Source organism: Bacillus sp. 05T21 (genome assembly GCF_056396785.1).
On record NZ_JBFTMD010000003.1, the window covers coordinates 57,672 to 173,014 of the forward strand.

Annotated in this window: 107 protein-coding genes, 10 pseudogenes and 1 riboswitch (2 of these 118 cut by a window edge); of the genes and pseudogenes, 92 read left to right on the top strand and 25 right to left on the bottom strand. The window is 34.9% G+C overall.

The features are described 5' to 3' along the window. On the top strand, positions 1–1,742 hold the 3' portion of the coding sequence (locus AC1DKZ_RS08890) for a penicillin acylase family protein (RefSeq protein WP_476996021.1). 649 nt of this gene lie to the left of the window's left edge; 1,742 of the gene's 2,391 nt are visible here — the last part of the coding sequence; the start codon falls outside the window, past its left edge; the stop codon is at positions 1,740–1,742. A 259-nt stretch (positions 1,743–2,001) separates the two neighbouring features. Here AC1DKZ_RS08890 and AC1DKZ_RS08895 read toward each other — a convergent pair whose 3' ends face one another. From AC1DKZ_RS08895 to AC1DKZ_RS08905, 3 genes are all read right to left on the bottom strand, one after another. Continuing rightward, the gene (locus tag AC1DKZ_RS08895; RefSeq protein WP_476996022.1) at positions 2,002–3,789 is read right to left on the bottom strand and encodes a response regulator; all 1,788 of its coding nucleotides are present in this window, start codon (positions 3,787–3,789) and stop codon (positions 2,002–2,004) included. Positions 3,790–3,903: 114 nt separating this feature from the next. After that, a complete protein-coding gene (locus AC1DKZ_RS08900; RefSeq protein WP_098780070.1) occupies positions 3,904–4,482 on the bottom strand; it encodes a sensor domain-containing protein in 579 nt (192 codons plus the stop codon). Positions 4,483–4,684: 202 nt separating this feature from the next. After that, complete coding sequence (locus AC1DKZ_RS08905; protein WP_476996023.1) at positions 4,685–6,010, bottom strand: erythromycin esterase family protein; 1,326 nt, start codon at positions 6,008–6,010, stop codon at positions 4,685–4,687. Positions 6,011–6,370: 360 nt separating this feature from the next. Here AC1DKZ_RS08905 and AC1DKZ_RS08910 point away from each other — a divergent pair, with 360 nt between their 5' ends. From AC1DKZ_RS08910 to AC1DKZ_RS08940, 7 genes are all read left to right on the top strand, one after another. Next, positions 6,371–7,258, top strand: coding sequence for a CPBP family glutamic-type intramembrane protease (locus AC1DKZ_RS08910; protein ID WP_476996024.1), 888 nt, complete (start codon positions 6,371–6,373; stop codon positions 7,256–7,258). A gap of 402 nt (positions 7,259–7,660) precedes the next feature. Next, the gene (locus tag AC1DKZ_RS08915; RefSeq protein ID WP_447619150.1) at positions 7,661–8,728 is read left to right on the top strand and encodes a glycoside hydrolase family 113; all 1,068 of its coding nucleotides are present in this window, start codon (positions 7,661–7,663) and stop codon (positions 8,726–8,728) included. A gap of 88 nt (positions 8,729–8,816) precedes the next feature. Then, positions 8,817–9,008, top strand: a complete 192-nt coding sequence (locus AC1DKZ_RS08920; protein ID WP_002084566.1) for a DUF378 domain-containing protein — start codon at positions 8,817–8,819, stop codon at positions 9,006–9,008. Positions 9,009–9,217: 209 nt separating this feature from the next. After that, entirely contained in the window at positions 9,218–10,300 is a 1,083-nt protein-coding gene (serC, locus tag AC1DKZ_RS08925; protein WP_476996025.1) for a 3-phosphoserine/phosphohydroxythreonine transaminase, read from the top strand. Positions 10,301–10,312: 12 nt separating this feature from the next. After that, a complete protein-coding gene (locus AC1DKZ_RS08930; protein ID WP_476996026.1) occupies positions 10,313–11,485 on the top strand; it encodes a 3-phosphoglycerate dehydrogenase family protein in 1,173 nt (390 codons plus the stop codon). Between the two features lie 13 nt (positions 11,486–11,498). Beyond that, on the top strand, positions 11,499–12,746 hold the full coding sequence (locus AC1DKZ_RS08935; protein WP_476996027.1) for a DUF1015 domain-containing protein: 1,248 nt from the start codon (positions 11,499–11,501) through the stop codon (positions 12,744–12,746). Positions 12,747–12,832: 86 nt separating this feature from the next. Next, positions 12,833–13,210, top strand: a complete 378-nt coding sequence (locus tag AC1DKZ_RS08940) for a hotdog family protein (protein WP_476996028.1) — start codon at positions 12,833–12,835, stop codon at positions 13,208–13,210. Positions 13,211–13,328: 118 nt separating this feature from the next. On the opposite strand, the gene AC1DKZ_RS08945 is transcribed toward AC1DKZ_RS08940, so the two are convergent. After that, complete coding sequence (locus AC1DKZ_RS08945; RefSeq protein WP_476996029.1) at positions 13,329–14,165, bottom strand: lysostaphin resistance A-like protein; 837 nt, start codon at positions 14,163–14,165, stop codon at positions 13,329–13,331. 357 nt (positions 14,166–14,522) lie between these two features. Further along, positions 14,523–15,554, bottom strand: a complete 1,032-nt coding sequence (locus AC1DKZ_RS08950; RefSeq protein WP_404449638.1) for a S66 family peptidase — start codon at positions 15,552–15,554, stop codon at positions 14,523–14,525. 312 nt (positions 15,555–15,866) lie between these two features. Between AC1DKZ_RS08950 and AC1DKZ_RS08955 the strand changes: the two genes are divergently transcribed. From AC1DKZ_RS08955 to AC1DKZ_RS08985, 7 genes and pseudogenes are all read left to right on the top strand, one after another. Beyond that, complete coding sequence (locus AC1DKZ_RS08955; protein ID WP_476996030.1) at positions 15,867–16,508, top strand: hypothetical protein; 642 nt, start codon at positions 15,867–15,869, stop codon at positions 16,506–16,508. Positions 16,509–16,723: 215 nt separating this feature from the next. Then, positions 16,724–16,993, top strand: coding sequence for a 2TM domain-containing protein (locus AC1DKZ_RS08960; RefSeq protein ID WP_002128109.1), 270 nt, complete (start codon positions 16,724–16,726; stop codon positions 16,991–16,993). A 350-nt stretch (positions 16,994–17,343) separates the two neighbouring features. After that, positions 17,344–18,183, top strand: a complete 840-nt coding sequence (locus AC1DKZ_RS08965; RefSeq protein ID WP_000747487.1) for a YitT family protein — start codon at positions 17,344–17,346, stop codon at positions 18,181–18,183. Between the two features lie 235 nt (positions 18,184–18,418). Next, the gene (locus AC1DKZ_RS08970; RefSeq protein WP_000781971.1) at positions 18,419–19,096 is read left to right on the top strand and encodes a response regulator transcription factor; all 678 of its coding nucleotides are present in this window, start codon (positions 18,419–18,421) and stop codon (positions 19,094–19,096) included. Position 19,097: 1 nt separating this feature from the next. Then, complete coding sequence (locus tag AC1DKZ_RS08975; RefSeq protein ID WP_476996031.1) at positions 19,098–20,474, top strand: sensor histidine kinase; 1,377 nt, start codon at positions 19,098–19,100, stop codon at positions 20,472–20,474. 531 nt (positions 20,475–21,005) lie between these two features. Continuing rightward, positions 21,006–21,506: a GNAT family N-acetyltransferase gene (locus AC1DKZ_RS08980; RefSeq protein ID WP_476996032.1), complete on the top strand. Its 501-nt coding sequence runs from the start codon at positions 21,006–21,008 to the stop codon at positions 21,504–21,506. A gap of 149 nt (positions 21,507–21,655) precedes the next feature. Further along, a pseudogene (locus AC1DKZ_RS08985) lies at positions 21,656–21,784 on the top strand (DinB family protein); the annotation flags it as partial. 227 nt (positions 21,785–22,011) lie between these two features. On the opposite strand, the gene AC1DKZ_RS08990 reads toward AC1DKZ_RS08985, so the two are convergent. Beyond that, entirely contained in the window at positions 22,012–23,271 is a 1,260-nt protein-coding gene (locus AC1DKZ_RS08990) for an MFS transporter (protein WP_476996033.1), read from the bottom strand. A gap of 69 nt (positions 23,272–23,340) precedes the next feature. Further along, entirely contained in the window at positions 23,341–23,964 is a 624-nt protein-coding gene (locus tag AC1DKZ_RS08995) for an ArsR/SmtB family transcription factor (protein WP_476996034.1), read from the bottom strand. 184 nt (positions 23,965–24,148) lie between these two features. Here AC1DKZ_RS08995 and AC1DKZ_RS09000 point away from each other — a divergent pair, with 184 nt between their 5' ends. Beyond that, positions 24,149–25,213, top strand: coding sequence for an ABC transporter permease (locus AC1DKZ_RS09000; RefSeq protein WP_476996035.1), 1,065 nt, complete (start codon positions 24,149–24,151; stop codon positions 25,211–25,213). Continuing rightward, complete coding sequence (locus tag AC1DKZ_RS09005) at positions 25,213–25,884, top strand: ABC transporter ATP-binding protein (protein WP_476996036.1); 672 nt, start codon at positions 25,213–25,215, stop codon at positions 25,882–25,884. Before AC1DKZ_RS09000 ends, AC1DKZ_RS09005 begins: the two co-directional genes overlap by 1 nt. 72 nt (positions 25,885–25,956) lie before the next feature. Here AC1DKZ_RS09005 and AC1DKZ_RS09010 read toward each other — a convergent pair whose 3' ends face one another. Together AC1DKZ_RS09010 and AC1DKZ_RS09015 are read right to left on the bottom strand one after the other, a co-directional pair. Next, a complete protein-coding gene (locus AC1DKZ_RS09010) occupies positions 25,957–27,039 on the bottom strand; it encodes an LPXTG cell wall anchor domain-containing protein (RefSeq protein WP_476996037.1) in 1,083 nt (360 codons plus the stop codon). Positions 27,040–27,184: 145 nt separating this feature from the next. Next, on the bottom strand, positions 27,185–27,751 hold the full coding sequence (locus AC1DKZ_RS09015) for an ATP-binding protein (protein ID WP_476996038.1): 567 nt from the start codon (positions 27,749–27,751) through the stop codon (positions 27,185–27,187). 203 nt (positions 27,752–27,954) lie between these two features. Between AC1DKZ_RS09015 and AC1DKZ_RS09020 the strand changes: the two genes are divergently transcribed. From AC1DKZ_RS09020 to AC1DKZ_RS09045, 6 genes are all read left to right on the top strand, one after another. Then, positions 27,955–28,368 carry a MerR family transcriptional regulator gene (locus AC1DKZ_RS09020; RefSeq protein WP_000447387.1) on the top strand — a complete coding sequence of 138 codons (414 nt, stop codon included), beginning with the start codon at positions 27,955–27,957 and terminating at the stop codon, positions 28,366–28,368. Next, positions 28,368–28,889 carry a hypothetical protein gene (locus AC1DKZ_RS09025; protein ID WP_476996039.1) on the top strand — a complete coding sequence of 174 codons (522 nt, stop codon included), beginning with the start codon at positions 28,368–28,370 and terminating at the stop codon, positions 28,887–28,889. The genes AC1DKZ_RS09020 and AC1DKZ_RS09025 overlap by 1 nt, the downstream gene beginning before the upstream one ends. A gap of 21 nt (positions 28,890–28,910) precedes the next feature. Further along, positions 28,911–29,495: an ATP-dependent Clp endopeptidase proteolytic subunit ClpP gene (clpP, locus tag AC1DKZ_RS09030; protein WP_476996040.1), complete on the top strand. Its 585-nt coding sequence runs from the start codon at positions 28,911–28,913 to the stop codon at positions 29,493–29,495. Positions 29,496–29,508: 13 nt separating this feature from the next. Beyond that, entirely contained in the window at positions 29,509–29,682 is a 174-nt protein-coding gene (locus tag AC1DKZ_RS09035; RefSeq protein ID WP_170930145.1) for a hypothetical protein, read from the top strand. Positions 29,683–29,793: 111 nt separating this feature from the next. Continuing rightward, the gene (locus tag AC1DKZ_RS09040) at positions 29,794–30,714 is read left to right on the top strand and encodes a class I SAM-dependent methyltransferase (protein ID WP_476996165.1); all 921 of its coding nucleotides are present in this window, start codon (positions 29,794–29,796) and stop codon (positions 30,712–30,714) included. Between the two features lie 67 nt (positions 30,715–30,781). Further along, positions 30,782–30,916 (top strand): hypothetical protein, encoded by a 135-nt coding sequence (locus AC1DKZ_RS09045; RefSeq protein WP_255288373.1) that lies wholly within the window; start codon positions 30,782–30,784, stop codon positions 30,914–30,916. Positions 30,917–31,012: 96 nt separating this feature from the next. Here the strand turns inward: AC1DKZ_RS09045 and AC1DKZ_RS09050 are convergent, their stop codons facing one another. Next, positions 31,013–31,450, bottom strand: coding sequence for an Lrp/AsnC family transcriptional regulator (locus tag AC1DKZ_RS09050; protein ID WP_000372086.1), 438 nt, complete (start codon positions 31,448–31,450; stop codon positions 31,013–31,015). A 142-nt stretch (positions 31,451–31,592) separates the two neighbouring features. Here AC1DKZ_RS09050 and AC1DKZ_RS09055 point away from each other — a divergent pair, with 142 nt between their 5' ends. The 10 genes and pseudogenes from AC1DKZ_RS09055 to AC1DKZ_RS09100 all read left to right on the top strand — a co-directional run. Beyond that, a complete protein-coding gene (locus tag AC1DKZ_RS09055) occupies positions 31,593–32,174 on the top strand; it encodes a DJ-1/PfpI family protein (protein WP_476996041.1) in 582 nt (193 codons plus the stop codon). A gap of 216 nt (positions 32,175–32,390) precedes the next feature. After that, positions 32,391–33,026, top strand: a complete 636-nt coding sequence (locus AC1DKZ_RS09060; protein ID WP_000637405.1) for a LysE family translocator — start codon at positions 32,391–32,393, stop codon at positions 33,024–33,026. 536 nt (positions 33,027–33,562) lie between these two features. Further along, on the top strand, positions 33,563–34,021 hold the full coding sequence (locus AC1DKZ_RS09065) for a VOC family protein (protein WP_476996042.1): 459 nt from the start codon (positions 33,563–33,565) through the stop codon (positions 34,019–34,021). A gap of 402 nt (positions 34,022–34,423) precedes the next feature. After that, a complete protein-coding gene (locus AC1DKZ_RS09070; protein ID WP_476996043.1) occupies positions 34,424–35,662 on the top strand; it encodes a DUF4073 domain-containing protein in 1,239 nt (412 codons plus the stop codon). A gap of 248 nt (positions 35,663–35,910) precedes the next feature. Further along, positions 35,911–36,906, top strand: a complete 996-nt coding sequence (gene cuyA, locus AC1DKZ_RS09075) for a D-cysteate sulfo-lyase (RefSeq protein WP_016101063.1) — start codon at positions 35,911–35,913, stop codon at positions 36,904–36,906. 129 nt (positions 36,907–37,035) lie between these two features. Next, positions 37,036–37,665 (top strand): class I SAM-dependent methyltransferase, encoded by a 630-nt coding sequence (locus AC1DKZ_RS09080; protein ID WP_476996044.1) that lies wholly within the window; start codon positions 37,036–37,038, stop codon positions 37,663–37,665. A gap of 308 nt (positions 37,666–37,973) precedes the next feature. Beyond that, a pseudogene (locus AC1DKZ_RS09085) lies at positions 37,974–38,315 on the top strand (YhfM domain-containing protein); the annotation flags it as partial. Between the two features lie 215 nt (positions 38,316–38,530). After that, on the top strand, positions 38,531–39,976 hold the full coding sequence (locus tag AC1DKZ_RS09090; protein ID WP_133116657.1) for a L,D-transpeptidase family protein: 1,446 nt from the start codon (positions 38,531–38,533) through the stop codon (positions 39,974–39,976). 349 nt (positions 39,977–40,325) lie between these two features. Continuing rightward, entirely contained in the window at positions 40,326–40,541 is a 216-nt protein-coding gene (locus tag AC1DKZ_RS09095; RefSeq protein WP_193665134.1) for a hypothetical protein, read from the top strand. Between the two features lie 146 nt (positions 40,542–40,687). Next, positions 40,688–40,855, top strand: a pseudogene (locus AC1DKZ_RS09100) (DUF1259 domain-containing protein); the annotation flags it as partial. 236 nt (positions 40,856–41,091) lie between these two features. On the opposite strand, the gene AC1DKZ_RS09105 reads toward AC1DKZ_RS09100, so the two are convergent. Continuing rightward, entirely contained in the window at positions 41,092–42,465 is a 1,374-nt protein-coding gene (locus tag AC1DKZ_RS09105) for a sensor histidine kinase (RefSeq protein ID WP_476996045.1), read from the bottom strand. Next, a complete protein-coding gene (locus AC1DKZ_RS09110; RefSeq protein ID WP_476996046.1) occupies positions 42,462–43,136 on the bottom strand; it encodes a response regulator transcription factor in 675 nt (224 codons plus the stop codon). Before AC1DKZ_RS09110 ends, AC1DKZ_RS09105 begins: the two co-directional genes overlap by 4 nt. 176 nt (positions 43,137–43,312) lie before the next feature. On the opposite strand from AC1DKZ_RS09110, the gene AC1DKZ_RS09115 reads away from it, so the two are divergent. From AC1DKZ_RS09115 to AC1DKZ_RS09130, 4 genes are all read left to right on the top strand, one after another. Further along, on the top strand, positions 43,313–43,783 hold the full coding sequence (locus tag AC1DKZ_RS09115) for a hypothetical protein (protein ID WP_476996047.1): 471 nt from the start codon (positions 43,313–43,315) through the stop codon (positions 43,781–43,783). Positions 43,784–43,803: 20 nt separating this feature from the next. Next, complete coding sequence (locus tag AC1DKZ_RS09120; RefSeq protein ID WP_476996048.1) at positions 43,804–44,127, top strand: PepSY domain-containing protein; 324 nt, start codon at positions 43,804–43,806, stop codon at positions 44,125–44,127. A gap of 409 nt (positions 44,128–44,536) precedes the next feature. Further along, the gene (locus tag AC1DKZ_RS09125; RefSeq protein ID WP_000441003.1) at positions 44,537–44,698 is read left to right on the top strand and encodes a hypothetical protein; all 162 of its coding nucleotides are present in this window, start codon (positions 44,537–44,539) and stop codon (positions 44,696–44,698) included. 331 nt (positions 44,699–45,029) lie between these two features. After that, a complete protein-coding gene (locus AC1DKZ_RS09130; RefSeq protein ID WP_476996166.1) occupies positions 45,030–45,416 on the top strand; it encodes a DUF1259 domain-containing protein in 387 nt (128 codons plus the stop codon). A gap of 545 nt (positions 45,417–45,961) precedes the next feature. Here the strand turns inward: AC1DKZ_RS09130 and AC1DKZ_RS09135 are convergent. Next, a complete protein-coding gene (locus AC1DKZ_RS09135) occupies positions 45,962–46,567 on the bottom strand; it encodes a hypothetical protein (RefSeq protein ID WP_476996049.1) in 606 nt (201 codons plus the stop codon). 526 nt (positions 46,568–47,093) lie between these two features. Here AC1DKZ_RS09135 and AC1DKZ_RS09140 point away from each other — a divergent pair. The 3 genes from AC1DKZ_RS09140 (at position 47,094) to AC1DKZ_RS09150 (ending at position 54,917) form a co-directional block, all read left to right on the top strand. Further along, the gene (locus AC1DKZ_RS09140; protein ID WP_431182651.1) at positions 47,094–48,572 is read left to right on the top strand and encodes a DHA2 family efflux MFS transporter permease subunit; all 1,479 of its coding nucleotides are present in this window, start codon (positions 47,094–47,096) and stop codon (positions 48,570–48,572) included. Between the two features lie 509 nt (positions 48,573–49,081). Continuing rightward, complete coding sequence (gene cypD / locus AC1DKZ_RS09145; RefSeq protein WP_476996050.1) at positions 49,082–52,279, top strand: bifunctional P-450/NADPH--P450 reductase; 3,198 nt, start codon at positions 49,082–49,084, stop codon at positions 52,277–52,279. A gap of 1,330 nt (positions 52,280–53,609) precedes the next feature. Then, entirely contained in the window at positions 53,610–54,917 is a 1,308-nt protein-coding gene (locus AC1DKZ_RS09150) for a condensation domain-containing protein (protein WP_476996051.1), read from the top strand. Between the two features lie 227 nt (positions 54,918–55,144). On the opposite strand, the pseudogene AC1DKZ_RS09155 reads toward AC1DKZ_RS09150, so the two are convergent. Beyond that, positions 55,145–55,440, bottom strand: a pseudogene (locus AC1DKZ_RS09155) (hypothetical protein). A gap of 92 nt (positions 55,441–55,532) precedes the next feature. Then, complete coding sequence (locus tag AC1DKZ_RS09160; protein WP_476996052.1) at positions 55,533–55,925, bottom strand: VOC family protein; 393 nt, start codon at positions 55,923–55,925, stop codon at positions 55,533–55,535. A 115-nt stretch (positions 55,926–56,040) separates the two neighbouring features. Between AC1DKZ_RS09160 and AC1DKZ_RS09165 the strand changes: the two genes are divergently transcribed. Beyond that, positions 56,041–58,350: an AAA domain-containing protein gene (locus AC1DKZ_RS09165; RefSeq protein WP_476996053.1), complete on the top strand. Its 2,310-nt coding sequence runs from the start codon at positions 56,041–56,043 to the stop codon at positions 58,348–58,350. A 75-nt stretch (positions 58,351–58,425) separates the two neighbouring features. Then, positions 58,426–58,527, top strand: a riboswitch (SAM riboswitch). Between the two features lie 88 nt (positions 58,528–58,615). Beyond that, positions 58,616–59,821, top strand: coding sequence for a M20 family metallopeptidase (locus AC1DKZ_RS09170; RefSeq protein ID WP_476996054.1), 1,206 nt, complete (start codon positions 58,616–58,618; stop codon positions 59,819–59,821). A 135-nt stretch (positions 59,822–59,956) separates the two neighbouring features. Here the strand turns inward: AC1DKZ_RS09170 and AC1DKZ_RS09175 are convergent, their stop codons facing one another. Continuing rightward, positions 59,957–60,397 carry an Lrp/AsnC family transcriptional regulator gene (locus tag AC1DKZ_RS09175; RefSeq protein ID WP_001178569.1) on the bottom strand — a complete coding sequence of 147 codons (441 nt, stop codon included), beginning with the start codon at positions 60,395–60,397 and terminating at the stop codon, positions 59,957–59,959. A gap of 167 nt (positions 60,398–60,564) precedes the next feature. Here AC1DKZ_RS09175 and AC1DKZ_RS09180 point away from each other — a divergent pair, with 167 nt between their 5' ends. The 12 genes and pseudogenes from AC1DKZ_RS09180 (at position 60,565) to AC1DKZ_RS09235 (ending at position 70,759) form a co-directional block, all read left to right on the top strand. After that, positions 60,565–61,329 carry an SDR family oxidoreductase gene (locus AC1DKZ_RS09180; protein WP_476996055.1) on the top strand — a complete coding sequence of 255 codons (765 nt, stop codon included), beginning with the start codon at positions 60,565–60,567 and terminating at the stop codon, positions 61,327–61,329. Positions 61,330–61,598: 269 nt separating this feature from the next. Beyond that, positions 61,599–61,904 carry an arsenical resistance operon transcriptional regulator ArsR gene (gene arsR / locus AC1DKZ_RS09185; protein ID WP_000046014.1) on the top strand — a complete coding sequence of 102 codons (306 nt, stop codon included), beginning with the start codon at positions 61,599–61,601 and terminating at the stop codon, positions 61,902–61,904. Between the two features lie 60 nt (positions 61,905–61,964). Beyond that, positions 61,965–62,402 (top strand): ArsI/CadI family heavy metal resistance metalloenzyme, encoded by a 438-nt coding sequence (locus tag AC1DKZ_RS09190; protein ID WP_219303033.1) that lies wholly within the window; start codon positions 61,965–61,967, stop codon positions 62,400–62,402. Positions 62,403–62,420: 18 nt separating this feature from the next. Next, positions 62,421–63,461: pseudogene (gene arsB, locus AC1DKZ_RS09195) on the top strand (ACR3 family arsenite efflux transporter). 24 nt (positions 63,462–63,485) lie between these two features. Then, positions 63,486–63,890: an arsenate reductase (thioredoxin) gene (gene arsC, locus AC1DKZ_RS09200; RefSeq protein ID WP_476996056.1), complete on the top strand. Its 405-nt coding sequence runs from the start codon at positions 63,486–63,488 to the stop codon at positions 63,888–63,890. 278 nt (positions 63,891–64,168) lie between these two features. Then, positions 64,169–65,152, top strand: coding sequence for a phosphotransferase (locus AC1DKZ_RS09205; protein ID WP_476996057.1), 984 nt, complete (start codon positions 64,169–64,171; stop codon positions 65,150–65,152). A gap of 52 nt (positions 65,153–65,204) precedes the next feature. Continuing rightward, positions 65,205–65,804 carry a DJ-1/PfpI family protein gene (locus tag AC1DKZ_RS09210; RefSeq protein ID WP_476996058.1) on the top strand — a complete coding sequence of 200 codons (600 nt, stop codon included), beginning with the start codon at positions 65,205–65,207 and terminating at the stop codon, positions 65,802–65,804. A 374-nt stretch (positions 65,805–66,178) separates the two neighbouring features. Then, on the top strand, positions 66,179–66,928 hold the full coding sequence (locus AC1DKZ_RS09215; protein WP_476996059.1) for a metal ABC transporter ATP-binding protein: 750 nt from the start codon (positions 66,179–66,181) through the stop codon (positions 66,926–66,928). Next, a complete protein-coding gene (locus tag AC1DKZ_RS09220) occupies positions 66,925–67,791 on the top strand; it encodes a metal ABC transporter permease (protein ID WP_002165479.1) in 867 nt (288 codons plus the stop codon). Before AC1DKZ_RS09215 ends, AC1DKZ_RS09220 begins: the two co-directional genes overlap by 4 nt. Positions 67,792–67,808: 17 nt before the next feature. Further along, positions 67,809–68,744, top strand: coding sequence for a manganese ABC transporter substrate-binding protein/adhesin MntA (gene mntA, locus AC1DKZ_RS09225; protein WP_431182642.1), 936 nt, complete (start codon positions 67,809–67,811; stop codon positions 68,742–68,744). 303 nt (positions 68,745–69,047) lie between these two features. Beyond that, positions 69,048–69,945, top strand: a pseudogene (locus tag AC1DKZ_RS09230) (CgeB family protein). 55 nt (positions 69,946–70,000) lie between these two features. Next, complete coding sequence (locus AC1DKZ_RS09235; RefSeq protein WP_476996167.1) at positions 70,001–70,759, top strand: SDR family NAD(P)-dependent oxidoreductase; 759 nt, start codon at positions 70,001–70,003, stop codon at positions 70,757–70,759. Positions 70,760–70,969: 210 nt separating this feature from the next. Here AC1DKZ_RS09235 and AC1DKZ_RS09240 read toward each other — a convergent pair whose 3' ends face one another. After that, positions 70,970–71,779: a collagen-like protein gene (locus AC1DKZ_RS09240; RefSeq protein WP_476996060.1), complete on the bottom strand. Its 810-nt coding sequence runs from the start codon at positions 71,777–71,779 to the stop codon at positions 70,970–70,972. 233 nt (positions 71,780–72,012) lie between these two features. Continuing rightward, complete coding sequence (locus AC1DKZ_RS09245) at positions 72,013–72,198, bottom strand: exosporium leader peptide-containing protein (protein WP_476996061.1); 186 nt, start codon at positions 72,196–72,198, stop codon at positions 72,013–72,015. A 349-nt stretch (positions 72,199–72,547) separates the two neighbouring features. On the opposite strand from AC1DKZ_RS09245, the gene AC1DKZ_RS09250 reads away from it, so the two are divergent. From AC1DKZ_RS09250 to AC1DKZ_RS09280, 7 genes are all read left to right on the top strand, one after another. Continuing rightward, on the top strand, positions 72,548–72,808 hold the full coding sequence (locus AC1DKZ_RS09250; protein ID WP_476996062.1) for a hypothetical protein: 261 nt from the start codon (positions 72,548–72,550) through the stop codon (positions 72,806–72,808). A gap of 301 nt (positions 72,809–73,109) precedes the next feature. Further along, entirely contained in the window at positions 73,110–74,021 is a 912-nt protein-coding gene (gene menA / locus AC1DKZ_RS09255; RefSeq protein WP_476996063.1) for a 1,4-dihydroxy-2-naphthoate polyprenyltransferase, read from the top strand. A 287-nt stretch (positions 74,022–74,308) separates the two neighbouring features. Beyond that, on the top strand, positions 74,309–74,635 hold the full coding sequence (locus tag AC1DKZ_RS09260; RefSeq protein ID WP_476996064.1) for a hypothetical protein: 327 nt from the start codon (positions 74,309–74,311) through the stop codon (positions 74,633–74,635). 313 nt (positions 74,636–74,948) lie between these two features. Beyond that, entirely contained in the window at positions 74,949–75,638 is a 690-nt protein-coding gene (locus tag AC1DKZ_RS09265; RefSeq protein WP_476996065.1) for a response regulator transcription factor, read from the top strand. Then, positions 75,635–77,419 (top strand): sensor histidine kinase, encoded by a 1,785-nt coding sequence (locus tag AC1DKZ_RS09270; protein WP_476996066.1) that lies wholly within the window; start codon positions 75,635–75,637, stop codon positions 77,417–77,419. Before AC1DKZ_RS09265 ends, AC1DKZ_RS09270 begins: the two co-directional genes overlap by 4 nt. A gap of 126 nt (positions 77,420–77,545) precedes the next feature. Next, the gene (locus tag AC1DKZ_RS09275) at positions 77,546–78,229 is read left to right on the top strand and encodes an N-acetylmuramoyl-L-alanine amidase family protein (protein ID WP_476996067.1); all 684 of its coding nucleotides are present in this window, start codon (positions 77,546–77,548) and stop codon (positions 78,227–78,229) included. Positions 78,230–78,500: 271 nt separating this feature from the next. Then, entirely contained in the window at positions 78,501–79,343 is an 843-nt protein-coding gene (locus AC1DKZ_RS09280; protein WP_476996068.1) for a polysaccharide deacetylase family protein, read from the top strand. A gap of 322 nt (positions 79,344–79,665) precedes the next feature. Here the strand turns inward: AC1DKZ_RS09280 and AC1DKZ_RS09285 are convergent, their stop codons facing one another. Continuing rightward, positions 79,666–80,541: a LysR family transcriptional regulator gene (locus tag AC1DKZ_RS09285; RefSeq protein WP_476996069.1), complete on the bottom strand. Its 876-nt coding sequence runs from the start codon at positions 80,539–80,541 to the stop codon at positions 79,666–79,668. 104 nt (positions 80,542–80,645) lie between these two features. Here AC1DKZ_RS09285 and AC1DKZ_RS09290 point away from each other — a divergent pair, with 104 nt between their 5' ends. The 4 genes from AC1DKZ_RS09290 to AC1DKZ_RS09305 all read left to right on the top strand — a co-directional run bounded on the left by AC1DKZ_RS09290 (position 80,646) and on the right by AC1DKZ_RS09305 (position 84,920). Then, positions 80,646–81,839 carry an MFS transporter gene (locus AC1DKZ_RS09290; protein ID WP_219303011.1) on the top strand — a complete coding sequence of 398 codons (1,194 nt, stop codon included), beginning with the start codon at positions 80,646–80,648 and terminating at the stop codon, positions 81,837–81,839. 229 nt (positions 81,840–82,068) lie between these two features. Further along, complete coding sequence (locus tag AC1DKZ_RS09295; protein WP_476996070.1) at positions 82,069–83,499, top strand: cryptochrome/photolyase family protein; 1,431 nt, start codon at positions 82,069–82,071, stop codon at positions 83,497–83,499. A gap of 151 nt (positions 83,500–83,650) precedes the next feature. Continuing rightward, a complete protein-coding gene (locus AC1DKZ_RS09300; RefSeq protein WP_242311056.1) occupies positions 83,651–84,106 on the top strand; it encodes a TspO/MBR family protein in 456 nt (151 codons plus the stop codon). 103 nt (positions 84,107–84,209) lie between these two features. Next, positions 84,210–84,920 carry an alpha/beta hydrolase gene (locus tag AC1DKZ_RS09305; protein ID WP_476996071.1) on the top strand — a complete coding sequence of 237 codons (711 nt, stop codon included), beginning with the start codon at positions 84,210–84,212 and terminating at the stop codon, positions 84,918–84,920. Between the two features lie 116 nt (positions 84,921–85,036). Here AC1DKZ_RS09305 and AC1DKZ_RS09310 read toward each other — a convergent pair. Beyond that, a pseudogene (locus AC1DKZ_RS09310) lies at positions 85,037–85,390 on the bottom strand (YxeA family protein); the annotation flags it as partial. Between the two features lie 177 nt (positions 85,391–85,567). Between AC1DKZ_RS09310 and AC1DKZ_RS09315 the strand changes: the two are divergent. Continuing rightward, positions 85,568–86,059: pseudogene (locus tag AC1DKZ_RS09315) on the top strand (Y-family DNA polymerase); the annotation flags it as partial. Positions 86,060–86,219: 160 nt separating this feature from the next. Here the strand turns inward: AC1DKZ_RS09315 and AC1DKZ_RS09320 are convergent. From AC1DKZ_RS09320 to AC1DKZ_RS09330, 3 genes and pseudogenes are all read right to left on the bottom strand, one after another. Beyond that, complete coding sequence (locus AC1DKZ_RS09320) at positions 86,220–87,017, bottom strand: sulfotransferase family 2 domain-containing protein (protein WP_219303001.1); 798 nt, start codon at positions 87,015–87,017, stop codon at positions 86,220–86,222. A 41-nt stretch (positions 87,018–87,058) separates the two neighbouring features. Continuing rightward, complete coding sequence (locus AC1DKZ_RS09325; protein WP_375371240.1) at positions 87,059–87,832, bottom strand: sulfite exporter TauE/SafE family protein; 774 nt, start codon at positions 87,830–87,832, stop codon at positions 87,059–87,061. A gap of 143 nt (positions 87,833–87,975) precedes the next feature. Beyond that, positions 87,976–88,209 (bottom strand): annotated as a pseudogene (locus AC1DKZ_RS09330) (sulfotransferase family 2 domain-containing protein); the annotation flags it as partial. Positions 88,210–88,502: 293 nt separating this feature from the next. On the opposite strand from AC1DKZ_RS09330, the pseudogene AC1DKZ_RS09335 reads away from it, so the two are divergent. Both AC1DKZ_RS09335 and ppsA read left to right on the top strand, forming a co-directional pair. Continuing rightward, positions 88,503–88,818 (top strand): annotated as a pseudogene (locus AC1DKZ_RS09335) (YolD-like family protein). Between the two features lie 120 nt (positions 88,819–88,938). Beyond that, positions 88,939–91,545: a phosphoenolpyruvate synthase gene (gene ppsA, locus AC1DKZ_RS09340; protein ID WP_476996072.1), complete on the top strand. Its 2,607-nt coding sequence runs from the start codon at positions 88,939–88,941 to the stop codon at positions 91,543–91,545. A 55-nt stretch (positions 91,546–91,600) separates the two neighbouring features. Here ppsA and AC1DKZ_RS09345 read toward each other — a convergent pair whose 3' ends face one another. Then, positions 91,601–92,218, bottom strand: a complete 618-nt coding sequence (locus tag AC1DKZ_RS09345) for a TetR/AcrR family transcriptional regulator (RefSeq protein ID WP_002084688.1) — start codon at positions 92,216–92,218, stop codon at positions 91,601–91,603. 170 nt (positions 92,219–92,388) lie between these two features. Here AC1DKZ_RS09345 and AC1DKZ_RS09350 point away from each other — a divergent pair, with 170 nt between their 5' ends. The 22 genes from AC1DKZ_RS09350 (at position 92,389) to pcp (ending at position 110,398) form a co-directional block, all read left to right on the top strand. Next, on the top strand, positions 92,389–93,570 hold the full coding sequence (locus AC1DKZ_RS09350; RefSeq protein WP_476996073.1) for a YhgE/Pip domain-containing protein: 1,182 nt from the start codon (positions 92,389–92,391) through the stop codon (positions 93,568–93,570). 194 nt (positions 93,571–93,764) lie between these two features. Then, complete coding sequence (locus AC1DKZ_RS09355) at positions 93,765–94,199, top strand: ferritin-like domain-containing protein (RefSeq protein ID WP_002142369.1); 435 nt, start codon at positions 93,765–93,767, stop codon at positions 94,197–94,199. A gap of 232 nt (positions 94,200–94,431) precedes the next feature. Continuing rightward, the gene (locus AC1DKZ_RS09360) at positions 94,432–94,893 is read left to right on the top strand and encodes a DUF2691 family protein (RefSeq protein ID WP_476996074.1); all 462 of its coding nucleotides are present in this window, start codon (positions 94,432–94,434) and stop codon (positions 94,891–94,893) included. A gap of 23 nt (positions 94,894–94,916) precedes the next feature. Next, positions 94,917–95,795, top strand: coding sequence for an aminoglycoside phosphotransferase family protein (locus AC1DKZ_RS09365; RefSeq protein ID WP_476996075.1), 879 nt, complete (start codon positions 94,917–94,919; stop codon positions 95,793–95,795). A gap of 125 nt (positions 95,796–95,920) precedes the next feature. Continuing rightward, the gene (locus AC1DKZ_RS09370) at positions 95,921–97,249 is read left to right on the top strand and encodes a YjiH family protein (protein ID WP_476996076.1); all 1,329 of its coding nucleotides are present in this window, start codon (positions 95,921–95,923) and stop codon (positions 97,247–97,249) included. 594 nt (positions 97,250–97,843) lie between these two features. Next, on the top strand, positions 97,844–98,071 hold the full coding sequence (locus tag AC1DKZ_RS09375) for a TetR/AcrR family transcriptional regulator (RefSeq protein ID WP_476996077.1): 228 nt from the start codon (positions 97,844–97,846) through the stop codon (positions 98,069–98,071). Positions 98,072–98,215: 144 nt separating this feature from the next. Then, positions 98,216–98,386 carry a hypothetical protein gene (locus AC1DKZ_RS09380; RefSeq protein ID WP_431181910.1) on the top strand — a complete coding sequence of 57 codons (171 nt, stop codon included), beginning with the start codon at positions 98,216–98,218 and terminating at the stop codon, positions 98,384–98,386. A 349-nt stretch (positions 98,387–98,735) separates the two neighbouring features. Next, a complete protein-coding gene (locus tag AC1DKZ_RS09385; RefSeq protein ID WP_012261209.1) occupies positions 98,736–99,080 on the top strand; it encodes an ArsR/SmtB family transcription factor in 345 nt (114 codons plus the stop codon). A 29-nt stretch (positions 99,081–99,109) separates the two neighbouring features. Then, positions 99,110–99,625 carry an SRPBCC family protein gene (locus tag AC1DKZ_RS09390; RefSeq protein WP_476996078.1) on the top strand — a complete coding sequence of 172 codons (516 nt, stop codon included), beginning with the start codon at positions 99,110–99,112 and terminating at the stop codon, positions 99,623–99,625. A gap of 90 nt (positions 99,626–99,715) precedes the next feature. After that, a complete protein-coding gene (locus tag AC1DKZ_RS09395) occupies positions 99,716–100,096 on the top strand; it encodes a VOC family protein (RefSeq protein ID WP_000609551.1) in 381 nt (126 codons plus the stop codon). Positions 100,097–100,256: 160 nt separating this feature from the next. After that, entirely contained in the window at positions 100,257–100,844 is a 588-nt protein-coding gene (locus AC1DKZ_RS09400; protein ID WP_000452000.1) for a GNAT family N-acetyltransferase, read from the top strand. Positions 100,845–101,174: 330 nt separating this feature from the next. After that, positions 101,175–101,807, top strand: a complete 633-nt coding sequence (locus tag AC1DKZ_RS09405) for a YdcF family protein (RefSeq protein WP_113935819.1) — start codon at positions 101,175–101,177, stop codon at positions 101,805–101,807. 154 nt (positions 101,808–101,961) lie between these two features. Continuing rightward, on the top strand, positions 101,962–103,110 hold the full coding sequence (locus tag AC1DKZ_RS09410) for an acyl-CoA dehydrogenase family protein (RefSeq protein WP_476996079.1): 1,149 nt from the start codon (positions 101,962–101,964) through the stop codon (positions 103,108–103,110). A gap of 267 nt (positions 103,111–103,377) precedes the next feature. After that, on the top strand, positions 103,378–104,055 hold the full coding sequence (locus AC1DKZ_RS09415; RefSeq protein ID WP_242309657.1) for a copper homeostasis protein CutC: 678 nt from the start codon (positions 103,378–103,380) through the stop codon (positions 104,053–104,055). A 23-nt stretch (positions 104,056–104,078) separates the two neighbouring features. Further along, on the top strand, positions 104,079–104,630 hold the full coding sequence (gene lepB / locus AC1DKZ_RS09420; protein WP_002084707.1) for a signal peptidase I: 552 nt from the start codon (positions 104,079–104,081) through the stop codon (positions 104,628–104,630). A 157-nt stretch (positions 104,631–104,787) separates the two neighbouring features. Beyond that, on the top strand, positions 104,788–105,540 hold the full coding sequence (locus AC1DKZ_RS09425; RefSeq protein WP_431181908.1) for an IclR family transcriptional regulator: 753 nt from the start codon (positions 104,788–104,790) through the stop codon (positions 105,538–105,540). 14 nt (positions 105,541–105,554) lie between these two features. Continuing rightward, positions 105,555–106,268, top strand: coding sequence for a 5-oxoprolinase subunit PxpB (gene pxpB / locus AC1DKZ_RS09430; protein WP_431181907.1), 714 nt, complete (start codon positions 105,555–105,557; stop codon positions 106,266–106,268). Then, positions 106,259–107,248, top strand: coding sequence for a 5-oxoprolinase subunit C family protein (locus AC1DKZ_RS09435; protein WP_476996080.1), 990 nt, complete (start codon positions 106,259–106,261; stop codon positions 107,246–107,248). The genes pxpB and AC1DKZ_RS09435 overlap by 10 nt, the downstream gene beginning before the upstream one ends. A gap of 18 nt (positions 107,249–107,266) precedes the next feature. Further along, positions 107,267–108,040 carry a 5-oxoprolinase subunit PxpA gene (gene pxpA, locus AC1DKZ_RS09440; RefSeq protein ID WP_431181905.1) on the top strand — a complete coding sequence of 258 codons (774 nt, stop codon included), beginning with the start codon at positions 107,267–107,269 and terminating at the stop codon, positions 108,038–108,040. Between the two features lie 34 nt (positions 108,041–108,074). Continuing rightward, positions 108,075–108,770 carry a DUF969 domain-containing protein gene (locus AC1DKZ_RS09445; RefSeq protein WP_002127994.1) on the top strand — a complete coding sequence of 232 codons (696 nt, stop codon included), beginning with the start codon at positions 108,075–108,077 and terminating at the stop codon, positions 108,768–108,770. Between the two features lies 1 nt (position 108,771). Further along, complete coding sequence (locus AC1DKZ_RS09450; protein WP_002137085.1) at positions 108,772–109,734, top strand: DUF979 domain-containing protein; 963 nt, start codon at positions 108,772–108,774, stop codon at positions 109,732–109,734. Between the two features lie 16 nt (positions 109,735–109,750). Beyond that, complete coding sequence (gene pcp / locus AC1DKZ_RS09455) at positions 109,751–110,398, top strand: pyroglutamyl-peptidase I (protein WP_476996081.1); 648 nt, start codon at positions 109,751–109,753, stop codon at positions 110,396–110,398. 493 nt (positions 110,399–110,891) lie between these two features. Here pcp and AC1DKZ_RS09460 read toward each other — a convergent pair whose 3' ends face one another. Then, complete coding sequence (locus tag AC1DKZ_RS09460) at positions 110,892–112,379, bottom strand: peptide MFS transporter (RefSeq protein WP_431181903.1); 1,488 nt, start codon at positions 112,377–112,379, stop codon at positions 110,892–110,894. Between the two features lie 287 nt (positions 112,380–112,666). Here AC1DKZ_RS09460 and AC1DKZ_RS09465 point away from each other — a divergent pair, with 287 nt between their 5' ends. Beyond that, positions 112,667–113,392 carry an NAD-dependent protein deacylase gene (locus AC1DKZ_RS09465; protein ID WP_002032997.1) on the top strand — a complete coding sequence of 242 codons (726 nt, stop codon included), beginning with the start codon at positions 112,667–112,669 and terminating at the stop codon, positions 113,390–113,392. Between the two features lie 225 nt (positions 113,393–113,617). Further along, positions 113,618–115,343: the 5' portion of a peptidoglycan D,D-transpeptidase FtsI family protein gene (locus tag AC1DKZ_RS09470; protein ID WP_476996082.1), read on the top strand. Its footprint extends 431 nt past the window's final position; only the first 1,726 of its 2,157 coding nucleotides appear in the window; the start codon lies at positions 113,618–113,620; its stop codon lies beyond the right edge, outside the window.

Genomic DNA, 115,343 nt, shown 5'->3' on the forward strand with positions numbered 1-115,343 from the left:
ATGAGCTATTTCCTACATATCCGAAAGATGCGCCTAGATTGCTAGCTGAATTGAAAAATACAAATGTGGATGTAGCACAAATTTTTTCAAAGACAGTTATTCCACCAGAGTTTAACGGTAGTAATAACTGGGTTGTGAGTGGTGAAAAGAGTGTATCTGGTAAGCCAATTTTAGCGGATGATCCTCATTTATCTCTTGCGACACCTTCTATTTGGTATCAATCGCAACTTGAAATGAAAGATTTACATGTGAGTGGCGTTATTTTCGCAGGAGTACCAGGCGTTATATTAGGACACAATGACAAAATAGCATGGGGCGTTACGAATACAGGTCCTGATGTGCAAGATTTATATATTGAGAAGCGAAATCCTAATAATGAAAATGAATTTTTGTATAACGATAAATGGGAAAAGGCTACGGTTGTTGATGAATCTATTAAAGTAAAAGGCGGGAAAACAATTCCGTATAACGTTACGGTTACGAGGCATGGTCCAGTTATTTCAGAGTTTGCGGATAAAGGAAAAGAGAAAACAAAAACAGTATTCGCTTTGAAATGGACTGCTTTGGAGCCTTCCGCTGAATTAAAGGCTGTATTAAATATGAATAAGGCGAAAGATTGGAATGAGTTTGAAACGGCTCTTCAAGATTTTCATACACCAACTCAAAACTTTGTGTTTGCATCAAATGATGGAACCATTGCTTACAAAGCGAATGGAAATATACCGATACGTAAAAAAGGTGATGGTAGTTTGCCAGTGCCAGGATGGACAGATGAATATGAATGGGAAGGGTATATTCCGTTTGATCAGCTACCGAAAGTAATAAATCCAAAACAAGGGTTTATTTCAACTGCAAATAATAAAATTGTTGATGATAATTATCCGTACCATATCAGTAATACGTGGGCGCAACCCTACAGGCAAATGCGTATTCAAGAGTTTTTGCAAGAGAAGGATAAGTATACGGTAAAAGATTTAGAAGAGTTACAGATGGATCAAAAAAATTTATACGGGAAAGAATTTGCTCCTATATTTTTAAAAGAGTTAAATAAAGCATCTTTAAATGAAGTAGAGAAAGAAGGCGTAAAACAATTAACAAAGTGGAATTTTTACGATAGTAAAGATGAAGCTGCACCATTAATATTCCATTTGTTAATGAAAGAGATTTCGAATACGCTATTTTCAAAAGAAATACCGAAAGATGTGATGGAGTTATTTGAAGGGAAGTCACAAGTAGTTGATGAATTGATTCGAAAAGAAGTAGCAGGAGAAAATAGCGCTTGGTTTACGAAGTACGGAGGGTTCACGAAAGTTGTGCATACATCGTACGAGAATGTAATGAAAAAATTACAGAAGGAATATGGACCGAATGTTGCAGAGTGGAAGTGGGGCGATTACCATCAACTTGCTTTTACACATCCAATTTCGAGATCATCTAGTATATTGGCACTACTCGCATTTAATCGTGAGAAACCAGTTCCAATTGGAGGAAGTCAAGTTACCGTTCAAGCAGCGAATTACGGAGATAACGGTATTGTAAATCATGGAGCTTCTTGGCGATTTGTCATTGATACGAAAGATATGTCAAACGGTTATCATATAGTGGGGCCGGGACAGTCAGGACATTTTAGAAGCGATTGGTATCATGATCAAATAGATGATTGGGTGAATGGTGAGTATCATACGACTACTTTAAATACAGATGGAATTGAAGGGGAAGTATTAACTTTACAGCCGAAGTGATAATATTTCCACTGATGAAAACTGTTAAATTAGAACATAACCCAGTTCTTAAATCATTTTAAAAGCCTACTATCAGTTAAATTGATAGTAGGCTTTTGTATTTTAGAGAATAAGATTCAATGATTTTATTATGACAAAACAGTAAGTGTTTTAACATTTACTTATACGATAACGGGCCTTATTTACTCTGTTACAAAAGAAACCACACAAAGCGTTCTTTTTCTTTGTTGCTTATTTTTATACACCGCATAACATTTTGTTATTCAATAATTCCAATTTCTAGAGCCTTTTGAACAGCTTCTTCTTTGTTACGGACTCCTAACTTTGTATAAGCTGTGGAAGCATAGTTTCTGACCGTACCATTCGATAAATATAACCTTGATGCTATGGTAGTGTATCGAAGTCCTTTTGCTACTAGCTGCAATATTTCTATCTCCCTAGCTGTTAGCTCATAGGCGGTTGCTTTTGATTGAGGTGTCTCTTTTTGCTCATCAAACTTCTCAAATATTTTGTGAGACATTCCCTGATCAATCAGTGTCCCACCTTTGTGAATAAGTCGGATCGTATTAGCTAGCTCCAACGTTTCAATAGATTTGAGTAAAAAACCATCCGCACCGTTGCGAAGCGATTCCAACGCCTGTTCGGTATCTTGAAAAGTTGTAAAAATCAATACGCGGATATGTGGCCATTGTTGCTTAATCTTTTTTGTTGCTTCGACTCCATCCATGTGCTGCATATCTAAATCCATAAGTATAACATGGGGTTGAAGGCGCCCACACAAATCGATGGCTTGATTGCCATCCTCAGCCAAACCGACTACATTTAAATCTTCATATCTATCGAGTAGTGTCCTCAAACTTTCCCGAACAAATGGCTGATCATCTACAATTAACAAACGAATAAGTCCATCTTTTATTTCAGTTTGTCGCGGTATGGTACATGTAACAAGCATTCCTTCCTCTGGCTTTGTATATACAGACAATTGACCTTGCAAATTCATTGCCCGTTCTTTCATCGCATTCATACCGAAGCCTTCCTGCCATTCTACATTTCCTTTTCCATTATCTTGAACTTCTAACCTCGTATATTGTTGTTCAAACTGCAATGAACCTATAATTTCAGTCCCCTGGCCATGACGTACTGCATTCGTAAGGGACTCTTGTAAGCAACGAATGAATGCGATCTTCGCTTGCCGAGATAGTTGATATTCCGCTCCGAATGTCCTAAAACTTACATTTACCTGAGCGTGCTCCTGAAATTCGGCTCCAAGATTTTGTAGAGATTGAATCAAGGAAGGGGATTGACACGGAGAATCCATTTGATGTAGGTAACCTCTCACGTCCTCAATACTTTTACGTCCCATTTCAAGCAGAGAATCTAGCCTCTGTATACCCATCTCAGTAGCAAGTTCGGTACGCAACGTTTCCATCCCCATAATAATAGAAGTGTAAGCGTGACCAACTGTATCATGAAGCTCGCTCGACAGCCTGTTCCGTTCTTCTGCCAGTGTAATGCGTTCAATCTGAGACATATATTGCTCAAGTACCGCGTTTTGTTTACGAATTACTTCATTTTGCTTATGATTGGCGATTAATAAATGAAAAGCGAATCCCATTACATAAGCGAATCCATAGTAGGTGACCATAGTCCAATAGCTATTACTTGGCGCAACAGCATAGAAAATTCCAGTTGTTATAAAAACTGTTGTTGGAGCTGTCCAATAATAGGACAAATGCTTACTATTTACAGCAATTAGAAACACTGATATAAGAAATATGTTGTAAGCTTCCGGAAATAATGAGGTTAAATATATACATTGTCCACCATATAGCAGTATTTCTGTGAACAAGTAATATTTGTAATTGAACAGTAAGGCTACCCATGGAATTGAGAAGGCAACAACCTCCCAAAGAATAATAATCCAAAGTGGCAATGTTAACCCATCCTGAAAACTTAATGTAGCTAGGATGATAGACACACTAGTAAGTAGACGTATCCCTAACATAATCCAATCGTACCAAAACCAATACTTAACCATATCTAACAAGTCATTTACCCCCTAAGTAGCCTACCTTTTTACTTCATATATTATAATTTAATCCTTCATGCCTATTATACTTTTAAATTTAAAACTGCGATACTACGCACAGATTGCAAACTTCTATCGATTTAGTTGCCGAATCATGCTACGTGTATAGCCCCCAAGTTTCTTTGTCAAACCATCTACTATTCTAATACTTATGGCGGTAAATACTATACCCATAAACATTACAAAGAGGGACTTGGCAAAAGTATCTATCTGTATGAATATAATATTCATTTCGATGTATTGATACAGTAGTGGTGCCAACAGCAACATAAGTGGCATTACATAAAAAATGATTGCACTAATGAGACTGAAAATGCCAATCACTAATTTCTGCATTAACCAAAAGACAGCAGACCAAGTACGACGATCTGTAAGCACTAATTTCACCTGAGTCCAGTTCGATGTATCTATTGTTATACTTCTATCATAAGAGTCTGTTGAAATATCTGTATAAATTTTCGTCTGTATGCGCTCGAATTGGATAAAAGGTGTAGTAGTCTGTAGTACGCGTATAACTAGTGGAATCCCAATTACCGTAAATGAAAGGGTGAAGCTGAATAGCAGAGCTATTAGATAAAAACAAAAATAAAACAATCCTGTAACGAAAGTTAGCAATAAAAAATAACCATTCTGGATGAATCTTGATTTCATAAAGTTCATCGCTCCTATCTATGTAATAACCGAATTGTACTGCTTTTTTTGTCATTCTCACTAGTGTAAAAGTGTCATATGACATTTCTAAATGATGCTAAAAAGGGGAGAGTAACCTACTTCTGGTTAAAAAAGATGCTTATATTAATCTCCATAAAACAATCCCGTTCTTGCAGATGCGAGAAGGGATTGTTTTGTACTTTTATTTAATATGAGATGGACTTGTTTTTCGAATATGAAAAATAATATCAAATTGCTCAAGCAATGACTTATCAAAGTATGCCGATTCGTTCGGTAAGAGTCGTGCCCCTATACTTAGTAATGGTCTTTTTGCTTTAACCCATTTCTCTGCTGGTCCTTTAAGGTGACGATTATCCAATAAAAACATTTTATATGGTACTTTTCCGAGAGTATAATTGAAACTATTTACATCTTGTGGAATCGGATCCGTTATAATCTTATCTCCTGTGTCGTTGTATAAGGTGAAATTCCCCTCCGTAGTTGTACTGCCAATTGTGACATAATTATTGTCTAAACGTTCCTTCAAATACTGCCCCGCAACATAAGGGTATAATTTCTCATCGATAATTCCTTTAGCTATATGAATATTGTGTCCCCATACCATTGTTTTACCACCCAATGTCTCTTGTGCCCACATTGCATGATCGGCCAAGTATTGCTCATGTAGCCTTAACATACTTGGATAGTCGTTAGGAATTAGCATTGTGGTAAATTTCTCTATTGCACTTGCCGTTGCTTTCGCCCAGATGTACTCGGGTGAAGCTATTTCAGTGTTGGATTGCTTATTCTCATCTTTTAGTAATCGAGCTACTCTCTCAGCGTTTGCTTTGAACTTTTCTTTTATTTCAGGAGCAAGGTCCATATATTCCTGTGTACTTCCATTAAAAGCCGACAATTCTTTATAATTTTCTTCTACTTCTGCCAGCAAATCTGGTCGATGCAGCCTTACATAATCAATTACTTTATTAAAGCAACCTTGGTCCAACTCCTTTAAGTCGAGCCCAATAAATTGGATCTTTTTTTTATTGGATGGATCAGCATTATAATCTTTCATCCACTCAATCATGGCTAAAATTTCATCAGTAGGATATAAATAATTTAAAAATTCCCTAGGGTTTCCTTTTCCTGTTTGGATATATTCATTTAGCTTTAAGCCGTTTCCCCAATCTTCTTCCATTGTGAAATTTGTAAAACCCATCTCAGTAACCAAATATTTCACAAGGCGAAACTTCATAGTGAAAATTTCAGAGCTTCCATGAGTATTCTCTCCTAATCCTATATATTGTGCGCTCCCAATCATTTTCTTAAGTGGTTTTAAATCCTCAAATGATTTTGACGGCTCTATCGTTTTTAATGGATAAGCCTGTGATTGTATTGATTTAACTATATTTTTTTGGATTGATTGGCCTGAATTTTCGACTGCTACTGTTTGAGCCTTTCCTACTTCTACACATCCTGTGACTAATAAAGCTGTACTAACCATTGCAATTATTCTTTTCTTATTCATTTTTTTCCACCTCAATTGAATTATTTTTAAAAGCGAGATTGATTCATGTACTTGCACGAATCAATTGCCTTAATTCAATTGTTATCTATCCCATATCATATTTTCTAGTTACATATTGTCATAAGGTTAATTGACACAGGTCATAGACTAATCATTACACTTTTGTACTATCGGCTATGACAACTTATAAATAATAATTACATTGATGAGTCGCAAGTAAGACTAGATTATAAATTTGGGAGGGATTTTAAAGATGAATTAATCTGTGTGCCAAAATATTTTTATTCTAAGTTGTGTCTGTGGAAATGAAAAGAAGTAAATTCGATAAACAAGTGAATTAAAGGGGAAGGGCGGATTACAATGATATTACACGCAAAATCGTTCCACAATAAAGATAAAATCCAACGTGCTAAAATAGGACTTCAACTCTTTCTGAGTATCTTAATCATTACTTCTATTATCCTAAATGTAGTAGTAATAATTACGAAAAGTATGCCGCTTATTGTGGTATATATGTTTACCCCAGCATTTTCTTCTATTTTGACTCGCATAATACTGAAAGAAGGGTTTAAAGATGTATCTTTTAGTCTCGGTAACTTAAAGAAATGGAAGGGGATTGGTTTTGCTCTGCTAATACCTATGATTATTTGTGGAATTACTTATTCTATCGCCTGGTTGAGCGGAATTGCGGGGTTTCAGCATCCCGAAGGTGGTATGTTAGAACCAATCTACAATATACTTGGGCTTCAGTATGTAACGGCACCATTCAGTTTCATTTATCTAGTAGTATTGAGCGGCATTTTCGGAAGTTTGCTTGGCTTAATCCCAGCTTTGGGAGAAGAAATGGGTTGGCGAGGTTATATGCTCACAAGGCTAGTCGATGCAGAGTTTTCACGGCCCATCCTTATTAGTGGATTGATTTGGGCAACGTGGCATGTTCCAATTGTTATTGCTGGCCTATATGTAGCGGGACCATCTGTCGTTCTTTCAGTACTTGGTATCTATCTTTGTATTGTGCCATTCGGTTATATTACAGCTTATTTACGACTTATCACAGGTAGCATTTGGCCTTCGGTTATCATCCATGCTACTTGGAATGCCATTATTCAAGGACCTTTCACACGTGCAAGTACAGGATATCAAACTGAGATTTGGATTGGAGAATCTGGCTTGATAACCGCTATTATTATCTTAATTACTGCAATAATTACGTCTCGAATAGTGAATTTTACCAAATATCATAATTAGGCGGATGTTATATACAAATATAATGGAGGTGTAATCATGAATATTCAAAGATATGAAAGTAATACGAATGAAGTAAATGTAAAAGTAATACAAACAAAAAGCGAATATAGATAAAAATTTTTTGATACATTTATGAGTATAAAAATTTATTTATACGAAAAGATAGATGTGGTTAGATTATCAGAAAAAATTCAATAACTTCAATCGTGAAAAGATAAAAAAGGAGCGGAAATACGCTCCTTTTTTATTTACCTTACTATTTTTAGGAGGTTAGTATGAATAAGGTATGGATAAAGGGTGAATAGCATTTTTATTGATGAAATTTCATTAATATTCTTGTGGAATATATGTGAAACATTGTATAGAATAAGCAAGTATGTCAAAAATTATAGGAGGAAACTTGTGAAGAAAAGTAAGAGTTTAGTAAGTATTTTAGGAGTGTGTATCATGTTGTTTTCTTTTTGTTTCCAGGGAAATATACAGGCGGATGTAAATACTGTTCAATCTGGAAAAATAAAATCAGGAAACGTAACGGTATGGGAAGTAGGCAATGTAGCGAAAGTGTTAGCAGATGTAGAGCGCTTGAATTTAAACACGGTGAATGTACCTATTCAAGTAGATATTTCGGATGTAAATTCGGCTAATATGGTAATTAATCAGGCGCAAAAGAAACAAGCTATTATTTTAATTCAAGAATTATTAAAGCGTAATATACAAGTTATATTGGAGCCGTTTCCGTTTATTCAGCAAGGAAATATTGGAGAAACAGAGTGGAACCCTAGTAATATTAACGATTTCTTCTGGAATTGGAAAACGGTTGTTTTACAAGATATTTTTAATTCTATTACAAGTAAGTACAATATTTATGGGCTGAAAATCGCTTCTAATTTCGTTAATATGGAATACGCAGAAGGATATTGGAATGATACGATTAATTTTGTTCGCCAGCAGTATAAAGGAAATGTTTTGTATCAAATGAATTGGTGGTTAACTGCAAGTTGGGATCCTTCTTTTGAGGCGAAATTTGAAGAGAAAATAAATCGTCCGTATTTAAAAAAGGTGGACATTGTAAGTATTGATAGTTGGTTTGAAGTTTCAGGAAAAAGAAATCCATCATACGAAGAAGTAAAACAAAGCTTATTTGCGACGACAGTATACAATCGTGGCCAAAATGTCGTTCAGCAACTTGAGACATTACATAAAACAACAGGAAAGCCAGTTTATTTTGGTGGATTTAACGTTCCAGCACGCGAACTTGGATTACAAAGCCCGTGGAACCCAGATGTTACGAATGTGTTTTCAAAAGATGTACAACTTAACGGGTGGCGTGCTTACCGAGATGTATTAGAAGCGAAGCCATATTTTAAAGGTTTTTCAATTTGGTTTATCGGATCTAATGATAGTAATCATTCATATCAAATACATAGTAAAGAAGCAGAGACAGTTATTAATGGCTGGTATCGAAAATAAATTTTATAAAATAGGTAAGTTTTAGAATCCATTACATATATTTTAGTGAAAGGCCTTTCACCATCTTATCACCTAGGGGGCAATCATAATGAAATTTTTGTCATACCTTACAGTAATTTTGGTGATTCTTGGCGGTTTGAATTGGTTGTTTGTGGCGTTAGATTATAATGTAGTTGAGAAATGGTTTGGTTCTATGCCGGCGCTTGTGGATACTATTTATTGGCTCTTTGGTCTTTCAGCTATTTATCAAATTTTCGATCGGTTCTTTACGAGTAAGTAGCTATTATACTTAATTACTAGAGTGTTAAGTACGATTATGTACTTAACACTTTTTTGTATGTTTATAAAAAGCAGGGTGCACATGCAAGCGATTCCATTGCGTCTTGCACCGTAATAACGGAAAACAAATTGACCGTGTATAGTATATAGGTTATAATTCAGAAAGTTTAAAAAATAATAAAAAAGAGAAATAGGGAGGTTATCTGGGTGATGGAGAGAGTGTATAATTTTTCAGCAGGACCATCTATACTCCCTTTGCCAGTTTTAGAGAAAGTGCAAAAGGAGCTTGTAAATTATAACGGGACAGGCATGTCTGTTATGGAAATGAGCCATAGATCTTCTTATTTCCAAAGTATTATTGATGAAGCAAGTAGCTTACTTCGTGAATTAATGAACATTCCTGATGAGTATGAAGTTTTATTTTTACAGGGCGGTGCGTCATTACAATTTTCTATGATACCGTTAAATTTAATGAGTACGTATAAAAAAGCTGGGTACGTACTGACAGGTTCATGGTCTAAAAAGGCGCTGCAAGAAGCCGGAAAAGTAGGAGAAGTACAAGTGATTGCTTCTTCTGAAAAAGAGAAGTTTACTACGATTCCTAAAATGGATGATTTACCAAATGATGAAGAACTAGATTATGTACATATTACAACGAACAATACAATTGAGGGGACAAAATATGTGGATATTCCACATTTAGAAAGAGTGCCGCTCGTTGCGGATATGTCCTCAAATATTTTATCAGAACAATATGATGTTACGAAGTTTGGTCTCATATATGCGGGTGCGCAAAAGAATTTAGGGCCAGCGGGTTTAACGATTGTAATTATAAAAAGAGATTTAATTGGCAGTGCAAATAGTGCTTGTCCTACGATGTTAAACTATGAAACTTACAGTAAAAATAACTCCCTATATAATACACCGCCAACCTTTAGTATTTATGTAGCAAAACTTGTACTAGAGTGGTTGAAAGAACAAGGCGGGGTATCTGCGATTGAAGAACAAAATAGAATGAAATCTTCACTTCTTTACAATTTTTTAGATGAATCTAAATTGTTTACTTCACCAGTTGATCCCACGTATCGGTCACTTATGAATATTCCGTTTACAACACCGTCAGAGGAGCTTAACAATCAGTTTTTACAAAAATCGAAAGAGCGCGGTTTCGTTATGCTAAAGGGACATCGTTCAGTCGGCGGTATGCGCGCTAGTGTTTACAATGCGATGCCAACCCAAGGTGTACAAGAATTAGTAGACTATATGAAGGAATTTGAGCTTGAAAATAGATAGGGAGATGGGGATATGTTTCGTGTTCAGACGTTAAATCAAATTGCCGAAAAGGGTTTGCAAATTTTTGATGGGAATCGCTATGAAATTGGAGACAAAGTAGGTCATCCAGATGGTATTTTACTTCGCAGCTATTCTTTACATCAAGAAGAGTTTTCAGAAGATTTAAAGGCAATTGCAAGAGCCGGTGCCGGTGTAAATAATATTCCTGTTGAGCGTTGTACGGAAAAAGGGATTGTAGTATTTAATACGCCAGGGGCTAATGCGAATGCAGTGAAGGAACTTATTATCGCAAGCCTTATTATGTCTTCCCGTAATATTATAAACGGAGTGAGCTGGACGAAAGAGTTGGATGGAGAAGAAGTACCACAGCTTGTTGAAACTGGGAAGAAGCAATTCGTTGGGTCAGAAATTGCAGGGAAACGTTTAGGTGTTATCGGTCTTGGCGCAATCGGTGCTTTAGTTGCGAACGATGCGTTAGCTTTAGGGATGGACGTTGTCGGATACGATCCGTATATATCTGTTGAAACAGCATGGCGTCTTTCTACGCAAGTACAAAGAGCGTTTAGCTTAGATGAAATTTTTGCAACTTGTGATTATATTACACTGCATATTCCACTTACGAATCAAACGAAGGGGATTGTTGGTGAACACGCTATAGAGACGATGAAAAAAGGAATGCGTCTATTCAATTTCTCAAGAGGAGAACTTGTAGATGAAAATGCTCTTCAAAAAGCGTTAGAAGAAGATATTATTACACATTACGTAACAGATTTCCCGAATGAAAATGTTATAAAGATGAAAAATGTAACAGCAACGCCTCACCTCGGTGCATCTACGTCTGAATCTGAAGAAAATTGTGCAGTAATGGCTGCACGTCAATTACGTGAATATTTAGAGACAGGTAATATTCGTAATTCAGTAAACTATCCAAACGTAGAGCTTCCGTACATTGGAAAAAAACGAATTACAATTATGCATCAAAACGTTCCGAACATGGTAGGACAAATTACAGGATGCTTAGCAGAACATCATATTAATATTGCGGATATGATTAATCGTAGTAAACATTCTTGGGCGTACACAATGATTGATATTGATAACGGAATTGATGATATAATGAAAGAGAATATTGTGGAAAATATAAGTAAAATCACAGGTGTTGTAGCCGTTCGAATGATTGTGTAAAGGAGAGAGAAACTTGGCAAAAATCCGACCGTTTCGTGCTATTCGTCCAGTAGAAGGTAAAGCAGCACAAGTAGCAGCTTTACCGTATGACGTATTAAATAGTGAAGAGGCAAGAGAAGTTGTAAAAGGGAATCCATATTCTTTCTTACACGTTGATAAAGCAGAAATTGATTTAGACCCGGCACTTTCACCGTACGATGATCGCGTATATGAAAAAGCGGGTGAAAATTTAAAGCAATTTATACAAGAAGAAGTGTTCGTTCAAGATGAGGAGCCAGCACTTTACATTTATGAACTGACGATGCAAGGAAGAACGCAGTCAGGCCTTGTCGTTTGTACATCGATTGACGAGTATGAAGATGATACAATTAAAAAACATGAAAGAACGCGTCATGAAAAAGAACTTGATCGTATTCGCCACGTAGATGTGTGTGACGCAAATACGGGGCCAATCTTTTTAACGTATCGTACAAAAGAAGAAGTGAAACGTTTCATTGCAAGCTGGAAAGAAGAACATGCGCCAATCTATAAATTTACAGCAGAAGATGGTGTGGAGCATGTTGCGTGGAAGATTGCAGATGAAGAAGTAATTGCAAATTTAGTAAACGCATTTGAAGATATTCCTAGTCTTTACATTGCAGATGGACATCACCGCTCTGCATCAGCTGCAAAAGTAGGGCTAATGCGAAGAGAACAATATCCGAATTACACAGGAGAAGAGGAATTTAATTTCTTTTTATCTGTCTTATTCCCTCATGATGAATTATCAATTTGGGACTATAACCGGGTTGTGAAAGATTTAAATGGCTTATCAGTAGAGCAATTTTTAAAGCAAGTTGCGCAATATTTTTATGTGGAAGAAGCAGGGGTTTCACCGTATAAACCAAATGAGCCAAAATCATTTGGAATGTATGTAAACGAGAAGTGGTATAAGCTCACTGTGAAAGAGGAAACGTTTGATGCGAACGATCTTGTCAGACGTTTAGATGTATCTATTTTACAAGATCATTTAGTAAGTCAGGTGCTTGAAATACATGATCCACGCTCAGATTCACGCATTGATTTCGTCGGCGGAATCCGCGGATTAGAAGAACTAGAACGTCTTGTGAATAGCGGTGAATACAAAGCAGCATTCGCGTTATATCCGACATCAATGGAAGCTTTATTATCAATCGCAGACGCAGGGGAAGTTATGCCGCCAAAATCAACGTGGTTTGAACCGAAACTGCGCAGTGGGTTGTTTGTTCATTCGCTAAAGTAAATATAGACTTCTACAGTTTTGAAAACCGAAATGATTTTTAATTTCGGTTTTTCTTATTTTAAAAGTGTTTTTGAGGAGGGGTATCGATGAAATTACAAGTAGGCGAAAAAATCACCTTCGAACGAACTTTTACAAAAGAAGATGTTGTTTTATTTACAGAAGTATCTAAGGATGAGGGGATCCACCATGTTACACCAGATGAACAAGGGAAATTTGTTGTACAAGGACTTTTAACATCAACGTTGCCTACAAAAATTGGCGGTGATTATAACGTACTAGCGCGCAAAATGGATTTTGAATTTTTACGTCCTGTTTTTAGCGGTGATACGATTCGTTGTGACGTAACCATTGAAAAATTTGAACCTGATGAAAAACATCGCACAAAAATTATTGCGATGTTTACATGTAGGAATCAACTTGAAAAGGAAGTTATGAAGGGGAGTTTTTCTGGGATAATTCTTTAATGGTTAGGCAGAGGGGGTGAATGAAAAGGATATAAAGTGGTTGATGGTCCCTTGTCCATCAACCTAAGAAAACAGATTAACCCAAAATGAAAAATCCTTCACATAGTAACAATTTTAATTAAGTTGTGGTGTGCTTCAATGGTGGTAAACTATTATATCTTAATAGTTCTGAATGTCTTTTAATAAAAGGGATAATCCACATTAATCCAATTGTTATTAGCACAATAGATATTAAAAGAATGATAGTTAAATCAGGTTGTGCTGAAGGTGTGCTTGTAGACTGTAAAGCAGAAAAGATATCTCTCGAAGCTACAATTATATTATTAACCATGTGAGCTATTATAGAAGGGAATAAACTTTTAGTTTTCAAGTACATTAAACAAGAAATAATCCCAAATAGTGTGGTTCCAAATACATTATTTAAATGTAAAATACCGAAGCAGACGGAAGAGAATATAACTGCCTTTTTTATTCCAAATTTATACGTAAAACGACTAAGAATAAAGCCTCTGAACAAAATTTCTTCACAGATAGGAGCGATGAAAGAAAGAGTTATGGCTTTCATTAAAACAAACCACATGCTTTTTGTTTTAGCTATTTCGTTTGTATCCTCTAACGAAGTGTCCGTTGGTAGTAATGAAAATACCATCACGATTAGCAATAACATACCTAATCCAAAAAGCATAGTCATAATTGCTGATGCAAAAACTGTTCTAAAAGAAAAGGAAGATGGTTTTGACAAGTAAGTTTTAAACGAGATATTATATCTTTTAAACTTAAAACCAATCCAAAACATAGGGATAGCATAAATTGAAATAATAAGAGCGATATTTAAGTTTACATCTTTAGGAATTTCTTTGAATAATAAAGGTAAAATAAACATCATTATTACAAACGAGATAATAGCCCACATTAAAATGAACCTTGTTTTCATATGATCAAAAAGTTTATCCATTAATAGCCTCCTGTAGTTTTATATAGTATTCTACATTTCATTATATCAGTTTAAAGGGATATTTTGGTATTTTGTTTAGTGTAGGTTATCGGCTATTTTGGGTCACGCTACATCGATATCAAGCTAAGGTTTTATACAACCTATAAAGCAAAAAAATAAGCTATCCTTTCTGTAGAATTATTAGGAAAGGATAATTTATTTTTTTTGGTGATTCGTAACGAACTGCAACTGATTATTCAATAATTACAAAGACATAGGTGTCCTCATGTTCTAGAACACCTAACATTTATAATTTCTTAACACTCTAAGCTTGATTGAGATGGGGGAGGGAACCCCACGCTTATTTAAATTTTCACTTTATTCCACACCACTTTCTAAAATAGAGAAAGACTCATTTTCACAATCAATTTCTGCCATCGCGCCGTAAGGCAAAATAAACTTCGGTTCGGTATGGCCAAAATTTAAATTATAAAGAATCGGCAAATCTTCTAAGTTATGTTCTTTCATAACTTTCAGTATTTCGTGTTTATATTCTTCATAATACTTTTCGTCTTTTGGTTTACCAAAAATGATGCCTTTTGCTTTTTGTAGAATGCCTTGCGCTGCATAATTTCGTAACCAATACTTTATATAACTTGGTTCTGGATGGTCTTCAGAAGTTTCAAAGAAAAGGATACTATTCTCCCAATGTTTTTTCTTAGGCCAAAGTTCCGTTCCTTTTGCAAATTCCAGTACTTCCATACAACCACCAATTAAACGCCCTTGTACAGTAGTAGAGCCTTGAAGTAGCTCATATCCATTGTTTTGCTGCATCGTACGCCGTTGATCCTTATTCGCCTCTATCCATTCTAAACGCTCACTCGTCCATTCATGAGCTGGTTGAATCTCGCCAATATTCTCATTTGAAAAGAGAGTTCGATTCACCATTTCAATTGTATATGGATCCATCTCCACATTTTCGGCAAAATCAGTTAAGATTGCTGGACCGTAAAAAGAGGGAATTCCTGCTTTATGACAAAACAAATGTGAAACGGTATCGTCAGAGTAGCCCATAAAGATTTTCGGATTTTCGCGTATAACATTAAAATCTATATAAGGAAGTAAACGGATGCTATCTTCTCCACCGATATTCGTAATAATTCCTTTAATACGAGTATCTTTAAATGCTGTCATTAAATCTTCTGCACGAGCCTCAGGGTTGTTGTAAAGGTATTCGCTACCTTTTAAACTATTTGGCATTGGGACAACCTTAAGACCGAAGACGTCTTCTAATCTTTTTACTCCTTGCTCATATCGCCATCTTAGCTTAGAATCACCAGCACCTCCCCATGAAGAACTTACTGTCGCCACAATATCTCCTGGCTGTAATCTTTTTGGTTTCATTAACATATTAATTCGGCTCCTACATAATGTAATTAACTACGACTATACAAACCGTAGAGTTGAAGAACATAGTACATGACATTTAATTTCGCCACCATTAACAAATACACCTGCTGTTATTTATGAACCCAACACTATTGTTGAATATATGAATGAGATACAATAAATCTTTTTATCAAACTTTATATTTAAAAATTACAGTATGCAACATTGCATGCGAAAGGTGGTTGCTATTTTTTATAACCTGTAACTATAATAGTTACAGGTTGGTCGTATCCAATCAAAAAAATATAATCATCATGAATGGAGAGGTTACATATGGGTATGAAAAAAATAATTTTAGCAGGTGCTTTAGGGATCGCAGCATTATCAGGAACGAATTTACCAGGATTAGAACTATCAAAAGCGAGTGCCGCTTCTATTGAATCAAATTTCTCGACGTTAGAAGGGCGAGTAGTAGAAGTGGATAACGGTGTAATTGTCGTAAAATCTAAGCAATATGAGGAACCTGTTAGTGTGTATATTGATTCATTTTCAAATGTGAAAGTAGGGGATGAAGTAAAAGCTACTGGATCTATGATACGTAATTTTACGGAATATATGATTGCAAATACAGTTGAAAATACGTCAAATAAATTAGGTATGCACATGAAAGAAGACGGTTCTCCTGATTATGTGATTGGGGAAGTATCAAAAGTAGGAACGATGAACGATGAGGGAGACGATTCCACTAAATATGTCATTGTTCAGTATCCATCAGTAAATGGAAAGAAAGCTATTATTGATGTTTTCTTAACGAAGGGACAAGTATTTAATATGGGTGAGAAAGTGAAAATTGATATGAAGTATGTAGGCTGGGGCGGAATTTCTATTAACTACAACACAACGGATCATATCGAAAAAGTTCATGAAGTAAAGAGCAACGTTGAAAATAATGAGGATGTATGGATCTGGTCTTAATAAGGCGAGTATAAGTCGTTATTTGCAATTTACTCCAAACAATAAATGTAAAAACTAAATGTATCATGCAGTACCCATCAAATTATCATGTGTATGACAATTTGATGGGTATTTTTTATTTTGTGTTTTTTTGAGAATAAGGGATTTTCGATTAGAATATGATGTTTAAATCGGAGCGAGTTTAAAAAATACAATAATGAAAGAGGTGTTTAAGGATGGAGCGAGATGAGGTTTATTTACGAGCTAAAAAAAGGATGGAGAATTTAAAAGCGTTTTACATTCATTTAACGGTCTATATACTAGTTAACTTAATGCTTTTTTTTATAAATATAAGCTCTGATTCAAGCAAATTATGGTTTTTATATCCACTTGGAGGTTGGGGGATCGGTATCGTTATACACGGTTTGACAACTTTTCCATTTGGGATATTCGGAAAAGAGTGGGAAGAACGAAAGATTAAAGAATATATGGAGAAAGATAAGTAAATTTATTTCTGTAATGTATGAATATAAAAATTTATATAAATCTCTGTGCTCACACGCTTGATGCGAAGTCTATTCTATAGCTTCGCCTATTTGTTTTTTATTCGAAGTTTGTGCGAGTAAGTGTTCATATTCATTTTTTAGCGTGAATTGCATGTGAAATCAAAACTTTACTTGTAGTACATAATAAATACAGTTGTTTTACTTTTTAAATTACATGTGGATATAGGATAAAGTTGTTTTATCATCCTATATTAAAATAAAAATAAACCACTGTTCGATTTGAATATTCCACGATATAATGGTGAGAGTTTATGGCAGAATAAATATTTACATAAGAAGTGAGGTACTGTATGAAAAAAAGAACGACAGACATTATTTTTATTATTATTGGTGCATTTCTTTTTGCGTTAGGTGTCAATTTGTTTGTTATCCCGAACGAGTTTGGTGAGGGCGGGGTAACAGGTATCACGATTATTACGTACTATTTATTTGAGTGGTCACCAGGCTTAGTCAACTTAATCTTAAATGCAATATTGTTAATAGCTGGTTATAAATTTTTAAACAAGATCACAACAATTTATACGATTATTGCTGTAGTTACGAACTCGCTATTTCTTCATTTGACAGAAGGCTGGACGATTGCTTCAGATGAAATGCTCGTAAATGCCATTTTCGGAGGAATATTTATCGGGTGCGGGATTGGTCTTATTATTCGCGTTGGCGGAACAACAGCAGGTACTACCATCTTAGCAAGGATGACGCATAAGTATTTAGGGTGGAGCATTAGCTACGGTCTACTGTTCTTCGATTTAATCGTTGCGTTTTCATCTTATTTCATCATTGGTGCAGAAAAACTGATGATAACAATTATTATGCTATATGTAGCAACGAAAGTGATGGAATTTGTAATTGAAGGTTTAAATCCGAAAAAGGCTATTACGATTATTTCTGATAACCCGAATGAAATTGCCGGGAAGGTAACTACCTTAATGGGCAGAGGGGTTACTGTGTACTCAGGTCATGGCTATTACACGAAAACGCCGAAGGAAATTCTTTATATTGTTATTAATAAGCAAGAAGTAGTGAAGCTAAAACGGATTGTTCAAACTACGGATCCGGCTGCGTTCATCGCTATACACGATGTTCGTGATGTGTTCGGAGAAGGATTTGTTGATATTTCTAAAGCTTAGTAAGAGTAGAAATTGTTTTTATTAAAATAATCTTAATACTAAAACGAAAGAATCTATTTTGAATAATTTTTTTCAAAATAGATTCTTTTTATTTATCTTAAAATGTTGGCTTGTAGCGTATTATGTATCAACTCTTATTCAAAAAAACTAATAGCAGTTTGTTTTTCTTTTTCTTGCAAAAAGTACAATTGTTTCTTAATGTAAGAATGTAGAAGGATGAACAAGAGAGGGTTTAATGAAGATGATACATATTTTATTAGCTGATGATGATAAACATATTAGAGAGTTATTGCATTACCATTTACAAAAAGAGGGCTTTAAAGTTTTTGAAGCGGAAGACGGAAAGGTAGCGCAAGGCGTTTTAGAGAAAGAAAATATTCATCTTGCGATAGTAGACATTATGATGCCGTTTGTTGATGGCTATACGTTATGCGAAGAAATCCGGAAGTATCATGATATACCTGTTATTTTATTAACTGCAAAAGATCAGCTAGTCGATAAAGAAAAAGGATTCATTTCTGGTACGGACGATTATATTGTAAAACCATTTGAACCAGCTGAAGTAATTTTCCGTATGAAAGCTTTATTGCGCCGTTATCAAATGCTTAGTGCTGATATTATTACATTACACGGAACGACTATTGATCGAAAAGGGTTTGAAGTGAAGTGTAACGGTCAGACGATTTTGCTTCCATTAAAGGAATTTGAATTATTATCACAACTTGCTAGTTATCCGGGAAGAACCTTTTCAAGAGAAGAATTAATTGAATTAGTATGGGGAATGGATTTTGAAGGAGATGAACGAACAGTTGACGTTCATGTGAAGCGACTGAGAGATCGTTTTTCAAAACGAACAGATGATTTTCAAATTACGACAGTACGCGGACTCGGTTATAAGTTGGAGTTGAAATAAAATGAAATCACTATATTCTAGATTTGTTTTTATGACAGTCGGTATTATGCTTCTTAGTAGTATTATCGGTTTTTTATTAACGAACGTATATTATCAAGTGAAGTTAAAACCGTACAATAGTGAAAAGATTTTAATGTATGCTAAAGAAGTAAAATCATTATATGAAAAGCAAAGTGAAGAGAATAAAGAGGCATACTTACAGTCTATTGCGAAGTTAGGGTATGAAATTTATATTGTAGATGACGAAAATCATGGAAAGCGTATTGGGAATGCGTTTCGTAAGATAACAATTAGTGATGATACCGTTCATAAAGTATTGCAAGGTGAAACGTTTAATGGCGTTTCCACATATCCAACGCGCCTTTTTATTACAGGATTTTTCGATAATGAATTAATTAATAGTGTCGGTGTACCGCTAAAACACGATGATAAACAGTACGCTTTATTCATTCGCCCTGACATTCAGCAACAATTCGGCGAAATGAGAATTTTTCTAGCGGTATTACTCGGCTTCATCGTTGTATTAAGTATCATTTTTATAGCGATTGCAGCAGGGTATATTGTTCGTCCTATTCGAACATTTACGAAAGCGACTCAAAAGATTGCAAGTGGTGAATATGATATTGAATTAGATGAAAATCGAAAAGATGAAATTGGTACACTAGCGACTAATTTTCAAAAGATGACGAAGAGTATTAAAGAATTAGATCAAATGAGGCAAGAGTTCGTTTCTAACGTGTCGCATGAATTTCAATCGCCGCTTTCTTCGATACAAGGTTTTTCGAAAACATTACAATCGGAGAATATGAGTGAAGAGGAAAGAAAACATTATTTGAAAATTATTGAGGGCGAAAGTAAGCGGATGTCTAGTTTATGTAAACAGTTACTTACGCTCGCTTCATTAGATAAGGAAGAGAAAGTTCTACAAATTAAAGAGTTTCACTTACAAAAGCAAATTAAAGACGTCATTTTTATGCTCGAATGGAAATGGCGTGAAAAAGATATAGCTGTCGAATTTGATGTGCCGGACATCATCATAAACGGTGATGAAAACTTACTTCATCAAGTATGGAGTAATATTTTTACGAATAGCATTAAGTTTTCAAACGACGGCGGAACGATTGAATTTGTTGTAGAAGAATTAGAGTCGAGCGTTATGATCTCTATATCAGACAACGGAATTGGTATGGAAAGAGAAGAAATGGATCGTATATTTGATCGTTTTTACAAAGTAGATACAGCAAGAGCGAGAAACGTAGAAGGTAGCGGTTTAGGGTTATCGATTGTACAGAAAATTGTGGAACTGCATCAAGGAACCGTTTCGGTATATAGTACGAAAGGGGAAGGGACTACTGTTCGGGTGGAGCTTCCTAAATAAATGAAAAAGAAGACATGTGAATGTACATCATGATTATCATTGTAGTAACGTGTATTCAATGTCACACATAATATCAAAAAAGTACATCACTTATATATTTAAAGACACATAAATATCAATAGTAAAGATAGTAAGGGGTGAATGCCCCTACTATCTTTTTTTATCTAAACAGATAAATTTAAAATACATAGTCATAATAGATAATCTATGATATTAGGTATATTATTTTATGGTGGAGGACGTAGCCTTGGTGCGAGGACCTTGACTTTAAGTATTTAAAGGAGTTAGTAGCTAAATGACAATATCCCTTAAGCAAAAAAATAAAGGATAAATAGCATGAGGTTGTATCCATTAGAGAAGCACAAACAGATAATGGGACAATGTACTATCTTAGGGATGAAAACTTGGACTTTATACCATTGGCCAATAAATAAACTTTTTAATTCAACTAACTGGCATAGTTGAAGAAGGAATTTCTCTAAACTTTGAAGAATTTATATTCAAAAATATGTTAAGGAGCTTGTCAATTATATGGAATCCATTAGCAAAAGCGAAGTGAAGCTACGAGATATCATAGAGGAAGATCTTCCTATCTTTTTCGAACAACAACTAGATTCAACGGCGAACTATATGGCTGCTTTTACAGCTAAAGACCCCACTGATAAGGACGCATTTTTTGACCATTGGAAAAAAAATATTGCTGACGAGACTATTACAATTAAGACTATATTATTCAATGGCATTGTCACTGGACACGTCTCGAACTTTGAACAGTTCGGCGAACCCGAAGTAAGCTACTGGATTTGGAAGGAATATTGGGGTCATGGTATTGCAACTTTAGCGTTGTCAGAGTTTCTGGAGTATATTAAGATACGCCCACTCTATGCTCGTTCCGCTAAAGATAACCTCGCCTCCATCAGGGTATTGGAAAAATGCGGGTTTAAAATCATCTCTGAAGATAAGGGTTTTTCCAACGCAAGAGGCAAGGATGTTGAAGAATTTATTTTGAAGCTTGAACCTTATGATATGTAATTTAATACCTCAATTTGTATTTGATGAAGATGAATATAGGACAGAGATTAATAAAATCTTATTGAACTAACGCATGCGTTAGTTGAACAAACATTAAAAAGGCCTGTATCAACGATTACTTGGTAATCAACGATACAGGCTTTACCTTTTCCGAAAAAGAGCTTGAACAAAATTCATTTGAGGGTAAATTACTGGACACCATGCTTCATGATGCTTATCGTACAGGCCGAATTATTCAATTAAGGAAGATACAGAGGGCATGGCCATCAAATCGTTAACTGAACGTTTTAGTTATTCCATTAAAGGGCGCTATTGTTGAATAAAACTTAGATTTTTAAACAACTTTATTGTTATATTTTTTAGTGAAGTGAAGTATCTTACATACAAAATTAAACAAGCATAATCCCGTCCTATATTTAGAACGGGGTTATGCTTGTTTGAGATAATAAAATTAAATAATTTCATTATAACTACACATTACGGATTAGATAATATTTTCTTTCTGCTATAAAGCCGCACCTTTCCCGCGCTCTTCCTTAAACCGAAGCCCAAAAGTATCCGCTGTAATTTCATCAGCTTTCGGCAATGAACGTAATTTCGGATGAAGTAGCCATACGAGAGAAATGAATAAAATTCCGATGCTAGCGAGCGCGAAAATGAGTTGGCTACTAAATACATTTGCGGTGTATCCGCCAATTAAAGAGCCGAACGGCATAGCGATTGTACCCATGCTTCGTGTGACTGAATTGATGCGTCCAAGATATTGATTTGGAATTAAAGTTTGACTAATTGTCGCAAATAATATGTTGGTCGCACCAATTGGTATCCAAGCTAGGCCGAATAAAAAAATTGATAACCATTGAAACGGTACAAACGTAGAGAGAAACCAAAAGAAAGCGCTAGTCGCAAAGCTAATAATGGAGACATGGCTAATATTATGTTTACCAACCCATGAACTGAATAGTGCTCCAATTAAACTACCGGCGGATATAGCGGCTAAAAAGAAACCGTATAATTTAACCCCTCCTAAAGAATCGGCGAAAGAAGGGAGTATTGCCATCGTCATACCGATTGAAAAATTAGCGACAACTGAACCGATTAAGAAGATGCCCATTAATGAACGAAAGACGATTGAAAAGCCTTCTTTTAAATCAGAGAAATATTGCTTTGTTGAAAGTGATGTGCCTGTTTCGGTTTGTGTCGGCATTTTTAATGAAATAAACAAAATCGCAGTAATCGCGAATGTGAAAGAGTCGATTATATATAAAGTGATTGCGCCAAGTAATGCTACTAATATTCCGGAAAGAGTTGTACAAACTAAATCAATGCCTTGATAAGCAAAGGAAAAGAGTGAGTTTCCCTTTAATAATTGTGTTTTATGCAGTAGAAGTGGTAAAGCTTTTGATTGTGCGGGATAGGCGAATTGTTCGATAAAGGCTACGATGGGCATAATGATGAGTAGTAGCTGAACTGTTAATAGATCGAAGTAGTGTGTAATAGGAATGATTAATATAAGAATGCATTGCAGGACTTGTGTGATTACAAGGGTGTTTTTGATTGACCATCTATCAACGAATGGACCGGTAAGAAATTGTAATGCAGAAGGTAATAATGTAAGGAAACCAGCCAATCCAGAATAAAAAGGATTACCACTCAGCTCATATACGAGCCACATCGCTGCTACATAATACAAACTATCTCCTATGTTTGTAAAAATTCTCCCTAAAAATAGTAAGAGGAAATTCCGGTTTTTTAATATGTCCACTTTATCTACTCCTTTATAAAAAATTTATTCGGTAAAATAAATTTGACCGTTTATGTAAAAAAAATCGCATTACGATTTTTCTTCTTTTTTTACAAATTGCTGCATTGTTCTCTCAACGATTTGAAGTGCAGTAGTAGAAATATAATAAGCTTTACTATTTGGATCTTTATCCGCACTTTTTGTGATTTCGTTTAATTCAGCCATTAATTCATGAAACTTTTTCACCCACACTTGAAATTGTTCTGGCGTAGCATCAAATTCCCAGCAGGATGAAACGTAATTCCACTCAGCTGGGTCTTCACTTGCATTTCGTAATGTAAAAGATTCTTCTGGTGCAGCGAGAATATGGCTTTTCGTTCTTTCCGTCATTTGTAAAAAGATTTGGCGACCTGATTCGCTTAATATTTCTAAATGAGGTAATAGGTCCGCGGCAGGGGTAAATCCTTTAGCGACAGATTGATAAAACTTTTGAACGATGCCATTCTTTTCTTCTGTATATACGATTTCTATAAGGCCATTCTTCTCTAATTCTTTTAAATGATAATGAATTTTCGCCCTTGAAATGCCGAATTTCTCAGATAGCAGTTGTCCTGTATAAGGACGTTCGCATAGACGCATCATCATTTCGGCACGTAGTGGATCGCTTATTGCTTTTAGTTGGCTATAAGTAGTTAGTGTTAACACGGGCTTCAAAATGATCAACTCCTCAAATTAAATTACTCGGTCAAGATTATTTGACTGAATTGTATCAAGGATTTCATTTGTTTTCAATACTTTCTGAAAATTTAATCTTTCTTCTGTAATCTTCTGTTCATATTCCGTTCATATTTCTTTTTTATGATAAGTGCATAGAAAGTAATAGGAAGGAGCGAGCGAAATGTTTTTAGCTCTGCGTGAATTAAAACAATCAAAATTAAGATATGGATTAATCGGACTTATTATGGTGTTATTATCATTTTTAGTCCTTGTAATTTCAGGATTAGCAAATGGATTATCATATGATAATGCTTCATCGATTCAAAATATGGAGGCAAATAAATTTGTACTAGCGGATGATGCGGAAAATAAATTACTTCGTTCACAAATTAAGAAAGAAGAGGTAGATAACGTAGTAAATCAAGCAGGCGAGAAAGAGGCAGTTCCGTTTCGTGTGAAAGTTTCAACTTATGAAAAGAAAGATAGTTCGAAAAAAGTTGATGTCGCTATTTTCTCAAGTGAACGTGATTCATTTTTAGAACCGAAAATTGTAAAAGGTGAGAAATTGGGTACAGCAAATAACGAAATGGTTGCCGATGAATCAATTAAAGAAAAAGGTATCGATATTGGGGATACAATTATTGATCCTGTTTCAAAGAAAGAATTTAAAATCGTTGGATTTACGAAAGATCAAATGTTTAGCCATACACCAGTCGTTTATGTAAATGAAGACGTATGGGGCGCTATTTCACAACCAAACCAAAAAGATTATAGTGCAATTGCGCTTAATACAGATAAAGAAATTAAAAATGCACATGTTATCGACAAAAAAGAAGTATTACAAAGTATTCCAGGATTTAAAGAAGAGCAAGGAACATTAACGATGATCATTGCGTTCTTACTTGTTATCGCTGCGTTACTAATCGGTGTATTCTTCTACGTAATTACGTTGCAAAAAACACAGCAATTAGGTGTACTAAAAGCAATCGGTACGAAAAATTCTTATTTAGCAAATAGCTTAGTCGTGCAGGCGTTATTCTTATCAGTCGTTGCGATGATAATCAGTATTGTTCTTGTACAAGGATTAGAACAAATTTTACCAGCGGGTATGCCGTTCTTATTAACAACACCGATGATTGCACAATATGCAGCAATCTTTATTGTAATTAGTATTTTAGGAACACTTATTTCGTTATATCAAGTGTTAAAAGTTGATGCATTAGAAGCAATTGGAGGCGGGATGTAATGACTTCATTATTAAAATTAGACAGAGTAAGTAAAGTGTACGGAGAAGGGAATACGGAAGTAACAGCCCTTCATCCGATGTCGCTTGATGTGAAAGCTGGAGAGTTTATCGGAATCGTCGGTCCTTCTGGATCAGGGAAAAGTACGTTATTATCAATCGCGGGTGCTTTACTATCACCGTCAAAAGGGGATATTTACATTCGTGAGCAAAATATTACGAAGTTATCAGAAAAGGAAATGACAGACATTCGTTTGAAAAAAATCGGCTTCATTTTCCAGTTCGCAAATCTTGTTCCATATTTAAGTGTAAAAGAACAATTACTTTATATTGCAAAGCTAAAAAAAGAAAACAAACAAGAATCAGAAAAACGTGCGGATCACTTGCTAGCAGCATTTGGATTATCTGAAAGAAAAACTCATTATCCAAATCAACTATCGGGCGGGGAAAAACAAAGAGTAGCAATCACTCGTGCGTTCATGAACAACCCAGATTTAATATTAGCTGATGAACCAACGGCAAGTTTAGACTCAAAACGTGCACGTGAAGTTGTGGAAATGATGAAACGTGAAGTGAAAGAGAGTCAAAAAGCAGCAATTATGATTACGCATGATGAAAGAATGCTTGATGTATGTGATCGTATATTGACGCTTAGAGATGGGCAGTTAATATAAAGAAAAAAGGCCAACCGTACATATATGTGTAGTTGGCCTTTTTATGATTATTTTAAAATAGATATAATGGCTTTATTTTGAGAATAACGTTTTAATTTTATTTCGTGTTATTAATAAAACCCCGCCTAATACAGATAACATACCTAAAGCCATATTGTTTGATTGCTCACTACCAGCGTTAGGAAGTTCTCTAGCATTGTTTTTCGCTGAAACAGTAGTATTGTTATTGTCTGTCTCTGTTTGTTTCGATTGTGATACTTCATTAATCTTGGTATCGACATTTTGCTTCGTTGTATGTACCTCAGCTAATTTGTCATCAATTTTTTTCTCTGTATGTTTGAAGTCGTTGATTTTAATATCTAAGTCTTGTTTTTTCTTTGTTAAATCGTCTGAAACAGTTTGTTTCGCTTGTTTCATTTCGTTTATTTTATTTAGTAAATCTTGTCTAGCTTCTTGTAACTCAGCTAATTTGTTTTTTACATCTTGTTTAGCTAGTTCTAAGTTAGATGAAAGACTATCTAAATTGCCTTTAATTTTCTTAAGTTCTTCTAATGTGTTACCTGTATTCGGTTTATTTTCTTTAATTTCAGCAAGTTTGTCCTCAGCAGTTTGTTTCGCTTTCTTTAACTCAGCTAATTTGTCATCTACCTGTTTTTTTACTTCCTTAAGCTCATTAACCTTCTGATCGATGTTTTCTTTATGCTGCTTAATTTCATTCACTTTTTCATCAACAGTTTGCTTATGCTCTTTAATTTCAGCAACTTTATCATCTACTTGTTTTTTATGCTCTTTAATTTCCGCGATTTTATCCTCGGCGATTTGTTTGTCTTGCTGAAGTTTTGTATCTAACTCTTGTTTATGTTGTTTAATCTCGCCGATTTTTTCATCTGCAACTTGTTTACGTTCATGTAGTTCATTAACCTTTGTATCAACATTTTCCTTAACTTGGTTAAGTTCATTTAATGTTTGATCCACATTTTCTTTGTGCTGCTGTAATTTCGCATCTAACTCTTGTCTATGTTGCTTAATTTCAGCTAAGCGATCTCCCGTACTTTGCTGGGGAGTAGCTTCATTTACTTCTGCATGAGTAGGGGTAGATCCCGCAATCATTGCTAAAGCTAGTGTAGAAGCAGCGATTGTTTGTTTTGTTTTCATATTTTTGTACCTCTTTCCTATGAGTGAACTCTATTGTGTAAAATTGAGCATATAGAAGTAGATTATTTTATCATTATATACCATGTTCGGCGCTTAGAGGAAGTATTTGCATAATAATCTATGATTATGTGATTCTTATAGTCTCTTATTTTGGGATAGGGGACAAATCTTCAGCAAGATGAACAATTTCTTCTATAGTAGATTTTACCTCTTTACTATCGCGAATAACAAACAAATAATCAGCCTCATTTTCTACAGGATCTACTACATCTTCATGTTGAGATTCAGCCTGTTGCCGAACGAGTACTTCTTTGAAACTGGAATAGTTACCTCTAAATATATTTATACTTCGCTTACTACGAGCTACTCTTTCATAAAGTACATCATCTGGAATGTCAAAATGAACTACTATGCGCACATATTCCTCTTCCTTAAACAGTTCATTCAGCAAATACATTCGTCCGTTTCGACTTCTATTTGAGTTGCGAATGTTAAGGTGCAAATTTGTATATTCTTTTGCATAATCAACAATGAATTTTGAAAGACCGTGCTTAAATGTATTAGCGCCTTCAGCCGGCTGCAATTTTTCATAATGTGTGTTAATAAATTCGGCTTGGTTGTCTTGATCCATAACGAAAGAGTTAGGTAATTCTATTTCTAGTGCTTTAGCGAATGTAGTTTTTCCTACTGTAATAATGAATAATCGTTTCATGACGGTCTCCATTTATATTGTTATAAGTTGAAATCTTCCTGCTAGAAAATAAGTAATTTGTCGGATTGTGTAGAAATGACTCGATATGTGCTGGTAAAAGTGTTTTGTAATTGTTTGACAGACGGTTGGCATTTACACTATACTGTAAACAACTAGTTACAGTATAGTGTAAATGTTACAGTGAACTGAAAAGGATGGTTGGTATGGAAACTTTTACTGCAAAGCAGATTACAGAAATTCTTCAAAAGGAAGGGGCGAATATAAATTTACGAACTGTGCGGTATTATACGCAAATTGAAATTGTGCCTCCTTTAGAGTTAGTAGGGAATAAAAGGGCTTATACAGAGAAACATTTACATTATTTTCGGGCGATCATCACACTATCAAAAACAGGAGAAACACTTGCTTCTATTCAGGAAAAGTTGAAAGAAATGTCTCTTGAAGAAATTATAAAAATTGGAGAACGAATGACTTTTTATCAGTCGGATAAAATTCTTCAGCATGAAACACATAAAGTGAACGATGATGTGTTCATTACTTTAAGTGCGAATGTTTCAGATGAATTGAAGCAACAAGTCATTAACTCTGTTTCACAAATTTTAAAAGGAGAAAAGTGATGAAAATCAAATTAGCGAAGTCGATGATTGAAAATGAAGAAGGAACGAACCATGTATTAATTGAAATTCCGGATTCTTTGTCTTACGTTTCAGCTGAAATTGCTATTTCTCTACCGAGTGGTTTATCTCGATCTAAAAATGAGAATGAATTTTATGAAGATGAGTTTGGCACGATTTTTATTGATAATATTTCTGGAAAACTACAACTTTTAATTGAATTTTTTACTGAAGAACCAGTGTCATGTGGAAAAGAAATGATCGCTGTGAATGTAATTTATAAAGATAAAGAAGGCAAAGAAACGTGTGTAAATGAGTTTATCCCGTTGTTAATTGCTCAGGAAGATGAGATGGATGAGTTAGTTGTTAATAAAGAGGTAACTGATCTTGTGAAAAGGTTTCTGATAGGAGAAATAGTGGCTGAAGAAGGTGAAGATAACGGATTTGATAACATTCGGCCGAAAATACAACAAATAAATAATCAATTCTCTGAGCTAGAAAAGAAATATCGAATTGATTTTTAATATGAAGTGGAGGAAATAAACATGAATTTGATTCCTTATGTCGTTGAACAAACCAATCGAGGGGAACGTTCGTATGATATTTACTCTCGATTATTAAAGGACCGTATTATAATGCTTACCGGTGAAATTACAGATGAATTGGCAAATGGTGTCGTTGCACAGCTACTATTTTTAGATGCAGATGATCCGGAGAAAGATATTAGCATTTATATAAATTCTCCTGGGGGATCTATTACAGCTGGGCTGGCGATATTTGATACGATGCAACTTATAAAAGCTGATGTTAGTACATTATGCGTTGGAATGGCAGCTTCTATGGGAGCATTTTTACTTGCTGGAGGAGAAAAGGGAAAACGTTTTGCTTTGCCGAATGCGGAAGTGATGATTCATCAACCTCTTGGTGGAGCAAGAGGGCAAGCGACTGATATTGAAATTAGTGCAAAACGAATTTTGCATATGAGAGAACGTCTGAATCAAATATTATCAGAACGAACAGGGCAGACTGTGGAATCACTTCAACGTGATACAGAGTGTGACAACTTTATGACCGCTGAGGATGCGCTGAATTATGGATTGATTGATAAAATACTGGTGCGCCAGTCATAAGGAGTGCAGAAATATGGATAATGAAACGAAGAGTGTTTATTCTGTAGAGTACGAAATGGCTGAAGTTGTATTTTATAAAAAAGTTGTAGCAACGAGTTTTGATAATGCGAAAAGTCAAATCCGTCAGCAATACCCTGATGTGCATATCCGAGCGGTTTCGATTTTAGATGATTTAAAAGACGTATAAGTTGACAAAAAAACTTATTTATGCTATAATTTACCAATATAAAAATAAAGTGTATAATAGGGTTCTCCTGGCCAGGGGGACCCTATTTTTGTTGTGAAAATGAAGGAGTGTATGTGCGTGAAACAAGGTGAAGCAAGTGTAACGTCGTTAGTATCAGCTTTCGGAAGGGCGTATCATAGTGAATTTGATAGTCCTAAAATCTTTGATGATTATGTAGCTAAAGATCTTATTTCACAAAAAGAACGTAATGATATTGAAACGAACATGGTTCAAGGAATACATTTTTTCAATAAAGACATTGCAGAGCAGTTTCAAGACAATCCGAAAGAAATTTTAAAATGGATTACACAAGTTCAATTATCACCAACACCTTTGGCACGCGCGGCATATTGTGAAAGAGTGCTATTACATGAAATTGCATTAGGCGCGAAGCAATACGTCATACTCGGTGCAGGCTTAGACACGTTTAGTTTTAGACACCGAGAATTAGAAAAAAAAATAGAAATATTTGAAGTGGATCATCCTTCTACGCAAGAGTTTAAAATACAAAGAGTGAAAGAATCAGGTCTAGAAATTTCAAGCAATCTTCATTTTGTTTCGATGGATTTTACTAAGGATTTCTCTAAGCAAAAATTAGTAAATGAAGGATTTGAAAATAAAAAGACTTTCTTTAGCCTTTTAGGTGTTACGTACTATTTAACAAAAGAGGAACTTTCCAGTTTAATAGAATGTTTATTCGAGATGGTTCCAGAAGGGAGTTCTATCGTTTTTGATTACCCTGATGAAAACTTATTTACGGAAAAAGGTTTATCTAATCGGGTTGGAAACATGGTGAAAATGGCTACGGTAGGCGGAGAACCGATGAAATCGTGTTTTTCTTATACCGAAATGGAAGGACTGTTAGAGAAGGCGGGCTTACTCATTTATGAGCACTTATCACCAGAGGATGTTCATACATTATATTTTGAAGGACGAAACGATTATTTAGAAGCTTTTGAGACGGTGCATTATGTACATGCGGTGAAGAAGTAGAGAATTAGTAGGCATGGGGAGGGATCTCTGTGTCTTTTTTTTGTAAAAAAGGAAATGAGGTGTAGTGATGGGAAGTAATAAGCATGTTGCTATTGGAAGTAGAGGGATTGTGAAGAATAATTTAAATGTTTATATAGGGGTAATTGCACATCGTTATCCAGCTAATAAAAATGGGTTACCCAAAAACGATAAAAATGATTAGAGACCCTGATTTTTATACAGTCAAAAAAATCAGGGCTATTTTTAAAGGATTAAGGATTATTGAGTAAGTAATAGTTAATTGATTGTGCCAGTATTTTTATTCTTCACTAATAAAAGGAGCAATTATTTTTTTTTCATAAGAAGATAACACGATATTCGTTGATGGTGTACCATATTGCATTGTATCATCAATAAATTGTTCTAAACTTTCTACAGAATACGTTGCTAATTTGACAATATAGCTAATTTCCCCTGCTACTCTGTAACACTCAAGTACATCTGGATGATTATAGCAAAAGTTAGCTAATGATTTACAATCCTTTGATTTAAACAATATAAGTGCAGAAATTGGACGGTTTATTTTTTTTAGAGAAACATGTGCATGGTAACCTTCAATAATTTTTTGCTCCTCTAACTTCCGTACTCGCTCAGTTACTGACGGAGCAGATAAGTGAACGGCTTCTGCTAGATCCTTCATTGAAATTTTTGCATTTGACTGTAATAATCCCACGATTTTTTTATCAATTTGATCCATAAATTATCCAACCTTTTTTTATAAAATAGAATAACCTAAATTCCTTATATAATAAAGCCAAACAATGAAATATCCTTATCAAACTTATTTATCAGCCTTATATATTTGTATAAAATAAGGATAACAGGAGGCGATTTACGATATGAAAAAGGTTTTATTATTATTAGCTGATGGATTTGAAGCAGTAGAAGCTAGTGTATTTACGGATGTACTAGGTTGGAATAAATGGGAGGGAGATGGATCAACTGAGGTCGTAACAGTTGGCCTTCGGAATAAATTAACCTGTACTTGGAATTTTACTGTCATACCCGAAAAAACGGTTGATGATATTCAATTAGATGAGTTTGATGCATTAGCTATTCCAGGAGGTTTTGAAGGAGCTGGCTTTTATCGGGATGCATATAGTAGAGAATTCTTACATGTTATTCAACATTTTTATGCCCAGCAGAAGCCTATTGCCAGTATATGTGTCGCATCATTAGCGCTTGGAAAAAGCGGAATTCTTACAGATAAAAAAGCCACCACATACAGTCATCCGACGAGTAAACGAAAAGAGCAGTTAAAGAATTTCGGTGCAATAGTACAAAATGATTTAATCGTTCAAGATGGAAACATTATTACATCTTCAAATCCAGGTACAGCTTTTGATGTTGCATTTTTATTACTTGAAAAACTAACATCTAAAAAGAACGCTAAACATGTAAAGGATCTTATGGGGTTTTAGGCATTGCTCTTCAACAAAGGGGTACTTGGAGTATTTTAAAATATCTTAACGAACATGGTCCAAAAGAGTGGTCATCTAATTGGGTGACTGCTCCAGATAAAAGAGAATGGAAATAATCTGTAATAACAGATGGTAATGAATCGATCAAAGGTAAGTGCCCTTTTCATGCATAATTTAATAAAAAGAATAATAATTGATTAAAATAGGAGAATTTTTATGATTGTAACACTCTTTACATATATATTGTTAGGCTTATCTTTATCAATACCTGCAGGTGCTATGACTGTCCAAATGACTAAACAAGGAATGAGAAATGGTTTCGTACATGGTTGGTTTGTAGGTATAGGAGGAATGACTGTAGATTTATCTTTAATAGTTCTGATTTATCTAGGGTTCTCTAGTGTATTAACCAATCCGTGGGTAGAAGCAGTTATGTGGTTACTAGGTTTTGGGTTTTTAATGTTTATTGGAATAGAAAGTATTAAAGAAGCAAAGTCAGAAGTTAACATAGAGGGAGAAGATCCTAATAAATCTTTATTAACAGCTTATTTATCTGGTTTTATGATTGCTATATCACCGGCTAATATTGTCTTTTGGATAGGGGTCTTTGGGCCGGTTCTAGTTTCTTCATTAGGTAGTGCAAGTACATCAACATTTATATTAATAGCTGTAGGTATTTTATTAGGTATCTTTATGCATGATATGGTCTTATTAAGCTTTGTTCATTTTACTAGACGGTTTCTAAATCCAACCTTTATTAAATGGGTATCTATATTTGCCGCAATAGTACTATTCGGATTTAGTGGTTATTTTGGTTACGAGTTTATAAAACAAGTAATTACTTTTATTTAAAAAGCATAACTCTTATAAACTTAAATATGGTAGTTGAAATATAGATGAAAAAGATACGCATTTTAAACCTAAACGCAACGTAATTGTAAATATGTTATATTACGTAGGCATCCCCTCAAAAATTTTTTGATTCCTGGGGGAGGGTTAAATTCCTTACACATAGCCTTTAAAAAAGAAACAACCTTTACTATAATTGACGGTGTATGAACTTAGCTTGATAGTGATGGGGTAATTGCACATACCTATTTACTGAAAAATATTAACTAACTCCAAGAGTCAAAAGCGCTATTCTTACTAAAAGAATAGCGCTTTTTTATTATTTTAGTATGATTTCATCTGAATGTATTGGAGATTTCTCCTGCAAAAGTAGTAGAATTTTTATTTGAATTTACTACCTCAGTTGGATTTATCATATTTCAATTTCGATAGAATAGTAAATAGGTATATTGGATATGGAGATAAATTACAATGATTATACATACTTCAGATTTAGAATTACAGTAACTACTTAACTAATAAAGAAAGGAATAAGCAGAATGATACAGAACATATATGAAACACATTTACATGTAAGAGATTTAGAAAAGGCGATAGATTTCTATCAAAATAAGTTGGGGTTAGCATTAGCAAGAAAACTATCCAAAAGAAAGGTGGCCTTCTTTTGGGTAGGAGAAAGTAAAAAGCAAATGCTTGGAGTATGGGAAGTACATAATATTGAAGATTTTGAGATAAAACACTTTGCTTTTGGTGTAGATTTAGAATTTCTAAAGTCTTCTAAATTGTGGTTAGAGAATCGTGGAATAGAAGTGGTGGGAAGCCAAGGGAAAGGAAATCAAGAGCCAATTGTCCAAAGGTGGATGCCAGCTGCAAGTGTATACTTTCTGGATTGTGATGGGAATAAATTAGAGTTTATTTCTATGTTACATGATAATCCAGATGAATTAGAATATGCATCTTATTTAAGTGAGTGGGAAGCGGAGCACCAAGAAAAATAAATGAGATTGTATCTATAAAAGGTGAAAAACGTTGTTTTTTTGTGAAAAATATACAGAAAAGATGGACGTTTTACTTTACCAGAGTTGTTCGGATTAAATGAAGAGAACTTAAAAAGGTAGAGTATTTTGTTGTAGTAATGTAACTGAGATTAAAAGACAACGTATTAAACTAAAAGATGTATTATATAAATTTACATTTATTTAATGTTAAAAGCTAGAAAGTTAGATTGGCGCGAATCGGTAATTGTGGAATGCGAAAAAAAGACAAAATCTCTTAAAAAATACTTAAATTTTTACTCCATTAATCTTTACAATCCCTCTTTATAATATGAATTGGACAAGCAACTAAGAGAACGCAAAACATGTCAGTTTATACATTCTATTATTAGGGGGAGAAATTGTATGAAAAAGGCAGTTGCTTCGTTAGCCGTTATGGCAGTGTTATTACCAACGTTTTCGATGAATGCTGAGGGAAAAGAACAAGCACAAGCACGAAAAACAGCGACGATGTTTAATGTTATTAGTGATATTCAAGGGGATTTAGGGGATTTTGATCACGTATTAAAAGATATGAACAAAGTGACACCACTTTCTAGAGCGCTTATTATGAATGGGGATATAACGCCAACTGGACAGCAGTCACAATATGATGATGTGAAGCGTGTGTTAAACAAGAATAAGCATCCGGAAAATGTATGGTCAACTGTTGGGAATCATGAATTTTACGCTGGTAAATGGACAGCTGATGGGAAACTCTCTCAAAATACATGGCCAAATGGTGTAACGGAAGAGACATTGTTTAATCGATATTTAAAATTTAGCGGACAAGATAAGGTATATCATAAAAAAGAATTAGATGGTTATCCGCTTTTATTTTTAGGAACTGAAAAATATATGAAATACCACGATTCAAAAATGTGGGATGAAGTATATATGAGTGATGAGCAATTAGGATGGTTAAAACAAAATTTAGAAGAGTATAGTCAAAAAGATAAAAATAAGCCAATTTTCATTTTCTCTCATCACGTTTTACCTGATACAGTATCTGGATCAAGACAAAATCCATATTTACAAGATTATTTAAACGTTGATAAATTGTACGATATATTAAAAGACTATCCGCAAGTAGTTTTCTTTACGAGTCATACACATTGGGATTTAAACTTACCAGATTGGGCTGGTAAAAAGAAAATTACAGGCGGAGATGAAAAAGGATTTACGGTTGTAAATACGGGCGGAATTGAAACTGGTTGGATGTCGGATGGACCAAATGGTGGCGAGAAGACTGCGCCGGATGGATATTCTTTCAAACAAGGATTACAAATAAAAGCATATGGTAACGATGTAGTCGTAACGGCTTACGATTATAAACGTGATAAGGATATAAAGAAATTATCAATTAGTGATGCAAAAATCGCACAAATGGCACCAGATGTGACGGCTGATGATAGAAATAATGTAATCGTTGGTGCAACAGAATATATGGAGTACTCTGTAGAAGGAACGAACGAGTGGAATACGTATAATCCAGGAAAACCGCCAAAATTTGATGGCGACAAAATCGTATACGTACGTCACAAAGGAGAAATGAATTTAGAGCCAGGATTAACACAGCTTCTTCGTTTTTCGGCAAATAAGTGATTGGAGAGAGCCCGCATTTAAATGTGTGGGCTCTTTTTTGAGTGATGAGAAATGGATTTTGTAAGCCGTTTTTTGTCGGTAAGTCGATATTCTATGTTGAATCGCCAGTAAAAGTAAAATATCGCCTATATAATTTCATTTACTGAATTTCGATACATTTTTAATCCAGAAAGGTGACTTCATCATTTTTCCATGTAATAATAGTATGGTTACATTTACTGTGAAAGAGTATAAAAGGAGCGTTATTGATGAATTTAGCTAAATTTCCGAGAAAAAAATATACAGAATCATATACACCAATTGAAAAATTAAACAATTTTTCTGAAGCACTTGGTGGGCCAACTATTTATTTTAAACGAGATGATTTACTTGGTTTAACAGCTGGCGGTAATAAGACGAGAAAGTTAGAGTTTCTAGTTGCGGATGCACAGGAAAAGGGTGCAGATACGTTAATTACAGCTGGTGGTATTCAGTCAAACCATTGCCGTCTAACACTTGCAGCTGCGGTAAAAGAAAAAATGAAATGTATTCTTGTGTTAGAAGAAGGGCTTGAGCCAGAAGAAAAGCGAGACTTTAACGGAAACTATTTCTTATATCATTTATTAGGTGCTGAAAACGTAATTGTTGTGCCAAACGGAGCAGATCTTATGGAAGAGATGCATAAAGTAGCGAAAGAAGTTAGTGAAAAAGGTAATACACCATATGTAATACCAGTTGGTGGATCAAATCCTACTGGTGCAATGGGATACATTGCTTGTGCGCAAGAAATTATGGCACAATCATTCGAGCAAGGAATTGATTTCAGTTCAGTTGTTTGCGTAAGTGGTAGCGCTGGTATGCATGCTGGTTTAATTACTGGTTTTTCCGGAACGCAAAGCAAAATTCCTGTAATCGGAATTAACGTAAGTAGAGGAAAAGCGGAGCAAGAAGAGAAAGTAGCAAAACTTGTAGATGAAACGTCAGCTCACGTTGGTATTCCAAACTCTATTTCACGCGAAGCAGTTACATGCTTTGATGAATATGTAGGACCAGGTTACGCGTTACCGACGCCAGAAATGGTAGAAGCAGTTCAATTACTTGCGAAAACAGAAGGTATTTTACTTGATCCAGTTTATACAGGTAAAGCAGTAGCAGGATTAATTGATTTAATTAGAAAAGGAAAATTTAATAAAGAAGACAACATTTTATTCGTACATTCAGGTGGTTCACCAGCTTTATATGCGAATACGTCTCTATTTGCGTAAGTGTAAAAAGCATTGGGTATCCAATGCTTTTTGTTTTGAATTAATGTTGAAATTTGATACAATTTCGTGAATATGCGATGAGTTTTCAACATTCAACGGTAAACAACGATATATAAAGGAGATTGATGTATGACAGAATTTTGGGAAGCAAGTTTTATAGAAAATCAAATGATGTGGGGATTTGAAGCTGCAGATTCCGCAATTTTGACGAAGGATTTTTTCCTTGAAAAGAAAGTGAAGGATATATTGATTCCTGGTATTGGGTACGGTAGAAATGCAAAGCTTTTTATTGATAACGGAATACAAGTAACAGGTATTGAAATTTCAAAAACAGCGATTGAATTGGCGAGGGCAAATGAACTTAATACTGATTTCTTCCATGGTTCAGTTACGGATATGCCTTTTGATAACAAACTGTATGATGGCATATTTTCTTATGCACTTATTCATTTGTTGAATAAGGATGAGAGAGAGAAGTTTATTAAAGATTGTTATAGTCAGTTAAAACCAAACGGATATATGATTTTTACTACTATTTCTAAAGATGCCCCAATGTTTGGGAAGGGGAAACAACTGGGTAAAGACTACTTTGAAATAATGGAAGGGGTAAAAATGTATTTTTATGATGTTGACTCGGTAAAACAAGACTTTGGAAAATATGGACTGATAGAAACTACGGAAATTTTGGAGCCACATAAAAATATGGCAAGTAAACCTCCATTTAAATTTATAATGATCAAATGTCAAAAAATACTATAATTACAATTGTGTAAAAAATAGTGAAAGGTTATTTTAATAAGCTTGATGTGTAAGCTACTCACTAATTATTCTTTAAAGGCGAAGTAAGGCATCCCTTACTTCGCTTAATTTAGTTTAAAACATGTTTTAAACTTCCAATGAATTATTTGTTATATAATGGAATTATTGAAGCGTGAGAGGGGTGATTATATGAGTACAACATTAAGAGGGGTCATATACACAATACTCATTATTTCTATAATATTAATAATTTTTTTAGGTTACGGATTATATTTGTATTTTAAGTGAAATGATATCTGAACCAAAGGAAAGATCAAAGAATCGAAGTGCAAAAACGTGTTGGTGATGATAATTATGAGGATTTGAAAGTAGTTACAGACAATAATCAAGTGTTGCAAGTAAAGAAAATATTAAATGATATTCATTTTGAAAATAAAAAAGTGGAAATGTCTCGTTCAGCTGATTATCACTTTGTTTTTCAATTTAAAAATCCGAAAATAGAGGCGAAAGCTGTGTTGTATCAAATTTGGATAAGTCCTAATAAAGATAAAGTAGAAGTTATGGCGGGGGATAATCGCTATGCTCAATTAGAAGGGAAAAATGCAGCCACTTTGTTTGAGATTGTTACGGGAGAAAAGTTAGTTGAATAAAAGTATATGGCACTTAACTTTTTCAGATTTATTGTAATGATTCACTACTTGTAAGGGATTATTCAGTGTGTCTTTCTATTAAAAAGTCTAAATTTAATCAATTAAATGCGATAAAATCTTTTTAAAAATAATGAAATTTTAGGAAAAATAAGGTACACTAGTCAATGGTTTTAGTTTAAAATCGATTGACGTTAATGTATACGGGGGAAAGATTGATGAACAATAATCCAATAAATGAATCAGTTGAAGAAGTTGAGAGAAAACGAGTAAGATCAAGCAAACGTTTTACAAATTGGAAGCTTATTGCAGCGGGTGTTGGTGTAATTGTACTTCTCATTGGAGGAATGAGTTATTATCAGGCAACTCACTTCAATTCAAATGTTACGATTAATGACACAAAAGTCGGTGGTCTGAACGCTGATCAGGCAATACAGAAATTAAAAACATCTGGACTAGAAAACAAAGTCTATGTTGATCAACAACAAATTTTAGATGAAAAAGATACAAAAACGGAACTTACGGAAAAAGATTTGCCTCAAGTTAAGAAACTATTAAAAAGCCAGTGGACATTTTTCCCTTCCTCAAAGGAAAAAAAATATTCAGTGCTACCGGAAAAGGCGGATCAGTATCGTAGTGAAACGATGAAAAAACTTGTAGAAGAAAAGCTCATCTCGATGAATGAAAAACTACAAGCGCCTCAAGATGCTATGGCGAAGCTGGAACAAGGAAAAGTTGTTATTTCGAAGAGCGTTGATGGAAAACAGTATGACGTTACTAGTCTACTGAAAGATTACGACAAGCAGAAGTATAAAAGTGAAATTCATCTGAAGTCTACATACATACAGCCTATTAAAGAAGACGATCCGATTGTTAAAAAAGAGGAGAAAGCACTACAGAATCTTCTTGGGCAGTCAGTTGAATATAAAGTGCAGAATGAAGTGTATCCTTTAAAAGCGAAAGATTTAATTCAAAATGCCTCTATGTCAAAGGATATGAAAGTTACAATCGATGCGAGCGACATTAAGAATAAGATTGCTGAAATTAATAATGCTAAATCAACATTAAATAAAAATTTCAGCTTTAAAACCCATTCCGGTTCGGTCATATCAGTAAAAGGACAAGGCTACGGCTGGGCACTAGATGTTGAAAAAGAAACAAAACAAGTTCAACAAGCTTTTGAAAAGGGTGAAAAATCGCTATCTGCTTCTAATATCCATGGAAATGGTTGGGAGAAGGAAGGTATCGGTTATGAAACAACATCGAATAATGGCATCGGAGACACGTATGCGGAAGTTTCAATTGCAGATCAACAAATTTGGATTTATAAAGATGGGAAATTAGTCGTCACAACAAATGTAGTAACTGGTAAACATAGCACGAGTGAAGATACATCACCAGGTGTGTGGTACGTTCTATATAAACGAACACCATACACGCTGAAAGGCAGCGCAGTAGGTAAAGCTGATTATGCAGTTAAAGTAGATTACTGGGTTCCATTCACAAATAGTGGCCAAGGATTCCATGATGCAGGCTGGCGAAAAGACTGGGCAAATAATGCTTATTTAACAGGGGGATCAGGCGGGTGTGTAAACCTTCTTCCTAATGTTGCAAAAACTGTATATGATAGTTTGAACACTAATGATCCAGTTATTGTATACTAGAAAATAGCTACGTATCAAGAAATAAATAAAGCAGGAAATCTTATCTGATGGTACATGAAAAAACACCTCTTGAATTCGCATATTTAGTGTGCAAATTCAATGGAGGTGTTTTTGTTTGAAAACAAGAGTTCATTGCCTATAAGAAACGAAGTAGAAAGAGATTGAGATGATAAATAGATATTCAAATAGTCAATAAAATTGACACTGAATATCATTTTCATTTATTATGAAGTCGTCACATGTAATTGGACATGATTTTTGTGAAAAAGTTTACTTTTTTATTAATATAATAGATTTCTATTAAGGTGTCCCATTTAAGAATTAAAACGTAGGAAAGGGTAAAATAAAAATGAACTGGAAAAAAGGCGGATTATGGATTATTATTTTTTTCATTGTAAAAGGTACGATTTCTACACTTTTAATAGTTACAGGTGCTAAATATTTTGATTTATCATTTATGCAACTTTTCATACTAATACTGATCTTATTACTGATTTCTCTCATAAGTCGAAAATTGCTGCATAGACATAAACAAAACAAAAAGCAAAAAGAGCTAAATATATAATGAAGCCCCAGAGACCTTTGGATTTTTGGGGTTTTACTATATATTTAGCCTCTTACTATTTGTGGAAAGTAAAACTCCCAGCTCAAAATTTAGGTGGGTACAGAAGTTTGTTGGGAGCTGATTAAAGTCATGATCTATGTTGATTAAAGGAAGTCACTGAATTTGTTGCTACAATTATTAAACAAGGAATAATTGTTTCGTCTATACACAATGAGTGGTTATGTGATGATCCAAATTTAATTTACGTTAATATCGAAGACGTTGATGATCCACTAATTTTCGCAAGGAAAGTCAGAAGAGTATTATGCAATTAACCAATTTTTTTAGTTAAATGAGTGATTGTGTTGATTAGAATATTTCAGATTGTTGAATGGTATACTTGGAAAATAGATTTAAGTAGATGGTTTTATAAAATCTCATATATAGCTAAAAAGAGTAACTCCATTTTGATCGCTTTTTTTCAAAATGGAGTTTTTGTATTTACTTTTAAATAAGGACTGAAGAGAGCTTTTTAATCAATCTGTATTCTAAAGCTAAAACCGAGCATACATTATGCTCGGTTTTCAATTGGTAGTTTAAATGTAAAAGTACTGCCTTCTCCTAATTCACTTTCAACGGTAATTTCTCCTCCGTGTAGTTCTATAATCCATTTTACCATCGACAATCCTAAACCTGTGTTTCCATTGTTTGAAGATGTTCGTGCTGCGTCAACTCGATAGAAGCGGTCCCATATTTTCACAATATGCTGCTCGCTGATGCCTATGCCATTATCGGAGACTTTACCTATTATGTTGGTTTCATCCCGGAACAGTTGCATATTCACAGTGCCGTTCGCTTTGCTATAAGCAATCGCATTCGTTAGTAAATTCATTAATAAACGCATCATCAATGTTTGATCTGCTTTAATAAACAGGTCTTCCTCTATATGTGTTGTTATATTAATCGAAGCTTCTTGAACCATTAATGAAAGCTCTTTTACAACGATTTCCGTTAATTCACTCATATTGATACATTCAAATTGAAAAGTATTATGCTTTTCTTGGTCAACTCGTGCTAATAATAAGAGTTGCGAGATTAACGCGGACATTTTACGCGATTGCCTTAAAATTACTTCTAACGATTCTTCCATTTCTTTCGAATTATTCCTCTGCGATAAAGCGTATTCGCATTGCGAAATAATAACAGATGTTGGTGTTCTTAATTCATGAGATGCGTCAGATGTAAATTGTTTTTCACTTTCGAATGATGTCTCCAATCGCTCAAACATTTTGTCAAAGGTTTGTGCTAAATGATACATTTCGTCTTTCGATGAACCTTGTAAATTAATTCTCTTCGAAAGGTCTTTACCATCACCAATTTCACTGGCTGAATCACTCATTTGTTGCACAGGTCGAAACGCTCTTTGCGTAATAAAATATCCTCCCACTGCCGCAATGAGAATAAGTAATGGAAATGAGATGAGTGTTACCACAATAAGCGTATTCATGGTCGATGATAATTGATTCATGGTCATTATGCCACGAACCCAGACTTGCTCATCGCCGCCTACATTATGGAGAAAATCATATACTATCCATTCCTTATTACCGTCTTTAATGGTTTGTATTTCATCGGATTTAAGCGATACCTTTTTATTAAAGGTTGTTGGATTATGTCCTGCCATCAGCTCACCTTGTTTACTATAAATGATGATATTTACTCCATCTTCTAAGGCCTCAAATTCATCGTCAATCTTTAACTGTCCATGCTTATATTCGATATCTTCAATGCTTTCTTTTACTGTGCTCTTCAATTGATTTTTCATATTAAAAAGCAAAACTTTATCTGAAGAAGTTAAAATAAAAGCTAACACGAGTACCATAATAATTACAACTAGCCCCGTATACCATAGGGTCACTCTCATTTTTATTGATAGTCTTTTCATGATTCTACTCGCAATACGTAACCAGTTCCTCGTACTGTATGAATTAACTTCGTTTCAAACTGGCTATCAATTTTTTTGCGAAGATAGCGGACGTAAACATCAATAATATTCGAGCCACCTTCATAGTCGTAATTCCACACATGTTGCTCAATTTTATCTCGTGTCAACACAACGTCTTTATTACGAATCATATATTCTAAAATAGCAAATTCTTTACTGGAAAGATTGATAACTTGATCTCCTCTTGTTACTTTATGCATATTGCAATCCACCACTAGGTCAGCGATTTCAAACACATTAGATGTATTTCCTGTTTTTCTTCGCATCAACACTCGAGTTCTTGCTAACAGCTCATCAAAAGCAAAGGGCTTTACTAAATAATCGTCCGCACCTAAGTCGAGTCCTGTTACGCGATCATCAATTGTATCTTTAGCTGTAAGAAGCAAGACAGGAGTTGTATTATTGTCCGCACGTAATCTTTGTAATACTTGTAAACCATCTATTCCGGGAATCATAATGTCAAGCACAATCAAATCGTAGGTAGCCATGCTTATATAATCTAATGCATCTTCTCCATTCCCACATCCATCGACACTATAATATTCTGCATTTAATCGTTTTACTAATATATTTTGTAAGTCTTGTTCATCTTCGACAATAAGAACTCGCATTAACATTCTCCTTTTCTTCTTATTTATATGTATCACTATAATTTCAAAACATTAAAGAAAGATTAGAAACTATTTAATTATATCATTTTATTTTTTTGAGCATTAATCTTCCTTTAATGTTTGTTCAGTAATATAAAGACATGGATCAGGTGCACATGTAAAGGGAGGAGAACATAATGGGAAAATGGATGATGATTGGAGCAATGTCTTGTTTATTCTTAACAGCTTGTTCTACTCAAGCTGATAACGATACAGAAATACAACAACTGAAAGTAGAAAACGATACATCACAAAAAGAAGGTACGCAACTACAACAAGAACCACACAAAACAGGGCCTGCTATGAATGATACTAAGCAAACACAAGATTTCAAAAACGAAGTCACATCTATTGTAGAAAAGGCAAATAATAAGAAACCAGTTGGAGCAAAAGAAGATAACTTAAATACGTACTTAGCAGCAAAAAAAGAAATTGACCAATTAGATGACAAGATAGATCTATCTGATGATCAGCTAGAAGCAGATTTTCACGCTGGAACGATAACTGTTGAACAATATCAAATACAAGAAAGAGAACAAGATATACTTGAAGATCAATTAGAGCAAGCAGAAAATGTACTTGAAGCAAGATTTGGAATAAATGATTAATTATTAAGGAGTGGATGGAAATGTTAAAACATAAAAAGAAAATAATTATAAGTGTAATTGCTATTTTAGTAAGTGGTATTGCTATTGTTGGTGGATATTATGGTATGGGCTACAATTATGCGAAAAAGAATGAAAACTATACAGAGAAACAAGTTCGTGAAATTTCTTTAGCTCATACAAATGGAGAAATTATTAATGCGAAAAAAGAATTCGAATTAGAAGATGACAACTTAGCTCAATCTAAATTTGAATATGAAGTGGAAATCAAGACACCTGAGAATCTATTAAATATTTTAAAGGTTAGTACTAGAACAGGTACAATAGAAATCAATAATGAAGATTAAAAAATTATCGACAAATAAAATATCGCGTATTTGAAAAAATCCAATAAGCTGCCCATATGGACAGCTTATTTACATAATTCTCGTTAACAGTAGTCAATGATGCATATAATTTTCGTTTTGGGGGTATTTGCTTTTCTTAGCTTGATAGTGATGGGATGAGCTTCCGATTGTGGAAAATCTCCAGGCTTCTATTAGTTGGTTAGTGGAAGAAAAATTTGTTCCACAGCCCGTAAGTTATTATAATACATAAAAATTAAATTCTTCTTCTGCAATTCATTCAAATCGGCCAATCTCCGCATCTTTTGAATTCCCTGAAGTACTTAAACCTAAGCAAAATAATTAACTATCCTATGCAAGAAAGTTAGGCTAGTTAATCGCATATGTTTTATTGAAGGGATGTGATTGAATTATGGAACGGCCGAATTGGGGAATTGGAGGATTAGTATTCGTTGGCTGCATGTTTCTTGGCGGAGGAGTGGGATCTATATTAGGTGATACTCATGCTGGATGGCTAATAGGGATGGGTGCTGGATTTATTGGGATGGCTTTAACGAGACTGATCAGAAAGTAATATAACGGGATTCTTCTTCGGGTAAATAAGGAAATATGTATGTAAGTAATTCATGGTATAAGAGCTCTATAAATTATAGTTAGAAGTTTCTCTTTTCTAAATTTCTCCATACATAGATATGATTCTCGGGTCGGAGGATGGCACCTTAGGGTGTCTTTTTTATGCTCTCTAAAAATGTCTTAACATATAATAGCCGAGTCAATTCACATAATCAAGCTAAAAGATTTTGGCAGATTGCCATCATCTTTTTTGTAATAGAATAGATTCATTACCGTTTCAGACCTATGTATTCATTCATAACCTAACAGTAAAAGGGGGGATGATTAAAGATATGGCGTTTAATGATGAATTAATTTGTCAACAGTTTGCAAGAATTATCGGTGGTCAAGAAGGGTTCGCCGGTGGGAAATGTGTGGCAACAATAAATCGAGATGAAATACAAGCGACAATCTTAGGAAAACGTTTTAGAGTAACAACTTCCTTCTCATTCGAATCAAGAGATAATAAAACTGGACGGGCATTATGTCTAGGCCGGATAGCGCTATTGCAAAAAGAAGTCAATGCATTTGTTGCTACAATTATTAAACAAGGAATAATCGTTTCGTCTATACACAATGAGTGGTTATGTGATGATCCAAATTTGATTTACGTTAATATTGAAGACGTTGAGGATCCACTAAATTTCGCAAGAAAAGTTAGAAGAGCGTTATGCAATTAACTAATTTCTTTCGTTAAATGTGTGATTTTGTTAATTAGAATATTTCGGATTGTTGAATGGTTTTATAAAGTGAAAGAAGACGTTCCATATTTGGAATGTCTTTTCTTGTTGTTTTTTCTAATGTGGGTTGTTACATTATTTTAATTGATTATATGCTACTTATTTTACAACAAAAAGAACTGGGTGAGGTATTCTTAGAGGTGTGTCCTTCGTCATTTATTTTAGCTGGTATTGTACTTTTTATTATGTTTTGCCCAGATTCATTAGATATTTCAAAAAAGATTTGACTACTTTTCAAATAAATAAAAGTTAAAAAACCGGTTCTTTCGTAAAGGAACCGGTTTTTTGTAGCGTTTTGCTTAGCGTACGAAATTTGCGTTTTGTTGATGTCACCACACCTCTATCAAGTTATCACATACAAGGTAATAGATGTTTTTTATAATTTGAAAGGAGAGGAAACGAACTTGGAGGGAGTACTGGAACCATACAATAAATACATTGAGGGGCATCTTTGAGCTATGGATTTATCCTCCGGTTCTAATTAACTAAAAGAAGAACTTCCCCATACCGATTAAACTACTAAGCATTCCGATTCCATTCATGGTGCCTTTTCCTACTGTCAGTAAGTTTCCAAGCATTCCTGGCTGACCGTTACCTCCGTTATTCCCCCATCCCATGGGACTTACCTGTCCTCCCCATCCTGGAGGGTTTCCTAAAATACCCCAGTTATTATTGGTATTAAAATTAAAAGCTTTGGCTGGCGGCGATAGTAAAGCGGCAAGATGACCTTGTGCGAACATCCCTGTATGATTGAATGGTTGTGCCCAAGGGAAGGGAGGTTTTTGAAAATTAAAACCTGCATGGCCTGGTAATGGAGTCCAATTAGCAGGATGTCCTTGGGGCATCATCCCTGCATAATGGATTGGCTGACCCCAAGAGAAGGGAGGGGGTTGGGGATTGAAACCCGTATAATTGGCTGGTGAATCCCAACCAAATGGATAGACTCGACAACTCCAATTCTCAGGAATATTCAGACCATTCATTTTCTCAGCTTTAGTTATTTGGGGCTGTGAATATAATGATGACATTGAAATTTGGTTATTATATTGCTCACCGTTTCCCTCTGCATTCAAATACCAATATTGGTGCATAAGCTTATTCCCCTCACTTTAAAAATGTAATGTTAGACTTAGCCTATGTAATATTCCTTTTTATGGATGGTTACATAACTAGATTTACAAGCCCGTATTTAAAAGAATGGGTGTGTGGTCTTGTTGAGTTATCCCGCTATTTGTGGACAGTAAGACGCTGCCACCTCAAAATTCAGCGAAAGCAAAGAAGTTTGATGGGGGGGCTGCCTGTAATAGTCCCACTGATTAAAGTTTCACTTTATTTTAGAAGGGTATTTTCAGTTGCTCCTTTTGTTTATTTCAGCCTAATTTAATTTCGGTTAACAAACGTGTTTAAATATTCATTCAAAATCTTATTTAAATGTTTATAAAGGTTTAATCAATAAAAAAGACTTTAAAATGTTATGTTGAGTAATTAGAATTGCTAAAAAGAGAATATCCCTTCGAAGAGTTTGGCAAAATACTGCAAGGATAATGTATTCTTGTGCAGATATGCAAACGACTTAAACGAATCAATGGAATTTATAATGAAGGGGCAAATAAATATATGAGTGAAACATTACATAAAAGAAAACCACCATATTTAATGCTTGTAATCCTTTTTATTGGGGCATTTGTTTCATTTCTAAACAACTCGCTTTTAAATGTAGCCTTGCCATCAATAATGAAGGATTTAGACATTAAAGATTATTCAACGATCCAGTGGCTTTCTACAGGGTATATGCTTGTAAGTGGTATATTAATTCCGGCATCAGCATTTTTAATAACCCGCTTCTCCAATAGGAGCTTATTTATTACATCTATGGTGATTTTTATTCTTGGTACGGCCTTAGCGGCTTTAGCACCGAACTTTAGTTTATTACTTACTGGCCGGATGGTTCAAGCAGCAGGTTCTTCAGTCATGGGGCCTTTGTTAATGAATATTATGCTAGTAAGCTTTCCAAGAGAAAAAAGGGGAACAGCAATGGGTATTTTTGGATTAGTTATGATTACAGCTCCAGCAATTGGACCGACACTATCAGGTTATATTGTAGAGTATTATGACTGGCGTTTGCTTTTTGAAATGATTTTACCGTTAGCAATCATTAGCTTATTGTTAGGGATTTGGAAATCGGAGAATATCATGAGACAAAACAAAAATGCAAAACTTGATTATCTCTCATTATTATTATCTTCTGTCGGCTTTGGCGGTTTGTTATATGGATTCAGTTCCGCAAGCTCCGAAGGTTGGACGAATAAAGTTGTTTTAACAACCTTAATCATAGGTGCTATTGCCCTAATTACTTTCATTATCCGTCAATTAAAAATGAATGAACCGTTATTGGATTTACGTGTTTACAAGTATCCAATGTTTGCACTTGCGTCTGTAATTGCAATTGTCAACGCAGTGGCCATGTTTTCGGGTATGATTTTAACACCAGCTTATGTACAAAACGTCCGCGGTATTTCGCCACTGAGCTCTGGGCTGATGATGCTTCCAGGTGCGGTAATAATGGGGGTTATGTCACCAATTACAGGTAAACTATTTGATAAATATGGCCCTCGGATTCTTGGTATAGTAGGACTTTCCATTACAGCTGTTTCAACTTATATGCTGGCAAACCTGCAAATCGACTCTAGTCACACACATATTATTCTTATTTACACACTGCGGATGTTTGGGATGGCGATGGTGATGATGCCGCTTATGACAAACGGCCTTAATCAATTGCCAACTCGCTTAAATCCGCACGGTACAGCTGTTAATAATACAGCCCAACAAGTGTCCGGTTCGATTGGTACCGCTATTCTTGTTACGATTATGAATTCTGTAACAAAAACAAAAGCTGAGAGCCTAATGGTGGATGTAGATCCAACAACCTTCACAGAAGCTACGAAGGCAATGCTAACTCAGAAGGCTTTATTATCTGGAATTCAATATTCATTCTATGTAGCGCTTGGCATGAATGTTGTTGCACTACTATTAGTTTTTTTCGTTAAACGTGTAGATACAAGCGCGGAAGCTGTCGAGAGGTTAAATCGGTAGAGCAAAATAAAACTCTAGATAATGATTCCTACAAGTTTTTTTGCTGTTTAGTTAGACTATGAAGAAATGCAAATTTCTGCTGCTAAGGCGCGGTATTTAAATTTGGAAAAGAACCAGTGAAATAATTATATATAGTAAAAAGGATCTGATATTCATATCAGATCCTTTTTCATTAGTAACACAACAGTATACTTGCTTATCGTATTTGTTTGAATTGACATTAGAAACTACTGATTTTCCCAATACTACAATCTTTAGCTCTCAATTTCTGATAAACATTATAATAATACGCTTCATTTTAATTTAGTATTTTCTCTGCAAGTTATAAATCTAATATCAACAAACAACTTAGATTACCAACCTTATAAGCAATATCATAATCGTGAATAGTTAGGGAAAAGATAAAATAAGGTAATCAATTACATATCTTTATCCCAGGCGATTCATTGCTATCTTCTTTTTATTGAATGGGATATTTTATTTCATGCTTTTTTGAAAGGGTGTTTTTAATGGATAAAAAAGTATCTGCCATTCCTCAACCGAAAACATATGGATTGCTGGGGAATCTCCCATTAATCGATAAAGATAAACCGACCCTATCCTTTATCAAGATAGCGGAAGAGTATGGTCCCATTTTTCGAATTCAAACTTTAAGTGATACCATTATTGTCGTTTCTGGACATGAACTGGTAGCAGAAGTCTGTGACGAAACACGGTTCGATAAAAGTATAGAGGGTGCTTTAGCAAAGGTTCGTGCCTTTGCTGGAGACGGATTATTTACAAGCGAGACTCACGAGCCAAACTGGAAAAAAGCTCATAATATTTTGATGCCTACATTCAGCCAACGGGCAATGAAAGATTATCATGCTATGATGGTCGATATTGCCGTACAACTCGTTCAAAAATGGGCACGGCTTAATCCGAATGAAAACGTAGATGTTCCGGAGGATATGACTCGCCTTACATTGGATACAATTGGTCTATGTGGTTTTAATTATCGATTTAATAGCTTTTATCGTGAGACCTCTCATCCTTTTATTACTAGCATGAGCCGTGCTCTAGATGAGGCGATGCACCAATTACAGCGGCTGGATATAGAAGATAAACTCATGTGGAGAACGAAACGTCAATTTCAGCATGATATTCAATCTATGTTTTCTTTAGTAGATAATATTATTGCTGAACGTAAAAGTAGTGGAAATCAGGAAGAAAATGATTTACTTTCCCGTATGTTAAATGTGCAGGAACCGGAAACTGGTGAAAAATTAGATGATGAAAATATTCGTTTCCAAATTATCACTTTTTTAATAGCTGGGCATGAAACAACAAGTGGATTATTATCTTTTGCAATCTATTTTTTATTAAAGAATCCAGATAAATTGAAAAAAGCCTATGTAGAAGTAGATCGGGTTTTAACAGATCCCACTCCAACATACCAACAAGTTATGAAACTAAAGTATATCCGGATGATTTTAAATGAATCGCTACGTCTATGGCCTACTGCTCCAGCATTCAGTCTCTATGCAAAAGAAGATACAGTGATTGGTGGGAAATATCCAATTAAGAAAGGAGAAGATCGTATTTCTGTTCTTATTCCACAGCTACATAGGGATAAGGACGCGTGGGGAGAGAATGTGGAAGAATTCCAACCTGAACGATTTGAAGAGCTGGATAAGATTCCTCATCATGCTTATAAGCCATTTGGAAATGGTCAACGAGCATGTATCGGTATGCAGTTTGCACTTCATGAAGCCACACTCGTAATGGGAATGCTTCTTCAACATTTTGAATTAATTGATTATCAAGACTATCAGCTGGACGTAAAACAAACATTAACGCTAAAGCCTGGTGATTTTAAAATTAGGATTTTACCCCGAAATCAAACTATTAGCCATACTACTGTTCTTGCGCCTATAGAGGAGAAACTGAAAAACCATGAAATCGAACAGCAAGTTCAGAAGACTCCTTCTATTATTGGAGCCGATAATCTTTCGCTTCTTGTTCTGTATGGATCGGATACAGGGGTAGCAGAAGGTATTGCAAGAGAACTAGCAGATACAGCTAGTTTAGAAGGTGTTCAAACGGAAGTGGTAGCTCTTAACGATCGAATTGGAAGTCTGCCAAAAGAAGAGGCGGTTCTTATTGTAACTTCTTCTTATAATGGAAAACCACCAAGTAATGCAGGGCAGTTTGTGCAGTGGTTGGAGGAATTAAAATCGGATGAGCTAAAAGGTGTTCAATACGCAGTTTTTGGTTGTGGAGATCATAATTGGGCTAGTACTTATCAGCGAATTCCAAGATACATTGATGAGCAAATGGCTCAAAAAGGAGCAACAAGATTTTCTACACGTGGAGAAGCGGATGCAAGTGGTGATTTCGAGGAACAGCTCGAGCAATGGAAACAAAGTATGTGGTCTGATGCGATGAAGGCATTTGGATTGGAACTTAACAAAAACATTGAGAAAGAACGCAGTACATTAAGTTTACAATTTGTTAGTCGTCTTGGAGGATCTCCTCTTGCGCGAACATATGAAGCAGTTTATGCATCTATATTGGAAAATCGTGAACTTCAATCATCTAGCAGTGAAAGAAGCACGCGACATATTGAGATATCCTTGCCAGAAGGCGCTACGTATCAAGAAGGTGACCACCTTGGGGTGCTGCCAATTAATAGTGAGAAAAATGTCAACCGAATTTTAAAACGCTTTGGATTAAATGGGAAGGATCAAGTCATACTGAGTGCAAGTGGACGAAGTGTAAATCACATACCTTTAGACAGTCCTGTTAGTTTATTTGACCTTCTTAGTTATAGTGTAGAAGTTCAAGAAGCAGTCACTCGAGCACAAATACGAGAAATGGTGACATTTACAGCATGCCCTCCTCATAAAAAGGAATTGGAATCATTATTGGAAGAGGGAGTTTATCATGAACAAATATTAAAGAAACGTATGTCAATGTTGGATCTTCTTGAAAAGTATGAGGCTTGTGAAATCCGATTTGAACGCTTTTTAGAACTTCTTCCTGCGCTCAAACCGCGTTACTATTCTATTTCAAGCTCTCCACTCGTTGCACAGGATCGTCTGAGCATTACGGTTGGTGTTGTTAATGCACCTGCATGGAGTGGGGGAGGCACATATGAAGGAGTCGCTTCTAATTATTTAGCTCAGCGTCATAATAAAGATGAGATTATCTGTTTCATTCGAACGCCACAATCAAACTTTCAATTACCTGAAAATCCAGAAACACCAATTATCATGGTTGGACCAGGTACTGGAGTTGCACCATTCCGTGGATTCTTACAAGCGCGTCGTGTTCAAAAGCAAAAAGGTATTAACTTAGGACAAGCACATTTATATTTTGGTTGTCGTCATCCTGAAAAGGATTATCTCTATCGTACAGAACTAGAAAGTGATGAAAGAGATGGATTAATCTCTTTACACACAGCTTTTTCTCGCCTAGAAGGATATCCTAAAACATATGTACAGCATTTAATAAAACAAGATAGAATCAATTTAATTTCGTTATTAGATAATGGGGCTCATCTTTATATATGTGGTGATGGAAGTAAAATGGCTCCGGATGTAGAAGATACCCTTTGTCAAGCATATCAAGAAATTCATGAAGTCAGTGAACAAGAAGCAAGGAATTGGCTGGATCGTGTGCAAGAAGAAGGGCGATATGGAAAAGATGTTTGGGCTGGTATATGAATTTTTCTTAATTAGATAAGTAATATGTAACTAATGAACTTCTTTCGAATCAGTGTTAATTTAAAAAATAAACTTATTTATAAAAATCCCGTATTACTATTGAATACGGGATTTTCTTATTTTTAATAAGCTAGACTGATACTGTAGAAAAAGAAAAAATCTCATATGAAATCAAAGCTATATAATCTTAGCTTAATGGGCAAGGTGTTAACCAATTTCTTGACGCGATTTGAAATTTAAAATAAACCTTTGCGCACTGGCTGAACAGTTTTTAGGACAGTGTCAAATCGCTGGGGGAATTTATCAAATTAAGTATACCTTCTATAACGTATGGGATGAACTCAGAGTCAGATTTGAATCACGGTGGACGTTACTAAATCACTCGCGTACCTTAACGTGTATTTTGAGTGTGTCGGCACTATTAGTAGTATTAATGTATGAAACAGGATCTGATATTCATATATCAAGTCCTGTTTCATTATATGTTTTGATTCTACTGCCTCTTTTAGTGTATAGGGGTATCGCCACATCGCTATCAAGTTAAGAAATACACTCATCTAAAAAACAAAAATATAGATTGTATTCATCATTTTCTACTCCTCACAAAATGATTGTTTCTTAATCTGGGTAAATTTTTAGGTTGAAGGTTACGGTTCTTCAAACCGTTGCTGCACTTGCGAAAAAAGGGCCAAAATTCCGGCTCCTTTTTTTGCTATTTGACCTCAAAATTCAGCTGGAACAAAGACGTTAGGTGAGAGCCCTGCTGCCCGTAAAAGCCCGATTGGGAAGGCTAATAATCAGTTGGGATGAACAAAACCCCCTACTGATTAAAGTTTCACTTTATGAAGACCTAGTTAGTTTGGAAGTTTGAAAATGATGAGGTGATACAAGTGCAAACAGGAGTTATTTGTAAACAATGTAATAATGAATACAAACATCTAAAGCAATATGATAAAAGGTTGGTGGTCTCCATGCCCATCAACCTTTTATCATGAAGTAACACCTAAACGTATTATATTATTGTTTTTTATTAAAAAACATAAAAATAATTTATTTCTATTGATAATCACCAAACGCAATTGTAAAATGTTTGTATATATATAAACCGAATAGATTTTCGTTTGAATTTATAGAGGGGGGATAGTAAGTGTTAATAATAATAAAATAATGGTTATATCACCTACAAAGAGCCGTAAAAAGAATGGAACCAGTACGGAAAAGATACTTTTGTGAAAAATTCAAAAAATAATAATTATTTACTCTTGAAGAAAATTTACAACCATATGGAGAATAAGGTTATACAAAAAAGTCTTAAAAGGGGGACGAAATTATGGAACAAAGAAAGTTTTCAGTAACACCTCAAGATCGAATGAATTATGTATTAGGTCTTTATTCTGCAGATCAACAAATTAATGCAGTTCTTTATTTTCCTGTAGGTATATCAAAGGAAATACTTGAACAATCAGTAAGGATAACGTTACAATTGCAGCCGGTTTTGAACAGCCGGTTTGTAGAAAATGATATCCCTTACTGGGAGGAACATTCATCTGCCACTAACTCACCTATTTGCCTTTTTGCAGAAGGAAATAATCAAGAACTTGAAATAATGGCAATAGATTTTATTAAGGAACCCGGTGATCGTATTCAGGGGCCTATGGTTCAAACAAAATTATTACGAGGTACTACAACAGATATGTTAGTTGTGAAATTATCTCATCTATGTTCAGATGGCGCAGGGGTCAAGGAATATATTAATTTGCTTGGAGCAATTTATACTAAACTTTCCTTGGGACAATCTAAGAATCAAATTATGAAGGAATTTGGTGAGGGAAATGAGAGTTTTCGAGATCAATCACATGTATTCAAATATGCTGGAATATCGGACATAAAAAGCGCGTATCGTCCTAACCAAGAACAACAGGCATCGTTATGGTCTTTTCCATCTCAACCCAACAAAAATAAATCCCCTCAAATGTCCGTACGGCGGTTGAGCCATGAGCAATCTCTACGTCTAACCCAATGGACAAAAGCACAACAGGCTACCTTGAATGATGTAATCATGACTGCATACTTCCGAGCTTTATCACATTTCACTGTGTATGCAGAACCTCGCACCACAGAAAAAATGATCGGTTTAACAATTGATTTACGTCGATATCTGCCTAATTATACAACTGGTGCTATTTGCAACTTATCCGGCATGGAAATGCCAGTGATTAAAATGGAGGATGATGAATCATTTAATCAGACTCTCGTTCGAATTAAACAATCAATGGATAAAATAAAGTCTCAAAATCCAGGTCTTTCTTCAGCAGCAGGAATGGAGCTACTGGCAGGTATGAAGCTATCTGTGGTGAAGGAAATGTATAATCAGCAATACGAGCAGGCTTTACAGATGGGGATGGCGTTGCCGTTACTGACAAATTTCGGGGTGATCGCTGATGAACCTATTCAGTTTGGTGAAGTTCAAGCTGAGGACGGGTTTATGACATCACCCATTATGTATGCGCCATTCTTTTCAATGGGTGCAAGCTCTTATAATGGAAGACTTACATTTACGATTGGTTATCATACACCGGATACATCAAAAGAAAAGGTAGACAAATTTTTAGAAAGTGTTGTTAATCAACTATCATAAATAAAAGAGAATATAGCGCAAAAATTTCTAGCGGAATTGTATTTTAGGGGCTCGTCCCCATGTTCATCAAGCTAATATTTTGAAGTATCCCTAAAACGAAAATCTTATATCACTACAACAGTTATTTATGAGAATTCAGGTCATTTTTTTCGTTTTGGGGTATTCGCTTTTCTTAGCTTGATGGTTATGGGCGGTACCCTAGTAAAGAAAGAAATAGGGAAAACACTCTATTTCTTTTTATTTATATAATAAAATATAATATAATTATTAAGTCGAAAGTAACGATAATAATTAGAAGCAACAAGTGTATAAGTGCATCAGTTTTTCCATTTAATAAAGACTTTATAAAGAAATTCCATTCTGTTTCATAGGGAGGCTCTAGCAAATTTCGTTGCAGTCCTAAAGCCATTCCGTTTATGAAAAAGATAATACTTAATAGGATTCTTCCAACAAATACGGCAGTTACTTTTATCCCGCTATTTGTGGGCAATAAAACTCCCACCTCAAAATTCAGCTGGAGCAAAGAAGTTAGGTGGGAGCCCTGCTGCCCGTAAAAGCCCGATTGGTGTGGGATAAAAAAGGAGGAATGGACACCCACCTGATTAAAGTTTCACTTTATCTTTCCGTCTCAAAAAACTCAATCCATTCCCCATCAGGACCAGCGAAGAATATGTAACGTGTTCCATCTGGTAATGTTTCAATTTCTTCTCCTAGTAAAAAGGTTATTTCGTGTTTCTTGAGTCTTTCGATCTCATCCTCTAATGAATCTACCTTAAAACAAATGTGATGTACTTTTCCTTCTGCCGGAAGGGAAGAGTTGTAACCTTCAATTAGTTCAAGTATCGTTTCTTTCGATTCTTCCACACCTAAAAAAGCGAGTTTTAAGTCTGGATTTGGATGTCCCATACGTTTAATGAGTTGTAAGCCGACTACTTCTTCATAAAATGAGATAGATGTTTCTAAGTTTGTAACCATAAGTCCAACGTGTTCGATTCTTCTAACTGGCATGTAGATTCCTTCCTTCTTTCTGAAAATTATATACAATATATTATTGAAAATTAAGAAAATAAGCAAGATAAAAACCTTACAAATTTTAGCTTGTTATATGGTATAGTGAGAAAGTATGTTTGGGGAGAAGGAAGGAGATTATACGATGAATACACCTACTCAAACTCCTTCATTATCGGCAACGATGAAAGAGTGGCATTATGCATTAGCGTATGAAATTAAACATTGGAAAACGATAGGTGGTAGTAAAATCTCTATCATGAACGGTCGTTTTTTATATACAGATTATGAAAGTACAGTATACGTATTTCAGCTTATTTCGGAAGTGAGTTTACCTGAAGGTTCACCGATTCGAATTGAATTCGATGGTGAGGAAGCGACGGGGGAAGTATTATCTGTACATGGATTAGAAATCGAATTGAAGTTAAATGATTATATACAAGGTGAAATAAGAGAAGCTGTGTTATATAGTGAACCGTGGCAGCTTTTAGAGCAACTACAAGAGCGATTGAAAGAGGCACATAAAGATAAGCTAAAACGTAATCGTATAAAGCGTCTTGTTGATGGGACGAGCAGTCCGAAACATATTGAAAAGATGAAAAATACGAAAAATGAATTGGCGTATCGTTCATTTTACAATCCGACAACGTATGTGTGGGGACCGCCTGGAACAGGGAAGTCGTACAATTTATCACGTATTATTTCGGCTCATTATCAAAAAGGAAAATCGGTACTTGTGTTAGCTCATAGTAATGCGGCAGTTGATGTATTAATGAGTGAAGTAACGAAGCAAATTGAGAAGAAGAAGAAATGGACGCCTGGAGAAATTGTTCGTTACGGTTATAGTCAACATGAACATATACGAAATCATGAAACGTTACTTGCGTCGAAGTTAGTTGAAACGACGAATGGATCTTGGGGAGAAGAAAGACTCTATTTAGAAGAAACACGACAAGATCTTCGTGAAAAGATTTTATCATATAAAGCGACTTCTGCTGATAAGAAGCGTATACAAGAGATAGAAAGTGATCTTCGAAAGCAAAAAGCGAAAATTAAAGAAGTAGAAAAAGAATACATTGAAAATGCGAAAGTAATCGGTGCGACTTTATCGAAATGTGCAATTGATTCACTTATTTATGAGCGTACATTTGATTTAGTTGTCGTAGATGAAGTGAGTATGGCTTATGTTCCGCAAATCGCATTAGCTGCTTCACTTGGGAAACGTATTGTCGTTTGTGGTGACTTTTTACAGTTACCTCCGATTGCGATGGCGAACCATGAACTCGTTCGAAAATGGCTCGGTGAAGATATGTTTTATCATGCAGGGATTGTTGATTCTGTAAATAAATCAGAAGCACATCCGAACCTTTTTATGCTGCAGGAGCAAAGACGTATGCATACGGATATATCGAAGTTTACGAATTCATTTATTTATAAAAATAGAGTGTACGATCATCCATCTGTTTCAGAGCGTAAAGAACTTGCGCAGCTACAACCGTTCGCAAATGAGGCGAGTGTTTTATTTGATACGAGCTTAATGGGAGCCTTTTCGTTAAAAGACGCTGCTTCAGGTTCTCGTTTTAATATTATGTCTGGTTTAGTAGCGATGCAAATGATGTTAATTGGATTGTTAGACGGTGTTCAATCTATCGGTGTAGTTACGCCTTACAGGGCACAGTCCCGCTTTTTATCAACGTGCATTAGAGAAATATTGCAGAAAACGAAATATCAAAACATACCAGTTTTAGCGGCGACGGTTCATAAGTTTCAAGGTTCCGAAAGAGATATGATGATATTTGATACGGTTGATAGTTATCCGCAAGAGCGTCCTGGCGTGTTATTCTTTGACCATAAAAATCATCGTCTCGTCAACGTTGCAGTGACAAGGGCGAGAGGGAAGTTCATTCAATTATCAGATTGCCACTACATGCGTAAAAATCTTTCGAGAAAACAAGCGTTATCGCAATTAACAGCTCATATAGAACGTCACGGAGATGTGTATGATCGCACGACATCAAGACAATTGTGGGAGCGAAAAATCTCGAAACGTTTACGCTGGTTTATGGAAATGAATCTTGAAGAGCCGAAAGGGTTATTGAAAGATATTTTAGCCGCAAAACGAAAAATTATTATTTCGCTTCCAAGTACAAAACAAGTGGATAAGCGAGTATGGCAAGCGTTAATGCGTACGAATGCGCAAATAACGGTGTATAGTGATGGACCAGTTCCATTAAAAAATGTAAAATTACAAAGGCAAAACAAAGCGTTCCCGTTTATAGTAATCGATGATGAAATCTTTTGGGCAGGAGCACCTCTTACATCTCAAATGATGTTTGAAGGTAGTATGGAATTTCCGTACATATGTGCAAGATTACAAGCACCTGAAACAATTGGCGTATTAAAAGGGTTTTTAGATATTCGGTAAATTCAGATAGGAATTCCTTGACTTTTGCCTGGAATGAACTTAGAATGAAAATAATTTAATATAATTTTATGAAAATTCTTATCACGAGAGGTTGAGGGACTGGCCCTATGACACCTCGGCAGCGGATTCTTTATGAATACTGTGCCAATTCCAGCAAGGTAACTTGAAAGATAAGAAAGAAGCTCATTTTGACTGTATATACAGAAGCCTCTTTCTATCTTTTAGAAAGAGGCTTTTTTACGTGAAAATAAAAGGAGGAAGAAAAATGGGAGCGACAGGAGTAACGTCACAAAGAAAAACAATTGAAGAGAGTATAGAAAGAAATAAGGAAAAGTACATAGAAACAAGTCATAATATTCATGCGAATCCGGAGATTGGTAACCAAGAATTTTACGCATCAAGAACGTTAAGTTTGTTGTTAGGAAGCGCAGGATTTCAGTTGCAGCACAATATAGCTGGGCATGAAACAGGATTTATCGCACGAAAAAGTTCAGGGAAACAAGGACCAGTCATCGCATTTTTAGCTGAGTATGACGCTTTACCAGGACTCGGTCATGCATGTGGTCACAATTTAATTGGCACAATTAGCGTTGCAGCAGCGATCGCATTATCAGAAACGCTTGAAGAAATTGGCGGAGAAGTTGTCGTGTTCGGAACACCAGCAGAAGAAGGCGGACCAAATGGTAGCGCAAAATCGAGTTATGTGAAAGCTGGCTTATTTAAAAACATTGATGCGGCGCTTATGATTCATCCGAGCGGAAAAACAGCTCCAACGAGTCCATCACTAGCGGTCGATCCACTTGATTTTCATTTTTACGGAAAAACAGCTCACGCAGCAGCCTCACCAGAAGAAGGAATTAACGCATTAGATGCGATTATCCAGCTGTATAACAGTATTAATGCACTTCGCCAACAACTTCCGTCAGATGTGAAAATTCACGGAGTTATTACTGAAGGCGGGAAAGCACCTAACATTATTCCTGACTACGCTGCGGCACGCTTCTTCATCCGCGCAGCAACGCGAAAAAGATGTGCGGAAGTAACAGAAAAAGTAAGAAACATCGCACAAGGGGCAGCGTTAGCAACAGGTACAAAAGTAAAAATTCATCAATTCCAAAATGAAATCGATGAACTACTCGTAACAAAAACATTTAATGACGTCGTAGCCGAAGAGTTAGAACTACTAGGTGAAGATGTAAACCGTAAAGAAAGAGTAGGAATTGGCTCAACAGATGCAGGAAACGTAAGCCAAGTCGTACCGACAATTCATCCGTACATTAAAATCGGTCCAGACGATTTAATTGCGCATACGAATGAATTTAGAGAAGCAGCTCGTTCAGAACTCGGGGACAAAGCATTAATTACATCGGCAAAAGCACTAGCGAATACAGCGTATCGATTAATTACAGAAGAAGGTTTGTTAGAGAAGGTGAAGGAGGAGTTTAGGGAGGTACAGAGGAATCAAGGATAGGGAATAAGGAGAATTATACTCGGGATTTTTTAGTAGGAAATTGAATGAAAAAAGAACCAGCCTATGGCTGGTTTTATTATATTATAAAAGAATTTTTTTACATACATTTCATATTTCTACCTTAGTACCCTCTTATCAGAACGACAATTTCTCTTCAAATTCACTCTTTAAAACAATTAAAGGAGACGATAATCCAAATTGCATTAAAGAGTCTAAAAATGCAGCGAGAGAATCCATCGAATCGCTCATGACCTTCATCATATAATTAAATTCCCCGCTAATTCGATATAAATCTGTTACTTCAGGAGCGGCATTACAATATTGGATAAAATCAGAGCATTGACTCGTTTTGAACATAATGAATGCTTGGATGTTTTTATTAATTTTGGAAGGCTCAAATTTCGTTCGGTAAGCAGCTATAACCCCTTGATCTTCAAGCTTGTTAATTCGTTCTTTTACAGCAGGCTGCGTCATGGATATAATTCGTCCTATTTCTGAAACGGAAATTCTCGCATTTTCATACAACAAGTTCATAATTTTATGATCAATTTCATCCAATTTTACTGCGTTTTGCATTGTGTAGCCTCCTTGTTTTATTTTCTAAAGTAAATCACAAATTATAACTATAATATCATAAGTTAACGAACTAAATTACCTATAAATCTATATTTAAAATTAGTAGTATTTGAATGAAAATATAAGTATAGGTTTTATCAAACGGAAATTTAGGAAGGATGGAAAAAATGAAGAATCTTGATGGAAAAGTAGCGTTAGTAACAGGAGCGAGTCGCGGCATCGGCCGTGCCATTGCAATAAGATTGGCGAAAGATGGGGCATTAGTTGCGATTCACTACGGTCGAAATAAAGCAGCTGCAGATGAAACGATTAATAAGATTGAATCTAATGGAGGAAAAGCGTTCTTAATTGAAGCTGAGCTCAATTCAATGGAGCGGATCAAAAAGCTAGTAGAACAATTAAAGAATGAATTAAAAACAAGGATTGGTACATCAGAGATTGATATTTTAGTAAACAATGCAGGCATAGGTACACAAGGAACGATTGAAAATACGACAGAAAAAGTTTTTGATGAAATTATGGCCGTAAATATTAAGGCACCATTCTTCTTAATTCAGCAAACATTACCATTACTACGAGTAGAAGGGCGCATTATTAACATTTCATCAGCCGAAGTACGACTCGGTTTTACAGGATCCATTGCATACGCTTTAAGTAAAGGTGCATTAAATACGATGACACTTCCCCTAGCTAAACATCTTGGAGAAAGAGGGATAACAGTGAATACAATTATGCCCGGATATACGAAGACAGATATTAATGCGAACTTGTTAGATAATCCAGAAATACGAAGTTTTGCTACGAATTCATCTGTGTTTGGACGAATAGGGCAAGTTGAAGATATTGCAGATGCAGTAGCGTTCCTTGCTTCTTCGGATAGTCGCTGGGTAACAGGGCAGATTTTAGATGTTTCTGGTGGGTTTTGTTTATAGGCGGAATCACTCTATAATTATTAACTTGAGATTATTTAAAAGCTATAGAGACTCCACCTTTCGAAAATATTTTAACTATTGAGTTGTAAAAAGAACCGTAGTTTTTCATTTTGGGAAGGCTATGGCCTTTTTTAATGGTGGCATAGATATGATGAGAGGAAGTTGAGTTGTGTTAATCAAAAAAAATTGATTAACGAGTTGCATAAAGAACTAAACTGCGTATATACTATAAATATCAAAAAAAGTTGATGAAAGGAGAGTGAACTACAGTGGCACAAGATTTTCAGCTCTATGAGAAGAAATTTAAAGCGTTGGCTGATCAGAAACGTTTAGAGATTATGTATGAACTTTGTCAGCGCGGCCAGACTTGTGTATGTGATTTAACAGAGATTTTTGAAATGACGCAATCTAAGTTGTCGTATCATTTAAAAATCTTATTAGATGCAGGTTTAATTGTAAAAGAAACAAAGGGTACGTGGAGTTATTATGATTTAAATGATGCGGAAGTAAATAATTTATTATCAGAAGAATTATGTTGTATCTTTAGAAAAACAGGCAAAGGTAGCTGCTGTTAAAATTTTGTACTATTAATCAAAAAAAATTGATTAATAACATGTAAAGAGGAGGAATAAGCTATGAGATATGTTCACGTTGGTATAAATGTTACGAATTTAGAGAAGTCTATTGAATTTTACGAAAAGGTATTTGGTGTGTCACCAGTTAAGGTGAAAATGGATTATGCAAAATTTTTATTAGAGAATCCAGGGCTTAATTTTACGCTAAACGTACGAGATGAAGTGAAGGGAAATCAGGTAAATCATTTTGGTTTCCAAGTGGATACAGCTGAAGAAATTACATTTCATAAAGAAAGATTAGAAAAAGAAGGGTTCTTTGCACGTGATGAGATGGATACGACTTGTTGCTATGCGGTTCAAGATAAGTTTTGGGTAACGGATCCTGATGGAAACGAGTGGGAATTCTTTTATACAAAAGCACATAGCGATGTTCATAAAGTTGAAGATCCATCTTGTTGCACGACTTCTAACGTAGTAGAAAAAAATTCTTGTTGTTAATAGGAGATGGAAACTAAAATGAAACGTTTATCTTTTCTAGATCGATATTTAACACTATGGATTTTTCTAGCTATGGCTGTTGGGATTGGTTTAGGGTTTGTGTTTCCTAGTGTAGTAGACGGACTGAATACATTACAAGTTGGAACGACGTCCATCCCGCTCGCCGTTGGTTTAATTGTCATGATGTATCCACCGTTGGCGAAAGTTCGCTACGAGGAAATGGGCTGAGTATTTAAAGATGTAAAAGTATTGGTTTTATCTTTAGTACAAAACTGGATTATTGGACCTGTACTTATGTTTGTTTTAGCAATTATTTTTCTTCCAGATAAGCCAGAATACATGGTCGGGCTCATTATGATCGGTTTAGCACGTTGTATTGCAATGGTAATTGTTTGGAACGACCTTGCTGATGGGGATAAAGAGTATGCGGCAGGTTTAGTAGCTTTTAACTCGGTATTCCAGATGTTATTCTTCTCCGTTTATGCATACGTGTTTGTAACAGTAATTCCAGGATGGTTAGGAATTGAAGGGGCTACTGTCGATATTACAATGGTAGAAGTAGCGAAATCAGTATTTATCTATTTGGGAATTCCTTTTATAGCAGGTATGATGACACGTTTTGTACTAGTTAAGTTAAAAGGGAGACATTGGTATGAAAAGGTATTTATACCAAAGATTAGTCCACTGACATTACTTGCATTACTATTTACAATCATCGTTATGTTCTCTTTAAAAGGGGAAATGATTGTTAGCGTACCACTAGATGTAGTACGCATAGCGATACCTTTATTGATTTATTTTATTGTGATGTTTTTTGTTTCTTTCTTTATGGGAAGAAAAATTGGTGCAAACTACCCGGTGACTACAACGTTAGCATTTACAGCAGGTAGTAATAACTTTGAGTTAGCGATTGCTGTGGCTGTCGGTGTGTTTGGTATTCATTCAGGCGCAGCATTTGCAGCTGTTATCGGACCGTTAGTTGAAGTACCTGTAATGATTGCACTTGTAAACGTCGCTTTTTGGTTTAAGCGTAAATATTTTAATGATCAACCAGTATAATTTAAAACAAAGGCGGAAAACAACATGGAAAACAAAAAGACAATCTATTTCTTATGCACAGGAAATTCATGCCGAAGCCAAATGGCAGAAGCATGGGGCAAACAATATTTAGGAGATAAGTGGAATGTATATTCTGCAGGAATCGAAGCACACGGAGTAAATCCAAATGCTTTTAAAGCGATGAAAGAAGTAAATATCGACATAACGAATCAAACATCAGATATGATTGATGCAAACATTTTAAATAGTGCTGATTTAGTTGTTACCCTTTGTAGTCATGCGGATTCTGTTTGTCCTTCGACACCTCCGCATGTGAATCGTGTTCACTGGGGATTTGATGATCCAGCAGGAAAAGAATGGTCTGAATTTCAACGTGTTCGCGATGAAATTGGGGAACGTATAAAACGATTTTCTGAAACAGGGGAGTAAATAAAGGAAAGAGCCAATTTTCTATTGTATAKGGGATTGGCTCTTTTTCTATACATAGTCACTACTGCATTGGTTTACAACAACTATCTCAACGAATGCAGAATATTATGTAAGAATGATATAGTTAGAATGGTAGTCTGTCTCTATTAAATTTATATATAGAAAAAAACACTATTGGTAATTAACAATGAATAAAATTTTGGTTTTTAGAGTAATCGAGATAGTAATCATAAAAAATAGCGTGTAATAAAAATTTTTTCACATGAAAGGAAAAAAGGATGAAACACATAATAAAAGATGTATTAATAAATTATTTTAAAGAAATTCATTCACTAGCAGTGGAAGAAGGGTTACATAAAAATAGCTGGAATACAGATTTACACTATAAAATTATGGTGAATGGAAAGCGATATTCCGCACGGTTTATCAATAGCAAGCGAACAATCAATCCAGCTTTTGGGGCGTTATCAAACGAACAATTGATAGAGCAAGTACGTTTTACGTATTATTTACGCGAGCATGGAATCCTTTTTATGCAAATTAATAAAAATAGGTCAGGGGAGTCATTTACATTAGTCGCTTGGAATGATGAACAATACCGATTTATATTGTCTAATTGGATTGAAGGAGAACATATTACACTTTGTACAGAAGCTATCGCAGAAGCATTTGGAAAGGAAGCAAGAAAGGTTCATGATATTTCTAGTGCATTTCAAAGCGCGATTTTTCAGAAGAAATCTCATTTGGATGGGTATGTTGAGTTTATTAATATGTTAGAAAGCAAGACAAGCGCATGTAAGGAATTGCGGGAGTATATAGATCTTGCTAAATATCATATAGACTGCGCATATACGAGTGAATTAGAGTTTATTGTACAAACAGACTTAAATCCTTTGAATGTTTTATGGGGCTCAAGTCAACAGGTAAAAGGAATTGTAGATTTTGAATCTATTAGTTATGTTGACCGTATTGAAGGGTTAGCCTTTTTAATAAAATGGTACTCTCGAACGAAAGGAATACAGTCGCATAAAGTATGTTCCAGTGTTGCTAGGGCATTTTTAGAAGGGTATAAGGCTCATAATATTGTAACCTTAAATGATTACAAAAGACTTTCTTCATTATTATGGTTATCCGGTAGTTTGAATTGGAATTTTGTGAAGAAAACGTTAAGTGTGTTAGACGATGAGAGAGGATTAGAGGAACATTTGAAAGTTTATAGAGTAAGAGGAGAAAGGTTATCTTCATTGTTAATTTGTAGATAACATTTCTTCTCTTTTGGGATTTATAAAACAAAGCATATGAGGTGTTCTAAAAATGAAAATACAAATTGTAGTGTTTGACGGTTTTGGAGAGCTTGTCTCCTTTGCACCTTTTGAGGTATTGAAAAGAGCGATAGAAGAAGGGGCTCCGTTTATGGTTGAATTAGTTTCTAGTGAACCAAAGCAAGAGGTTACTACTTCGTTTGGAGTTACGGTTAAACTACATGATTTTTTACGAATGGATAATCGTCCAGATTTGTTAATTGTACCCGGCGGTGGCTGGAATCATAAAGCTGAGCACGGGGCACGAAAGGAAGCTGAACTTGGTACTTTAACTAAAATAATTAGAGAGATGCACAATGAAGGAACGATTGTTGCTGGAGTTTGTACAGGAGGTATGTTACTAGCTGCATCCGGTATATTGAATGGTAAAAAGGCCACAATGCATCATTTGGCGCAGAGTGAAATTAGTGAATATGGAGCAGAACTTCTTCCTTACAGAATTGTGGATCAAGGGAATGTTATTACCGCAAGAGGAGTTACTTCAGGAGTTGACTTAGGTCTCTGGATTACGGAAAGGTTCGCAAGTCCCAAAATTGCAGCTGCTGTTGAATATAGAATGGAATACGAGCGGCGAGGGGTTGTTTGGAAGTGATTTGAACGTAATCATAGTTTTTTGCTGTAGAGCGTATTGGATATTCTCAAAGAGAAAGAGCCAACTCATACGAGTAGGCTCTTTCGTTTATATACTATAGTGCTAATTTTTTACAGTAATATCCTTTTTAGAAAATCATAGAATGGATCATGTATTTTGTTTCATAGTGATAATGATTTTTATTATATATTCATAAATTAGTAAAAAGTAGTTTACAAATTTGTATTAGGCTTATATAATTTGACTCATATAAAAAAGTTTCCTCAGGGAAACTTAGGTATGAATGTAAATTCATATTATATTTTTTTGTCCGAAAGTTGCCTTTGTGCAAAATAATTATATTAACGAAAAAAAGAAGGGGGAATACACAAAAAATGAGTGAGGCTATAATCGTCAAAGATTTGTTTGTATCCTATCAAGGGAATCAAGTAGTTCAAAACGTTTCTTTTGAAATTGAAAAAGGAAAACTCGTTGGAATTATCGGTCCAAACGGTGCGGGGAAATCTACTTTAATGAAAGCTGTTTTAGATTTAATCCCAAGTGATAAGGGATATGTTCGGATTCTTGGAGAGGATATTCGAAGCGCTAGAAAACATGGTGCATATGTACCGCAAAGAAGTGATATAGATTGGGATTTCCCGATCACAGTAATAGATGTCGTACTAATTGGAACGTATCCATCTTTAGGGATGATGAAAAGGCCGAAGAAAGAGCATCGGGATTGGGCGTTTGAATGTTTAAAAAGGGTCGGAATGGAAGAGTTTAAAAATCGTCAAATTGGTGAGCTTTCAGGCGGACAACAACAACGTGTCTTTTTGGCGAGAGCGTTAGCACAAAAGGCAGAGATATTTTTCTTAGATGAACCATTTGTTGGAATTGATGTAACAAGTGAAGAGACAATTATCAAAATTCTTAGAGAGCTACGTATAGAAGGGAAAACGATTGTTGTTGTACATCACGATTTAAGTAAAGCAGAGTCCTATTTTGATAAATTACTATTACTGAATAAAAGCTTAATTCATTACGGGGAAGTACGACAAGTATTAGAACCAACCGTTATGTCAAAAGCATATGTGAATCAAGGAATATTGTTTAATAATGCAGCGGAGGTACATTCATCATGAAGATTGTAGAATTTATAGATGCATTAACGCAGTACAGTTTTCTGCAGAAGGCGCTTTTAACTTCCGTTATGGTAGGAGTGATTTGTGGGGTAATAGGATGTTTTATTATTTTACGAGGTATGGCATTAATGGGTGATGCGATCTCACATGCCGTTCTTCCTGGAGTAGCACTTTCTTATATGATCGGTATGAACTATTTCATAGGGGCGGTTTTAACAGGTGTTATTACTGCAGTTGGAATTGGATTTGTAAGTCAAAATAGTAGAATTAAACATGATATGGCGATAGGGATTATGTTCACATCTGTTTTTGCTATAGGGATTATTTTAATTACCTTTATGAAGAGTAGTTCTGATTTGTATCATATTTTATTCGGGAATGTCCTATCAGTTCGTTCTTCTGATATGTGGATGACACTTATTATCGGAGTGGTTATTATCGGGCTTGTGATGCTGTTTTACAAAGAATTACTCGTATCCACTTTTGATCCAACGATGGCGCAAAGTTACGGATTACCGAACAAATGGATTCATTATGGCTTAATGATTCTACTTACAATGGTTACAGTAGCATCACTTCAAACTGTAGGAATTATTCTAGTTGTCGCCATGCTTATTACACCAGCGGCTACAGCGTATTTATTAACAAATCGTTTATGGGTCATGATTTATTTAGCCGCAGGTATTGGTGCACTTTCATCTGTAGTAGGGCTATATTTTAGTTTCTCTTATAATCTTGCTTCAGGTGCAACAATTGTTCTTGTCGCAACATTCTTGTTCGCATTGGCATTCTTTTTTTCACCGTCACAAGGTTTGTTTTGGAGAGCTATCAAAATTAGAAAAAATAGAGCAGAGTTGTCATAATTGATTGGAGGATAAAGATGAAATTCAAAAATGTTTTATTATCGATACTTTGTATTTTCGTATTTGCATTAACAGCGTGTTCGAGTAACACCAATGGAAAAGAAGAGGGCAATGGAAAATTAAAAGTTGTAACTACATACTCCATTATATATGATATGGTGAAGCAAATTGGTGGAGATAAAGTTGAGATTCATAGTCTTGTTCCGATTGGAGCTAACCCGCATGAATATGATCCATTACCAAAAGATGTTATGAAAATGACAGATGCAGATATGGTGTTTTACAATGGATTAAACCTAGAAGAGGGCGGAGCATGGTTTAAAAAACTATTGAAAACTGCAAACAAATCAGAAAAAGATGCACCGGTTTATAAAGTAAGTGAAGGTGTAGAGGCTATTTATTTAGAAACTAAGGGATTAGAAAAAGAACCAGATCCGCATGCTTGGATGAATATTAAAAATGGTATTTTATATGCTGAAAATGTGAAAAAGGCATTAATTAAAGAAGACCCTAAAAATAAAGAGTTCTATACTAAAAATGCCGACAAGTATGTAGCAGAACTTCAAAAGTTACACGATGAGACAGTGAATAGAATTCATCAAATTCCTGAGGGAAAACGTTTCTTAATCTCTAGTGAAGGTGCTTTTAAATATTTTGGAAAAGCGTATGACATTAAGACGGGATACATTTGGGAAATTAACTCAGAAAACCAAGGTACGCCAGATCAAATTAGAGATGTTGTAAGTGTAATTCAAACAAACAAAGTTCCAGCTTTATTTGTAGAAACAAGTGTAGATCGACGTAGCATGGAAACTGTTTCAAAAGAAACAAACGTGCCGATTGGAGGGACAATTTTTACAGACTCACTAGGTAAAACGGGTGAGGATGGAGATACGTATTTGAAAATGATGAAATGGAATATAGATACAATTATTAATGGGTTACAAAAGTAAAACCTATCTGTTTATCAAGGTAGCGTAACTATTGGAAATTTACAACAAAAGAGCTAACTCCTAGGAGCTAGCTCTTTTGTTTATGTATTCATTTTCTATGTTTAATAATTGGGCGGAATATAACCTGATTTTATTCCCTTCGTGACAGCTTCCAAAATCTCGTTAGCCTCTAAAATGAGGGAGGCTCAACATAATGGACATAAACGGTGCTTATGAATGTAAAGTTAAAGTAAGATGTCATGAAAATGAATAAAGACTGCTAATTTTCGTGCACTTTGATTATGTAGAAATAGAGGGGAAGATATGAAAGACAATACTCCTAAGAAAATCTTATTTATTCAATCAGGCATTACTTTTTATTACCCAATGATCGAAGAAGCAATTTACAAAAGGTAAACAGCAATACAATTATGGTGAATCCAGAAAAAACTATAAAAATCGCGTTAAAAGTTAAACCAGATTTTATTTTGGTACTAAGCGGTTTAAGTGCAGAGTTTCATAGTATAATACCATTCTTAAAAAATGCAGGTTTTACTACTGGCCTTTGGCTGACAGATGATCCTTATTATACGGATGTAACACAAAATTTTGTTCCGTATTATGATTACATATTCACGCAAGATTTCAATTGTATCAAGTTTTATAAAGGGATAGGATGTAATAATGTGTTTCATCTTCCGTTAGTAGCAAATCAAGATGTATTTAAACCTTCTCAGAAAGAAGATACATATAAGTATGATCTTAGTTTTATAGGTACAGCGTTTGAAAATAGAATTAACTTTGTTGATTCTATTTCAGAGTATTTAGCAGAAAAAAACACAAAAATTGTAGGGTTCGGTTGGGAGAAATTAAAGAACTATGAAAGATTAAAGGATAAAATACAACTTTTGCCACTTGCAAAGTATGAAGATGCGTTACACTATTACGTATCTACTAAAATTAATATAAATTGCACCGTTCACCATATGATCAGGAATTGAATCAATTGGCAATCACAAGTTATTTTGGTTTTCAAGCGCAAAAGTTTTTCTATGAAATTGATCCGTATCAAGAAGAATCGATATTAAAAATAAATGAGATAATTAAAAAAAATGAAATAGAATTATCCGGACTATACATCTATAAACGTATATTAAGTCCGGATGATTATCTATATTCCTCCAAACGCCTTTCGGAATTTATTTTTCCGTCTAAGTATTAAGTATTTGACCTTATCCTTAGGTTAACCCTTACACTCTCTTTAAAGGGAGGTTATAATACATGAAAAAAATGATTATGCATCGGTAACAGGAGCTTCTAGAGGGATAGGGAAGGCAATTGCAATCCAACTTGCAAATGATGGATTCAATTTATTATTACACTATAATCAAAATATTGAAAAGGCTAATCAAGTCAAAGCAGAAATTGAATCAATTGGCAGACAAGCACATTTAGTTCAAGGTGATTTCAATTCCAGTGAGGGGATTAACGAATTCATCGAAAAAACCAAGGAAATGCTAATCCAAGATAGTAATGTATCGCTGCATACAATTGTTCACAATGCTGGACATGCTACATCAAATGGATTTGGAGAAGTGGACTATGATGAGTTCGATCGTCTATTTAATGCAAATGTTAAAGCACCATATTTTATCACACAATCTCTAATCGGACTTATAGAATCTAATGGTAGGATAATAAATCTATCATCCGGTGTGACACGTATCGAATTTCCGTATATGATGATATATAGTATGACAAAAGGTGCAATTAATACAATGACGTTTACACTAGCAAAGGAATTGGGTGAAAAAGGCATTACGATTAATTCCGTAATGCCTGGGATCATTGATACGGATTCAACTGCTAATTGGCTGCATACAGAAGAAGGTCAAGAAAATGCAAAGAACATGAGTGCTTTAAAAAGAGAGGGTCAACCAGAAGAAATTGCAAATGTTGTTTCATTTCTAACGAGTGAAAAAGCGAGTTTTATTACTGGGCATAATATGGATGTAACTGGCGGAAGTCATTTGTAATTAGGGAAATGTAGCTTTTGAATAAAGATTTGTTGATTAAAAAAAGTTCTTACTTTAACTTAAAACTTAAAAAAAGAGCTATGAAGCTTCTCAACAAACGTCAATTATCTGTCCTAAAATCATCCAAAAAGAGAACGATCTCTATGATCGTTCTCTTTTTTTGTTATGGGAATCACCAACAAAACAAAAAGCTACAAGTACATTAATACATTAGAAATTTTGTGAACACGAATCACAAGGTCCGCCAGTCGGTTGGAATACAACGTTATCCACAAAAGCGTCTGCACCTTCTCCGCCTGTAGAAATATTTTGGAACGAAATACACGCTGTCGTCACATCAGCAGGGATACAAACAACCAAAACATAATGTTGGAAAGTAGATTGATTCTGATTCGTAACAGTTACAATGTGCGGAATGTTTAACGGTCCAAGCATGAGAGGGTCAGGCGGACATCCTTGCCCAAGTTCTGGAAACGATACAGAAGCAACAAGAACTCCTCCGTCCCTTACATCTGCAGAAAAAGAAAGGGTAAAACAACAACCCTCATGAACATCAGCGGATTGACGAATAGTTCCACCTGCTCCAATCAGAGCAGCTAAAAGACTAAGAGAGCCATCTGAAAGAAAACGACCGCTGTGCACATTTGGAAAACCTACTTCTGAAACATTGCCCGTTACAATCCACCCTGGTATTGGAACACCAGGTGTTGCTGGTTCATCAAAACCAGGGTTGTCAAGAACATTCGTACAAGGGCAACACGCTGTTGCAGCAGGTCCTGTTGCCCCTGTGTTACCTGTAGGTCCTGTTGCCCCTGTGTTACCTGTAGGTCCTGTTGCCCCTGTGTTACCTGTAGGTCCTGTTGCTCCGGTGTTACCTGTAGGTCCTGTTGCCCCTGTGTTACCTGTAGGTCCTGTTGCTCCTGTAGCACCCGTAGGTCCTGTTGGTCCAACTTGAGGAGGAGGTATAGGAGGAAAAAAACACTCACAAGGAATCTCAAATCTCTTTCTAAATTTACTCATATATAACCCACCTTTATTTTTCACCCACTTACACTCTATAGCTTATGAATTAGTAAACTCATAAGTATAAGAAAAAAACCTAAGAAATTATAAAAAATAAGTCCTGTCCTTATGTCACAATTATAAACCCATTCCATAATGTATAAAGAATATGTATTCACTCCAAGTGGCTTTCAATATATCAAAGGGGGCTTGTCCCCCATAATATTAATATTTGAGTTAGATATAACCGTCTAAACTAATTTAAGTAAAATCGTTACTGAGCAAAATACTGATGTTATTGCCGTTCCTGTTGCTCCTGTTGCTCCTGTAGGCAAAGTAAACGGCGGAATAGGTGGTAATGTAGGACTTATTAAGCTTGGGTCTAATTGCTGCACTGTGTAAATCTTTTTCTTCTGACATACGTCACCACACTGCATTTATCATATCTAATAAATGCAGTGTGGTGAAAAAGTGACATTAATAAGAGCTGCGGCTCTCTTTTTTTATTCTCTTTCGACAAAATATAGATTTGGATGGGAGTCCAATACATATTATTAAAATTAAGATGGTTCAAGTCGGATGAAGGCACCTTAGGGTGTCTTTTTTTATGGGATAGCACCAACAAAACACGAATTCCGTACACTAAACAAATTCCGACATAAAATAAGCCGTTAAAAAGAATATTGTTCGACTAAATGGCATTGTAGAAGAATTAAATAGTAATTGTATAAAGATTTGAATATTATACATTGAAAATAACAACTAACTTTCCGGAGGTGAACCCATATGAATAAATATAATGTTTTTTCATTTGCTACTTTAGTAATCTTCATTGTTTTGTTTTATACGATTTGGAGTGGTGTGTCGTTAGGAACATTAGGTAAACCACTTATTATTTCAATGTTTCTGTTTCCATTATTAGGAACTTTATTGGGACTAAAAGCAGAAAAAGGTTTAATAAAATGGCTATTAATAATACTTAACATTATTGCAATTTGTATAATCGGGTATATTTTATTACTTGCTTACAGTATTGCTGAAAGCTAATTAAAATAAAAGTAAATAAGTCGTGATTATCAAGTCGGAGGAAGGCACCTTGGGGTGTCTTTTTTATTATTTCATTTTGTAAATTAATAAAAAAAAGACTAGCAACACATACTAGTCTTCTAAATGGGGTACCACCCCATATTAGAAAAAACGATATTTTGATGCAAAGTTATGGTGCAAGCAAGAGCATTAAAGTTCTATCGCTAATTCTTTTTTTGATATAATAGATGTGAAGCAGGAAATAGATAGAAAGATACTGCTAGTAATTTATACTTAAAATGTAGGGAGATTGAACAACGTTATGGGGAATGAAAAAGAAATAAGTTCCGCTAAATTAATATGGAAGATGACGCGTCCACATACATTAACGGCGACGTTTTCTCCTGTAATTTTAGGGACAGTGGCATCACTTTATGTTGCCGAAATTCATTGGCTTTTATTTATTGCGATGATGAGTGCATGTTTAGCATTGCAAATAGCAACGAATTTATTTAACGAGTACTATGATTTCAAACGTGGATTAGATACCGCTGATTCCGTTGGCATCGGTGGTGGAATTGTCCGTCATGGATTGAAACCAAAAAATGTTTTAACAGTTGCGCTTTTATTGTATGTGGTAGCAGCATTTATTGGCATTTATATTTGTATGAATAGCAGCTGGTGGTTAGTCGTCATTGGTTTAATTGGGATGGCGGTTGGCTATTTATATACAGGTGGTCCATTACCAATTGCGTACACTCCATTTGGAGAATTAGTTTCTGGACTGTTAATGGGGACATGTTTTGTACTCATTGCTTTCTTTATTCAAACGAATACTATAACGATTGAAAGTATATTGATTTCCATTCCAATTGGGATTTTAGTAGGTGCAATCAACATGTCGAATAACATCCGAGATATCGAAGAAGATATTAAAGGTGGAAGAAAGACGTTGGTAATCCTCCTTGGGAGGGAGAAAGCAGTAGTAACACTAGCTGTAGCCTTTTTCATTGCTTATTTATGGATTGCCGTAATTGTATTGATGGGTTATATAAGCCCTTGGGCATTAGTTATGTTCCTAGGTTTGAAAAAGCCAATCTCTGCAATTCAAAGTTTCCAAAAAGGAGCAAAGGATCCCGGGTATATGCGCATCGCAATGAAATCAACAGCGATGACAAATACGATTTTTGGCTTCTTATTATCAGCAGGATTATTAATCAGTTACTGGTTTTAAATAAAAAATATTGTTAAATAACTAAACCCCAATTTCTCGATTTTAATATAGAGAAATTTGGGTTTTTATTTTTGTATTTCTTTAATAATGATCAAACTCTTTTATAAATCTACATTATGTAATAGATTAGTTGAGATAAAGATCAGGATAGTTAGAGGAATGATTTTTATATTTGTCTAAGTTATAGAGATTTTCAATAAAAAAATAGCAAAATACAATATTTTTTTATTGAAAAACGATAAATGCTATGTTAATCTTAAAAAAAAGATAGACAAGGATGAAGAAGAATGAAAAAAATATTTTTAGTTGGACTTTCTGCCATAACTTTAATTATTATTGGTTTTGTCTCTTACATTACATTAACAATGAAAGATCCATTAAGTGACAAAGAATTTCCAAAAACTCAAGAAAAAGCAAAGGCAACTGCTATTGAATATTTTCAAAAAGAAAAACAGTTAGATGTTGTTATAACTAAAGTTGGAGTAGTGGGAGAAATAGGATATAAAGTTTGGATCGAAGGACATGAGCTGAATAATGAACAACAAAAAATTGATGCAATTATAGATGTTGCAAAAGAAGATAAATATAAAGTAATAAGTTCTAATATCGATTAAATATCGATTATTACGTATAGTTGATATTACTTTATAAATCTACCTTTAAAATGAAAAAATCGCTATCCTGTTTGTAGAAATATACAAAAATGATGGCGTTTTTGTGTGGATCTTTTGATTCAAGATGAGTTTCATTATTCGCTGAAGAATTACAGTCATCTCAGCATTTTATCTTTATATCAGCATGCTATTATCTTGATATAACTATGTTGCATTTAGTAGTGACAGAAATAGTGAAAGATTTCTAATTGGTTAACATATAAAATGAACTATTTCTTCATAAAAATAAAATTAATCGTGGGGAAGATGAAATATGCAAAGAACAATTTTAATTGTAGAAGATGAAGATATTTTACGTGAAATAATGAAGGATTACCTACTAAATGAAGGATATAACGTCTTAGAGGCGATTGATGGAAAAGAAGCATTATCTATATTTGAAGAACATGAGGTGCATTTAATTATTCTAGACATTATGTTACCGGAATTAGATGGTTGGGCGGTCTGCCGGCGAATTCGTAAGAAATCTAATGTACCTATTATTATGCTAACGGCTCGGGTGGATGAAGATGATACTTTACTGGGATTTGAACTGGGAGCAGATGATTATGTTACAAAACCATATAGTCCTCCTATTTTATTGGCAAGAGCAAAACGATTAATTGAAAGCCGATATACTTCTACTGTTGTTAATGTATCTATTGAAGACACATTAACTAGTAGTGGTATCCATGTACATTTCCCTTCTCGTACAGTAACTGTAGATGGGGAAGACATAAGTATGACACATACAGAATTTGAAATCTTAACGTATTTCATGCAAAATCAAGGGATTGTAATTTCGAGAGAACAACTAATCACTAAAATTTGGGGTTATGAATTCGCTGGGGATGATCGTACTGTTAATAGTCATATCCGTAATTTGCGTCATAAATTAGGGCAAAAAGCGACTTGTATTGTAACCGTTGTGCGAACTGGTTATAAATTTGAGGGACAGGTATGAAAAAGGGAATTGTATTAAAACTATTTATATTAACAACGGCATTATGCACACTTATTTTAGTGACTATTTTTATTGGACAAACCATATTTTTTAAGCAATATTATTCGAATCGAAAAGTTAATGATATTAAAACAAATATTCAATCCTTTGAAAAGGCATATATAAAAGCTGGAGATGACGTGAAAAGGATTCAAGAGTTGGAACAAAATTTCTACCAAGATAATGCGACATGGATTACAACGTTAGATAATGTAGGGAATATAAAATATGCAAATGATTTTTCTTTAGAAATTCAGTTAGATCCTAACGAAAATAAGACCTTTTCTGAACGTTCAATTCAGATACCGTTGTATAGTTTTATCAATTTAGAAGATATACAAAGGATAAAATATAGTTTAGAACAGGGGAATCATATTATTATCGATGGAGTACAGAAGGGGGATATAGTGGTTCCTGCGATGTTAACAATAAAAGAGAAGAATGTTGGGCTAGAGAACAAGCAACTATCAGAAATGTTATATGGACAAAAAAACGCATCTTCAAAAGAAAGTTCGCAATTATATTTAGCAGGAAGCATTAAGAACGTGCAATTACCGGAGGGGACTGTAGGAACTAATTCTATTTATGGAAATCGTGTGTTAATAGATAGAATAAAACAATTTCAGGTTGATTTAATATTAAATCAAAAACCAAATAATATTACTTCTACAGAAACAGTGGATTATGAAGAAAATGATATTAAATATAAACTATTAATCAAACCAACAAAAGATGCAGATGGTAAGATAAGCTATATTTTTGCTATGACATCATTACAGCCAGTTGATGAAGCTGTGCAAATGATAAAGGATTATTATGTATATTTAATTATCTTTGTTTTGATTTTAATCGTTTTGATATCGTTCTATTATTCAAATAAAATCGCCAAACCACTATTACAAATAAATGATACTACAAAAAAAATTGCTGGTTTAGATTTCTCAGAGACGATACCTATTACTACAAAGGATGAAATAGGTGCTTTATCACAAAATATTAATACACTTTCTAAAGCGTTGCATTCGTATATTAATCAATTGCAGCAAGATATAGAGAAAGAAAAGCAATTAGAAAATACACGTAAAGAATTTATCGCTGGTGTTTCACATGAGTTAAAAACACCTTTAAGTATTATGAAGAGCTGTATTTCAATTTTGGAAGATGGTGTTGCTAGTAATAAAAAGGATTATTACTTTAAAGCAATGTCAAAAGAAGTAGATAAAATGGATATGCTCATTATTGATATGCTAGAGTTAGCAAAATTCGAGTCTGGTACGTATAAAATGGAAATGGATGTTTTCCATATTGATGAGATGATTGATTATATATGTGAGCAGTTAACCTCGGATATAACGGCTAAGCAATTACATGTCCATAAACAACTTTCTAAAATTGAGGTAGTTGCAAATCCACATCGAATAGAACAGGTGGTTACTAACTTTATTACGAATGCGATTCGTTACACACCAGAACATGAGGATATTATTATTTCTACAATAGAAGAAAATGAACGTATAAAAGTATGTGTAGAAAATAAAGGGGCTCATATCGCGCCAGAACATTTAGAGAAAATATGGGATCGTTTTTATCGAGGGGATACGTCTCGTCAACGCTCTAAAGGTGGAACAGGATTGGGCCTTGCCATTTCAAAGAATATATTAGAGCTGCATGGCGCGGAATATGGTGTTTCGAATACAGAAGATGGAGTGTTATTTTTCTTCTATTTAAATAAAAACGTGTAGAATTGTCGTTCTACACGTTTTTATCATTTTTAAACAAAATCGACATTATCTGCATTTTATCTTTATCAGCATTCATTAATATCTTCATTAGAAACGGAATGAAAAGCTGATAAGGAGATTGTTAAAATGAAAAAAAGAGTGACATTGCTTTTATTTATAATATTAATAATGGGCACAGGAGTTAGTTTCATACATGCTAAGGGGCATAAAAATATATCACAAGAGGATTTACGATTAAGAGGAAAAACAATTGTAATTGATCCAGGGCATGGTGGAGGAGATAGAGGGACGAAAGGAAAGAAATTTGGAACGATTGAAAAAGAGCTTAATTTAAAAGTAGCACAAAATATAAAGAAAGAATTAGAAGAAAGAACGGATGCAAAAGTTATATTGACGCGTGAAAAAGATGCGAGTTTACTTTCAGAAACAAAACAAAAGGAAGAATTGCAAGCGCGTGTCAAAGTAGTGAAAGAACATGCGGCGGATCTTTATATTAGCATTCATCATGATGCTTTTGAGGATACAAATGTAAAGGGAATAACAACTCATTACGGAGCTAATAAAAGAAAAGATAAAAAGTTAGCTAAGATTGTACAAGAAGCTATTTTTGATCAAAATATAGACAGCCGTGATAGAGGCATTCATGGAAGTGATTTTCTTGTCTTACGAGAAAATCCTTCTCCGGCTATCCTAATTGAGTTAGGGTTTACATCTAATGCGAATGATGAAAAAAGAATGAATTCAGAAGAATTCCAAACAAAATCGCAAAAAGGTATTGTGGATGGCATTATTAATTATTTTATTATGTAATAAAATAGGCAAATAGAAAAATACTATTCTTTCTAAATCTTAATTAGGAAGAGTAGTATTTTTTATTTTGGGTGTATATCCAGTTTTCAAATTTAAGAATTAACTTAACCTTATTCTTTAACTGATTTCGACATTATCTGCATTTTATCTTTATCCGTCTCTATTAATCTATTTATTGTAAATACCGGTTGAAACGAATGATTCAGTCGAGTAAAGGCTCAGCTTTATAAATAATGAATATGAAAATCAATAGGGAAAGGATCGAAAAATAATGAAAGAATCACAAAGTAAGAAAAAAACAAGTCGATTAACTAAGGTAATAATATCTCTAGGAGTTGTTTTAGCAACGACCTTTTTCACTTTCTTTTTAATTGGAAAATGGCACTCTATCCCAGCGAAGGGAGTAGCTAATGAAAGTATGAAACAAGTTAATACGCAACAACAAGAAAAGAAAAAGGAAACATCACCGACAAAACAAAAAAGACCTGATGGAAAGCCAGTAGGAAAAGTTGTTTATTTAACATTTGATGACGGTCCTAGCGAATTGACTGGGAAATTTTTAGATGTACTAAAAGAGCAAAATGTTGCTTCGACATTTTTTATGCAAGGTAGTAATTTACAAAATACAGGTTTTCAGGAAAACGTAAAACGAGCAGTAAAAGAAGGACATTATATTGGTGCACATAGTATGACACATAATAGTGATAAGCTATACAAAAAGGGACAATTTGTACCAGAGATGAAAGAAACGTTAGATCTTATCCATAATATTACGGGTACAACTCCTAAACTAGTCCGTCCACCATATGGATCTGCACCAGGATTAAAGGGCGAGGAAATTCGTAATCAAATTGTAGAAGCAGCAATAAAAGTTTGGGATTGGACAATAGACTCAAATGATTGGAAATTAAAAGATAATCCAACTCAGATTATCGAAAATGTAAAGAAACAGACAACAGAAGAAGTAGAAGTTGTTTTAATGCATGAAAAGGCGCAAACATTACAAGCTCTTCCGGAAATTATTAAATTTTATAAAGAGCAAGGGTATGAATTTGGGGTATATAATGATGAGGATCATTTTCGTCTAAATTTCCAGAAAGATCAACGTTTATAGTATAAACATAGTTATTTTAAAAGGTGTTTTTATTACTAAATCAATAATTAAGCCAAAAGTCGATTTCCTATACGATAAAGAAATCGGCTTTTTCTTTATGAAATTTTGCTTTGCGTATGAAGTCCGTATTTTAAGTTGAATATATTGATCAACGGTATTCGTATCGCAAACAGCTTATAAAGGGGATAGCACCGCCACATTGCTATCAAGCTAAGCTTAAATAAGAATTAATTCAACTGAAATTTTTCTTTTTCCTAGATAGATGTATCCTAAAAATAAGGTTATACCGCTTATCAAACATGCAGTTTTTGCAAAAAAACATTTACATACCTTCCCGCAAATATGTTAGAAAAATCTTTGCAGCACTTGAAAATGTTTGATGTTTTTTCCAAAGAATATTTAATCCAGCCTCTAGCATAGGAGATAGGGGGCGGAAGCAAAGCGTACTTTCCTCAGAAGTATTCATAAGCTTATCAATACACAATGCATAGCCTATATTTTCTTTTACGAGTAAGGATGCATTATAGAGTAAATTATATGTACCTATAACATTTAAGTTTTCAATTTCCTCTCCAAGCCATCCTGATAATTCATTACTTACAGCGGTTTGTCTTGATATGATAAGAGGTTTATTTAGTAAGTCTGTTGGATGGATATAAGCTTTTTCAGCTAAGGGGCTGTCTTTTCGCATAAGTACGCCCCATACATCAGTAGCTGGCAACTTTAAGTAATCATATTTTTGTTTATTTGCTGGCTCAATAACGATACCAAAATCTAATAAACCACTATCTAATTTTGTTGTAATGTCATCAGCATTGCCGCTATATAAATGAAATTTAATGCTGGGATGATGGGCAACAACTTTTTTTATAGTTTGTGCAATGAACTGCATTGCCTCTGTTTCTCCAGCTCCAATATGAATTTCTCCACTAATAATTTCAGATTGCTGATTAAAATTAGCTTCTGTTTTTTCTACTAAATCCACAATTTCTTTTGCTCGCTCCAATAAAAACATACCTTCGTCTGTTAAAGTGATTTTTCGATTTCCTCTTACAAACAAAGTAGTTCCAAGCTCTTCTTCAAGGTTGTTTAATTGTCTTGATAATGTAGGTTGTGATAAATGCAATGAATTTGCAGCAGCAGATATATTTTTTTGCGTTGCTACCGCAATGAAGTAGCGTAATACACGTATGTCCAAAAAACTCTTCTCCTTCGTATGCTTATTTGTTATAGGAACGTGTTCAATATAGGTATTTGTTATCTTGATAATACCATTTTATAATCACATTACCAAAATCATTGATGAGAAGTGAAAGAGGAGTTGAAGTGTTTTTTATGAAGAATTCAAAAAGTGTATTAATTTTTATATTAGCAGTAGGGGTTTTCGGTATTCTTAATACTGAAATGGGGTACATTGGCCTGCTTCCAGCATTATCAGATCATTTTGATGTAAGTGTTTCGAAGGCAAGCTTAATGGTTAGCCTGTTTGCACTCGCCATTGCCATTGCGGCCCCAACGCTTCCTTTAGTTTTTTCGGGTGTAAATCGAAAAACGGTTATGTTATTAGTACTAGGAATCTTTATTATCGGTAACATTATTTCAATTTTTACAACGAATTTTACAGTTGCTTTAGTTGCACGGGTAATTCCGGCTTTCTTCCATCCAGTGTACGTATCGATGGCTTTATCAGTAGCAGCAACTTCAGTTAGTACCAAAGAAGCTCCAAAAGCAGTTGCCAAAGTGTTTATTGGGGTTTCAGCTGGTATGGTTTTAGGTGTACCGATTGTCAACTTCTTAGCAAATGTATTTACACTTGAAATATCGTTAGCTCTTTTTGCACTTGTTAATATTTTTGCGTTTATTATGACGATACTATTTATTCCCTCTATGCCTGTTCAGGAAAAGCTTTCTTATGGTTCGCAGCTCAAAATTTTAACAAAGGGCATCGCATGGCTATCAATACTTGCTGTAACATTTTTAAATGGAGCGGTATTTGGAATTTATAGTTATCTAGCTGAATATTTAGATGTTGTAACAAGAATGTCGCCATATATGATAAGTATCATGTTATTTGCTTATGGGTTGGCGAATATTATCGGGAATATTCTTGCAGGGAGATTACTGATAATAGCTCCTGTCCGTATGGTAATCATTTATCCAATTGCTCTAATTGCATTATATATTGTCTTTTTCTTTGTAGCAGACCTTGTGATTCCAACGGCAATTCTTATTGTAATTTGGGGTATTTTTGGCGGGATGGGGGGCAATGTCAACCAATATTGGATGATGTCTTCAGCATCTAATTCACCTGATTTTGTTAATGGATTATTTTTAACTTCTTGTAATTTAGGGACAACAATTGGTACCGGGATCGCAGGCATAATTATTGCACAAATTGGAACGGAATATATTTTATTTGTAGGTATATTTGCATTAGTATTAGGGTTCATTTGTATTCTGCTTCGCAATATGTTGTATAAATCTACAAATGCCTAAATGCTATTTTACGTTACATTACTGTGGAAAAGCGTATTCGGGGTGTGTTATGAAGAAAATGAGTAAGTTTTTATTGCTTTTCATTGTAATGCTAGTATTAACTGCTTGTGGTAGTTAAATATTTAATACGTAGCAATCCTATAACTCTGGGAAAGTTTGTTTGTGATTACAAAGAATTATTCTTATAATAATATAAATAATCTATTTTTTAGAATCAGAAGGGATAGCTATGCAAGGTAAAATTATTGTTATGTTTCAAAAAGATTTTCGTTTATATGATAACCCAGCTCTATTTGAGGCTGTTCAGTCCGGTGAGGTTTTTCCGGTATATGTACAAGATGAAATTTTTTCAATGGGGGAGGCGTCAAAGTGGTGGTTACACCATGCTATAGTAGATGTCCAAAAGCAACTTGAGGCATTGGGCTCTACTTTAATAATTCGTAAAGGAAATACACAGGAAGAAATACTTTCTCTCATAGAACAATTAGGTATAACGGCTGTATATTGGAATATTTGTTATGATCCGGACAGATTACAATCTAATCAAAAAATGAAAATGATGTTAGAAGATAAAGGTATTATCTGCAAGGAATTTAATTCACATTTATTATTAGAACCGTGGATTATTAAAAAGAAAGATGACACTGAATATAAGGTTTTTACGCCTTTTTACAATGCATTTCAAAAGCAGTCAATACCTAAACCTATTAGTAAAGTGCAGAGTATAAAAGGGGGAAGCTCTCTACCAGCAAGCTTATCCATTTCAGAATTACATTTGCTGCCGACTATACCGTGGACATCTCATATTGAATCAATATGGGAGCCTACAGAAGAAGGGGCATACAAAACATTTAAGAAATTTTTCTCTAGTAAATTAGCATCTTATAGTGAAGGAAGGGATTTTCCAAATCAATACGCTCATTCAATGTTGGCACCTTATCTTTCATTTGGTCAAATATCAGTGAGGTTGATGCATCATTACTTAATAAATAAAAGTACCGAAAGACAATGTAGTCTTTTTGAAAAACAAGTGAATAGTTTTATACGTCAATTAATTTGGCGAGAGTTTTCTTATTATTTGCTACATCATTATCCATTTACAATATATAAACCTCTTAATAAAAGCTTTGAAAATTTTCCATGGAATAATGAAGAGGAGTTATTAAGAGTATGGCAGAAGGGTGAAACTGGTTATCCGTTTATTGATGCGGGAATGCGGGAATTATGGCAAACAGGTTTTATGCATAATCGGGCAAGGATGGCTGTAGCCTCTTTTCTTGTAAAGCATTTGTTAATTCCGTGGCAAGAAGGAGCAAAATGGTTTATGGATACACTACTAGATGCTGATATTGCAAATAATACAATGGGATGGCAATGGGTTGCTGGAAGTGGAGCAGATGCATCACCGTACTTTCGTATTTTTAACCCTATCACACAAGGAGAAAAGTTTGATAAAAATGGAGAGTATATAAGAAGATGGGTACCAGAATTAAGAGATATACCGAATAAATATATACATGAACCTTGGGAAGCACCTGAGCATATTTTACAAAAGGCCAATATTAAGCTTGGTAATACATATCCTTTTCCAGTTGTTGATCATAAGGCAGCACGGGAGAGAGCACTTTGTGCATATAAAAGTATGAAAGAATTTGTATAAAATAAATGAATTAATTAATATGAATTTGATATGTAAAGGTTATAATGAAAAGTATAAGAATGTCCATTTACATATTAAAGTTTTATTCATTGAAAGAGCATACGAATCATATAGAGTTTCTAAAACCTTCTATTGAAAAAGGAGAATGTTTATGAAAAAATCTAGTATCATAGTGTTTTTACTAACATATGGTTTGTTTTATGTTTCTAGTATTTTATTTCCAATTGATCGTATTTGGTACGATGCGCTAGAAAAGCCGTCTTGGACACCTTCTGGTATGACAATCGGAATTATTTGGGCTATATTATATGGACTTATTGCATTATCAGTTGCAATTATTTACAACAAATATGGATTTAAGCCAAAAACATTTTGGTTTTTATTTCTTTTAAATTATATGTGCAATCAGGCGTTCAGCTACTTTCAATTCAGTCAAAAAAATTTGTTTTTAGCAACAGTAGATTGTTTACTAGTCGCTATTACTACGTTACTTCTCATAGCGCTTTCTTCCAATTTATCTAAAGTATCGACATGGTTGCTAATTCCATATTTTTTATGGGCTGCATTTGCTACATATTTATCTTGGACAATTTATAGTATAAATTAAAGACGCAAATAAAAACTTGAGTATAATAAAAATGCTCGAGTTTTTATGTTTATTAATGATAATCTAAAATATAGAATATATATATCTTAGGGAGGTCATATATGTGAAGAAGTGGATGAGAATTTTTCTGTACTCTTTACTAGGTATTTTACTTATGGGAAGTATTACGTTTTTTGTTTGGTCTCAGTTTACTTATAAACCAACGAAAGAGGCTTTGTCGTTAGTAGATGATAAAAAAGATGAAGAGAATATAGTTTTTGGAGAGAAAGATGCTAAAATAGGGGTTATTTTTTATCAAGGAGCTAAAGTAGAAGTTGAAGCTTATAGTTACTTAGGGGAAGATCTTGCAAAAGATGGACATTTTGTAGTGATGCCTAAGTTACCATTAAACTTAGCGATATTTGGAATAAATGTGGTAGACAGTGTAATTGAAAAGTATCCTGAAGTTCAAAAATGGTATGTTGCTGGACATTCAATGGGGGGAGCTATGATTTCTAAGTATGCCTTTCAACATGAAGATAAGGTAGACGGGATCATTTTCTTAGGCTCTTATCCTGCAGATAATTTCTCTACTAAATCGATGCCAATGTTATCAATTTATGGGGAAGTAGATGCTTTAGCAACTGTAGAAAAAATAGAGAACAGTAAAAAGTTAATGTCAAAGAATACAACTATGCACATGATAAAAGGGGGCAATCATGCTAATTTTGGCATGTATGGTGAACAAAAGGGTGATAATGCCAGCTTAATTACGCCAAAAGCACAACGAGATGAAACAGTGAAAGCAATTGAACAATGGATATTAAAACAATGATAATTAATTTAATAAATTTATTGAAAGAATTCTCTTTCCTCAAGTGTGTTAAGGGAGATGGCCCAATGGTAGGTGGAAGAGGTAATAAAGAGCCAGCTCATACGAGTAGGCTCTTTTATTTCCAATTGGTCCTTTATTTTCTCGGGAATCTCCTTTTCAGAAATAACGTCGTAAGAATAGACATACTTTCCTTTCACATGAATTTTCAAGTAAGTTTTTCTTATAAAATCATTAGGGGTGCTAGTTCCTACTGTATATTCTTTCTCATTTCTTGATTCATCAACGCCTTTTAGTGAGTACATAGTTCTTCCTTTATGATGATAATCCGGAACGCCATATCCTTTCGCAATGGCGTATACATTTTTTTCTTCAGCAATCGGATTAAATTTGTCCAAATCCCCGCGTAATATGAAAGGTAGTAAGTATATAGGGAGGCTTATTCCTATTATGCAAAGTACAAATTTCTTCATAATTGTTTCTCCTTTTATGTATTTACATTTTCAGTATAGAAAAAACTTCTTATGAATATAGAGGGGAATTCCTTAAGTTTTTCTTAAAAAAATTTTAAAAGTAAGGTTATTTTAACCAAAATTTTCATGAAAATACCTATCAAAAGAACGAATGTTCTTTTGATAGGAGTGATAACCTTGCATGATTATTCTCTTTTACCAAATCGCATTATTCTTTGTGTAGATCTTCGTAGCTTTTATGCGAGCGTATCATGTATTAAAAAAGGACTTGATCCACGTTATACAAAATTGGCTGTCGTAGGAGATGTGAATCGGAGTGGATCGATCGTATTGGCAGCAACACCGCCATTAAAAGCGTTAGGAATAAAGAAGATGGCTCGTTTGTATGAAATACCGAAGCGGCAAGATAATATTATTGTGAATCCAATTATGCATACGTATGTGAAATGTTCAAATTACATAACGGGTTTAGCTTAACAGTATGTCGCACCGGAAGATTTTCATCAATATAGTATTGATGAGTTTTTCATGGATATGACCGCAAGTATTCATTTATTTGCGAGTAATCCGTGCGAATCCGCATTAAAGTTCAAGCGAGAAATATATGAACGTACACGGCTCGAATTTACGATTGGTATTGGGCCAAACTTATTATTGAGTAAAGTAGCTTTTAAAACATAAGAACAAGCTATTAGAAAGTGAAAATGAGCACTTAAAAACACAACTAAAAAAAGAATTAGGAGAAGTGTATGAAAATTTATAAATATGTGATGTTGTCGTATCAGTTTTAAGATAAAACACTTAATAGAGCCAGTGGCTTTGAACACTTTTATTTTGAGAGAAAAGAATTTAAATCATAATGATACATATTAAAATCTTTTGCAAATATTTCTTGAACCAACTGAGTTGTTTCTGCATCATAAAAACTATCATAAGTAGGTAATCGTGGGAAAAGAGGGGTTGTGATATCACCGTCTGCATAAACTCCTTTGTAAATCATCTTACTCTCTTGATAATGCCAAGCCTTTGATAACAGATCTAATGGTGATTTTTTTAATTTATATACTTCTTCTAGTTTCGAAATTCCTGTGTTGAAATTTTCTAGATAAATATAGTTCGTAACGAATTCCTCTTCTCCTTGTATATATTGTTGTGTAAAGTGAGGATCTACTTGATCTAATTTGGTCATGTGTGCTTTTAAATAATACAAAAATAGTTTAAAGGAAATGGGTTTATTGCAGGTTTCATCACCATACAAAAATTGTCGAATGGGTTTCCATGCGGGATTCTCAAAATTTGGTGGCGGAATCAGAGCAACAAAAGAACTTACTGCTCTTCTATAAGGATTTCTTACTAGTTTGTAAGTATTCTTCTCTTTAGTTTGTAATCCACTAGCTAATTGTGCTAAATAATGTGTAGAGTTTTTATATACTTCATACTCATAGTTGTGAATGAACGGGTTGTATTTTATCGCTTCTTTAAATAAATTAATTTGATAAAAAAACCAGTGGGCTAGCGAAGTACAACCGCTTTTTTGGCTCCAAAATAAGATTAGGGGAAAATCTTTATGGAAATGAGGGGCACGCCCTTGCTTGTATATAAAATTATATAGTTCTGTATGATCCATTTTGAACCTCCATTCTTATATAGCAAAAGCATAAATTTTTTTTAATAAGCGATAACTAACTTTAGTCCACTAACACCAATAATGATAGCTAGAAATATTTGAAGGGGTTTAACGGGAATCTTAGTGGAGAATTTACTACCAAGTATGACACCTGGGATAGAACCAATGAGTAAATGAATTAACAAGAGATAATCTACGTTGCCTAAATTCATATTTAGTATGCTTGCAACCGTCACTAATAAAAAAGCATGTGTAATATCTGTGCCTACTAACTCGGATGGTCTCAGTTGATATAAATATATCATTGCAATAGCGAATAAAGAGCCTGACCCCACAGAAGTAAGTCCCACGATAAAACCGAGTATTGCACCAATAAGAATTGTTAGGCTCTTTTTTTGTACCATAGTCTGTCTTTGAAAATAATTTTGTGTAGATTCATTATAGAAAAATGCCTTTATTAAAATAGAAATTGCCGCAAGGATTAGAACATATCCTAATATATACTTTATAATTCCTTCTCGACTATAGTGAAAGATCGGTAAGAAATGAATCGTTACTACTGCGATAATTGCACTAGGTATACTCCCAATAGCTAGATATTTTACTAGTCTAAAATTGATGGTCTTCTGTTTCCAGTGTTGGGATATTCCAAACATTTTAGTAATAGAGTTATATACTAGATCAGTTCCAACAGCTACAGAAGGACTTATACCTAATGTTAGAAGAAATGGAGTCAGTAATGCGGCCCCACCTATCCCTGTTACTCCAACCAATCCCCCTATGATGAAGCCCATCATTATAATAGAAATACTCATTGTAATTCCCCTTCCATACCGCTGGCTTTTAATAGTGGTTTTCGTTTTTAAAGAGACTCTATGCATAGTGGGGGTTATAGGTATATTAGTTAAAAATTAATTTCATTCTTTTTATATCCATATGCTTCAAAATCGTCATTATATATTTCTAAATTTGTGTAGTAATCAATTTTATTTTTGTATATTTCAGATTCATAGTAATGAATGAAAGGTGCATATTTCATTACTTCCTCATATAACCCAATTTGGAAGAAAAACCAATTCGGCAGGGAAGTGCAACAGCTTCTGTGACTCCAAAATAAAATTATAGGGAAATCCTTATGATAATGTGGAATCCGTTCGCCACACCCAATCAATTCTTTAACATTGTCCTTCATTATTTATGATATTTCATACTGGTAGTTATAACGAACACTTAAATATAATCGTAACTACTCATACCATTGTATTTAAACATTACTGTAAAGGTACTCATTTGCATATAAAATCCCAGTGTATTAAAAATAACTTATATATGTACCTGAATTTTCTAAGCATATCGAAACGTAATAATTACTTATCAAATTTTAAAATATAGAAATCTGTTATAAGGAGAATTATGTATGAAGATATGTGTACAAAGATAGAGGGATTAATATAGCTACAATAATTTGAAAAATGTCTTGATAATATGGTGAAGTGGCAACCGTTTGCCAGTATGCCAGAACAGTTCGCAGTTATTAAAGAAATTATAAGTGAACAAATGAAAGTCCCGCGTCCAATCTTAACGCAAGATGCAAAGGAAATGATTGAAAATAAGCTGCTATGTTCATTTTTAGGTGAAGAAGAGGTTTTACTTACATATTATAAAGATGGCTATCTATATAAAAATTACATAACAGTAGTTGATAGTAATCCAATAAATGAGACGATTACTTGTGCGGATTACGGATGCTTTTCATAATAAAAGAATGTTTAAGTTTGGTGATGTAATTGAGGTGAATTAGAGGGGGAAATATCTCTTCCTAACTTAATTATATCATGTAAATCAAGTTCGAAATAGACTGTTTATTCGTATTTACTACTGCTACAATCAAGAACACATGCAAAGTAAGGAGAGATGTTACATGAGTTCTTTCGTTCTCGATTTTCAGGAAATAGAAAAAACGCAGCTTTCGCTCGTCGGCGGAAAAGGATTGAATTTAGGGGAATTATCAAATATTCAAGGGATACAAGTGCCAGAAGGGTTTTGTGTTACAACGGTAGGATATGAAAAGGCCATCGAACAGAATGAAGTGTTTCAAGCTTTGTTGAATCAATTAACAAAGCTAAAATTTGAGGACCGAGCTCAAATTGGTGAAATTAGCAGGAAGATTAGAGAAACCATTATGGCAGTAGAAATCCCTTCTGATGTAGTGGAAGCGGTAGCTCATTATCTCTCACGTTTTGGAAATGAACATGCTTATGCAGTGCGTTCTAGTGCTACTGCTGAAGATTTACCATATGCCTCGTTTGCTGGTCAACAAGATACGTATTTAAATATAATCGGAAAAGAAGCGATTTTGCAGCATGTAAGAAAGTGCTGGGCTTCTTTATTTACAGAGCGAGCAGTTATGTACCGCATGCAAAATGATTTTGAACATAATCAAGTTTCTATATGTGTTGTCGTTCAAAAAATGGTTTTCCCTGAGGCTTCGGGAATTTTATTTACTGCTGATCCAATTACTTCTAACCGAAAGGTGTTATCAATTGATGCCAGTTTTGGGCTTGGTGAGGCATTAGTAGCAGGCTTAGTATGTGCTGATAATTATAAAGTAAAAGAAGGCGAAATCACCGGAAAGATGATCGCAACTAAAAAATTAGCTATCTATGCTTTAAAAGAGGGCGGAACAGAGACAGGGCAGATTGAGCCGGCTCAGCAAAAGCTTCAAACATTGTCTGAACAAAAAATTTTACAACTAGCACAGATAGGAAGGCAGATCGAAGCTTATTTTGGCTGTCCGCAAGATATTGAATGGTGTTTAGTTGATGATACATTTTATATTGTCCAAAGCAGGCCGATTACGACTTTGTATCCAATTCCAGAAGCAAATGATCAGGGAAATCATGTGTATATATCGGTTGGTCATCAGCAAATGATGACCGATGCGATGAAACCACTAGGATTATCTTTTTTCCTGTTAACGACTAGTGCTCCTATGCGTAAAGCGGGAGGCAGGCTATTTGTTGATGCTACACAAAGATTAGCTTCACCTGCTAGCAGAGATTTCTTAATAAACACTTTAGGAAAATCTGATCCGCTCATACGAGATGCATTAACAACTGTAGTCGAGCGAGATGATTTTATTAAAGTGTTACCAGATGATGAAAAAGAAAAGAGTGTTGGTAAAAGTGGACCACCTGCAAGCTCACAACCACAAATCGAAAACGATCCGGCAATCGTTACGAATTTAATAAAGACTAGTCAAGCATCACTTGAAGAGTTAAAACGAAATATGCAAACAAAATCAGGGGTGGATGTATTTGATTTTATTTTGGAAGACATCCAGCAATTAAGAACAGTATTATTCAACCCACAAAGTATAGCCGTCATTATGGCAGGTATGGATGCTTCAACATGGATCAATGAAAAGATGGAGCAATGGCTAGGTGAAAAAAATGCAGCAGACACGCTTTCTCAATCCGTACAAAATAATATTACGTCAGAAATGGGTTTAGCATTACTGGACGTTGCAGATGCGATTAGGCCATATCCAAAAGTCATTGCGTATTTACAGCATGTAGAAGATGATGGCTTTTTAGATGAGCTAGTTAAGTTTGAAGGCGGGGATAAAGCACGAGATGCAATCTATGCTTTTCTAAATAAATACGGAATGAGATGTAGCGGAGAAATTGACATTACGAAAACGCGCTGGAGTGAAAAGCCAACCACAATTATCCCGATGATTTTAAATAATATAAGAGACTTTGAAGCGGGGGCGAGTAAGCGGAAGTTTGAAGAAGGACTGCAGGAAGCTTTGAAAAAAGAAGAAGAGTTATTAGATCGATTGCAGCACTTGCCGGATGGTAAACAAAAAGTAGAAGAAACGAAGCGAATGATTCGTAACATCCGGAATTTTATCGGTTATCGTGAATACCCAAAATACGGCATGATTAATCGCTATTTCATATATAAGCAGGCAATATTGAAAGAAGCTGAGCAACTCGTGCAAAATAACGTTATTGATGAAGTAGAAGATATATACTATCTAACTTTTGAAGAACTTCACGAAGTTGTCCTTACGAATAAACTAGATTACGTGGTTATTCATAAACGGAAAAATGAGTACAAATTATATGAAAAACTAACGCCTCCGCGTGTTATCACGTCTGATGGAGAAATCATTACTGGGAAGTACAAGCGAGAAAATCTCCCGGCTGACGCGATTGTAGGTTTGCCCGTTTCTTCAGGAGTGATTGAGGGGAGAGCTCGCGTTATTTTAAACATGGAAGATGCGAATTTAGAAGATGGAGATATATTAGTTACTGCCTTTACTGACCCTGGATGGACACCATTGTTTGTGTCTATAAAAGGGTTAGTCACCGAAGTTGGCGGACTGATGACACATGGAGCAGTTATTGCACGTGAATATGGATTACCAGCAGTTGTCGGAGTAGAGAATGCTACGAAACGAATAAAAGACGGACAGCGAATTCGGGTACATGGAACAGAAGGGTATATTGAAGTGTTGTAATGAAATAAAAGATCATCCGCTATTATAGTGGATGATCTTTTATTATATAGCGGACTTATTTCTTTAAACCAGCCGCATAAAAAGGTCCATGAACTGCGATTGTTGATAAAATACGAGCAATTTCTTCAGGTGTTTCTTTTTGTCCATTATTTAACCATTGTTGAATGACACCTATATGAGCAGATGCCATATAAGAAGCTAAGTATTGGCTTGGGACAAGTAAATTCTCCTTATTAATGAGAGGACCATTCGTATCTTCAAATAGTGTTTTCCACATAAAGTCTTTCAGTTTCGTTTGGAAAGATAAATCTCCTTTTGGGCTTAGTACAGCTTTCATAAAATCACTATTTTCATTTAGAAATTCAAGAATAGAAGCGATAAGTATAAACGGCATTGTTGGGGAAGGGCTTGATCCAAGATCAGCAATAACTTCCGGTAATCTCTGTTTAGCAATGCTAGAAAATTCATACATAATTTCTTCTTGGCATTTTGTCATTAAATCAAATTTATCTTGGTAATGTGTATAAAATGTACCACGATTTATGTTTGCTTTCGTAGTAATATCTTTCACTGTAATGGCGTCAAAACCTTTTTCCTCAATTAACTCCACTAATGCATTTCGTATGGCAGTTTTCGTACGAATAACACGTAAATCTAAATTACTATCGCGCAAAGTATGTCCCTCCTTAATTTTAGCCAACACATTTCAAGGATGTGTCTTATAACCGACACATTCACGATTTTTGATTATTGTATAAGGTTCAACTCGAACATATAATTCAAATATAAATAAACAACACGTTGTTGGTTATTATAAATCAAATTAAAGGAGGAGAAAAGAAAATGTTTAAAAACAAACTTTTATTGTTATCTCCAGTTATTGCACTACTTGTTGTTTTTATTTTTTCATTAACATTATTTCCAACCGTTCAACCTAAGCCGAAAAACTTACCAATCGCAATTGTAAATGAGGATCAAGGAGTAGAAATTCCGAATCAACCGAAGATGAATATGGGGCAAACGATTGTTGATAATATGAAAAAGACATCAAAATCAGAGGAAGAACCTGCGGTAAAGTGGGTAGAAGTACAAAATAAAGAAGCAGTTCAAAAAGGCTTAAATAATCAAGAATATTATGCAGCATTGGTTATTCCGAAAGACTTTAGCACAAAACAAGCATCATTACGAACACCACAGCCATCTTCGCCAGAGGTAGAAATATTCATCAATCAAGGAATGAATACAGCAGCATCAACTATGGCGGGGCAAATGTTAAATGCGATCGTTGATAATATGAACAATACTGTTCGTACACAACTATTAGAAGGATTGAAAGCAAAAGGAGCTACATTAACAGCAGACCAAGTTTCAAATGTAGTAACACCTATTACGAAGAAAGTGACAAATGTGAATGAAATCGGCAAAAATAGTGCGAACGGTAACTCGCCAATGTCTTTATTCCAGCCGTTATGGATTGCAAGTTTAGCGAGCGCAGCAATTATCTTTATTGCGATAAGTAAAACGCAAGTGGATACAAGAAAAGAGAACTTCGTATTGAAACTAAAACAAATAGTAACAGGAGCAATTGCTACACTTGTAATTGGATTTGGTCTTACATGGATAGCTGATGGAATGGTAGGATTAAATATCCCGAATTTCACGGATACGGCTTTGTTCTTATCCATTACTTCTTTTTGTTTCTTCTTAATGATTTCTGCGGTGCTTTCATTAGTTGGACTAAAGGGAATCGGTGTATTCGCGCTCTTACTATTCTTCGGTGCACCGTTATTATCATTAGCACCTGAAATGTTGTCGCCATTTTATCAAGACTGGGTGTACGCATGGTTGCCAATGCGATTTATGATTGAAGGACTTAGAGAAATATTCTTCTTTGGAAAAGGGTTAGCTTGGAATACTCCTCTTATTGTACTCGTTTGGATTGGTGTAGTAAGCGTGGTTATTATACTTGGAACAGCTTTAAAACGTAGTGTAGTAAAGGGGCATAAAACGGAATTAAATGCTTAAAAATAAAAACCGTTTCACTCGTAGTGAAACGGTTTTTTGTGATGAAATCGATAGGGAAATAATTCAATGATAGATAGGCTTTTTCGATGTTTTAAAGGTGAGTGAAGAACTAGTATTTGCTGTCCCTTTATATATACATGCTCCTACTATTTCGAAATGCATAAAATGTTATGTGAAATAATGGAGGGGATACGATGTATAATTCGAATTATGATGATTGGTATAGACAGAATGATAAGCTAATTAGTGATATTGAAAAAGCTATAAACGGAGAGTATAGCGCTATAAGCTGCTATGCAAAATTAGCTAACATGGCTCCAAATCAAGTAGAACAAAAACAAATTCTTGAAATCCGTAATGATGAAATAAGGCATTTTCATCATTTTGTACAAATCTATACGAATTTAACTGGCAGACAGCCGAAGCCACAGATTACGGAAAATTGCCCTAATACGTACTTACAGGGATTAGAGTTCGCTATACAAGATGAGCAAAAGACCGTAGATTTTTACTTGGAAATTTCAGATGAAGCAGCAGATGCATCTATGAAAGAGTTATTGCGCAGAATAGCTGCAGATGAACAAAATCATGCAGTGTGGTTTTTATATTATTTTGTGAAGTCGAAGTGAGTGTTAAAAATGAATGGCTGATGTGCTGAACATATTAGAAATTATTTTAAAACGCAGTGCAATAATTGAATGAAAAACTTAAATGTAAGTAGAAAGAAACCGTTTCATAAGTAGTGGGACGGTTTTTTCGCGGTGAAATACAAGTTACATAGGTATCGACAAAATATAGTAGTTGAATTAGGTATATAATGTATGAAATGAAAACGAAAATAAATAAGCGAGGAGCAAACAAATGAAAAGAGGAATTACAGTAGATATTCCAAATGAATATGATAATTTACTTTGGAAAGTGTTAAAGCCGATTGATATTTCTTCATTTGATTGGTGGGTGGGGAGTGAGGAGTCATACTTAGTAGCACGTGGTGGATTGGATGAGGCATTATTTCCAGAAGAACCAAGTATAGTGGAAGGATCAGATTTGAAAAGATTATTTAAAGACAATATATATTATGTTATTTTTGCAGATTTAAAAGCGTATCCAAAAGGAGGGGAAGTAGTAGATATTGAAACATATGAAGAATTTAAAGAGAGTAAGTGTGAATTAGTTTTACTAGTTGCGGATTGTACATACGTCACAGTTTACGCTAAAGACCAAGAAGCGATTGAATTGATGTATGAAAACGCAATTGATCAAGGATTTTATGTTGAATACGTTACAGACGAAAATGACGGTAGAACGCGTTTATCCGTGTGATAGGTATATAAAGGGGGAAGTAAATGAATCATATTAATGCTGATTTAGTTAAAAGGTTAATAGGGGCACAATTTCCAGAATGGGCACATTTAGAAGTGAAACCTGTAAAATTTAGCGGACATGATAATAGAACGTTTCATTTAGGGGACGAGATGAGTGTCAGATTGCCAAGTGATGCAGCATATGCACCGCAAGTAGAGAAAGAAAACATTTGGTTACCTATATTAAGTAAGGGACTTTCTTTACAAATTTCTGCACCAATTGCGAAAGGGAATCCGACTGAAGAGTATCCGTGGCCTTGGTCTATTAATAAGTGGATCGAGGGAGAGACAGTCACGAAAGAAAATGTACGTGACTTAGATGAAATTGCGGCGGACTTAGGCTCATTTTTAATAGAGTTACAATCAATTGATGCGAGTAACGGGCCAATAGCTGGAGAACATAATTTTTACCGAGGCGGGCTTATATCTGTATACGATGAAGAAGCGAGAGTGGCTATTGAAAATAATAAGGATGTTTTTGATGAGACATTATTACAGCATCTTTGGGATTTAGCACTTCAGTCAACGTGGGAGCGCAAACCAGTTTGGATTCATGGAGATGTTGCACCAGGGAATTTACTCGTTAAGGATGGAAAGCTTTGTGCCGTAATTGATTTTGGTATATTAGGAGTAGGAGATCCTGCTTGTGATGCAGCGATGGCATGGACGTTTTTGGATAAGAATAGTAGAAACGTATTTAAAGAAGTATTACAAATGGATGAAGAAACGTGGAATAGGGCGAGAGGATGGGCGCTTTGGAAGGCGTTAATTACATATGATGCGAATAGGGATAGTAATGAGAAAGTAGCAGAAGAATCTTATCGTGTAATTCAAGTAATTGTGGATGATTATAAGAGGTAATAGAAAAAGCTTATTTTGATTGTATATTTCAAAATAGGCTTTTTTGCATGATTAAATATTCAGAATTAAAAGAAGGAATCCGACATTATTATACAGAATATTTAGATAATAGGAGGTGTCGAATTTTGAATGAAATTGAATTAAAAAGTAATGTAATTAAGACAGAGCGAGAGAGCGGGATTATACTTCGGTTTATACTCGCAAGTTTAGTAGGTGTGTTTATGTTTTTCGTACCAGTTACGATAAACGGTGCTTCGTCTATTATGATTGATCATATCGTATCGTGGATAAGAGCTACGGTTCCTTCGGTAGTACCTTATTATGCACTGCTTGTTATGGTAATTGGTGCGATTTATCCATTTTATACGAAGAAATGGAATGCATCTATCGTAGATATTTGTTTTTCTATTTTAAAAGTAGTAGGTGTTGTTTTTGGCATATTATATTGTTTGAAAGTAGGACCAGCTTGGTTCTTTGCGCCAGATGTTGGACCGTTTTTGTATGAGAAGTTAGTTATATCAGTAAGTTTACTCGTTCCAATCGGCTCGGCTTTTTTAGCGCTATTAGTCGGGTACGGATTGCTTGAGTTTATCGGCACGTTTTGTCGTCCGATTATGAGACCGTTATGGAAAACACCTGGGCGCTCAGCAATCGATGCGGTGGCTTCCTTTGTGGGGAGTTATTCGCTAGCACTTCTTATTACGAATCGCGTGTACAAAGAAGGAAAGTATACGACGAAAGAAGCAGCAATTATCGCTACAGGTTTTTCTACAGTATCCGCTACATTTATGATCATCATCGCAAAAACATTAGACATTATGCATTTATGGAATGTTTACTTTTGGACTACTCTTGTTGTAACATTCATCGTGACCGCTATCACCGTAAGAATCCCGCCTCTTAGTAGAAAACCAGATACATATATTACGAAAGAAGGATTCCCAGAGCCCGTTTATAAAGAGAAAATGTTAGAGCGAGCTTGGGAAGATGCATTAGAAGTATCGAAATCTGCGCCAAGTATTATGAAAAATATCGCAGTGAATTTAAAAGACGGATTTATAATGACAATGGGAATTTTACCATCGATTATGTCAGTAGGGCTAATTGGAATCGTCTTAGCAAAGTTTACGCCAATATTTGATTGGATTAGTTATATTTTCTATCCATTTACATGGTTACTGCAGCTTCCAGAAGCGGAACTAGCTGCAAAAGCAGCATCAGTTGGTATTGCAGAAATGTTTTTACCTTCTCTTTTAGTTGTAAGTGCACCGCTTGTTACAAAGTTTGTTATTGCGGTTGTTTCGGTATCATCTATTTTGTTTTTCTCCGCTTCAATTCCTTGTATATTATCAACAGATATTCCGTTAAAAGTATCTGAGCTTATTATTCTATATGTGCAAAGAACGATTTTAACGTTGCTTATTATTACGCCGATTGCTTATTTGTTGCTTTAAAAAGAAAAGGTATTATCAAAAGGGGAAAGCTGGAAAAGTATAAAAAAGTAAATTTGAAAATTAATATTTATGATAAAAATATTAGTAATATACATGTGGTATATAAATGCGAGAACAGTTATTTCTGAGTTTTAAAGAGATAAAGCTATAAAAAAGAACCCTTCCGTAAAGGTTGGGTTCTTTTGTTTGTTATTTTTTATTAAAAGCAGGGTGTTCCCACATCGCTATCAAGCTAAGAAAAGCAAATACCCCAAAACGAGAAAATTTACATCTCTAGGTGAAAATGTACAATTTTTTGTTTTGGGGGCAATCTGCAAGCCCATCAATCTAAGATTTTAAAGTATCCTCTAAACGAAAATTTTTTATTTTTCTGAACTTTTATTTATTTTTCGTATATGACGTAATACTTCTTAAGAAGATTCCTAACCCTGCAAAAAAGAATCCTAAGCATAATAAGCTGGCTGGCGTTCCCCAAGTGATTTGATCTAGCATTTTTATCCCCTCCCGTTTATTAGTATATAGTATTTATTGGGATTTATCCAGATATTCCCTTGAACAGGCACCTCCATATGCCTATCAACCTAACAGAGCAGATTGCCCTATTTTCCGACTACTATGTCTAAAATAGCAGAGGCGGCAGAAGTAAGCTTTGGTAGTGTAGCATATTACTATGAAAGTAAAGAGAAATTGTTTGAAGCAGCAGTATTAGCACCTTTTGAAGATTTTAGAAAACTATTCTCATTAGTTCATGAATTCGATGGTTCACCATTAGAGAGAATTTCAAAGATGGTATATGAACAAATGAAATTTTGTATTCAATAAAGTAGTTCTTTAAGATTAGTACAATATGTAATTGCTCATCACGATCAATTTCCACAAATAATGAGTAAAATACTCGTTTTTTGGGAGGAATCAAAGGAGAGTATTTCTTCAGTAATAATCGATGGTCAGAAAAAAGGAGAACTAATGTTATTAGAACCAAATGTTGTATTTTCTTCTTATTTCTCTTATTTAATCGGTACGATATTAACTATTATTGATGAGCTTTCACACTCTATATGGGAAGAGTATATTCGACAAGGAATTCGTATGTTTGGTCCTAAGGAAGAGATGTTGAGGGAAATTGAATTAGGTTAAGTGAGGTTAAAAGGGATAAAGCAATAGAGCATGGAAAAATATGATCTGTTTAATAAAAGTTAATATTTATTCAAAAAGAAAAGAAGTCATTTTGATTCAAATGACTTCTTTTTATTTATCGTAAAATCGTAGTTAGTGCGAAATAATAATCAGTGGAGAGAAATAAAAAACATGAATTAAAATTTCACTTTATTTCAAAGTGAAAGTCACATTTAGTGTGACTTTAGTTTTCGAATATCCCTTGACGGGAATATTCCTCTTTGGTTATAATCGATTCAACAGGAAAATAATATTAGTGATGATATTGATGTGTTATAACCGGAGACCATCACTTAACGAGGTGAATGATATGTCGGGAAAAATTCCGGGCGTGAATATGACGACGTTGAGCGCTTTATCTGAACCGAATCGTATGAATATCGTTGAACTCTTGCGTGACGGTCCCTTAACCGTTGGGGAAATCGCCGAACATTTGGGATTAAGGCAACCACAAACTTCGAAACATTTAAAAGTGTTAAGCGATACAGGGATTGTGGAAGTGCAGGCTGAAGCTAATCGCCGGATTTACAAGCTCCGACCTGAGCCATTCCAAGCACTTGATTGTTGGGTGCAGTCATTTAAGCGTGTGATGGAAGAGAGATTCGATAATTTAGATGAGTATTTGAAGGAATTGCAGAAAAAGGAAAAGTTATAAAATCAGTTCATATTTAAGGAGGAATTAACATGTCAAACAATACAATGGTATCAAGAGTAGAGAACGATCGGGTATTAGTACTGGAGCGTGTTTTCGATGCACCGCGTAATCTTGTATTCAGTATGTTTAAAGAAGCAGAGCATTTGAAACACTGGTGGGGACCAAGGGGCTGGGAAATTCCAGCATGCACTGTCGACTTCCGTCCGGGAGGCGTTTGGCACTACTGTATGAAGTGTGTCGATCAGAACCTGGGGCAATTTTTTGGTATGGAATCATGGGGGAAAGCAGTTTATAAAGAGATTATTGAGCCAGAGAAAATTGTCTACACCGATTACTTTTCGGATGCTGAAGGCAATGTAAATGATTCTATGCCGTCAACCGAGATGACATTGGAATTCATCGATTTAGGTGGAAAGACAAAGCTAATAAACCGTGCTGAATATGTTTCCGAAGAAGCTCTTAAGACTGTTATGGACATGGGCATGCTACAAGGTATCACCGAAACTTGGGATCGTTTGAACGAGCGATTGGAGTCGCTGAAATAGATTTTTGTACCGCAACTTTATTTTCGGTGATAATTAGGTGTAAGTGTATGGAGTTTAATAAAAATTGTTTATAAAGGAGCGTTAAAATAAATGATTAATAATGTTGGTCAAATCATGTTGTATGTAAATAACCAAGATGAAGTGAAGGAATTCTGGACAGAAAAAGTAGGATTTATTGTAATTTCAGAGGAAGATAACGGTCAAGGAATGCGATGGATTGAAATTGCTCCAACTAAAGAAGCTGAAACAAGTATTATTCTCCATAATAAGGAGCTAATTGCTAAAATGCAGCCGGAGTTAAATCTTGGTACACCTTCTTTAATGTTCTTCTCAAAAGAATTCGATAGTTTATATAGTGATTTAGTAAACAAAAACGTTACAGTCGGAGAAATTGTAAATATGCCTTCAGGTAGAATATTTAATTTTGCAGATAGCGAAAATAATTATTTTGCGGTAATGGAAAAGAAGTAAATTTCAATTCAATTTATGAGTGCGATGCTTGAATAAAGGCATCGTATTTTTTATTTTAAAGATATATTTTATTCCTTAACATAAATATAATTTTTATGTTCTTATATAACAATTAAACGGTAATAGAGTGTGATATAGTTACAACAAAGGGAGCTTAAAAATGGAAGTAATTCACGAAAGAGCAAAGTTACGGTTAATGGATAGCAATGATGTCGAAAAAATGTTTTCAATTGTGGAAGGAAATCGAGATATTTGGGCGTATTTAATCTCTAAAATGGATACTGTTCAAGATATGCAGCAATATGTTCAAAAGGCGATAAAAGCATATGGGGCAGGGAAGGATTTGCCATTTGTTGTTGTGGATCAAAAGACAAATGAAATAGTAGGGAGTACACGCTTATATAACATTTCAGTTGAAGATAAGACGGTGGAATTAGGGAAAACGTGGTATGACCCAAGTGTGCAACGTACGAGTATGAATACGGAATGTAAGTACATGTTATTACAATATGCTTTTGAAAAGTTGCATATGCGGAGGGTACAAATTAAGACGGATGCACGAAATGAAAAAGCACAAAGAGCAATTGAAAGACTCGGCGCAGTAAAAGAGGGTGTACTTAGAAACGAAAGAAAATTACCGAGTGGGCATGTTAGAGATGCAGTTGTATATAGTGTTATTGCAAGTGAATGGCCAGCTGTAAAGGAACGGTTATTAGAAAAATTAGAATCGTATAAAGAAAAACGATAATTCATATTAAGAAAGGTGTATTGATCGTCAAGATGAAAAATATACCTTTTTTCTTACAAAACGGTTACTTCTTTTATTTACTTTTGTTTCATCATTCCATTATGATAAAAAATTCGTTACAATGTAGTTGTATGGTAATAAACTTATGAATTACAAAAACGTAATGAAAACCGCAAACGAAAAATGAATTGATAATCCTCAATTTTAAATGAAAACCCTTTAATACATATATAACAAGAAAAATTCCTTCTTTTAAAAAAATTCAAACAAAATGATTTGATATATACGTTTTTATATAGAAGTATGGATGATGTACGGAGGCAGTTATAAATGAAAGAAAATAAGAAAAGTAAGAAAAGAAGAATCTTGCAAGTATTCTTGCTTATGATTTGTTCTATTATTTTATATGTAAGTTATGCAGCTTACGATATTTGGAGTTATCGCTTTAAAACAGATGATGGTGTGAAGACAGATGCTGGTATCGTGCTGGGAGCAGCTTCATGGAACGGAAAACCATCTCCTGTATTTAAAGAAAGAATTAATCATGCAATTTCCTTATATAAGAACGGTAATATTAAAAAGATTATTTTCACAGGTGGTACAAAGTTTGAGGCAGAGCTTGAGGAAGCGCGTACTGCTAGAGTGTATGCAATGAAACATGGTGTAAAAGAAGAGGATATTTTAATTGAAACAAAATCCCTTTTCACAGAGGATAATTTAAAGAATGCAAAGCAAGTTGGAATAGAGAACGGAATACGCACATATACGATTGTAAGTGATCCACTTCATATGAAACGTGCGATGAGAATTGCAAAACATATTAAAATTGAAGCGTATGCATCACCAACTCCAACGTCAGCGTATAAAACGTTAGATACAGAGATTCCATTCTTTTTTAAAGAATTATGCTCGTATATTGGATATGTAACCTCTTTGCCATTAAAGGCATTGAAAGGGGATTAATATAAGAAAAGAACCTATCCTTTTTATAGGAACTTTTCTTATTGTTCAAAAGCATTGTATTTTTATCGGAATAGTGAAACAATAGAGAAGTAACTTCATATAATCATAATGACAAAATGAACGGTTTTTGAATCGGACATAAAGGAGATTATGTATGGCACTCTCATTTGTTGAAACAGAAGAACAATCTTTAGTTATTGAGAAAATAAATAAATTGATTCCGAAGTTCATGGAAAGGGAGCATCAACTAAGTGAATTAGGATCATTTCCGTATGAAAATATTAATAATTTGAAAGATATCGGATATACGAAATTAACGTTGCCAAAAGAATGGGGAGGCAATGCGATTTCTTTATATGACTTCGTTTTATTTCAAGAGAAAATAGCAGAAGGCTGCGGTGCTACCGCATTATCGATTGGATGGCATCTTGGCATCGTAAAGGAATTAGCTGAAAATCGTTCTTGGAATGAGGAAATGTTCACTTGGTTTTGTGAAGAAGTACGTAATGGTGCGCTTTTTAATCGAGCAGCGACAGAGCCGAATACAGGTAGTCCTACGCGCGGCGGGAAACCAGAGACGTTAGCTGTCAAAAAAGGTGAGAAGTGGATTATAAATGGAAGAAAAACGTTTACGACAATGGCACCAGTACTTGATTATTTTATCATTTCAGCAAGTATTGAAGGCCAGGAAGATATCGGAGAGTTTGTCATTCCAAAGAATACGCAAGGCGTGACAATTGAAGAAACGTGGGATAGCATCGCAATGCGAGGAACTGCGAGCCATGATCTCGTTTTACAAAATGTAGAGATACCAGATCGCTTTTTCACTGATATAAAGGGTTCAAAAGTTAAAGCTAAGGGTATTGGCTGGTTGCTACATATACCAGCATGTTATTTAGGAATTGCACAATCAGCAAGAAATTATGCAGTTCAGTTTGCGGTATCATACAAGCCAAACAGTTTAAATCATTCTATAAGTTTATTACCGAATGTTAGAAGGTTAGTTGGAGAATTAGAACTTGAGCTTATGCAAGCTCGTGTCTTTTTATATCAAATTGCGAAAAAATACGATGAGGCAGAAGATAAATTATCATTGCAAGCCGAACTTGCGGCAGTGAAATACGCAGTAACAAATGCGGCAATATCTATTGTAGATAAAGCAATGCGTATTGTCGGGGCGAAAAGTTTATCAGAAAAAAATCCGCTTCATCACTATTATTTAAACGTCAGAGCAGGACTACACAATCCGCCGATGGATGATGCAACACTATCTATGCTGGCGGATGCGGCGTTTCGGTCTTAATGAAGAAATATAAAGTCTGTTCCGTTCTGGAACAGACTTTTCGTTGTCGGTGAATCGTTGGTATATTTAGAGTTGTGATAGATATATTAAAAAAATCGTTGATATAATTCCATGTATTATGTCATTGTTCAAGAAGAGGGAATTCTCGATTTATCAATTCAATAAATCTTTCTTTTCACTCTTCTTTTTATAGTTTTATAGTGGAATACTATGCTTCTTATTTCACCTACTGTATAATAAGAAAAAAGCACGAAAAGAGGTTATCTCATGCTAGAGGTTATTGCAACTTGTTTAGAAGATGTGAAGCGAATTGAAAAGGCTGGTGGAAATCGAATTGAACTCATTTCATCATATACAGAAGGTGGTTTAACACCGAGCTATGCTTTTATAAAAAAAGCAGTAGATGCAGTGCAAATACCAGTTCATGTTATGATTCGTCCGCATGCAAAGTCTTTTACATATACGGAAGAAGAAATTGAAATGATGAAAGAAGATATTGTAGTTGCTCAAAATCTTGGAGCTGCTGGTGTTGTATTAGGTGTGTTAAATGAACAAAATGAAGTTGATGAAGAGAAATTAGTAGATTTATTATCTGTTGTAGATGGAATAAATGTAACGTATCACCGTGCGATAGATGATACAGAAAATCCAGTAGAAGCGATGAAATTTTTGAAGAAATTCAATAAAGTTACTCACGTTTTAACTTCAGGCGGACAAGGAAATGTAGTAGATAATATTCCGGTTCTTGCAGCAATGCAAAAGGAAAGTGAAGGGAATATACAGCTTGTTGTCGGAAGCGGAGTAACGAAAAAGAATGTAAAACAATTGCTAGATGAAACTGGAATTACGCAGGCGCATGTAGGTACAGCGGTTAGAGAGGGTAAGTCATGTTTTTCTGAAATTGACCTAAATTTAGTACAAGAGTTAGTTGAAATAATAAAGTAAGTATGTAAGAAAGAGGAGAGACGATGAAGACAAATACGAAGAAAGAATTGATCTCATGGATTAAGACGATAGGTATTACACTTGCGATTGCCTTTATCGTTCGTGGGGTGCTATTTACGCCGTCATTAGTACAAGGTGAATCGATGATGCCAACTTTAGAAAATAATGAGCGAGTTCTCGTGAATAAGATTGGTTATAGTATAAGCGGGTTAGATCGTTTTGACGTTATCGTCTTCCACGGAAAAGAAGGGTACGATTTAGTAAAACGAGTAATTGGTTTACCAGGTGATACAGTTGAGTATAAAGATGATGTTTTATATGTAAACGGAAAAGCGATGGAAGAACCGTATTTAAAAGAATTTAAAGAAAAGGCGTCAGGTCGTGTATTAACTCCTGATTTTACGTTAGAACAAATCACAGGGAAAACGAAAGTGCCAGAGGGCCAAGTGTTTGTTTTAGGAGATAATCGTGAAGTATCTAAAGACGGTCGTATGTTTGGATTTATTTCAGAAGATGAAATTGTCGGAAAAGGACAAGCTGTTTTCTGGCCATTGAAACAAGTGAGAGCGTTATAAAGTAAAGCAAAAGTATGGGAGAAATATTCTTCCATACTTTTTTTGTTTGTGAAAAATATATTGATAGAATTGAAAGAATATTTTATAATTTTAAATTATATGTTTGTTTCGAAAAACGGAATTGAAGTTCCAAAATTCGGAACAAGAAGGAGATAGGATGAGTATAAATAAAACGGCAGTTAAGACAATGGATATTTTAGAGTTGTTTTATGAGCATGAGGAGCTAAGTTTAACAGAGATGGTTCAGCTTACGAGCATGCCGAAAACATCTGTTTATCGTTTAATTGGCTCGTTAGAAGAAATGGACTTTTTACAAAAAACAGAAAAGGGCAAGTATCGTCTCGGAGTCGTTTTTTTACGATTTGGTCAACTTGTTTCACAAAGGTTATCCGTAAGAAATATTGCGATTCCATATATGAAAGAGCTTAGAGATAGTTTAGGGCAGGCAGTTAATTTAATTATTCAAGATGGTAATGATGCAATTTACGTTGAAAAGATGGAAGGAGTTCAGCCAGTACGTGTTTATACGGCGGTTGGAAGAAGAGCACCGCTTTATGCGGGTGCATGTCCGAGAATTTTACTATCGTATTTTTCTGAGGAAGAGAAAAGAAAGTACGTAGAGGAAACTGATTTAAAGCAGTTTGCAGATGGAACGATTGTGAATAAGGAGCATTTACTAGAAGTGTTACATATGGCAAAACAAGCTGGATACACAATTAGCTATTCTGAATTAGAAAATCATACAGCGGCTATAGCAGCTCCGATTTTTGCGAATGATGGAACGGTTGTAGCAGGTATTAGTATTTCGGGATTGGCAATTGAGTATAGCGAAAGTAACATTTCATATTTTACTGCGAAAGTGAAAGAAACAGCGAATCGTATTTCGAAAGAACTTGGCTTTTTGGCATAGAAAGAGGGAGTGAGATGAAATTTTCTGCGTTAGGGGATCAAGCAATTATTGTTACATTTGGTGAAGAAATTGGGATGGATATATACGAAAAAGTGCAACGATTATTTCAAGCGCTAAGGCGGCATCCATTTGTAGGAATGGTTGAATGCGTTCCGTCGTTTACTTCATTAGCGGTTTACTACAATTTGTACGAAGTATGGAAGGAAAATGATAGAAATATAAGGCCATATGATTACGTTTGCCAGTATATAAGGGAGCTATGTGATTCATATAAAGAAGAAGTGAACCGAGATGTGAAACATATTTCTATACCAGTGTGTTACGGGGGAGAATATGGACCTGATTTAGAAGAGGTTGCGCATTATCAAGGATTACAAGTAGAGGATGTTATTCGAATACATAGTGAAACAACATATTTCGTGTATATGTTAGGCTTTACGCCTGGCTTCCCTTATTTAGGGGGATTATCAAAAGAACTAGAAACACCTAGAAAAGAAACACCACGGTTACAAATCGCTCCTGGTTCAGTAGGGATTGGCGGAAATCAAACAGGTATTTATCCGCTAGAAACACCAGGAGGCTGGAATATTATCGGCCGAACACCTATTTCTCTATTTAATCCAAAAGAAGAAACACCAACATATATTCAAAGTGGTATGTATTTACGATTTATACCAATAACAAAAGGAGAGTACGTATCGCTTGAGGGGGCTAAAGAATGGATGTAGAGATTTTGCATGCAGGAATGTTTACAACAGTCCAAGATTTAGGGCGATTTCATTATCAACAATACGGTGTACCTGTTGGCGGGGCTATGGATAAAAATGCGCTCAGGATGATTAATATGTTAGTAGGCAATGAGGAGAATGAAGCTGGACTCGAAATTACAATAATGGGACCTAAATTGTTAATAAAGAAAACGACATTGCTTGCGATTGGCGGTGCGGATATGGAACCGTTATTAAATGGGGAACGTATTCCATTATGGCGTCCCATATTAGCTGAGGAAGGAAGTATGCTTTGTCTCGGAAAAGCGAAAAGCGGTTGCAGAGCGTATGTGACTTTTGCGGGCGGTATAAATATTGATCATACGATGGGAAGTAAAAGTACTTACATACGTGCTGCTCTTGGCGGTATTGAAGGGAGAATGCTGAAAAAAGGAGATTATTTTCAAATTGGTACAGGGGCAGAAGTTGCAAGTCGTTTCATTCAAAATTTACAAGAAGAAAAGCGTATAAAAACGAAGTGGGCAATTTGTAACAATGCTTTACCAAAATATAAGAAGCATCCTATTCTTCGCGTCATAACAGACTTTGAATATGATCAATTTACAGAAGAAAGTATAAAGTCGTTTTTTTCGAAAGAGTATAAAGTGTCCAATTATGCTGATCGCATGGGATATAGGCTTGACGGAGATGTTTTAAATAGAGTTGAAGAGATAGAAATTTTATCGAGCCCAGTTACATTCGGAACAATTCAAGTACCAAATGGTGGACAGCCTATTATATTAATGGCGGATAGACAAACGACAGGCGGTTATCCGAGAATTGGAAATGTAATTTCAGTAGATTTACCTCTTCTAGCGCAGCTGAAACCAGGAGACTATGTAACTTTTGAAAAAATAACTATGGAAGACGCTGCACAATTATATATAAAGCAGGAAACAAGTATGAGTCTATTAAAGAAATTTATCGCTTTACGAAGCTGAGATTAGGAGGAAAACATCGTGACTACAATCGATTTAAACTGTGATTTAGGAGAAAGTTTTGGAGCTTATAAAATGGGGAATGATGATGAAATTCTTCCGTTCGTTTCCTCTATAAACGTTGCTTGTGGTTTTCATGCTGGTGATCCGATCGTTATGCGGCAAACGGTTGAAAAAGCTCTGCAGCATAACGTAGCAATAGGGGCACACCCTGGCTTTCCTGATTTAATTGGATTCGGGAGAAGGAACATGCACGTTTCAGCAAGTGAAGTATACGATTATGTTTTATATCAAATTGGCGCATTAGACGGATTTGTTAAAGCTGCCGGAGCGAAAATGCAACATGTAAAACCGCACGGTGCCTTATATAATATGGCGGCAACTGATTCGGAAATTGCGGATGCAATCGCAAAGGCAATTTATCATATTAACCCTGGACTATTACTTTACGGATTAGCGAATAGTGAGGCATTTATAAAGGCAACAGAAAAATATAATATAACTCTCGTACAAGAAGCTTTTGCTGATCGTACGTATAAGCAGGATGGAACTTTAACGAGCCGTACAGAAGAAAATGCTCTTATAAAAAATGAAGATGAAGCAATAAAACAAGTACTTCAAATGGTGAAAGAAGGGTATGTAGAATCGGTTAATGGGGGGAAAGTAGTACTTCAGACGCAAACGATTTGTTTACACGGGGATGGAGAGAAAGCAGTCCAATTTGCGAAAAGAATATACAGAACATTCGAGCTTAATGGTATTTCTATATGCGCACCAAATAAAGTGAAACTTTAATTAGCGGGATTAAAAATGAGAGGAAGTGTTAAAATTGGTGAAATTAATTGGGATTTTACTTGTTGCGGTTGGGTTTTTATTTAGGCTAAATACACTGTTAGTAGTTATGGTTGCGGGTATTGTTACTGGTATGGTTTCAGGCTTAAGTTTTTATGATGTGATCAGCATGTTCGGTAAATTTTTCATAGAAAACAGATATATGTCTATGCCAATCATATTAACTTTACCGGTAATCGGAATTTTAGAGCGTTATGGTTTAAAAGAAAGAGCAGAAGCACTTATAACGAAATCAAAAGGAGCAACAACTGGAAGAGTATTAATGTCATATTTTACGATAAGAGAATCATCAGCAGCACTTGGACTGAATATCGGTGGTCATGCGCAAACGGTAAGACCGCTTGTTGCGCCAATGGCAGAAGGGGCTGCGCAAGGTAAATACGGTAAACTCCCTGAAAAATTGAGAGAAAAGATTAAAGCAAACGCAGCAGCTGCGGAAAACACAGCTTGGTTTTTCGGAGAAGATATTTTTATCGCAACTGGTGCCATTTTATTAATGAAAGGGTTCTTCGATTCAGTAGGTATGCACGTCGGTGTATGGGATATGGCGCTTTGGGGCATTCCAACTGCAATATCTGCCCTTATTGTGAGCTGGATTAGGTTTAGAAGGTTTGATAAGTATATAGAGAAAACAATGAAGGCAGAAGAAAACCAAGAGAAGGAGGCTATATAAGATGAACATCATAACAATGGATACAATTTATTATGTATTAGGTATAATCGTTGCATTTATCGCTGTTCGTATTGCATTTGATCGTGAACATCCAAATAGATTTGGTTCTAGTTTATTTTGGGCATTGTTTGCAGTTACATTTTTATTCGGAAATGTAATCCCTTCGTTTTACGTTGGTTGTATTGTGCTCGCTATGGTCGTTTTAGCTTCATTGAATAAAGTAACAAAATCCGAGGAGAAAGAAGTACCAGTACAAGAACGTGTGAAACATGCTGAGAAATTAAAGAATAAAATTTTCATGCCTGCACTATTAATTCCTATTTTTACGATAATCGGTACGTTAACGTTAGGGAAAATTAAATGGGGAAATGTCGCACTTGTTGATCCTGATAAAGTAACATTAGTTGCATTAGCGCTAGGAGCATTACTCGCATTCATTGCGGCGATGCGTATTACAAAATCCAAAATAACAACGCCTGTTCAAGAAGGAAGTAGGTTACTACAGGCTGTCGGTTGGGCAGTTATTTTACCACAAATGTTAGCTGCACTTGGTGGTATTTTCGCGAAGTCTGGCGTAGGACAAGTCGTTTCGGAATTAGTCGGACAAGTGTTGCCGACAGAGTATCCATTCGTTGCTGTTATGGCCTATTGTTTAGGAATGATGCTATTTACAGTCGTAATGGGGAATGCATTCGCAGCATTTGCCGTTATTACTGGAGGAATTGGCTTACCTTTAATTGTGCAAATGCACGGCGGGAATCCAGCTATTATGGCAGCACTCGGTATGTTTGCTGGATATTGCGGAACGCTGCTTACTCCAATGGCAGCAAACTTTAATATCGTACCTGCGATGCTTTTAGAATTGAAAGATAAAAATGCAGTCATTAAAGCACAAGTACCAATTGCTCTTTCAATTTTTATTATAAATATGTTTATTATGTACGGCCTTGTATATCGTTTCTAATTAGGAGAGTGAAACTATGAAAACAGTATTAGTAACAGGATTTGATCCGTTCGGCGGAGAAAGTATCAATCCAGCTTGGGAAGTCGCAAAAAGTTTGCATGAAAAAACAATCGGAGAGTACAAAATTATTAGTAAACAAGTTCCAACCGTATTTCATAAATCAATAAGAGTATTAAAAGAGTATATAGAAGAGTTGTCACCGGAAATGATTATATGTATTGGACAAGCTGGGGGCAGACCAGATATTACGATAGAGCGTGTAGCGATTAATATTGATGATGCAAGAATTGCTGATAATCAAGGAAATCAGCCGGTGGATATGCCGGTTGTAGAAGAAGGACCTATTGCGTATTGGTCTACACTTCCGATGAAAGCAATCGTGAAAAAACTTCGTGAAGAAGGTATACCAGCTTCTGTTTCACAAACGGCAGGTACATTTGTTTGTAATCATTTATTCTATGGTCTCATGCACGAACTAGAGAAACGTGATAAGAAAATAAAAGGTGGATTTATTCATATTCCGTTCTTACCAGAGCAAGCGAGCAATTATCCAGGTCAACCGAGTATGTCACTTTCTACGATTAGTAAAGGGATTGAATTGGCAATTGAGGTAACGATGGAAGTTGAGGTGGATATTGTGGAAATTGGGGGTACGACGCATTAAATAATAGTAGATTAAAGAGGGCTGATGCAGCCCCTTTTGTGTGTTTGTATTTTGTAATTGAAGATGCAGTATAGAATATAAAGGGAAAGGTTGCAATGGGAGTATTCTAACAAATATGGAATTGTTCCAAATAAAAGGCAACTTTTTAAATAGTTTCTTAATGATGTAGAATTTTCGTCTATATGAATGGATAAACAGTTAAGTTCTGATAAACTCAAAGACATACAAAGTAATGATTTTAAAATGGTGTGATAAAAAATATCACACCATTTTTATGTAAAACAAACAGAGTGAATTTTTGCCATTAGTAAAGTATAACTGGGTAAGAGATAATCATCAGAATTGTTAATTGTACTATGATTTTTCAAAACTGATAAATTTAAATATAAGTACGGTAAGAATGCAATATTTATCTAACTTTTACAAAAAAGAGTAACCCGTTTGGCTACTCTTCACATAGAAACTTGTATTTGTTCATTTCAATAAGAGACCGTTATTGAAGTCCCTTCATGAAATTTTGGATTTTTGATGATAATGTAAACAGCAGGATGCTAACTAAAATGGAGATAGCACCAATAACACCAAAGTAAATTGCTTCTGTTGCAGGATTATACAGTTTAACAACTTGGGCATTTATTGCTTGCGCAGACGCAGTTGATAAGAACCATAAGCTCATGGTTTGCGAAGAGAAAGCAGCTGGAGCCAGCTTCGTCGTTATTGATAACCCTGAAGGAGATAAACAAACTTCTCCAACTACAATTAAAAAGAAGCTAAGGACTAACCACATAGGATTCACTAAAGAGTGAGTACCGTTGATTAAAGCCGGAATAATCATAACTAAGAATGATAAACCTGCAAATAGCAATCCAATAGCGAATTTTTTTGCCGTTGAAGGCTGCTTCTTGCCTAACTTTATCCAAACCCATGCAAAAATCGGGGCAAGCGTTACGATAAAGATTGGACTTAATGATTGGAACCAAGCGGAATGCAATGTAATTCCATTGAACTGTAATTGAGTTCGTTGATCCGCGTATGTCGCTAAGATAATAGCACCTTGTTCTTGTATAGACCAAAATATTGTAGCTGCAATAAAGAGTGGTATATACGCAAGAAGACGAGATTGCTCTAATTTTGTTGTTTTAGGACTACGATACATATAAATGAAATAATAGGCTGGAATAACAATCCCTAAGATACTAATCAGGAATGTAAAACGATTTATAGTTAACAATCCAGTTGGAATTGTAACCACACCTAGCAATGTTAATACAACCAGACCAACACTGAAATACTTAATAGTCTTTTTTCTTTCCGAATCTGATAATGGATTAGGTACTTGCGTACCGACTAGACCAAGGTTTTTCTGTTTTGTTCCAACAAATACCCCTAACCCAATTGCCATACCAATTGCCGCAACTCCAAAACCAAGGTGGAAATTATATTGCTGACCTAATGTTCCGACAACTAAAGGTGCAAGTAAGGCACCTAAGTTAATACCCATGTAGAATATACTGAACCCTGAGTCACGACGCGCATCTGTTTCACTGTATAAACTTCCTACGATGTTCGATATGTTAGGCTTTAACAACCCTGTTCCTAGAACTAAGAAGACCATAGAGATAAATAACGCACTTTTACTACCCGGTAAAGCTAAAATAAGATGGCCAATCATAATTAAAACGCCACCAAAGAATACGGTTTTACTTGGACCAAATAAACGATCCGATATCCATCCCCCGATAATACTAGACATGAACAGTAAGGAACCGTAAATTGCCATTATCGAGGTTGCGGTAGATTGATCAATTCCTAATCCACCTTTTGCGACCGAATAGTACATATAATATAGTAAAATAGCTCTCATTCCGTAATGAGAAAACCTTTCCCAAAACTCAGTGAAGAATAAAGAGAATAATCCTTTTGGATGCCCAAAAAATCCTGTTTGAGGAATACTTTGAACAAGTTCGTTTTTTTCTTTCATAATGTTAATATTACCCCTTGTTAATTTTTGATATTATACAAGTATAACTTAAGAGGCTTCCAGTAGTCCATAACTATCTAAGCCTACCGATGAAGAAAAGCAGCCTTCTGGCTGATTTCTAAATGATAACTTTATTTTAAATGAACAGTAGTTATCTTTGAAACTTTAATTATACCCAAAAAAATTGGGGGTTAATTCATGCAATGAAGTAAGTAAAATGAATTGTACAACACCTATTGTAAACAACTGGTATAATAAGTATAGGAATATACATAGAGGTGATTTTTGTGCAATTTGAAGAAGTACGTTCAATTTTAGAAAAAGCAAAGAAAATTACAGTGTTAACAGGTGCTGGTGCAAGCACAGAAAGTGGAATCCCTGATTTTCGTTCAGCAAATGGATTATATGCTGATGCGAATGTAGAGATGTATTTGTCGAGAGGCTATTATAATAGAAATCCGAAAGAGTTTTGGAAGCATTATAAAGAAATCTTTCAAATTAATACGTTTCATCAATATAAACCAAATCGCGGGCATCGCTTTTTAGCGGAGCTAGAAGAACAAGGGAAAGACATAACGATTTTAACGCAAAATATTGATGGTTTGCATCAAGTAGGTGGTAGTAAACATGTAATTGATTTACATGGAACACTGCAAACTGCGCATTGTCCGAAGTGTAAAACGGGATATGATTTACAATATATGATTGATCATGAAGTACCGCGTTGCGGGAAGTGTAATTTCATTCTAAACCCAGATGTTGTTTTATACGGAGATACGTTACCACAATATCAAAATGCAATAAAACGTTTATATGAAACAGATGTACTTCTCGTAATGGGGACGTCATTAAAAGTGCAACCTGTCGCTTCATTCCCAGAAATCGCAAAGAGAGAAGTAGGCGCAACAACAATTTTAGTAAATGAAGAGTTAACAGGGCAAGAATACAATTTTGATTTTGTTTTTCAAAATAAGATTGGTGAATTTGCCAAAGGGTTATCTTCGATTAAATAAGTTTTTGTTTTCGTAAAGAAACTGAGGTGAATGATGTCCACCTCAGTTTTTTTGTATGAATTATATTCATGTTATTGCGTATAAGGGGAATGGTAATAAATAGGGTGAGAAAATCAAAAACTGAAAATTAAATCTTTTATTTTTTTTGTAATTAATATAAAATTCTATATATAGCATATAAATAAATTTAATACATAATGATTTTTGCGCAGAAATGTTAATAGAATGAAGCGAGGGAGCAAAATGAGACAAAAAAAGGAGAAACAGAAACAGTCGAAAAAGAAAAAGACTCATATTCCGTTTCGGTTAAATGTACTATTTTTTATCGTTTTTCTTTTATTTTCAGCTATTATTATTCAATTAGGTAAAGTACAAATCATTGACGGAGAAACGTATCGAAATGAAGTGAATAAAAAGGAAGATGTAACGGTGAGTACTCCAGTTCCGAGAGGGAAGATGTTTGACCGGGAAGGGAAAGTTATTGTAAATAATAAACCGTTACGAACTGTTACATATACGAAGATGAAAGGAGTGGACTCAAAAGAGGTTTTAATAGTGGCAAGAAATTTAGCGCAGCTAATTGAAATGCCGCAAGAAGATATGGACAAGTTAACAGAGACAGATAAAAAAGACTTTTGGATGCAGTTAAACGAAAAACGTGCAGCAACAAAAGTAACGAAAGAAGATGAGAGTAAATTTAGGAAACAGGAAATAGAAGGGAAAGACTTAGATAAGAAAGTAGAAGAATTGAGACGAGAAAGAATTACACAAGAAGAATTAAACGAGCTTTCGAAAGAGGATATAGAAGTACTAGCAATTAAAAGTAAAATGAATGCGGGATATAAAATGACGCCACAAATCGTCAAAAAAGATGTAAGTCAAAATGAATATGCAGTAGTGAGTGAAAGATTATCGAGCTTGCCAGGCGTAGATACGACTGTGGATTGGGAGCGCGAATATCCAAATGACAAAATACTACGTTCTGTACTTGGTAGTGTTTCTAGTGAAAATGAGGGATTACCAAGGGAGCAATTAGACTATTATTTAGTACGAGATTATAACAGAAATGATCGTATTGGTAAGAGTTACATCGAAAAACAATACGAAGATGTGTTACATGGAACGAAAGAACAGTCTAAAAATATTACTGATAAAGCTGGAAATATTATTCGGACTGAAAAAGTGACAAAAGGAAAAAGTGGAAATAATTTAATGCTAACAGTTGATATGGATTTGCAGAAAAAAGTGGAGGAAAGTCTTGAAAGGAATTTAAGGGCATTTCATTCTTCTGAACCGATGATGGATCGTGCATTCGTCGTTATGATGAATCCGAAAAATGGTCAAATTCTATCATTAGCAGGAAAGAAAATTGTAAATAAAGACGGCGGTATGCAAATAGAAGACTACGCTTTAGGAACGATGATAAGTTCTTACGAGTTAGGATCAACGGTGAAAGGAGCTACGGTATTAGCGGGATATCAAACAGAAGCGATTAAGCCATATACGCATTTCTTTGATGCACCAATGTACTTTAAAGGAAGTTCGAAGCCGAAGAAATCGTGGAAAGACTTTGGAGATATTGATGATTTAAGAGCATTGCAAGTTTCATCCAATGTCTACATGTTTAATACGGCGTTAAAGATTGCGGGGATTGATTATGTACCAAATAATCCACTAGATATTAAACAAGAAGCGTTTAATAAAATGCGTTATTACTTTAGACAATTTGGTTTAGGTGTACCAACCGGTATTGACCTTCCAAATGAATCGATTGGTCAAATGGGTAGAACCGATAATATACCTGGTTTTTTACTTGACTATGCGATTGGGCAATATGATACATATACGCCGCTGCAGCTTGCGCAATATATGTCAACGATTGCAAATGGTGGTTACCGAATGAAACCACAAATTGTACAAGAAATTAGAGAGCAACCAAATAGACCAGAGG

Bases quoted from the DNA above. Each gene is read 5' to 3' on its own strand.
- AC1DKZ_RS09110 (WP_476996046.1), bottom strand. From the start codon at position 43,136: ATGCGAGTTCTTATTGTCGAAGATGAACAAGACTTACAAAATATATTA.
- AC1DKZ_RS08945 (WP_476996029.1), bottom strand. From the start codon at position 14,165: ATGGATAAACTTTTTGATCATATGAAAACAAGGTTCATTTTAATGTGG.
- AC1DKZ_RS09005 (WP_476996036.1), top strand. From the start codon at position 25,213: ATGACTTCATTATTAAAATTAGACAGAGTAAGTAAAGTGTACGGAGAA.
- AC1DKZ_RS09140 (WP_431182651.1), top strand. From the start codon at position 47,094: ATGAGTGAAACATTACATAAAAGAAAACCACCATATTTAATGCTTGTA.
- AC1DKZ_RS09040 (WP_476996165.1), top strand. From the start codon at position 29,794: ATGTGCGTGAAACAAGGTGAAGCAAGTGTAACGTCGTTAGTATCAGCT.
- AC1DKZ_RS08955 (WP_476996030.1), top strand. From the start codon at position 15,867: ATGGGTATGAAAAAAATAATTTTAGCAGGTGCTTTAGGGATCGCAGCA.
- AC1DKZ_RS09275 (WP_476996067.1), top strand. From the start codon at position 77,546: ATGAAAAAAAGAGTGACATTGCTTTTATTTATAATATTAATAATGGGC.
- AC1DKZ_RS09190 (WP_219303033.1), top strand. From the start codon at position 61,965: ATGAGATATGTTCACGTTGGTATAAATGTTACGAATTTAGAGAAGTCT.
- AC1DKZ_RS09250 (WP_476996062.1), top strand. From the start codon at position 72,548: ATGAATAAATATAATGTTTTTTCATTTGCTACTTTAGTAATCTTCATT.
- AC1DKZ_RS08970 (WP_000781971.1), top strand. From the start codon at position 18,419: ATGAAGATGATACATATTTTATTAGCTGATGATGATAAACATATTAGA.
- AC1DKZ_RS09300 (WP_242311056.1), top strand. From the start codon at position 83,651: ATGAAAAAATCTAGTATCATAGTGTTTTTACTAACATATGGTTTGTTT.
- AC1DKZ_RS08980 (WP_476996032.1), top strand. From the start codon at position 21,006: ATGGAATCCATTAGCAAAAGCGAAGTGAAGCTACGAGATATCATAGAG.
- AC1DKZ_RS09400 (WP_000452000.1), top strand. From the start codon at position 100,257: ATGGAAGTAATTCACGAAAGAGCAAAGTTACGGTTAATGGATAGCAAT.
- AC1DKZ_RS09045 (WP_255288373.1), top strand. From the start codon at position 30,782: ATGGGAAGTAATAAGCATGTTGCTATTGGAAGTAGAGGGATTGTGAAG.
- AC1DKZ_RS09215 (WP_476996059.1), top strand. From the start codon at position 66,179: ATGAGTGAGGCTATAATCGTCAAAGATTTGTTTGTATCCTATCAAGGG.
- AC1DKZ_RS08975 (WP_476996031.1), top strand. From the start codon at position 19,098: ATGAAATCACTATATTCTAGATTTGTTTTTATGACAGTCGGTATTATG.
- AC1DKZ_RS09435 (WP_476996080.1), top strand. From the start codon at position 106,259: ATGGATGTAGAGATTTTGCATGCAGGAATGTTTACAACAGTCCAAGAT.
- AC1DKZ_RS09425 (WP_431181908.1), top strand. From the start codon at position 104,788: ATGAGTATAAATAAAACGGCAGTTAAGACAATGGATATTTTAGAGTTG.
- AC1DKZ_RS08910 (WP_476996024.1), top strand. From the start codon at position 6,371: ATGATATTACACGCAAAATCGTTCCACAATAAAGATAAAATCCAACGT.
- AC1DKZ_RS08900 (WP_098780070.1), bottom strand. From the start codon at position 4,482: ATGAAATCAAGATTCATCCAGAATGGTTATTTTTTATTGCTAACTTTC.
- AC1DKZ_RS09240 (WP_476996060.1), bottom strand. From the start codon at position 71,779: ATGAGTAAATTTAGAAAGAGATTTGAGATTCCTTGTGAGTGTTTTTTT.
- pxpB (WP_431181907.1), top strand. From the start codon at position 105,555: ATGAAATTTTCTGCGTTAGGGGATCAAGCAATTATTGTTACATTTGGT.
- AC1DKZ_RS09350 (WP_476996073.1), top strand. From the start codon at position 92,389: ATGTTTAAAAACAAACTTTTATTGTTATCTCCAGTTATTGCACTACTT.
- pcp (WP_476996081.1), top strand. From the start codon at position 109,751: ATGAAAACAGTATTAGTAACAGGATTTGATCCGTTCGGCGGAGAAAGT.
- AC1DKZ_RS09165 (WP_476996053.1), top strand. From the start codon at position 56,041: ATGTTTGGGGAGAAGGAAGGAGATTATACGATGAATACACCTACTCAA.
- AC1DKZ_RS09390 (WP_476996078.1), top strand. From the start codon at position 99,110: ATGTCAAACAATACAATGGTATCAAGAGTAGAGAACGATCGGGTATTA.
- AC1DKZ_RS09410 (WP_476996079.1), top strand. From the start codon at position 101,962: ATGGCACTCTCATTTGTTGAAACAGAAGAACAATCTTTAGTTATTGAG.
- AC1DKZ_RS09055 (WP_476996041.1), top strand. From the start codon at position 31,593: ATGAAAAAGGTTTTATTATTATTAGCTGATGGATTTGAAGCAGTAGAA.
- AC1DKZ_RS09295 (WP_476996070.1), top strand. From the start codon at position 82,069: ATGCAAGGTAAAATTATTGTTATGTTTCAAAAAGATTTTCGTTTATAT.
- AC1DKZ_RS09460 (WP_431181903.1), bottom strand. From the start codon at position 112,379: ATGAAAGAAAAAAACGAACTTGTTCAAAGTATTCCTCAAACAGGATTT.
- arsC (WP_476996056.1), top strand. From the start codon at position 63,486: ATGGAAAACAAAAAGACAATCTATTTCTTATGCACAGGAAATTCATGC.
- AC1DKZ_RS09385 (WP_012261209.1), top strand. From the start codon at position 98,736: ATGTCGGGAAAAATTCCGGGCGTGAATATGACGACGTTGAGCGCTTTA.
- AC1DKZ_RS09120 (WP_476996048.1), top strand. From the start codon at position 43,804: ATGTTAAAACATAAAAAGAAAATAATTATAAGTGTAATTGCTATTTTA.
- AC1DKZ_RS09270 (WP_476996066.1), top strand. From the start codon at position 75,635: ATGAAAAAGGGAATTGTATTAAAACTATTTATATTAACAACGGCATTA.
- AC1DKZ_RS09015 (WP_476996038.1), bottom strand. From the start codon at position 27,751: ATGAAACGATTATTCATTATTACAGTAGGAAAAACTACATTCGCTAAA.
- AC1DKZ_RS08930 (WP_476996026.1), top strand. From the start codon at position 10,313: ATGTTTCGTGTTCAGACGTTAAATCAAATTGCCGAAAAGGGTTTGCAA.
- AC1DKZ_RS09365 (WP_476996075.1), top strand. From the start codon at position 94,917: ATGAATCATATTAATGCTGATTTAGTTAAAAGGTTAATAGGGGCACAA.
- AC1DKZ_RS09380 (WP_431181910.1), top strand. From the start codon at position 98,216: ATGTTATTAGAACCAAATGTTGTATTTTCTTCTTATTTCTCTTATTTA.
- AC1DKZ_RS09050 (WP_000372086.1), bottom strand. From the start codon at position 31,450: ATGGATCAAATTGATAAAAAAATCGTGGGATTATTACAGTCAAATGCA.
- AC1DKZ_RS09320 (WP_219303001.1), bottom strand. From the start codon at position 87,017: ATGGATCATACAGAACTATATAATTTTATATACAAGCAAGGGCGTGCC.
- AC1DKZ_RS09170 (WP_476996054.1), top strand. From the start codon at position 58,616: ATGGGAGCGACAGGAGTAACGTCACAAAGAAAAACAATTGAAGAGAGT.
- AC1DKZ_RS09130 (WP_476996166.1), top strand. From the start codon at position 45,030: ATGGCGTTTAATGATGAATTAATTTGTCAACAGTTTGCAAGAATTATC.
- AC1DKZ_RS09265 (WP_476996065.1), top strand. From the start codon at position 74,949: ATGCAAAGAACAATTTTAATTGTAGAAGATGAAGATATTTTACGTGAA.
- AC1DKZ_RS09210 (WP_476996058.1), top strand. From the start codon at position 65,205: ATGAAAATACAAATTGTAGTGTTTGACGGTTTTGGAGAGCTTGTCTCC.
- AC1DKZ_RS09135 (WP_476996049.1), bottom strand. From the start codon at position 46,567: ATGCACCAATATTGGTATTTGAATGCAGAGGGAAACGGTGAGCAATAT.
- AC1DKZ_RS09325 (WP_375371240.1), bottom strand. From the start codon at position 87,832: ATGAGTATTTCTATTATAATGATGGGCTTCATCATAGGGGGATTGGTT.
- AC1DKZ_RS09080 (WP_476996044.1), top strand. From the start codon at position 37,036: ATGACAGAATTTTGGGAAGCAAGTTTTATAGAAAATCAAATGATGTGG.
- AC1DKZ_RS08965 (WP_000747487.1), top strand. From the start codon at position 17,344: ATGAAAAAAAGAACGACAGACATTATTTTTATTATTATTGGTGCATTT.
- AC1DKZ_RS09415 (WP_242309657.1), top strand. From the start codon at position 103,378: ATGCTAGAGGTTATTGCAACTTGTTTAGAAGATGTGAAGCGAATTGAA.
- AC1DKZ_RS09260 (WP_476996064.1), top strand. From the start codon at position 74,309: ATGAAAAAAATATTTTTAGTTGGACTTTCTGCCATAACTTTAATTATT.
- cuyA (WP_016101063.1), top strand. From the start codon at position 35,911: ATGAATTTAGCTAAATTTCCGAGAAAAAAATATACAGAATCATATACA.
- AC1DKZ_RS09065 (WP_476996042.1), top strand. From the start codon at position 33,563: ATGATACAGAACATATATGAAACACATTTACATGTAAGAGATTTAGAA.
- AC1DKZ_RS08905 (WP_476996023.1), bottom strand. From the start codon at position 6,010: ATGAATAAGAAAAGAATAATTGCAATGGTTAGTACAGCTTTATTAGTC.
- AC1DKZ_RS09060 (WP_000637405.1), top strand. From the start codon at position 32,391: ATGATTGTAACACTCTTTACATATATATTGTTAGGCTTATCTTTATCA.
- AC1DKZ_RS09010 (WP_476996037.1), bottom strand. From the start codon at position 27,039: ATGAAAACAAAACAAACAATCGCTGCTTCTACACTAGCTTTAGCAATG.
- AC1DKZ_RS09175 (WP_001178569.1), bottom strand. From the start codon at position 60,397: ATGCAAAACGCAGTAAAATTGGATGAAATTGATCATAAAATTATGAAC.
- AC1DKZ_RS09090 (WP_133116657.1), top strand. From the start codon at position 38,531: ATGAACAATAATCCAATAAATGAATCAGTTGAAGAAGTTGAGAGAAAA.
- AC1DKZ_RS09220 (WP_002165479.1), top strand. From the start codon at position 66,925: ATGAAGATTGTAGAATTTATAGATGCATTAACGCAGTACAGTTTTCTG.
- AC1DKZ_RS09125 (WP_000441003.1), top strand. From the start codon at position 44,537: ATGGAACGGCCGAATTGGGGAATTGGAGGATTAGTATTCGTTGGCTGC.
- cypD (WP_476996050.1), top strand. From the start codon at position 49,082: ATGGATAAAAAAGTATCTGCCATTCCTCAACCGAAAACATATGGATTG.
- AC1DKZ_RS09290 (WP_219303011.1), top strand. From the start codon at position 80,646: ATGAGAAGTGAAAGAGGAGTTGAAGTGTTTTTTATGAAGAATTCAAAA.
- serC (WP_476996025.1), top strand. From the start codon at position 9,218: ATGGAGAGAGTGTATAATTTTTCAGCAGGACCATCTATACTCCCTTTG.
- AC1DKZ_RS09405 (WP_113935819.1), top strand. From the start codon at position 101,175: ATGAAAGAAAATAAGAAAAGTAAGAAAAGAAGAATCTTGCAAGTATTC.
- AC1DKZ_RS08920 (WP_002084566.1), top strand. From the start codon at position 8,817: ATGAAATTTTTGTCATACCTTACAGTAATTTTGGTGATTCTTGGCGGT.
- AC1DKZ_RS09360 (WP_476996074.1), top strand. From the start codon at position 94,432: ATGAAAAGAGGAATTACAGTAGATATTCCAAATGAATATGATAATTTA.
- AC1DKZ_RS09450 (WP_002137085.1), top strand. From the start codon at position 108,772: ATGAACATCATAACAATGGATACAATTTATTATGTATTAGGTATAATC.
- AC1DKZ_RS09020 (WP_000447387.1), top strand. From the start codon at position 27,955: ATGGAAACTTTTACTGCAAAGCAGATTACAGAAATTCTTCAAAAGGAA.
- AC1DKZ_RS09160 (WP_476996052.1), bottom strand. From the start codon at position 55,925: ATGCCAGTTAGAAGAATCGAACACGTTGGACTTATGGTTACAAACTTA.
- AC1DKZ_RS09070 (WP_476996043.1), top strand. From the start codon at position 34,424: ATGAAAAAGGCAGTTGCTTCGTTAGCCGTTATGGCAGTGTTATTACCA.
- AC1DKZ_RS09035 (WP_170930145.1), top strand. From the start codon at position 29,509: ATGGATAATGAAACGAAGAGTGTTTATTCTGTAGAGTACGAAATGGCT.
- AC1DKZ_RS09025 (WP_476996039.1), top strand. From the start codon at position 28,368: ATGAAAATCAAATTAGCGAAGTCGATGATTGAAAATGAAGAAGGAACG.
- AC1DKZ_RS09180 (WP_476996055.1), top strand. From the start codon at position 60,565: ATGAAGAATCTTGATGGAAAAGTAGCGTTAGTAACAGGAGCGAGTCGC.
- AC1DKZ_RS08960 (WP_002128109.1), top strand. From the start codon at position 16,724: ATGGAGCGAGATGAGGTTTATTTACGAGCTAAAAAAAGGATGGAGAAT.
- AC1DKZ_RS09095 (WP_193665134.1), top strand. From the start codon at position 40,326: ATGAACTGGAAAAAAGGCGGATTATGGATTATTATTTTTTTCATTGTA.
- clpP (WP_476996040.1), top strand. From the start codon at position 28,911: ATGAATTTGATTCCTTATGTCGTTGAACAAACCAATCGAGGGGAACGT.
- AC1DKZ_RS09280 (WP_476996068.1), top strand. From the start codon at position 78,501: ATGAAAGAATCACAAAGTAAGAAAAAAACAAGTCGATTAACTAAGGTA.
- AC1DKZ_RS09245 (WP_476996061.1), bottom strand. From the start codon at position 72,198: ATGCAGTGTGGTGACGTATGTCAGAAGAAAAAGATTTACACAGTGCAG.
- AC1DKZ_RS09150 (WP_476996051.1), top strand. From the start codon at position 53,610: ATGGAACAAAGAAAGTTTTCAGTAACACCTCAAGATCGAATGAATTAT.
- lepB (WP_002084707.1), top strand. From the start codon at position 104,079: ATGAAGACAAATACGAAGAAAGAATTGATCTCATGGATTAAGACGATA.
- AC1DKZ_RS09355 (WP_002142369.1), top strand. From the start codon at position 93,765: ATGTATAATTCGAATTATGATGATTGGTATAGACAGAATGATAAGCTA.
- ppsA (WP_476996072.1), top strand. From the start codon at position 88,939: ATGAGTTCTTTCGTTCTCGATTTTCAGGAAATAGAAAAAACGCAGCTT.
- AC1DKZ_RS09115 (WP_476996047.1), top strand. From the start codon at position 43,313: ATGGGAAAATGGATGATGATTGGAGCAATGTCTTGTTTATTCTTAACA.
- AC1DKZ_RS09205 (WP_476996057.1), top strand. From the start codon at position 64,169: ATGAAACACATAATAAAAGATGTATTAATAAATTATTTTAAAGAAATT.
- AC1DKZ_RS09000 (WP_476996035.1), top strand. From the start codon at position 24,149: ATGTTTTTAGCTCTGCGTGAATTAAAACAATCAAAATTAAGATATGGA.
- AC1DKZ_RS08940 (WP_476996028.1), top strand. From the start codon at position 12,833: ATGAAATTACAAGTAGGCGAAAAAATCACCTTCGAACGAACTTTTACA.
- mntA (WP_431182642.1), top strand. From the start codon at position 67,809: ATGAAATTCAAAAATGTTTTATTATCGATACTTTGTATTTTCGTATTT.
- AC1DKZ_RS08950 (WP_404449638.1), bottom strand. From the start codon at position 15,554: ATGTTAATGAAACCAAAAAGATTACAGCCAGGAGATATTGTGGCGACA.
- AC1DKZ_RS09105 (WP_476996045.1), bottom strand. From the start codon at position 42,465: ATGAAAAGACTATCAATAAAAATGAGAGTGACCCTATGGTATACGGGG.
- AC1DKZ_RS09395 (WP_000609551.1), top strand. From the start codon at position 99,716: ATGATTAATAATGTTGGTCAAATCATGTTGTATGTAAATAACCAAGAT.
- menA (WP_476996063.1), top strand. From the start codon at position 73,110: ATGGGGAATGAAAAAGAAATAAGTTCCGCTAAATTAATATGGAAGATG.